General features: G+C 65.7%; 108 protein-coding genes and 3 pseudogenes (1 of these 111 running past the window's edge). 57 read left to right on the top strand and 54 right to left on the bottom strand.

Features of this window, described 5'->3' with window-relative positions:
• Both sbnB and AC6EUH_RS13855 read left to right on the top strand, forming a co-directional pair.
• Nucleotides 1–351: the 3' end of a 2,3-diaminopropionate biosynthesis protein SbnB gene (gene sbnB, locus AC6EUH_RS13860; protein ID WP_499738983.1), read on the top strand. It extends 717 nt beyond the left edge of the window; only the last 351 of its 1,068 coding nucleotides appear in the window; its start codon lies off the left edge, out of view; its stop codon occupies nt 349–351.
• Nucleotides 352–403: 52 nt separating this feature from the next.
• The gene (locus tag AC6EUH_RS13855) at nt 404–1,546 is read left to right on the top strand and encodes a LuxE/PaaK family acyltransferase (protein ID WP_499738982.1); all 1,143 of its coding nucleotides are present in this window, start codon (nt 404–406) and stop codon (nt 1,544–1,546) included.
• 921 nt (nt 1,547–2,467) lie between these two features.
• Here the strand turns inward: AC6EUH_RS13855 and AC6EUH_RS13850 are convergent.
• From AC6EUH_RS13850 to AC6EUH_RS13835, 4 genes and pseudogenes are all read right to left on the bottom strand, one after another.
• Entirely contained in the window at nt 2,468–2,911 is a 444-nt protein-coding gene (locus AC6EUH_RS13850; protein WP_499738981.1) for a hypothetical protein, read from the bottom strand.
• 168 nt (nt 2,912–3,079) lie between these two features.
• Nucleotides 3,080–3,226, bottom strand: a pseudogene (locus AC6EUH_RS13845) (ATP-binding protein); the annotation flags it as partial.
• 755 nt (nt 3,227–3,981) lie between these two features.
• Complete coding sequence (locus tag AC6EUH_RS13840; RefSeq protein WP_235500263.1) at nt 3,982–4,401, bottom strand: VOC family protein; 420 nt, start codon at nt 4,399–4,401, stop codon at nt 3,982–3,984.
• 94 nt (nt 4,402–4,495) lie between these two features.
• Complete coding sequence (locus AC6EUH_RS13835; RefSeq protein ID WP_056431932.1) at nt 4,496–5,311, bottom strand: hypothetical protein; 816 nt, start codon at nt 5,309–5,311, stop codon at nt 4,496–4,498.
• A gap of 63 nt (nt 5,312–5,374) precedes the next feature.
• Here AC6EUH_RS13835 and AC6EUH_RS13830 point away from each other — a divergent pair, with 63 nt between their 5' ends.
• Nucleotides 5,375–6,406 carry an NADPH:quinone reductase gene (locus AC6EUH_RS13830; protein WP_499738980.1) on the top strand — a complete coding sequence of 344 codons (1,032 nt, stop codon included), beginning with the start codon at nt 5,375–5,377 and terminating at the stop codon, nt 6,404–6,406.
• A 318-nt stretch (nt 6,407–6,724) separates the two neighbouring features.
• On the opposite strand, the gene AC6EUH_RS13825 is transcribed toward AC6EUH_RS13830, so the two are convergent.
• The 3 genes from AC6EUH_RS13825 to AC6EUH_RS13815 are packed head-to-tail and all read right to left on the bottom strand — an operon-like array spanning nt 6,725 to nt 8,763.
• Nucleotides 6,725–7,492, bottom strand: coding sequence for an SCO1664 family protein (locus tag AC6EUH_RS13825; RefSeq protein ID WP_056431938.1), 768 nt, complete (start codon nt 7,490–7,492; stop codon nt 6,725–6,727).
• On the bottom strand, nt 7,492–8,046 hold the full coding sequence (locus tag AC6EUH_RS13820; protein WP_056431941.1) for a DUF3090 domain-containing protein: 555 nt from the start codon (nt 8,044–8,046) through the stop codon (nt 7,492–7,494). Before AC6EUH_RS13820 ends, AC6EUH_RS13825 begins: the two co-directional genes overlap by 1 nt.
• A gap of 24 nt (nt 8,047–8,070) precedes the next feature.
• Entirely contained in the window at nt 8,071–8,763 is a 693-nt protein-coding gene (locus AC6EUH_RS13815) for a histidine phosphatase family protein (protein WP_056431944.1), read from the bottom strand.
• A gap of 515 nt (nt 8,764–9,278) precedes the next feature.
• On the opposite strand from AC6EUH_RS13815, the gene AC6EUH_RS13810 reads away from it, so the two are divergent.
• Entirely contained in the window at nt 9,279–9,860 is a 582-nt protein-coding gene (locus AC6EUH_RS13810; protein ID WP_499738979.1) for a lytic transglycosylase domain-containing protein, read from the top strand.
• A gap of 137 nt (nt 9,861–9,997) precedes the next feature.
• The gene (locus AC6EUH_RS13805) at nt 9,998–10,657 is read left to right on the top strand and encodes a dihydrofolate reductase family protein (RefSeq protein ID WP_499738978.1); all 660 of its coding nucleotides are present in this window, start codon (nt 9,998–10,000) and stop codon (nt 10,655–10,657) included.
• Nucleotides 10,658–10,696: 39 nt separating this feature from the next.
• On the opposite strand, the gene AC6EUH_RS13800 is transcribed toward AC6EUH_RS13805, so the two are convergent.
• From AC6EUH_RS13800 to AC6EUH_RS13775, 6 genes are all read right to left on the bottom strand, one after another.
• Nucleotides 10,697–11,152: a nucleoside deaminase gene (locus AC6EUH_RS13800; protein ID WP_056431954.1), complete on the bottom strand. Its 456-nt coding sequence runs from the start codon at nt 11,150–11,152 to the stop codon at nt 10,697–10,699.
• A gap of 159 nt (nt 11,153–11,311) precedes the next feature.
• Nucleotides 11,312–12,823: a CYTH and CHAD domain-containing protein gene (locus AC6EUH_RS13795; protein WP_499738977.1), complete on the bottom strand. Its 1,512-nt coding sequence runs from the start codon at nt 12,821–12,823 to the stop codon at nt 11,312–11,314.
• Nucleotides 12,824–12,832: 9 nt separating this feature from the next.
• Nucleotides 12,833–12,982, bottom strand: a complete 150-nt coding sequence (locus tag AC6EUH_RS13790; protein ID WP_499738976.1) for a hypothetical protein — start codon at nt 12,980–12,982, stop codon at nt 12,833–12,835.
• A gap of 88 nt (nt 12,983–13,070) precedes the next feature.
• The gene (locus AC6EUH_RS13785) at nt 13,071–13,343 is read right to left on the bottom strand and encodes a hypothetical protein (protein WP_499738975.1); all 273 of its coding nucleotides are present in this window, start codon (nt 13,341–13,343) and stop codon (nt 13,071–13,073) included.
• A gap of 308 nt (nt 13,344–13,651) precedes the next feature.
• Nucleotides 13,652–15,358: an acyltransferase family protein gene (locus AC6EUH_RS13780; protein WP_499738996.1), complete on the bottom strand. Its 1,707-nt coding sequence runs from the start codon at nt 15,356–15,358 to the stop codon at nt 13,652–13,654.
• Between the two features lie 554 nt (nt 15,359–15,912).
• Nucleotides 15,913–16,596, bottom strand: coding sequence for a DedA family protein (locus tag AC6EUH_RS13775; RefSeq protein WP_056431960.1), 684 nt, complete (start codon nt 16,594–16,596; stop codon nt 15,913–15,915).
• 420 nt (nt 16,597–17,016) lie between these two features.
• Between AC6EUH_RS13775 and AC6EUH_RS13770 the strand changes: the two genes are divergently transcribed.
• Nucleotides 17,017–20,364, top strand: a complete 3,348-nt coding sequence (locus AC6EUH_RS13770; protein ID WP_499738974.1) for an Ig-like domain-containing protein — start codon at nt 17,017–17,019, stop codon at nt 20,362–20,364.
• 36 nt (nt 20,365–20,400) lie between these two features.
• On the opposite strand, the gene AC6EUH_RS13765 is transcribed toward AC6EUH_RS13770, so the two are convergent.
• Nucleotides 20,401–21,399 (bottom strand): NAD(P)/FAD-dependent oxidoreductase, encoded by a 999-nt coding sequence (locus AC6EUH_RS13765; protein WP_499738973.1) that lies wholly within the window; start codon nt 21,397–21,399, stop codon nt 20,401–20,403.
• A 121-nt stretch (nt 21,400–21,520) separates the two neighbouring features.
• Here AC6EUH_RS13765 and AC6EUH_RS13760 point away from each other — a divergent pair, with 121 nt between their 5' ends.
• The 4 genes from AC6EUH_RS13760 to AC6EUH_RS13745 all read left to right on the top strand — a co-directional run bounded on the left by AC6EUH_RS13760 (nt 21,521) and on the right by AC6EUH_RS13745 (nt 26,712).
• The gene (locus tag AC6EUH_RS13760; RefSeq protein WP_056431968.1) at nt 21,521–22,105 is read left to right on the top strand and encodes a helix-turn-helix domain-containing protein; all 585 of its coding nucleotides are present in this window, start codon (nt 21,521–21,523) and stop codon (nt 22,103–22,105) included.
• A 300-nt stretch (nt 22,106–22,405) separates the two neighbouring features.
• Nucleotides 22,406–24,439, top strand: a complete 2,034-nt coding sequence (locus AC6EUH_RS13755) for a chloride channel protein (RefSeq protein WP_499738972.1) — start codon at nt 22,406–22,408, stop codon at nt 24,437–24,439.
• A 31-nt stretch (nt 24,440–24,470) separates the two neighbouring features.
• A complete protein-coding gene (gad, locus tag AC6EUH_RS13750; RefSeq protein WP_056431971.1) occupies nt 24,471–25,850 on the top strand; it encodes a glutamate decarboxylase in 1,380 nt (459 codons plus the stop codon).
• Nucleotides 25,851–25,986: 136 nt separating this feature from the next.
• A complete protein-coding gene (locus AC6EUH_RS13745) occupies nt 25,987–26,712 on the top strand; it encodes a chitosanase (protein ID WP_499738971.1) in 726 nt (241 codons plus the stop codon).
• Nucleotides 26,713–26,783: 71 nt separating this feature from the next.
• On the opposite strand, the gene AC6EUH_RS13740 is transcribed toward AC6EUH_RS13745, so the two are convergent.
• Together AC6EUH_RS13740 and AC6EUH_RS13735 are read right to left on the bottom strand one after the other, a co-directional pair.
• The gene (locus AC6EUH_RS13740; protein ID WP_499738970.1) at nt 26,784–27,950 is read right to left on the bottom strand and encodes a cytochrome P450; all 1,167 of its coding nucleotides are present in this window, start codon (nt 27,948–27,950) and stop codon (nt 26,784–26,786) included.
• Between the two features lie 151 nt (nt 27,951–28,101).
• On the bottom strand, nt 28,102–28,788 hold the full coding sequence (locus tag AC6EUH_RS13735; RefSeq protein WP_499738969.1) for a DNA alkylation repair protein: 687 nt from the start codon (nt 28,786–28,788) through the stop codon (nt 28,102–28,104).
• A gap of 275 nt (nt 28,789–29,063) precedes the next feature.
• Between AC6EUH_RS13735 and AC6EUH_RS13730 the strand changes: the two genes are divergently transcribed.
• Nucleotides 29,064–30,560: an APC family permease gene (locus AC6EUH_RS13730; RefSeq protein ID WP_499738968.1), complete on the top strand. Its 1,497-nt coding sequence runs from the start codon at nt 29,064–29,066 to the stop codon at nt 30,558–30,560.
• A 39-nt stretch (nt 30,561–30,599) separates the two neighbouring features.
• Here AC6EUH_RS13730 and AC6EUH_RS13725 read toward each other — a convergent pair whose 3' ends face one another.
• Both AC6EUH_RS13725 and AC6EUH_RS13720 read right to left on the bottom strand, forming a co-directional pair.
• A complete protein-coding gene (locus tag AC6EUH_RS13725) occupies nt 30,600–32,036 on the bottom strand; it encodes a DUF2252 domain-containing protein (protein WP_499738967.1) in 1,437 nt (478 codons plus the stop codon).
• Between the two features lie 238 nt (nt 32,037–32,274).
• On the bottom strand, nt 32,275–33,045 hold the full coding sequence (locus AC6EUH_RS13720; RefSeq protein WP_499738966.1) for a potassium channel family protein: 771 nt from the start codon (nt 33,043–33,045) through the stop codon (nt 32,275–32,277).
• Between the two features lie 146 nt (nt 33,046–33,191).
• On the opposite strand from AC6EUH_RS13720, the gene AC6EUH_RS13715 reads away from it, so the two are divergent.
• Together AC6EUH_RS13715 and AC6EUH_RS13710 are read left to right on the top strand one after the other, a co-directional pair.
• The gene (locus AC6EUH_RS13715; RefSeq protein ID WP_499738965.1) at nt 33,192–34,118 is read left to right on the top strand and encodes an MIP/aquaporin family protein; all 927 of its coding nucleotides are present in this window, start codon (nt 33,192–33,194) and stop codon (nt 34,116–34,118) included.
• 98 nt (nt 34,119–34,216) lie between these two features.
• Nucleotides 34,217–35,155 carry a 5'-3' exonuclease gene (locus AC6EUH_RS13710; RefSeq protein WP_499738964.1) on the top strand — a complete coding sequence of 313 codons (939 nt, stop codon included), beginning with the start codon at nt 34,217–34,219 and terminating at the stop codon, nt 35,153–35,155.
• A gap of 60 nt (nt 35,156–35,215) precedes the next feature.
• Here AC6EUH_RS13710 and AC6EUH_RS13705 read toward each other — a convergent pair whose 3' ends face one another.
• Both AC6EUH_RS13705 and AC6EUH_RS13700 read right to left on the bottom strand, forming a co-directional pair.
• Nucleotides 35,216–36,346, bottom strand: coding sequence for a serine hydrolase domain-containing protein (locus AC6EUH_RS13705; protein WP_499738963.1), 1,131 nt, complete (start codon nt 36,344–36,346; stop codon nt 35,216–35,218).
• An 87-nt stretch (nt 36,347–36,433) separates the two neighbouring features.
• Nucleotides 36,434–37,537 (bottom strand): baeRF11 domain-containing protein, encoded by a 1,104-nt coding sequence (locus AC6EUH_RS13700; RefSeq protein ID WP_056431994.1) that lies wholly within the window; start codon nt 37,535–37,537, stop codon nt 36,434–36,436.
• Between the two features lie 331 nt (nt 37,538–37,868).
• On the opposite strand from AC6EUH_RS13700, the gene AC6EUH_RS13695 reads away from it, so the two are divergent.
• From AC6EUH_RS13695 to AC6EUH_RS13680, 4 genes are all read left to right on the top strand, one after another.
• Nucleotides 37,869–38,459 (top strand): ferritin, encoded by a 591-nt coding sequence (locus tag AC6EUH_RS13695; RefSeq protein WP_499738962.1) that lies wholly within the window; start codon nt 37,869–37,871, stop codon nt 38,457–38,459.
• A gap of 51 nt (nt 38,460–38,510) precedes the next feature.
• Nucleotides 38,511–38,672 (top strand): DUF1905 domain-containing protein, encoded by a 162-nt coding sequence (locus AC6EUH_RS13690; RefSeq protein WP_499738961.1) that lies wholly within the window; start codon nt 38,511–38,513, stop codon nt 38,670–38,672.
• 117 nt (nt 38,673–38,789) lie between these two features.
• Nucleotides 38,790–40,055: an MFS transporter gene (locus AC6EUH_RS13685; RefSeq protein WP_499738995.1), complete on the top strand. Its 1,266-nt coding sequence runs from the start codon at nt 38,790–38,792 to the stop codon at nt 40,053–40,055.
• A 150-nt stretch (nt 40,056–40,205) separates the two neighbouring features.
• Complete coding sequence (locus AC6EUH_RS13680) at nt 40,206–40,586, top strand: VOC family protein (protein WP_056432002.1); 381 nt, start codon at nt 40,206–40,208, stop codon at nt 40,584–40,586.
• Nucleotides 40,587–40,592: 6 nt separating this feature from the next.
• On the opposite strand, the gene AC6EUH_RS13675 is transcribed toward AC6EUH_RS13680, so the two are convergent.
• Both AC6EUH_RS13675 and AC6EUH_RS13670 read right to left on the bottom strand, forming a co-directional pair.
• Nucleotides 40,593–41,165, bottom strand: coding sequence for an antibiotic biosynthesis monooxygenase (locus tag AC6EUH_RS13675; RefSeq protein ID WP_499738960.1), 573 nt, complete (start codon nt 41,163–41,165; stop codon nt 40,593–40,595).
• A gap of 62 nt (nt 41,166–41,227) precedes the next feature.
• Nucleotides 41,228–41,569 (bottom strand): carboxymuconolactone decarboxylase family protein, encoded by a 342-nt coding sequence (locus tag AC6EUH_RS13670; protein ID WP_056432235.1) that lies wholly within the window; start codon nt 41,567–41,569, stop codon nt 41,228–41,230.
• Nucleotides 41,570–41,866: 297 nt separating this feature from the next.
• Here AC6EUH_RS13670 and AC6EUH_RS13665 point away from each other — a divergent pair, with 297 nt between their 5' ends.
• Nucleotides 41,867–42,169: a hypothetical protein gene (locus AC6EUH_RS13665; protein WP_144669986.1), complete on the top strand. Its 303-nt coding sequence runs from the start codon at nt 41,867–41,869 to the stop codon at nt 42,167–42,169.
• Between the two features lie 60 nt (nt 42,170–42,229).
• On the opposite strand, the gene AC6EUH_RS13660 is transcribed toward AC6EUH_RS13665, so the two are convergent.
• On the bottom strand, nt 42,230–43,168 hold the full coding sequence (locus AC6EUH_RS13660) for a DMT family transporter (RefSeq protein WP_499738959.1): 939 nt from the start codon (nt 43,166–43,168) through the stop codon (nt 42,230–42,232).
• Here AC6EUH_RS13660 and AC6EUH_RS13655 point away from each other — a divergent pair.
• From AC6EUH_RS13655 to AC6EUH_RS13645, 3 genes are all read left to right on the top strand, one after another.
• The gene (locus tag AC6EUH_RS13655) at nt 43,167–44,573 is read left to right on the top strand and encodes an aminotransferase-like domain-containing protein (protein ID WP_056432011.1); all 1,407 of its coding nucleotides are present in this window, start codon (nt 43,167–43,169) and stop codon (nt 44,571–44,573) included. The genes AC6EUH_RS13660 and AC6EUH_RS13655 overlap by 2 nt on opposite strands.
• A 33-nt stretch (nt 44,574–44,606) precedes the next feature.
• Entirely contained in the window at nt 44,607–46,070 is a 1,464-nt protein-coding gene (locus AC6EUH_RS13650) for a protein adenylyltransferase SelO (protein ID WP_499738958.1), read from the top strand.
• Between the two features lie 128 nt (nt 46,071–46,198).
• Nucleotides 46,199–46,936 (top strand): VOC family protein, encoded by a 738-nt coding sequence (locus AC6EUH_RS13645; RefSeq protein WP_499738994.1) that lies wholly within the window; start codon nt 46,199–46,201, stop codon nt 46,934–46,936.
• A gap of 69 nt (nt 46,937–47,005) precedes the next feature.
• Here the strand turns inward: AC6EUH_RS13645 and AC6EUH_RS13640 are convergent, their stop codons facing one another.
• A complete protein-coding gene (locus AC6EUH_RS13640) occupies nt 47,006–47,263 on the bottom strand; it encodes a metal-sensitive transcriptional regulator (protein ID WP_056432014.1) in 258 nt (85 codons plus the stop codon).
• A gap of 130 nt (nt 47,264–47,393) precedes the next feature.
• On the opposite strand from AC6EUH_RS13640, the gene AC6EUH_RS13635 reads away from it, so the two are divergent.
• From AC6EUH_RS13635 to AC6EUH_RS13600, 8 genes are all read left to right on the top strand, one after another.
• Nucleotides 47,394–48,041 carry a rhodanese-like domain-containing protein gene (locus AC6EUH_RS13635; RefSeq protein WP_499738957.1) on the top strand — a complete coding sequence of 216 codons (648 nt, stop codon included), beginning with the start codon at nt 47,394–47,396 and terminating at the stop codon, nt 48,039–48,041.
• Nucleotides 48,038–48,949 carry a sulfite exporter TauE/SafE family protein gene (locus AC6EUH_RS13630; RefSeq protein WP_499738956.1) on the top strand — a complete coding sequence of 304 codons (912 nt, stop codon included), beginning with the start codon at nt 48,038–48,040 and terminating at the stop codon, nt 48,947–48,949. Before AC6EUH_RS13635 ends, AC6EUH_RS13630 begins: the two co-directional genes overlap by 4 nt.
• A gap of 41 nt (nt 48,950–48,990) precedes the next feature.
• Nucleotides 48,991–49,287 (top strand): rhodanese-like domain-containing protein, encoded by a 297-nt coding sequence (locus AC6EUH_RS13625; RefSeq protein ID WP_499738955.1) that lies wholly within the window; start codon nt 48,991–48,993, stop codon nt 49,285–49,287.
• 59 nt (nt 49,288–49,346) lie between these two features.
• The gene (trxA, locus tag AC6EUH_RS13620) at nt 49,347–49,709 is read left to right on the top strand and encodes a thioredoxin (protein ID WP_499738954.1); all 363 of its coding nucleotides are present in this window, start codon (nt 49,347–49,349) and stop codon (nt 49,707–49,709) included.
• Nucleotides 49,710–49,842: 133 nt separating this feature from the next.
• The gene (locus AC6EUH_RS13615) at nt 49,843–51,252 is read left to right on the top strand and encodes an MBL fold metallo-hydrolase (RefSeq protein ID WP_499738953.1); all 1,410 of its coding nucleotides are present in this window, start codon (nt 49,843–49,845) and stop codon (nt 51,250–51,252) included.
• 94 nt (nt 51,253–51,346) lie between these two features.
• Nucleotides 51,347–52,630 carry an MFS transporter gene (locus AC6EUH_RS13610; RefSeq protein WP_499738952.1) on the top strand — a complete coding sequence of 428 codons (1,284 nt, stop codon included), beginning with the start codon at nt 51,347–51,349 and terminating at the stop codon, nt 52,628–52,630.
• A gap of 383 nt (nt 52,631–53,013) precedes the next feature.
• Nucleotides 53,014–53,451 carry a hypothetical protein gene (locus tag AC6EUH_RS13605; RefSeq protein ID WP_499738951.1) on the top strand — a complete coding sequence of 146 codons (438 nt, stop codon included), beginning with the start codon at nt 53,014–53,016 and terminating at the stop codon, nt 53,449–53,451.
• A gap of 124 nt (nt 53,452–53,575) precedes the next feature.
• Nucleotides 53,576–54,022: a hypothetical protein gene (locus AC6EUH_RS13600; RefSeq protein WP_056432032.1), complete on the top strand. Its 447-nt coding sequence runs from the start codon at nt 53,576–53,578 to the stop codon at nt 54,020–54,022.
• A 53-nt stretch (nt 54,023–54,075) separates the two neighbouring features.
• On the opposite strand, the gene AC6EUH_RS13595 is transcribed toward AC6EUH_RS13600, so the two are convergent.
• The gene (locus AC6EUH_RS13595; protein ID WP_056432035.1) at nt 54,076–55,086 is read right to left on the bottom strand and encodes a LacI family DNA-binding transcriptional regulator; all 1,011 of its coding nucleotides are present in this window, start codon (nt 55,084–55,086) and stop codon (nt 54,076–54,078) included.
• Between the two features lie 243 nt (nt 55,087–55,329).
• Here AC6EUH_RS13595 and AC6EUH_RS13590 point away from each other — a divergent pair, with 243 nt between their 5' ends.
• From AC6EUH_RS13590 to AC6EUH_RS13550, 9 genes are all read left to right on the top strand, one after another.
• Nucleotides 55,330–56,874: a sugar ABC transporter ATP-binding protein gene (locus AC6EUH_RS13590; RefSeq protein ID WP_499738950.1), complete on the top strand. Its 1,545-nt coding sequence runs from the start codon at nt 55,330–55,332 to the stop codon at nt 56,872–56,874.
• Nucleotides 56,871–57,917, top strand: a complete 1,047-nt coding sequence (locus AC6EUH_RS13585; RefSeq protein ID WP_499738949.1) for an ABC transporter permease — start codon at nt 56,871–56,873, stop codon at nt 57,915–57,917. The genes AC6EUH_RS13590 and AC6EUH_RS13585 overlap by 4 nt, the downstream gene beginning before the upstream one ends.
• On the top strand, nt 57,910–58,992 hold the full coding sequence (locus tag AC6EUH_RS13580) for an ABC transporter permease (RefSeq protein WP_499738948.1): 1,083 nt from the start codon (nt 57,910–57,912) through the stop codon (nt 58,990–58,992). Before AC6EUH_RS13585 ends, AC6EUH_RS13580 begins: the two co-directional genes overlap by 8 nt.
• Nucleotides 58,993–59,069: 77 nt before the next feature.
• Nucleotides 59,070–60,131 (top strand): rhamnose ABC transporter substrate-binding protein, encoded by a 1,062-nt coding sequence (gene rhaS, locus AC6EUH_RS13575; protein ID WP_499738947.1) that lies wholly within the window; start codon nt 59,070–59,072, stop codon nt 60,129–60,131.
• A 130-nt stretch (nt 60,132–60,261) separates the two neighbouring features.
• Nucleotides 60,262–61,710 carry an arabinose isomerase gene (locus AC6EUH_RS13570; RefSeq protein WP_499738946.1) on the top strand — a complete coding sequence of 483 codons (1,449 nt, stop codon included), beginning with the start codon at nt 60,262–60,264 and terminating at the stop codon, nt 61,708–61,710.
• Nucleotides 61,707–62,084: an L-rhamnose mutarotase gene (locus tag AC6EUH_RS13565; protein ID WP_499738945.1), complete on the top strand. Its 378-nt coding sequence runs from the start codon at nt 61,707–61,709 to the stop codon at nt 62,082–62,084. Before AC6EUH_RS13570 ends, AC6EUH_RS13565 begins: the two co-directional genes overlap by 4 nt.
• Before the next feature lies 1 nt (nt 62,085).
• Nucleotides 62,086–63,252, top strand: a complete 1,167-nt coding sequence (gene rhaI / locus AC6EUH_RS13560) for an L-rhamnose isomerase (protein ID WP_499738944.1) — start codon at nt 62,086–62,088, stop codon at nt 63,250–63,252.
• A 4-nt stretch (nt 63,253–63,256) separates the two neighbouring features.
• Nucleotides 63,257–65,293: a bifunctional aldolase/short-chain dehydrogenase gene (locus AC6EUH_RS13555; protein WP_499738943.1), complete on the top strand. Its 2,037-nt coding sequence runs from the start codon at nt 63,257–63,259 to the stop codon at nt 65,291–65,293.
• Nucleotides 65,290–66,768, top strand: coding sequence for a rhamnulokinase (locus tag AC6EUH_RS13550; protein WP_499738942.1), 1,479 nt, complete (start codon nt 65,290–65,292; stop codon nt 66,766–66,768). The genes AC6EUH_RS13555 and AC6EUH_RS13550 overlap by 4 nt, the downstream gene beginning before the upstream one ends.
• A 56-nt stretch (nt 66,769–66,824) precedes the next feature.
• Here AC6EUH_RS13550 and AC6EUH_RS13545 read toward each other — a convergent pair whose 3' ends face one another.
• From AC6EUH_RS13545 to AC6EUH_RS13535, 3 genes are all read right to left on the bottom strand, one after another.
• Complete coding sequence (locus AC6EUH_RS13545; RefSeq protein ID WP_499738941.1) at nt 66,825–68,102, bottom strand: LssY C-terminal domain-containing protein; 1,278 nt, start codon at nt 68,100–68,102, stop codon at nt 66,825–66,827.
• On the bottom strand, nt 68,099–69,784 hold the full coding sequence (locus AC6EUH_RS13540; protein WP_056432063.1) for an alkaline phosphatase D family protein: 1,686 nt from the start codon (nt 69,782–69,784) through the stop codon (nt 68,099–68,101). The genes AC6EUH_RS13545 and AC6EUH_RS13540 overlap by 4 nt, the downstream gene beginning before the upstream one ends.
• 122 nt (nt 69,785–69,906) lie before the next feature.
• Nucleotides 69,907–71,019, bottom strand: coding sequence for a M20/M25/M40 family metallo-hydrolase (locus tag AC6EUH_RS13535; protein ID WP_056432064.1), 1,113 nt, complete (start codon nt 71,017–71,019; stop codon nt 69,907–69,909).
• A gap of 356 nt (nt 71,020–71,375) precedes the next feature.
• On the opposite strand from AC6EUH_RS13535, the gene AC6EUH_RS13530 reads away from it, so the two are divergent.
• Nucleotides 71,376–72,563: a TerC family protein gene (locus AC6EUH_RS13530; protein WP_056432065.1), complete on the top strand. Its 1,188-nt coding sequence runs from the start codon at nt 71,376–71,378 to the stop codon at nt 72,561–72,563.
• 25 nt (nt 72,564–72,588) lie between these two features.
• On the opposite strand, the gene AC6EUH_RS13525 is transcribed toward AC6EUH_RS13530, so the two are convergent.
• The 5 genes from AC6EUH_RS13525 to AC6EUH_RS13505 all read right to left on the bottom strand — a co-directional run bounded on the left by AC6EUH_RS13525 (nt 72,589) and on the right by AC6EUH_RS13505 (nt 75,373).
• Nucleotides 72,589–73,197, bottom strand: a complete 609-nt coding sequence (locus AC6EUH_RS13525; RefSeq protein ID WP_499738940.1) for a dTMP kinase — start codon at nt 73,195–73,197, stop codon at nt 72,589–72,591.
• 67 nt (nt 73,198–73,264) lie between these two features.
• Nucleotides 73,265–73,789 (bottom strand): hypothetical protein, encoded by a 525-nt coding sequence (locus AC6EUH_RS13520; RefSeq protein ID WP_056432067.1) that lies wholly within the window; start codon nt 73,787–73,789, stop codon nt 73,265–73,267.
• Between the two features lie 36 nt (nt 73,790–73,825).
• Nucleotides 73,826–74,152 (bottom strand): GYD domain-containing protein, encoded by a 327-nt coding sequence (locus tag AC6EUH_RS13515; RefSeq protein ID WP_056432070.1) that lies wholly within the window; start codon nt 74,150–74,152, stop codon nt 73,826–73,828.
• 112 nt (nt 74,153–74,264) lie between these two features.
• Entirely contained in the window at nt 74,265–74,738 is a 474-nt protein-coding gene (locus tag AC6EUH_RS13510; RefSeq protein WP_499738939.1) for an NUDIX hydrolase, read from the bottom strand.
• Complete coding sequence (locus AC6EUH_RS13505; protein WP_499738938.1) at nt 74,735–75,373, bottom strand: hypothetical protein; 639 nt, start codon at nt 75,371–75,373, stop codon at nt 74,735–74,737. The genes AC6EUH_RS13510 and AC6EUH_RS13505 overlap by 4 nt, the downstream gene beginning before the upstream one ends.
• 190 nt (nt 75,374–75,563) lie before the next feature.
• On the opposite strand from AC6EUH_RS13505, the gene AC6EUH_RS13500 reads away from it, so the two are divergent.
• Entirely contained in the window at nt 75,564–76,772 is a 1,209-nt protein-coding gene (locus AC6EUH_RS13500; RefSeq protein WP_499738937.1) for an alanine racemase, read from the top strand.
• A gap of 47 nt (nt 76,773–76,819) precedes the next feature.
• Here the strand turns inward: AC6EUH_RS13500 and AC6EUH_RS13495 are convergent, their stop codons facing one another.
• A complete protein-coding gene (locus AC6EUH_RS13495) occupies nt 76,820–77,716 on the bottom strand; it encodes an MBL fold metallo-hydrolase (protein ID WP_499738936.1) in 897 nt (298 codons plus the stop codon).
• Entirely contained in the window at nt 77,713–78,123 is a 411-nt protein-coding gene (locus AC6EUH_RS13490; RefSeq protein ID WP_056432080.1) for a winged helix-turn-helix transcriptional regulator, read from the bottom strand. Before AC6EUH_RS13490 ends, AC6EUH_RS13495 begins: the two co-directional genes overlap by 4 nt.
• Nucleotides 78,124–78,223: 100 nt before the next feature.
• Between AC6EUH_RS13490 and AC6EUH_RS13485 the strand changes: the two genes are divergently transcribed.
• The 5 genes from AC6EUH_RS13485 to AC6EUH_RS13465 all read left to right on the top strand — a co-directional run bounded on the left by AC6EUH_RS13485 (nt 78,224) and on the right by AC6EUH_RS13465 (nt 84,643).
• A complete protein-coding gene (locus tag AC6EUH_RS13485; protein WP_499738935.1) occupies nt 78,224–79,090 on the top strand; it encodes an SDR family oxidoreductase in 867 nt (288 codons plus the stop codon).
• A gap of 387 nt (nt 79,091–79,477) precedes the next feature.
• On the top strand, nt 79,478–80,611 hold the full coding sequence (locus tag AC6EUH_RS13480; RefSeq protein ID WP_499738934.1) for a hypothetical protein: 1,134 nt from the start codon (nt 79,478–79,480) through the stop codon (nt 80,609–80,611).
• A gap of 14 nt (nt 80,612–80,625) precedes the next feature.
• The gene (locus AC6EUH_RS13475) at nt 80,626–82,359 is read left to right on the top strand and encodes a SulP family inorganic anion transporter (RefSeq protein ID WP_499738933.1); all 1,734 of its coding nucleotides are present in this window, start codon (nt 80,626–80,628) and stop codon (nt 82,357–82,359) included.
• Nucleotides 82,360–82,466: 107 nt separating this feature from the next.
• Complete coding sequence (locus AC6EUH_RS13470) at nt 82,467–84,062, top strand: MFS transporter (protein WP_056432085.1); 1,596 nt, start codon at nt 82,467–82,469, stop codon at nt 84,060–84,062.
• Nucleotides 84,063–84,256: 194 nt separating this feature from the next.
• Nucleotides 84,257–84,643, top strand: coding sequence for an SHOCT domain-containing protein (locus tag AC6EUH_RS13465; RefSeq protein ID WP_056432086.1), 387 nt, complete (start codon nt 84,257–84,259; stop codon nt 84,641–84,643).
• An 88-nt stretch (nt 84,644–84,731) separates the two neighbouring features.
• Here AC6EUH_RS13465 and AC6EUH_RS13460 read toward each other — a convergent pair whose 3' ends face one another.
• The 10 genes and pseudogenes from AC6EUH_RS13460 to AC6EUH_RS13415 all read right to left on the bottom strand — a co-directional run.
• On the bottom strand, nt 84,732–85,397 hold the full coding sequence (locus tag AC6EUH_RS13460; RefSeq protein ID WP_499738932.1) for a GAP family protein: 666 nt from the start codon (nt 85,395–85,397) through the stop codon (nt 84,732–84,734).
• Nucleotides 85,398–85,436: 39 nt separating this feature from the next.
• The gene (locus tag AC6EUH_RS13455) at nt 85,437–86,591 is read right to left on the bottom strand and encodes an AI-2E family transporter (protein ID WP_056432088.1); all 1,155 of its coding nucleotides are present in this window, start codon (nt 86,589–86,591) and stop codon (nt 85,437–85,439) included.
• Nucleotides 86,592–86,749: 158 nt separating this feature from the next.
• Nucleotides 86,750–87,136 carry an SHOCT domain-containing protein gene (locus AC6EUH_RS13450; protein ID WP_056432089.1) on the bottom strand — a complete coding sequence of 129 codons (387 nt, stop codon included), beginning with the start codon at nt 87,134–87,136 and terminating at the stop codon, nt 86,750–86,752.
• A gap of 96 nt (nt 87,137–87,232) precedes the next feature.
• Nucleotides 87,233–87,643: a hypothetical protein gene (locus tag AC6EUH_RS13445; protein WP_235500274.1), complete on the bottom strand. Its 411-nt coding sequence runs from the start codon at nt 87,641–87,643 to the stop codon at nt 87,233–87,235.
• A 193-nt stretch (nt 87,644–87,836) separates the two neighbouring features.
• Nucleotides 87,837–89,534, bottom strand: coding sequence for a Rid family detoxifying hydrolase (locus tag AC6EUH_RS13440; protein WP_499738931.1), 1,698 nt, complete (start codon nt 89,532–89,534; stop codon nt 87,837–87,839).
• Nucleotides 89,512–90,408 (bottom strand): dihydrodipicolinate synthase family protein, encoded by an 897-nt coding sequence (locus AC6EUH_RS13435; protein WP_499738930.1) that lies wholly within the window; start codon nt 90,406–90,408, stop codon nt 89,512–89,514. Before AC6EUH_RS13435 ends, AC6EUH_RS13440 begins: the two co-directional genes overlap by 23 nt.
• A 137-nt stretch (nt 90,409–90,545) precedes the next feature.
• On the bottom strand, nt 90,546–91,421 hold the full coding sequence (locus tag AC6EUH_RS13430) for an EamA family transporter (protein WP_499738993.1): 876 nt from the start codon (nt 91,419–91,421) through the stop codon (nt 90,546–90,548).
• A 120-nt stretch (nt 91,422–91,541) separates the two neighbouring features.
• A complete protein-coding gene (locus AC6EUH_RS13425; RefSeq protein WP_499738929.1) occupies nt 91,542–92,282 on the bottom strand; it encodes a B3/B4 domain-containing protein in 741 nt (246 codons plus the stop codon).
• Nucleotides 92,275–92,577, bottom strand: coding sequence for a cupin domain-containing protein (locus AC6EUH_RS13420; protein ID WP_499738992.1), 303 nt, complete (start codon nt 92,575–92,577; stop codon nt 92,275–92,277). Before AC6EUH_RS13420 ends, AC6EUH_RS13425 begins: the two co-directional genes overlap by 8 nt.
• A gap of 105 nt (nt 92,578–92,682) precedes the next feature.
• Nucleotides 92,683–92,880 (bottom strand): annotated as a pseudogene (locus AC6EUH_RS13415) (helix-turn-helix domain-containing protein); the annotation flags it as partial.
• A 313-nt stretch (nt 92,881–93,193) separates the two neighbouring features.
• Here AC6EUH_RS13415 and AC6EUH_RS13410 point away from each other — a divergent pair.
• The gene (locus tag AC6EUH_RS13410; protein ID WP_056432095.1) at nt 93,194–93,574 is read left to right on the top strand and encodes a PLDc N-terminal domain-containing protein; all 381 of its coding nucleotides are present in this window, start codon (nt 93,194–93,196) and stop codon (nt 93,572–93,574) included.
• Between the two features lie 107 nt (nt 93,575–93,681).
• Nucleotides 93,682–94,512 (top strand): class II glutamine amidotransferase, encoded by an 831-nt coding sequence (locus tag AC6EUH_RS13405; protein ID WP_056432098.1) that lies wholly within the window; start codon nt 93,682–93,684, stop codon nt 94,510–94,512.
• A gap of 66 nt (nt 94,513–94,578) precedes the next feature.
• On the opposite strand, the gene AC6EUH_RS13400 is transcribed toward AC6EUH_RS13405, so the two are convergent.
• The 4 genes from AC6EUH_RS13400 to AC6EUH_RS13385 all read right to left on the bottom strand — a co-directional run bounded on the left by AC6EUH_RS13400 (nt 94,579) and on the right by AC6EUH_RS13385 (nt 97,630).
• Nucleotides 94,579–95,982 carry a hypothetical protein gene (locus AC6EUH_RS13400; RefSeq protein ID WP_499738928.1) on the bottom strand — a complete coding sequence of 468 codons (1,404 nt, stop codon included), beginning with the start codon at nt 95,980–95,982 and terminating at the stop codon, nt 94,579–94,581.
• Between the two features lie 174 nt (nt 95,983–96,156).
• The gene (locus AC6EUH_RS13395) at nt 96,157–96,375 is read right to left on the bottom strand and encodes an SHOCT domain-containing protein (RefSeq protein WP_056432102.1); all 219 of its coding nucleotides are present in this window, start codon (nt 96,373–96,375) and stop codon (nt 96,157–96,159) included.
• A gap of 29 nt (nt 96,376–96,404) precedes the next feature.
• Nucleotides 96,405–96,833 (bottom strand): DUF6325 family protein, encoded by a 429-nt coding sequence (locus tag AC6EUH_RS13390; protein ID WP_056432105.1) that lies wholly within the window; start codon nt 96,831–96,833, stop codon nt 96,405–96,407.
• A 323-nt stretch (nt 96,834–97,156) separates the two neighbouring features.
• A complete protein-coding gene (locus AC6EUH_RS13385; protein WP_235500277.1) occupies nt 97,157–97,630 on the bottom strand; it encodes a potassium channel family protein in 474 nt (157 codons plus the stop codon).
• A gap of 229 nt (nt 97,631–97,859) precedes the next feature.
• Between AC6EUH_RS13385 and AC6EUH_RS13380 the strand changes: the two genes are divergently transcribed.
• The 4 genes from AC6EUH_RS13380 (at nt 97,860) to cls (ending at nt 103,080) form a co-directional block, all read left to right on the top strand.
• On the top strand, nt 97,860–100,493 hold the full coding sequence (locus AC6EUH_RS13380) for a helix-turn-helix transcriptional regulator (protein WP_499738927.1): 2,634 nt from the start codon (nt 97,860–97,862) through the stop codon (nt 100,491–100,493).
• Between the two features lie 141 nt (nt 100,494–100,634).
• Nucleotides 100,635–101,060, top strand: coding sequence for a hypothetical protein (locus AC6EUH_RS13375; RefSeq protein WP_056432114.1), 426 nt, complete (start codon nt 100,635–100,637; stop codon nt 101,058–101,060).
• Nucleotides 101,061–101,153: 93 nt separating this feature from the next.
• Complete coding sequence (locus tag AC6EUH_RS13370) at nt 101,154–101,540, top strand: SHOCT domain-containing protein (RefSeq protein ID WP_056432118.1); 387 nt, start codon at nt 101,154–101,156, stop codon at nt 101,538–101,540.
• Between the two features lie 67 nt (nt 101,541–101,607).
• Nucleotides 101,608–103,080: a cardiolipin synthase gene (gene cls / locus AC6EUH_RS13365; RefSeq protein ID WP_499738926.1), complete on the top strand. Its 1,473-nt coding sequence runs from the start codon at nt 101,608–101,610 to the stop codon at nt 103,078–103,080.
• 33 nt (nt 103,081–103,113) lie between these two features.
• Here the strand turns inward: cls and AC6EUH_RS13360 are convergent, their stop codons facing one another.
• Both AC6EUH_RS13360 and AC6EUH_RS13355 read right to left on the bottom strand, forming a co-directional pair.
• Nucleotides 103,114–103,803 carry a DsbA family protein gene (locus tag AC6EUH_RS13360; protein ID WP_056432124.1) on the bottom strand — a complete coding sequence of 230 codons (690 nt, stop codon included), beginning with the start codon at nt 103,801–103,803 and terminating at the stop codon, nt 103,114–103,116.
• A 96-nt stretch (nt 103,804–103,899) separates the two neighbouring features.
• Nucleotides 103,900–104,238 (bottom strand): YnfA family protein, encoded by a 339-nt coding sequence (locus AC6EUH_RS13355; protein ID WP_499738925.1) that lies wholly within the window; start codon nt 104,236–104,238, stop codon nt 103,900–103,902.
• Between the two features lie 427 nt (nt 104,239–104,665).
• On the opposite strand from AC6EUH_RS13355, the gene AC6EUH_RS13350 reads away from it, so the two are divergent.
• Nucleotides 104,666–104,968, top strand: coding sequence for a DUF4193 domain-containing protein (locus tag AC6EUH_RS13350; RefSeq protein ID WP_056432134.1), 303 nt, complete (start codon nt 104,666–104,668; stop codon nt 104,966–104,968).
• Between the two features lie 98 nt (nt 104,969–105,066).
• Complete coding sequence (locus tag AC6EUH_RS13345; RefSeq protein WP_056432138.1) at nt 105,067–106,086, top strand: hypothetical protein; 1,020 nt, start codon at nt 105,067–105,069, stop codon at nt 106,084–106,086.
• Between the two features lie 47 nt (nt 106,087–106,133).
• Here AC6EUH_RS13345 and AC6EUH_RS13340 read toward each other — a convergent pair whose 3' ends face one another.
• The 3 genes from AC6EUH_RS13340 to AC6EUH_RS13330 all read right to left on the bottom strand — a co-directional run bounded on the left by AC6EUH_RS13340 (nt 106,134) and on the right by AC6EUH_RS13330 (nt 108,510).
• A complete protein-coding gene (locus tag AC6EUH_RS13340; protein ID WP_499738924.1) occupies nt 106,134–106,547 on the bottom strand; it encodes a YegP family protein in 414 nt (137 codons plus the stop codon).
• A 140-nt stretch (nt 106,548–106,687) separates the two neighbouring features.
• Nucleotides 106,688–107,659, bottom strand: coding sequence for a dienelactone hydrolase family protein (locus AC6EUH_RS13335; protein ID WP_499738923.1), 972 nt, complete (start codon nt 107,657–107,659; stop codon nt 106,688–106,690).
• 119 nt (nt 107,660–107,778) lie between these two features.
• Nucleotides 107,779–108,510 (bottom strand): TetR/AcrR family transcriptional regulator, encoded by a 732-nt coding sequence (locus AC6EUH_RS13330; protein ID WP_499738922.1) that lies wholly within the window; start codon nt 108,508–108,510, stop codon nt 107,779–107,781.
• Between the two features lie 108 nt (nt 108,511–108,618).
• On the opposite strand from AC6EUH_RS13330, the gene AC6EUH_RS13325 reads away from it, so the two are divergent.
• The 4 genes and pseudogenes from AC6EUH_RS13325 to AC6EUH_RS13310 form a co-directional block, all read left to right on the top strand.
• Nucleotides 108,619–109,329, top strand: coding sequence for a DUF2306 domain-containing protein (locus AC6EUH_RS13325; protein ID WP_499738921.1), 711 nt, complete (start codon nt 108,619–108,621; stop codon nt 109,327–109,329).
• A gap of 123 nt (nt 109,330–109,452) precedes the next feature.
• A complete protein-coding gene (locus tag AC6EUH_RS13320) occupies nt 109,453–110,466 on the top strand; it encodes an isopenicillin N synthase family dioxygenase (RefSeq protein ID WP_056432250.1) in 1,014 nt (337 codons plus the stop codon).
• Between the two features lie 132 nt (nt 110,467–110,598).
• On the top strand, nt 110,599–110,853 hold the full coding sequence (locus AC6EUH_RS13315) for a hypothetical protein (protein WP_499738920.1): 255 nt from the start codon (nt 110,599–110,601) through the stop codon (nt 110,851–110,853).
• A 129-nt stretch (nt 110,854–110,982) separates the two neighbouring features.
• Nucleotides 110,983–111,587: pseudogene (locus tag AC6EUH_RS13310) on the top strand (HNH endonuclease); the annotation flags it as partial.

Here is a 111,587-nt window from a genome sequence, read left to right as displayed (position 1 = left end):
TGGTTCGCGCACAATCCGCTGGTGCTGCACGTGTCCCTGCGCGATCTGGCCCCTGAGATCCTGCTGGCGTCCACCAACATCCTCGACGACGTCGACCACTGCCTGAAAGCCGGGACGTCGGCCCACCTCGCGGAGCAGAAGGTCGGCAACAGGGACTTCGTGGACGGCACCTTGGCCGACGTCATGGAAGGCGGGGTCTCGCTGACGGACGACCGCCCTATTGTGTTCTCGCCGTTCGGACTGGGCGTGCTCGACCTGGCAGTCGGCAAGTACGTCTACGACGAACTTGCCGGCAGTGGCCAGCTCCGGGTGGTCGAGGATTTCTTTTCCGAATTGCGTCGGTACGGCTGACCCTGCGGCGCAAACCGCATTCATCGATTCGCACTCACCGAGGGGTGACGCAATGCTCTCCCTACCGCAGATGCTGGGGAATGTGTCCAAGGCCTACGTCCAGTCCCCTGAGGACTGGGCCCGGTCGGTCACCGACGTCCTGCGGGACGCCGCGATCTACCATCAGGCCGCAAACGGCTTCTACCGCGCCCAGTGTGACGCTCTGGGAGTCGACCCCGCCACGATCAAGGACATCAACGACCTGCAATCCCTGCCACTGTTGCCGGTCGGCATGTTCAAGCGTCCCGACGCCAAGGTGCTGCTTACTTGCTCCCTGGCCGACGTCGAGACCGAAACCCGCTCCAGCGGAACCCGCGGTGTCCCTTCCGTCGTCCCCCGCAACAGCGAGACAATGACCCTGGCGCTGGTCGCCCTGCTCGGCACCTACCGGGCGTTCTTCAGCCTGTCCGGGGGCGCGGGACTTTTCTTGAACCCGTCGGACCCGGAAGCCTCGGAGATGGGACTGCTCAAGGACTTAAACATCCTAAACAGCGTCTTCGACCACCACGCATATCTCGTTGCCGACCAGGCTTTCGACGCCGGGGAGGCCCTGGAGCACCTGCGCCGATGGGAGGGACATATGACACGCCACATCGTCAGTCCGCCGTTCCTCATCGGTCGGCTCCTCCAGTTCCTTGAGCGGGAGAATATCAGTGTGCGCTTGGACCCGTTCAGCATGATCATCACTCTCGGGGGCTGGAAGCGGCACACAGCCGAGGCCATCCCTAATGAGAGTTTTCGGGAACGGTGCCACGACTTGCTCGGCGTGCGTACGGTGAACGTGCGCGACATGTACGGGATGATCGAGTCGAACATGCTCGCTGTCGAATGCCACCTGCATCGCAAGCACGTTCCGCCGTGGTGCTACATCTCCATCCGGGACCCTGGCCAAAGCGCCAAGGAGATCGCCCCGGGGGAGACCGGCACCATCGCCGTACTGGACGCCCTCAGCACCAGCTACCCGGGTTTCCTCCTCACCGACGACATGGGCGACGTCGAGACCGGCACCTGCGGGTGCGGCAGAACCGGCCAGGTCATCAACTTCCGCCGCCGGGGGCAGGGCGGCGGGCTTGGCCACTGCCCAGTCAGCACCGAGCGCTACCTCGGTTCGGGCACTACCGCGAACGATGAGACGCCGGCGCTTGTGGAGGCCTAACTTATGAACCGCAATCGGGGCGGTTCCGCCTATTCGCGATGGCGAAACCAAAGCAGAAGACAACGTGGGCATGTCAACCTATTTCAGGACCACTGAGACGGCCTGCTTCAGGACCAGTAAAGACAGCCACGGGAAACTCACCCCGAAATAATGACGTCCCCAACATCCGTCGCTGGGCGTAGCATGAGGGTCTCGCGAAGGAGGCCTTTTTGGGGCAAGAGTGGTTCGTTCCCGAATGGGGTTTACCACTCCTAGGACTCCTTGGGGTGTGCCGATTAGTACTCATTGTGCTGAGCCCGATAGCTGTAGTCCGCAACCAGCGCTCTCGGACAGCCGCTGCAGCCAAGGGAATCCGTATTGAAGGCGTGAAGGCGACCAAGTCCCTAAAAGTGGGCATTGGATCGGAGGCCCTGCGCCAAGAGATTCATGCAATCGTGCATAGCCAGAAGAGATATTCTCGAGCTGAGGAAGTCCCCGGAGGAGTAGATGTCTACGTCCGAGGCAATATTTGGACTTGGGGTGAGGTCATCGAAGTTAGATTCTCCGAGACAAGCGAAGGCACTGACGTCTACACCGCTTGCCGCCCCCGGCTTGCAACGACCCTCGCCGACTATGGGCAGAGCGGCAGTGACTTGAGCCTGTTTATCGAGCTCCTGCAGCAAAGGACGGACTCCGGCCAGCGGGGCCACGGCAACTAGGTAGGTCCGTCGTCAGCCGAGCCTTCCCAAGGCTCAACACTGGCACGGCGGCCACCACACCCGCGAGAAAGCTGAGGGCATACAGCGTTCTCGCGTGTTGACCAGGGCCGCCGTCTAGCCCACGGTTTGGTGGGCGATGGTGCGGGCGAGGCCGCAGGAGTCTGTGCCGGTTTCAATGGCGGCGCCGTTGGAGGTCAGCCTGTCCACGGCCACGGCGCTAACCCTATTTCGAGTTGAGGGTGTAACCGAAGTCTTTAAGAGTGTAAATTTTCCCATCGAGGTCAACGCGGGTGTAGCTCGGATGTGGAGCTTTCAGTCCGTTATACGCCCATCCAAAAACCAGAAGGGCCTCTGCTGCGACATTCATCCAGTGCCGCTTTTCGGTTTCATTATCGAAGGTGCGGTTGACCAGGTCTTGAGTATTTCTGTGCGCCTTGGGCGCACTACCAAAGGTTAAGAACCTAAATACGAAGTAGGGCAGCCCTGATTCAGGGTCCACGCCTTCCGCACGCACCGTGGTAAAGGGAATACTTCCTTCGGAGTGCACGAGTTTGAAAACTTCCGTGAAGTAGGGGCCGCCCGCGACTAGCCACTTCAGGTAGACGTCGGTGGCCCTATCGATGACACGGTGTTCGTGGCCGTCTTTGGTCGCTTCGACTTCAAACATGTGTGAATCTCCCCCAGCTAGCGAAGTGCCAGCTATTTGAACCCCCGGCCAGAGAGTCGGCGCCAGGCTCATCATTACAGGTCGATCTGATTCCTGTCATTATTCAAGCTGCTCGAATCTCGGCACACCACCGCTAAGGACTTGACGGAGGTGAAGGTTCCTCGCCCGTCACGTGAGGTGTTGCTTGGTGTGGGCGAGGCGGTAGGAGTCTGTGCCGGTTTCGATGATCGCGCCGTTGAACGTTAGTCGGTCCACGATCGCTGCGCACAGGCGCGGGTCGGTAAAGGATTTCGTCCAGCCCGAGAACGACTCGTTGGGGGTCGGCGTCTGAAGGGACGCTGCCCGGTCATGCAGCGGTCCGACAAACACATCATGAATGGTTTGAAGGGAGGTGACGTGGTGATGGAGGGACTAGAGGCTGAGCATGCGGTGCTGCGTGCCCGAGACTCGGTAACGGGCGCGGGCAGGACCCGGTTGCAGCCGCGGTTGTACTTCTCCAGCAAGATCAAGTATTTCAGGGCAAAAGAAGCGCCGCACCCTGTCGATGCGGCGTTCGGCAGTTTGGGGGAGGCCTCTGGTGGGGAGAATTGGGGGTGTGGACAGTGTCCACACTTTGGGTGTCGGACTGGGCTGTGCTTTTGCCGGATTGGGTCAGATTGGCGATGTTTGCGGGGGAGTGACGGAAATTCAAGGGCTGGAACCCGGTTCGAGTCCCACCTCGGGCACGCGTTTTCCCTGTTCAGGGGCCTTATGGGGCCCTATGGCCCTGTGCACATTGTCCACACCCGGTGTGGGGGACGTCCGAACCGCTCCGCCGGAGCCCCGTTCAGTTATGCCTGGCCGTTCGTGTGTCCGGTGCTTCCTTTCTCGTGGGCTGGGCGATGTTCAGACCAACCCGCGCGGAAGAGTCTCGCTACACACAGGCATCAGGCGCATAGCCTTCCCAAATGACGACAGATGGGGCTCTACGGGCCGTTCCAATCAGGCAGACCTGGTGGCAACTACGGCGCTCCGATCCAATCACATAGGGCGAGTTGCCACGGCGGCTGTCAGCGTACCCAGCCAGGACTTCACGCAGCACCCGAACCGTATGGACGCGTGATCGCTTCGAGGAAATGCCCGTCAGGATCCACGAAGTAGACGCCACGTCCGCCGTCGTTGTGGTTGATCTGCTGCGGGCGAGACCGTCCCGGGTCTGCCCAGTAGGGGATGCCCTGGGACTGAATCCTTGCGAAGATTCCGTCAAAGTCCTCCTCGCTGACCAGGAAGGCGTAGTGCTGCGGGGAGATGGGCCCGACTGCCGTGGCGAAATCGAGGGCCACTCCGTGGTCGAGGGGCACGGTCATGAAAGACCACATGGCTTGGGGTTTCGGCAGTCCGAGCACGTTGGCCAGGAACTCCGCCGAATGGCGCTTGTCCGTTGAGTAGACGATGGTGTGGTTGAACGTGACCGTCATGGTGACCTCCTCGGGTGTTTGGTCTGCGACCATTTGTGGCCAGCGCCCTTCAGATTTCAAGAGCAGCCGCTAGGTCCTTGGAACCTTCATGGGTCGGCATCAGGGAATTAGGGCTATCAGGGGCTGATCAGGCCTTGGCGATCGGCAACACCAGCATGTAGCCAGCCGGAATGTCGCTGCTCCAGCGTCGCGGCTCGCGTACGACGAACTGCGTCGCCAACTGTTCGGGGGTGAGCAGGGCGTCGGGCGCGGGGGACGGCCCCCACTGGTCATCGCCGTACGGGTAGAGCGGATCCTGGACGCGGATGCCAGTGACCGGGAACTCCGGGAACTCGTCGGGATCGCCGCGTGACTCGAAGCCGCTCATCACCCATACGTGGCGGCCGCGCCACATGACCAGCCCGACCGGCCGATCCGTGTCGGCAATGGCGCGCGCCGCCGTCTGCAGCGCCTCCTCATAATCGGCGACGCTCACGACGGCGTACGGCCCCATCCCGACCTCGTTCAGCACCTCCGCCCAACCCAAGGGGTTGGCACCGTTGAACGAGTTGAACGACCGTGCACGCGCCATCTCCCACAGCTCCCCCTGCTGGACGCGATCTGTCCACGTGCCGGCCCCGGTGTCGTCGATGAGGTTGTGCATCATCTGGATGCTCGCCGCTACACACCACTCAAAGGTGTACTGCGGCACGAAGTCCCCCTCCTGGTAGAGGTTGAGGGCGAACGCCTGGGGCGCCGGGGGCGGCGTGGGAACCGGCGTCGGGGTGGGGGACGTGGGCCGGAGAGGAGCGGGGACGTCATCGCGTGCGGCCGGCGGGGCCGAGGAGGTCCGGATCGGTTGATCGACGGTGGCCTCATCGAGTCTGTTCGTTGGCGCGCAGGCCGAGAGGAAGGTCGCTAGGATGACGAACCAGGCCAAAATACGGAGCAGGGCACCGATCATGATCGGTCCAGTTTATCTCGACACGGCGGGAATTTTCGGTCCAGGACGGCGTTAGGTCTGAGTATGAAAGCAATCGTGTACCGTGCCACGGGTGATCCGTCTGTTCTCGAACTCGTCGACCGCGAGACCCGCGACCCTGGGCGTGGGGAGGTGCGCGTGCGGATCGTGGTCTCTGCGGTGAACCCCACCGACTGGAAGTCGCGCCGCGGCGCCAGACCGGGCGAGCCCTTGCCCTTCGCGGAGGTCGTGCCGAACCAAGACGGCGCCGGAGTGGTGGACGCCGTCGGGCCGGGCGTCGAGCATCTCCACGTCGGTGACAGGGTCTGGGTGGCCTTGGCCGCCTACCAGCGCTCCGACGGCGGGACAGCCCAGGAGTTCGCCGTCCTGCCGGCCGAGCGGGTCTTTCCGCTGCCGGAGAATGCCGGGTTCGATCTCGGCGCAAGCCTGGGCGTTCCCGCGATCACCGCCCACAGGGCCCTGACCATCGCCGAGGACGGCCCGCGGCGGCTGCGCCCGGGAGCCTTGGACGGCAAGGTAGTTCTCGTTGCTGGAGGGGCCGGCGCCGTGGGCCATGCGGCGATCCAGCTCGCCAAGTGGGCCGGCGCTGTTGTGATCACGACCGTGAGTGGACCGGCGAAGGCTGCGCTGGTCACGGCCGCCGGCGCTGATCACGTCATCAATTACCGGGAAAGCCACGCGGCCGCGGAGATCCGTCGGATCGCTCCCGAGGGCGTCGACCAGATCGTGGAGGTGGCGCCCGCGCAGAACGCGGAACTCGACCTGGCTGTAATCCGCAACCGCGGCTCCATCGCGGTCTACGCCAACAACGGCGGCGATCAGGTGACCCTGGACGTGCGCAGGCACTTCAGCCTCAACGTCCGCTACCAGTTTGTGTTGCTCTACACCGTTGGCATGGCGGCGGTGCACGACGCCGCCAAGGACATCAATGCGGCCATCGCCGACGGTGCCATTCCGGTCGGAGAAGCTGCAGGCCTGCCGCTGCATCGCTTTGAACTGGCTAACACGGCTGCGGCCCACGCGGCGGTGGAAGAGAGCATCATCGGTAAGGTGCTGATCGATGTGTCAGCGAGCTAGCCGATAACGCCTCGGAGCCTCGCGGGGGCAATCACGCCGGACAGCCGCGGCGCTGAGCCGGCCGAGCAGTCCGGTCTGCGGACCGGTAGGTGTGACGCGGACGGTCGACCTGACCGACGGTCGGGTGTGGTCCTGGGGAGCACCACTGGGAGGGAAATTCATCGTGACTGAGGGCGATTAGCAGGAACTGGTGGGCTTTGCTGCCATGGCCTTCCCGCCAACTAACCCGCTGCCGCAGCCATCACTGTGCGATCGCGGCGGTCGTTCGTGGATACGAGGGCGTAGCACATGAGGAGTCCGGTCCTAGCCGTAATTCCCTTAAAACAGCGGCCAGGGCACCGCCGGCATCTCACCGCTCGGAGCCGGAAACCGCCCTGCCAAGCGCAACCGGGCGCAGCGCGCGGCGAGCGATGCGATTTCTTCGGCGCTGAGCAAGTCCGCCAGGTTTCGGCCCAGCCCACCGTGCAGTCCTTCGCTGACACGATCGATGCCGTCGCGTTCCTCGGCGGTCAGAGCGTCTCCCAGCCATCCCCACAGCACCGTGCGAAGCTTGTGGTCCCGGTGAAAGGTGAGCCCATGGTCCACGCCGTGCCGGTGTCCGTCCGTCATGGCAAGAATGTGGTCGCCTTTGCGGTCGGCGTTGTTGACGATGATGTCGAACACCGCCATGCGTCTGAGCGCTGGCGAGTCTTCGTGAACGAGGGCCACCATCCGTCCGTTCTCATCTCGTCCCTCGAGAACCTGTTTCCAGCCCGTCTCCGGCACCTGGTTCGTCGCGACCAGGTTCACGGCGCTTTGGGCGGGGTCTTGCTCCTGCCAGAGCTGCACCATTCCTTCGCCCATCGGACCATCGCGCAGCCAGGTCTGCGGCACGACGTCCCAGCCGAAGACCTGCGAGACCAGGTAGGCGGCCACCTCCCGGTGAGCCAGGGTGCCGTGGGGAAAATCCCACAGCGGACTTTCGCCTGCTATCGGCTTATAGACGACCACCATGTCGCCGATGCTACCCAGAAATGTAGCGTTTGAAGCCGTCGTGATGCGGCCGGTGAGCGTCAGCTCTGCGGTCACTAGGTCCGGCGCTGGCATCAGACCTCGGGAAGGGTGCAAATGTGCCCGTCGGCGTCTATGGGGTAACCGCAGAGCGGGCACGTCGGACGCCCGGCGCCCACGACCTCACGGGTGCGCTTGGCGAATGCGCGGGCGGTGCCGACCGGCATTCGCACCAGCAGCACTTCGGGCTCGTTGGCGCCGTCCTCATCGAGTGATTCGTCGTTGTCATCAGCATCGACATCGGTGATGGGGTAGGCCTCTATTACTACTTGGGCCGTGGTTGGGTCCCAACCCAAGCTCATGGCGCCGGTGCGAAACTGCTCCTGAACGGCGTCGAGCTGGTCATTGTCGACAAGTTCAATGGGAGTACTCGTGGGAACGCTGAAGGGGTTGCCCTCGACGGTGATGAGCTGGTCGAGAATTTCGTCGATCTTCTCCGCGAGCTGAGCCGACTGCTGCTTCTCCATGGCAATACTCACGATCTGCGTACCTGCGCGCACCTGCAGATAGAACGTGCGCGCCCCCGGAAGGCCAATGGTGCCAACGACGACCCGATCAGGCCAGGCAAACTCATGAACACGTGTAGGCATGTCAGTATTCTAGGCACATGAGGTTCATGGCGCCGTTTGCCCTGCACCGCCGCCCACCGGCGCATCGCCAGAGTGGATGCCGTTCGACAGCCACGACAGATCACCCGCGTCGGTGTTGGTCGCGTAGACGCTCGGCCGACTAGCGCCGTAGCGCACGATCGATACGGAGGCGGGGCCCACGTTAATGCGCTGGAACAGGTCAAGGTGCATGCCGAGCGCGTCGGCGAGGATTGACTTGATGATGTCACCGTGACTCACCGCCACCCATACGGCCCCTGGCCCGTACTCGGCTTCGAAGGCTGCATCGTGGCGTCGAATCGCTGCCACCGACCGAGCCTGCATCGCGGCCATGGATTCTCCGCCGGGAAAGACGACGGCGGACGGTTGCGACTGCACAACCGGCCACAAATCCTCGGTCGCGAGATCACTGAGCGTGCGGCCCTGCCACTGGCCGTAATCGCACTCGGTGAGATCGAGATCGACCGGCGCGTACGGCGTGCCAGCCTGGCGATCGAGGATGAGTTGGGCGGTCTGTTGACACCGCTCAAGAGGGCTCGACACCACCCCGACTACGGGCACGGCCGCGAGCCGGTCTCCGGTCAGAGCCGCCTGGTCGCGCCCGATCTGGTCCAGGCTGACGCCGACGGCCCGACCGGCCAGAAGTCCAGTGGCATTGGCTGTGGTGCGGCCGTGCCGCACGAGAATAACTGTCGCCATCCACCCAGCCTAACCACCCGCTCGATGGCGGTGTGAACCGTACCGGGTCGCGCGTCGAGCAGGCAGGTAAGGCACTGGCGTAATCCTTCAAGCACGCCGACGCGCTCAACGCCGCCCAGACGGACTCGGCACGCATCGACCAGCTCATGGCCGACGCAGCAAAACCGGAAGAACCGGCACAGCCAGTGTGACCGTTACATGCGCGCGTTCATTTGAATGTTCCCGAGGACGTGGGATAGGGAGTTTCGGGCGTCCACGTCGCAGAGGGGGGCACCAGTGCTGCGAGAAGGGTCCACAAAGGGGTGTGTGCATTGTCCGTGGCGCTTGGATGGTTTGATTAGTCCGTGCTCCGTCTTAAACGCCGTATGGTTTTCAGCCTGTTCGCGGTTTCGCTCATCGCCGTATTCTCGTTCTGGGCAGTGCGGCTGCCCGGCGCAGACGCCCGCGAGGCCCTTTCTGCACCCCCGCGAGCGGGGGTGCAACTTGAAATGTTATCGACCGGGATCACCACCGCCGTGAACGTAACCCCGAGCCCGGATGCCCAGTGGCTCATCCGGGCTGCCGCGCAGACCGGGATCCCTGCCCGCGCGCTCCGGGCCTACGTTGCAGCGGCAGCCACGGCCAACGATTCCGCTCCGATGTGCGGGATCGGCTGGAACACCGTGGCAGCCGTTGGCTCCGTCGAATCAGCGCACGGAACCTACGGCGGCGGCAGTCTCAACGCCGCAGGTCAGGCGAGCGGACCCATTGTGGGGCCGAGTCTCGATGGCAACGGATTCGCCGCCATCGCCGACACGGACGCGGGTGTCCTGGACGGCGACGCCAGCTGGGACCACGCCGTCGGACCCATGCAGTTCATTCCCTCCACCTGGCAGCTCGTAGGGCAGGACGGGAACGAGGACGGAACAGCGGACCCGTTCAATATCGACGACGCCGCCCTCAGTGCGGCGACCTACCTGTGCGCAAACGGCCGTGACCTCTCAACCGCCCAAGGATGGACCGACGCCATCTACTCCTACAACCAGTCCGATCCCTACATTCGCCAGGTGCGGACCCAAGCCACCACATACGCCGCGACGACGGGCACCGCCGAATGAGTCCACGGGCTCAAGGCCCCATGGCGGTGAATGCAAGGGGACACGCATCGCGGCTTGATTCTCCCATCGTCGGTCTTGAGCTGTCGGGTTCGATCACCATAAAGTGACTGCAAACGACAAGCACTTCAGGAGATGACATGTCCCTCGTCCGCGTGCATAACTTCTCGGTCTCCCTCGACGGCTTCGGCACCGGCGAGGGCCAGCAACTCGACGCGCCGTTCGGTCACGCCGGCTCACGGCTAATGGAGTGGGCATTCGAGACGCGCACCTTCCGCGAGATGGGCTTCCACGGGGAGTCGGAGGGATCCTTCGGCGTCGACGAGGCGTTCGCCAGCCAATGGGGGCCCGGGATCGGTGCGGAGATCATGGGACGCAACAAGTTCGGCCCTCAACGCGGTCCGTGGGAGAACGACGAATGGAAGGGATGGTGGGGCGATAACCCTGTCTTCCACACACCTGTCGTTGTTCTGACACACCATCCCCGGCCCGTACTCGCGATGGAAGGCGGAACAACTTTCCATTTCGTTGACGCCGACCCCGTCTCCGCGCTCAAGCAGGCCCGCGCCCTGGCCGGAGACCTCGACGTCCGGATCGGTGGCGGCGTCAGCACGGTTCGTCAGTTCCTCGAGGCCGATCTGATCGACCACATGCACGTCGTCCTCGTGCCGATCGTCCTGGGCCGGGGCGAACGGCTCTGGGATGGACTCGAAGGACTCGAACAACGCTTTGACATCGAAGCGACCCCTTCTCCATCCGGAGTTCTCCATCTGGTCTTCACTCGTCGCACGGCCCGGTAGGCCGACTTGAGGGCGGGTCCTCGCCCCGGTCAACTGAGGCTACTCGGCGATGTCCTCCGCCCACAGCTCAGGGTGTTCCTCCTGGAAGGTGCGCATCATCTCGACGCATCGGGCATCATTCAACACCACCACTTCGACGCCGCGTGAGCGGAGAAGTTCGAATTCGCCGGGGAATGTCTCGGCCTCGCCCACCACTACGCGCGGAATCTTGAATTGGATGATGGTCCCGGTACACATCGCACACGGCGCCAGGGTGGTGTACAGGGTTGTGTCCCGGTAGCTCTTCTGGCGTCCGGCGGCCCGCAGCGCAGACATCTCGCCGTGGGCGATTGGATCGCCATGCTGGACGCGCTGGTTGTGGCCGCTGGCAATGACGACCCCGCCGCGGGCCAACGCAGCACCGATGGGGATGCCGCCCTCTCGAAGGCTCTTTTGTGCGGCTTCGAAGGCAGCTTCGAAGACCTGGTCTGTGATGGTTCGTTCAGTTTGGGACATGGGTGCAGTCTAAATCGAGTGCCACTCGATGGCCTGGGCCACGCCGTCAGCGATCCGGTGGAGGGATGCAGCGCTGCTTGAGGGGAGACCGCGCAAGGTGCTCACACGGCCCACGGCCGTGAATGCCAGGGGTCCGGTGGATCCCGGTCCCGCTCGGCGCTATGCCTTCAGCGAGATGGCGGGGAATTTCTTCCATTCGCGGTGGAAGCGGGCTTCTGCCTCGAGGGCGGCGGATTGTTCCAGCGCGTGCAGTCGTCCGTAGCTGAACCCGTTCTCGCCCAGGACGAAGGCCTCGGCTCCGAGTCTGCGCAGAAGTTCGCGGGTAACGACGCTGTCCTGATGGTCTCCCAGGACTTTCTGGACACTGTGGGCTGCGTTGGCCAGTCGTGCGGCCTTCTTGGGGTTGACGGGGGCAGCGGCTTCTGCTGCGTACCGCAGGCGTTTCCCGTCCTTGCGGGCCTCGTGGAGGGCCGGGTGGTCACTGGTACCGGCAGGATGCCGCCTGGCTTCCCGGGCCGCAGTGCGCAGCCGTTTGATGTCCCGCTGGATCAGCAGGGGGATGACTTTGACCGCCGGTTTCGAGGCCAGCGGCGCGAACGGCGGGTCAGCGATCATGGCCTCCAGGAGGTCGAGCAGCCGGAAGTAGCGTCGTCCGTCCAATGCCTCCAGTGCCGTGGCGTGAGCTTCCTGGTAGGCGCCGCCGAGTTCAAGATCGACCCGGCGGGTGACCGGACCCATAACCAGCTCGCCGGGTTCTTCGGCGACCATGTCCTTCAGGCGCGCATGCATGACCTCCGCGTCGCGGGCCTGACCGAGCACACCGGCGAGCCATTTCAGTTCATTCCGCAGGAAACCCACCGACTCGGCGTCGTCTAGCAGTTTCCGATACGTCGCCAGCGCGGAACGCATGCGTCTGGTGGCCACCCTCATCTTGTGCACCGCGTCGTGGGCGTCCTGCCGCACGCGGGGGTCCTGATCCTTGAGGTCCTGCACCTGTTGCCGGAGGTAAGCGAGGATGACATCTCCAGCCGGTCCCTTGGGCTTCGGCGCCGGCTCCGTGGAGGCAGGATCCAGGTTCAGGGCCCGTGCCAGCTTGGACTGGTAGGCGGAGGGCCGGACGCTGGCTACGGCAAGCCGGTCCTGCACGGACTCGAGCAGTGCCAGGGGACCGGCGACGAGTTCAATCTCCCACTCCCGCCAGTGCCGGGTACCCCGTTTCCGGATCAGTACCTCAGCCTGCACCCGGTCATCACTGAACTCCGCGAGAACAGCGTCCGTCGTGTCCCTGAGCCGGTACACGACGCGCCTCGTTTTCAGCCGGGCCACCGGTACCAGCGCCCGGTCTCTGGTGTGCACACGGACCAGCCCGCGGAGGGTTTCCGGGATGCTGTCGGCCTGTTCTCCGAGCGGTTCGCGGAATTCCGTCCGTTCGTCCGGTCCGGCGGGCAACTTCAGGTGCCACCCGGCGTCCTCTCCGCCGGTTCTGCGGCGCAGGGTGATCCGCGCGGACGCCAGGCGCAAGTCCTCGGTGTCGAAGTATTCGGCCTCCAGCCGGTGTTCCACGGGCCGATCAACCCGGGCAACGCCGGGCAGGTCCCGGGGCGAAGGGAGAATGGCCTCCTCCTCGACATCAAACTTCCGTTCGATTTCAACTGCGCGTGTTGCGGACATAGCGAAATTCTACGACCCGCGCTCCCGCACGGGCATGACGGAACGAAAGAGAACGACGGCGGGAGAGTTCCCGCCGTCGTCATCTTGGCTCATGAGGTCGGCTATTGCCGCGATGCCCCGGGCCATGTTGCCGTTACCGATGATGGTGAGGTTGGTCATTAGGTGGTGACGACGAGTTTGCCGCGGGCGCGGCTTTCCTCCGTGTCGGTGTGTGCCACGACGATGTCTCGCCGTGGCCGTTGCAGCATCAGCCGGGTTGTTTGTAGGGTGCCCATTCGTCCAGCACCTCGACCAGCGTCGCCGCAGACTGGTCGATCCGGTCAACAGCGCTGGCGCAGAGGTCGCTGCCGGCATCCTGACAGAGGCTTGCTGCGTTCGACTCGCTTAGCGGTGTGAGGGCATTGAGTGTCTCAGTGACCAGGACCGCGAGTTCTGGGGGCGGGGATCCAAGAGCGAGGAGCGCGGTGATGTCATCCTGGGCTGAAGCCGCAGCCTTTTGGGCATTCTTGATGCACTCCATGGATTGTATGTAGTTGTCCGGCGTACGTCCTTCGGCGGCCTTGTTGCAAGCGTCAATGTTTGCCTCATAAGCTCGCCAGGTTTGCTCGTCTTGGCCAATGATGCTGGCGAACTGATCGGCGGAGCCCGCCGGAGCCGAGCGTTGGGGTGGCGGTGTTGGTTTGCGTGTCTGCCTTGCATGGTCCACCGGCCCATGAGTTGGTGTTGTCTGCGGAGACGCGGGTGTGCAGCCGGCCAGCAGAAGGGCTCCGCTAGCGACGAGGGGAATAAATATCTTCACTGATAACACCTGCCACTCGGATTCCTAGCTCAGTTGAGGATGTGGCCGTCTGCCCGGCGGGCCGCGCCACGCATGGGCGTCGACAGGCTGTCCTCCGATTCGGGCTGAGAGGCCGGGACGCCGTGATCTGCAAAGATATCCAGGTACTCAACCGGCTCGGTCCCGGCGCTTCCAATCCAGTGGGCCGTGCCTGCGCCGATTTCTGCTGACTGGCCCGGGGCAAGGACCATGTCCTGGTCCCCGACTCCCAGCAGGAGGCGTCCCTTCAGGACATAGATCCAGCCGTTTCCATCACGAGTGTGTGGTTCAGGCCGGGTACTGTCCGGACCTGCGGGCACTGTGCATTTGTATGCGGTGAACTGGCCTGGCTGCCGCGCCAATGGTATGCCGGTCAGCCCGCCGCTGCTGGCTTGTGGTTCCTCAGGCTGCGGATGACTGGTGCGGAGTCCGCTTCCGGCCGTGGGCTGTTGAGCATCCGCGGTCCGGCTGTGCAGATCCCGGCCGGACCGGTTGCGGTCGGCGGCTCCGGGAAGGGCCGATGGTTTCTTGGGTGAACCGGTGGGCCACAGCCGCGGAGGGCGTTCGGCGGCGACGTCTTCGATCCAGCCGATGGTGAGGAACAGGACTGCGAGGAGCGGCCACACACCGATGAACTGGGTCCACTCGCTACTTAGAACCCAAGGTATGGCTGCTGCGACGTCGTCGATCCTGTAGAGCCGGTCGATCACCATCACGTTGATCACCAGCAGGAGGTTGTGCCAGAGGTAGATGGTGAGGGCCCGGTTGTTGATGAGGTTGACGGGCTTGTCCAGATACCGAATCGGCCTGGGCAGCGCCTTCCATGATGGCGAGATTCGGAGCAACATGGCGCAGAAGCCCAGCGACCACAGTGCTTGGGCCAAGGGAATGCTATTCAAGTCCCAATTCGTGTCCTCGAGGTGGCTGGACGCCCACATGAGGCCCAGTGCCATGAGGGCCAGACCAGCGGCGAAGACCGCCTGCCGAGGCATCTTGAACAGCAGGCCGTTGTTGTGGGCGAAGCCGAGGATCCAGCAGGATCCATAGGTGGCGAAGTCGGTGATGGCGCTGTTTCCCCAGTCCGGAAGAGGGACAACGCCCATGCTGAGAACTGCCATGAGGCCCAACGGCGCCAGCAGCGTGGTCCATGGCAGCCGTTGAAAGGCCTTGAGTAGAAGTGGAGACAACAACATGAACCAGAAATACGTCCGGATGTACCACAAGCCCTCTTCAGCCTGGAGAGCCCAGGAGGATTCCACTAGACCCGCGTCAGAGCCGATATTTTGCGGGAACGGTGGGTCCCCGAGGGGGATGAACCACAGGAGGATTTGGAGCCAGGACCCGCCGGCTCGAACCGTTGGAGTCCAGCCCTGCCAGAGCAGGAGAACCAAAACGGTTCCGCTATAAGCCCACAGCGGCAGAAGCAGGCGCCGGGTACGGCTTCTGAGAACTCCAAGTGCGGGGCGTTCAAGGGACCGTGCCATGAGGGATCCTGCGAGGGCGAACATCACGCCCATCGAGGGGAATGCCATGCTCAGCCAGACTGCGCCGGCGAAGGAATGATAGGCGACAACACGGACAAGGGCGATGGCACGCAACAGATCCAGGTACCGGTCCCGTCCGGAAACACGTGACGGAGCGGCCGGTGCCCCGCTGACGAGCGGGGTTTCTCCCACGATGCCGACGCTCGGCGACGAATCCGCGGTCTGGGGCTCCATCACGGAGCGCACCCCTTTCGGCCCCGAAGGAGAACCCCCGGAAGTCGCTGTGCCACGGCTTCCTTGCTCTGGCGCTGCTCTTCGCCCCGCACGAAAGTAGTCAACGCTTCATGCATCACACGTTCCTTTGACGTTTCTTTGACATTCGCGGACGTGACCGCCCACGATGTCGCGCATTCTTTCCAAAATCGCGATTCTGCCCAAAGTTTTAGCCCGGTCACGCCGTGCGCGAGCTGTGCTCGGCTGCCGAAAGCTGATCTTCTGGATCGTTCGGGCGGTCGGCGGCGTCCTTATGCATCGCGTACGGTGATGCGCGATATCGGCGACACAAAACCTACGGTACGGGGGATTGCACCTCGACACATGGGTATTCATTACCCTAATTTCGGTAACGAGGGCTACCTGCACCCCCGCTGAGCTGTCGGGTAATTCCTCGGGCTCGTATGGCACGGCCGCTGTGGCGACAGGAACAGCCGCGAGACCGCGAATACAGAAGCTGGACGTCTAAGTGTCGGGGCCGACGTACTCCCGGGCGGGACACTTAGACGCAGGTCTCATTCGGCGTCTGGCACGCCGTCTCCTGGCCCTTCCACTGACTTGAGTTTGCGGCGGCGGCGCCGGCGCCAGACGAACACCAGGCCAACCGCGACAATGGGGACCAGCACCCAGCCGCCGATGTCGAGGGCGTCACCGATGGCATGGGCCAGCGCACCAGCCAGATAGGCAAGAACACTGAGGCTCGCGACCCAGGCAATGGACCCTGTGATGGTCCACAGCGCGAACTTGGGCCACGGCATCTTGGCAGCCCCCGCGGCAATGGCGCCCCAGAGCCGGACGACAATGACCCAGCGGCCGAAGAACAAGGCTGTGCCGCCGTGCCGATCGAAGAACGACTCCAGTTGGACGATGCGATTCTCATCGGCGTGGAAGCGCTGGGCAAGTCGCAGCATCAACGGGCGGCCTCCCACCCGTCCCAGTACGTAGCCAATGGTGCTCCCGATCATGGCGCCCAGGCTGCCGACGGCGATAACGGCAGCAAGGTTGAGCTCTCCGTGGCGCGCCGACGCGTAGGCGCCAAGCAGTACGGCCACGGCGGGAAGTGGTACGCCGGCGCACTGTGCCAGCACGATCACGAAGACCCCGAAGTAGTAGCCCCAGTCGGCCGCAATCTCAGCTTCCGCGGCAAAGAATCCCGCCGAGCCGAGGGCCACGAAGCGGAGGGCGGCTATTCCGGTCATCGCTCACACCTCACTTCGCTGCTCCGCCATGGTGCATAACGACGGTCCCCGCGCTGCCGCGTTTGTGCTGTGGCAGTGACCCCTGCGACGACACCGGGATGGCCCTTGTATACCCTTGTGGCCCGGGCCGCGTCAAGAGCACGCTGCGGCCGCAACCCCGCCCGGAAGCCCGACACCGGTCTGGCATTTCCCGGCGCTTTGGCCCAGCCACATGCCCGGCGCAGCCATCCCCTGCCGGCGCGGCTTCGACCACCCAAGTAGTCACGCGGATCCGGGCGCGCCGAGCAAGTATTGACGGCTTGGGAATAGAGGGTCCTGCGCTTCAAAGTCGGGTAGGGACCACTCCTGTGCGGCACTATTTTCGCGCTTACGATCCACGCAGTGAGTCAGTCAACAAGGCTCCGGAAAAAGGTCTCTCATATGCGTGGTCAACCCAAACTTCCGCCTGGCCGTGCCCGGGCGGCGCTGCTGTCAACACTGCTCGTACTTACCGGGCTGTCCGCAGGCGGCACCGCCGCTGCGGACGTGGGAACCGTCGCCCACGATGTGCTGCGGACGGGGTGGGACAACAACGAAAGCGCGCTCACGCCGTCGTCGGTCGCGTCCTCGACCTTCGGCAGGCTGTTCTCCACAGCCGTGGACGGGCAGGCGTACGCCCAGCCGCTCGTTGTCGGCGGCACCGTCGTTGCAGCGACCGAGAACAATTTCGCTTACGGATTGGACAGCGCTACGGGCGCGGCGAAGTGGGTACGCACCCTAGGGCCGGCCTGGCCGGCGTCAACAGTGAGCTGCGGCGACCTCACGCCCAACATCGGCATCACGTCCACCCCGGTCTACGACCCGGCGACAAAGTCCGTCTTCATGCTGGCCAAAACGAACGACGGAGCGAGCCCGCAGCTGCCGCACTGGTACATGCACTCCCTCGATCTGGTGACAGGGGCTGAGCGGGCCGGGTTCCCGGTCCTCATCAGCGGCGCACCGACGAACGACCCGTCCCGCCCGTTCAACGCCATGACCGCAATGCAGCGGCCCGGGCTGCTCCTCATGAACGGGGTGGTGTACGCGGGGTTCGCCAGCCACTGCGACTATGCCCCCTTCGTCGGCTACGTTGTCGGCGTGTCTACCGCCGGGCGGCAGACCACGATGTGGGCCACCGAGTCCGGCAACAGCAACGCGGAGGGCGGGATCTGGCAGTCCGGCGGAGGCCTGGTCTCGGACGGGGCCGGGCAAATCCTGTTTGCCACCGGCAACGGCATCTCGCCGAAGCCCGGTCCGGGTAAAACGCCCCCTGCAACCCTCGCCGAGTCTGTGGTCCGGCTCAATGTCGGCACCGATGGAAACCTCAAGCCGACTGACTTCTTCAGCCCGGCCAACAACGCCAAACTGGACCAGGACGACGCCGACCTCGGCTCCGGCGCCCCGATCGCCATCCCGGACGGCTACGGGACGCTGGCTCACCCGCACCTGCTGGTCCAGGCCGGCAAGGACGGTCGTGTCTACCTGCTGGACCGGGACAACCTGGGCGGCATGGGGCAGGGGCCGGCCGGCGGCGACGCCGTCCTTGACGAAGCCGGCCCGTACAGCGGAGTCTGGGGGCGGCCCGCGTTCCTCGGGACTGCCAGTGGCGGATACATCTACACCGTCGAAAACAAGGGCTACCTCCGCGCGCACAAGCTCCTGCCAACCAGCACCGGAGGCATGCAGCTCGCCTCTGTGGGGACCTCCGTCGGCACTTTCGGGTACACCTCCGGTGCGCCTTCGGTGACCTCCAACGGCACGGACGCCTCCTCGGCCCTGGTCTGGGCCGTGTATTCCACCGGACCCACCGGCGTCGGCGCGGAACTTCGTGCCTACCGGGCCCTCCCGGACAGCAGCGGCAAGCTCCAGCAGGTCTTCACGGCCCCGCTGGGCACGGCCGCCAAGTTCTCCTCGGTGGCCACCGACAACGGCCGGGTCTTCGTGGGAACGAGGGACGGGCACATTCTGGGCTTCGGAGCGCCGACGACCTCCGCGGTAGGGGCGGCGAACACCGACCTGGGCACGGCTGCGGTGGGTGCCACCGGGGGAGGCAGCGTGACGATAACGGCCACGCGCGCGGTGACAGTCAGCGCCGTCACAGCTGCTGCCCCGTTCGGGATCGGAACTCTCACCCTGCCCCGGACCCTGGCCAAGGGCGGAAGCATGACCGTGCCCGTGACCTTTTCCCCGACTGCACCGGGGCAGGCGGACGGTGCGCTGACCGTCAAAACGTCTGACGGCGAGACGGATCTCCTGGGCGTCCACGGCGTGGGTACGAAGGACGGCCTGGGGGCGACGCCGGCCACGATCGGCTTCATGGACGTTCCCACGCAGACCAGCAGCCGCCAGACAGTCAACGTCGTCAACACCGGCACGACCGTCGCCACGGTCACTGGCGTCACGTTGCCGGCCAGCGCCGCGCTTAAGGTCGATCCAACGACAGTGCCGGCCGTGGGGCAGACGATCCAGCCGCTCACTTCGGTCCCGGTGTCCATCACGTTCAGCCCGACGACGGCGACTCCGGTGACCGACGCGCTTCTCGTCTCGAGTGATCGCGGCGCCTTGACGGTTCCGGTGACGGCGACGGCAGTGTCAGGGGCGGCCCACCTGCAGCTGCCGCCGACGCTGGACTTTGGTGACGTCGCCGTAGGCGCAGCTGCCACCTGGGACTTCACGATAGTCAACTCCGGAAATATCCCCATGACCATCACGAAGGCCAAGGCGCCACAGGGAGTCTTCTCAACCACTCTGCCGATTTCCGAGGGCCTGGTGATCCCTCCGGGTGAATCCGCCTATCAGAGTGTCACGTTCAAGCCGACAGTGGCCGGACAGGCCGGGACCCAAGACACCTACTACCTGTTCACCGCGAACGACGGCCAGGGCGAGCAGAAGGTGATGCTCACCGGGAAGGGCGTCGATGACCCCATTGCGCTCAAGGCCTACCAGATCGGTGCCGGGGACCCGAGGTCAGTCCTCGGCAGGTCACTCACTCTTGAATATCCGGTCCCGGGGGGCAAGTGCCAGGACTACAACAAAGGGGTGATTTGCTGGTCGCCGGCGACCGGGGCACACGAAGTCCACGGCGCGATCTACACCTCCTACCAGGCTGCGGGCGGCGCAGCCGGCAGCCTCGGCTTCCCGACGACCGACGGGTTGCGAACGCCTGACGGCGTGGGCCAGTACAACCACTTCTCCGGTTCGGGGGGCTCTTCGATTTACTGGTCCACGGCGACGGGGGCGCATGCGGTCCGGGGGGCCATCCGGGCGAAGTGGGCCTCACTGGGCTGGGAACGGGGCCGGCTGGGCTATCCGACGACGGATGAACTGGGAACGCCCGATGGGGTGGGCCGGTACAACCATTTCTCCGGGACGGGGGGCTCGTCGATTTACTGGTCGCCGGCGACGGGGGCGCACGCGGTCCAAGGAGGCATCCGGGCGAAGTGGGCCTCACTGGGCTGGGAACGCGGTCCGCTGGGCTATCCGTTGACCGATGAACTGGGAACGGCAGATGGCGTGGGCCGGTACAACCATTTCTCCGGTTCGAGGGGCTCGTCGATTTACTGGTCGCCGGCGACGGGGGCGCACGCGGTCCAGGGGGCCATCCGGACAAAGTGGGCCTCACTGGGCTGGGAACGGGGCCGGCTCGGCTATCCGTTGACCGACGAGTACGCCGTACCCGTCGGCCGGGAATCGGCGTTCCGCGGCGGGCGGCTGACATGGAACTCGCGGACAGGCGTGGTCAGCGGCTAGCTGCACTACCGGCGGAGGTTTGTGACAGGTGCTGGCTCAGGGCTGCCAGATCGCAGGCTGAGAGACCGCTGCTTCAGAAGCGGCCGAGAAGGGGCCGAAGCGCCCCTCAACGGCCCACCGGGTTTCCTCTTCGATGAGGTCTGCGTTGATCCTTGCGCCCGTCATGACACCCTCGGCCGCCGCGGTGATCACCTGAGCCATCAAGTTGGAGACATTGCCCCCCGCATACACGCCGCGGACAGCCGTCGCACCCATGGCGTCGGTCTCGATATACCGTCCGGCCCCCGACGGATGCACCTGGGAACCTAACCCGAGTGATTCCAGAAACGCCGATCTGGCTTCCATCTGTGTTCCGACAGCCAGGGCCTCCACATCGAAGGAGGTGCCCTGGCGGAGCGTGAGCCCCGTGAGGACGCCGTCGACAGCGTGAACGGAAGCCACGGCACCGTCAACCACCGTTATGGACCGGGCGGCGAGCTGGTCCCATTCCTCGTCGGTGGGTTCGACGGTGTCGTTGAGGAAAAAGGTGATATCCGGGGACCACTGCCTGAACAACAGTGCCTGATGGACGGACAGCGGGTCTGTGCCCAGCACTCCAATCCGTTGCCCGCGGATTTCCCAGCCATGGCAGTAGGGGCAGTGCACAACGCCCTTTCCCCATTGCTCCCGCAGCCCGTCGATGGGAGGGAGTTCGTCCGTCAAGCCCGTGGTGACCAGGAGGCGCCTGCCGGAAAACCGGCGGGCGTCTCCGAGAACCACGTCGAACCCGTCGGGGGTTCGCCGCGCCGAAACGGCTTCGCCGTCAATGACCGTTCCGCCGTAGGAGAGCACCTCGCTGCGTCCGATGGACAGAAGCTCCCGGGGGTTCATGCCGTCCCTTGAAAGATACCCGTGAACACCCGCCGCCGGGGCGTTGCGTGGAGTTCCGGAATCGATGACCAGCACCGAGCGCAGCGCCCGGCCCAGCGTCGTGGCCGCGCTGAGTCCCGCCGCGCCGCCGCCAACAATGACAACGTCGTACCGTGTGGTGTCCATATAGATTTGTCCTTCGTCTGGCCCTGAAAGTTCGCCGCCGGAGTTCCCGGGCGGTTAAACCAGCTTCCACCGCACGAAGCATTTTTGACAAAGTCTGTTGCCGTTATGGCAAAGTGGGGGTATGGCAAATGAGCTTGACGATGTGCTCGGGGCCGTCGGCCCCCGGCTTCGGGCACTCCGTACGGAACGGAACCTCACCCTCGGAGATGTGTCCTCCGCATCCGGAGTGTCGGTGAGCACCCTGTCCCGCCTGGAATCCGGCCAACGCAGGCCGAACCTCGAAATCCTGCTGCCCCTCGCAAGGATGTACGGTGTTCCCCTCGATGATCTGGTTGGCGCCCCGCCCACCGGCGATCCCAGGATCCACCTCCAGCCCATCACCCACGGTGACATGACGGCCGTTCCTCTCACACGCCGCCCAGGCGGGCTGCAGGCCTTCAAGATGGTGCTCGCGGGCCATGCCCGCGGGGCAGAGCCCGACCCGCGCGTTCATGAAGGCTACGAATGGCTCTACATCCTCAACGGACGGCTGCGCCTGGTGCTGGGCGGCAAAGACTTTGAACTTCGCCCTGGCGAAGCCGCGGAATTCGATACCCGTACGCCGCACTGGTTCGCCAGTGCTGACGGCAGACCCGTCGAGTTCATCAGTCTGTTCGGACAGCAGGGCGAGCGGATGCACGTACGCGCGCGGCCCAAGTCCTCATAGCCGAAGAAGTCCGATGGTTCCGGGCATCGGTGGTCGCAGGTTCCCTTTCACCCGCATTGGGTGATGACTGTCCCGACTCGAAGCGTTACTTTGGCGAACATGTGACTGACCAGCCTCTGTCGCTAGTGAGACCTCACTAAAGGCTCCCGCCGTGCAGCGGGCGGCCCGCGGAAGGATAAGGGATGCTCAACTGTTTCCACCGGCCCACGGAAGGGCAGTCGGGGTGACGCGAATCGTCACGGGCCCGCCGGGTTGTCCGGAATGAGCGAGCCTGCCGCGTCCCCGCCAAGGATCGATCCGATGGTCGTGATTCGTTCCAGGCCGTACATCGCTGCGCTCGTGCTGGCAGCGGTCCTGGGCGTTCCCGTTTCGATCATTGCGTACGGGTTTCTCGCTTTCGTCGCGGCGCTTCAGCGGTTCGTCTTCAACGAGTTACCGAATCAGGTCCTCGGGGGTCCTGCTCCTGCGTGGTGGCCGGTTCCATGGTTGGCGCTGTGTGGGCTATTGACGGCGTTGACCATCCGGTATCTGCCGGGAAACGGCGGCCACTCACCCGCTTTCGGATTCAAGACGGGCGGCGGTCCGCCCACCGGCCAGGAGCTCGTGGGCATCGTACTCGCAGCGCTGACCACGCTCAGCCTGGGTGCGGTGCTCGGGCCTGAAGGGCCGCTGATCGCGATCGGTGGCGGCCTCGGGGCGCTGGCGGTGCGGCTGGTGAAAAAGGACGCTCCGCCGATGTCCCTGACGATCATGGCGTCCGCCGGCAGCTTCGCGGCGATCAGTACGTTGCTCGGGTCTCCCGTTCTCGGTGCATTCCTGATCATGGAGGCCGCCGGGATCGGGGGAATGACGCTGAGCCTGGTCGCCCTGCCCGGCCTGATCGCTTCTGGCGTCGGGGCGCTGGTGTTCGTCGGACTGGACGGCTGGACCGGGCTGGGCAGCTTCTCGCTGGCGCTGCCCGTGGTGCCGCCTGCAGTGTCGCCGACGTTGGCGACGATGGGCTGGGCGGTGATCATGGGCGCGGTCGGCGCGCTGTTGGGATGGCTGATCCGCTGGGTCGCGCTGTCGCTGCGTCCGGTCGTGCATCTGAACCGGGTGCTGGTGACGTCTGCGCTCGGCTTGCTGATCGGTCTTACCGCGATGGCCTACCAGTTGATCTCCGGGCACAGTTTTACGCAGGTGTTGTTCTCGGGGCAGGACGCACTGCCGGAGCTGGTGGAACATGCCGCGGACTACCCGCTTGCTGTGCTGGTCCTGCTGATCGCTTGTAAGACCTTGGTCTACGGCCTCTCGCTGAGCGCATTTCGGGGCGGGCCGGTGTTCCCGTCGATGTTTATCGGTGCGGCGCTAGGTATTGCTGCGAGCGGGTTGCCCGGCATGAATCTCGCGGCAGGGATCGGCATGGGCATGGGAGCCATGTGCGCAGCTATGCTGCGGCTGCCGTTGACGTCGACGCTGCTGGCCACGCTGCTGCTGGGTGTGGACGGTGTGGCGGTAACACCCCAGGTGGTGGTGGCTGTGGCGGTGGCCTTCGTGATCACCAATGCGCTCCCGGTCCCGGGCCCGACGGCGTCCGTGGCGCCTGACGATCCCGGCGGCGTCCAACATCAAGCCCCCTTGAGGGCCAACCATGCAACTGAGATCTCGAGCGCGGGCCCGTTGACCGCACGGGACCGCAGGATCGCCTGGCTGTTCATCATTGGCTCGAGTCTGTTCGCCCTGGGGGCTGTGCCGTTCTACGCCGAGGCCGTGGGATTGCACTGGTGTGGACTCACGTTCTTCGTCGGTTCGCTGTTCTTCACCTGTGCTGCGTTCCTGCAGTACCGCGAAGCCGTTGACGCGCTCCCGGCCATGGGTTCCTCGCGGCGCCAGTCGCTGTGGGCATGGGCGCCGCGGAATCTCGTCTGGCTCGCTGGCGCGCTTCAACTTGCCGGCACGCTGTGGTTCAACTGGAGTACGGCGAACGCGCTGCTGGTCAACCTCAGTGCGGCGCTCGCCGAGCAGCGGGTGTGGCGGCCCGACGCTCTCGGCTCAGTCGCTTTCCTCGCGTCGAGCGCTGTGGCGTTACATTACGCCGGTCGCGGAACCATTGAAGGTAGGCCCAGGCCGCGGGCGTGGAAGATCGGCGTGATCAACGTCGCCGGCTCTGTTGCGTTCGGCATCTCTGCCGCCGCGGCCTTTGTCATACCGTCGAGCGGCGATCTCTGGAACGCCGAGCTCTCCAATCTCGGCACCCTCGTGGGAGCCCTGTGCTTCCTCGCCGGCGCGGTTCTGATGCTCAGTCCGGAATCCACCGACGCCACGGTTCCTGCGGACCCGGGAACTCATCCGTAACCCCTTTGCAACAGTTTCTGAAGGAGAAGTGATGTCAGTAAATTCCCAGCAAGCGGCTGCCGACGCGGCCCTGTTTGGCAACCGATTCGTGACCCAGGAGGTTCCCAGCCGGGAGTTCCCGGAGACCGGCATTCCTGCTGAGGACGCCCTGCGGCTGGTGTCTGAGGACCTGGCGCTGGAGGGTGATCCGGCCCGGAACCTGGCCACCTTCGTGACGACATGGATGGAGCCGCAGGCCCAGCAGATCATCGCCGCGAACCTGCACCGCAATTTCATCGACCACGCCGAATATCCCCGCACGGCCGAGATCGAGCAGCGCTGCATTCGGATGCTCGCCGACCTCTTCCACGCGCCCGGCGAGACGACGGGAGCCCGAACCCAGGGATCCTCCGAGGCAATCATGCTCGGCGGGCTGTCCCTGAAGTGGAACTGGCGCAAGCGCCGCGAGGCCGCCGGTGCGTCGACGTCGAGCCCCAATCTGGTGTTCGGCGGCGACGTGCACGTGGTGTGGGAGAAGTTCTGCCGCTACTTCGACGTCGAACCACGGATCGTGCCACTGCAGCCGGGGAAATACACGATCGGCCCGGACGACGTGCAGGCCCATGTCGATGAGAACACCATCGGTGTCGCAGCCGTGCTGGGTACGACGTTCACCGGGCACAAGGACGACATCGTCGGCATCAACGACCTGCTGCTTCGGATCAAGCGCGAGCGGGGCCTTGACGTGCCGTTGCACGTGGACGGGGCAAGTGGGGGATTCGTCTGGCCCTTCCTCTACCCGGACTCCGCGTGGGACTTCCGGCTCGAGCAGGTCCACTCGATCAACGTCTCCGGGCACAAGTTCGGACTGGTTTATCCCGGCATCGGCTGGCTGATCTTCCGGGAGAAGGCCGATCTGGCCAAGGACCTCGTCTTCGAGGAGAACTACCTCGGCAAGACCGACTCGACGTTCACCCTGAACTTCTCCACGGGCTCGGCGATGGTCCTCGCCCAGTACTACAACTTCGTGCGCTATGGCCGTGCCGGTTACACCTACATCATGCGGAACATGCAGACCAACGCCCGCGTCCTCGCCGAGAAATTGGAGGCCATGGGCCGGTTCGAGATCATCGGCCCCGACGAGGAGCAGCTTCCCCTGGTCGCGTTCCGGCTCTCCGCCGACCCCGGGTACAACGAGTTCGACATCGCCTGGCAGCTTGCGGCCGAGCGCGGCTGGATGGTGCCGGCCTACACTCTGCCACCGAACGCCCAGGACGTGACCATCATGAGGGCCCTGGTCAAGGAAACGATGAGCCGGGAGCACGTCGATACGCTCGCCCGGGACATCGAAGAGGCGTGCTCCACTTTGGCGAAGAAGGGCGGTGCGCACGAATCCGAACGCAAGAAGATCGTCACCGGACCCGGCCACTGACTATTACGGTGGCTGGCGGGTTGCTAGGCTCGGCGTCACGACTACTTCGGGAGGTCTGATGCCGGGTCGATTTTGGGGACGAAGGGGCCAGCAGGTCAGTGAGCAGGCCCGAGCCCGGGCCGATATCGCGAATCCTGTGTTCAAGGAGATAGCGCTCCAGCTCACGTCCACCGCCGAGAACTCCACTCCGGACTGGACCACCTCCTTCGGCTACATCGAGGACATCGGTGACGGCCGGGGCTACACCGCCGGACTGGTGGGCTGGTGCAGCGGCACCGGCGACATGCTCGAGCTTTTGCAGTCATACACAAAGGCCGCCCCGGGAAATCCGCTGGGGCAGTACACGCGCCTGCTGGAGCAGATCATGGACGCGGGCTCCAGAGATCGGCCTGCGCTGAGCCACCGGCTATTGGACCCGTCCTTCGTGGCGGACTGGAGCTCGGCGGCAGGTGACCCTGCCTTCCAGCGGGTCCAGCAGGAGGAACGGGACCGGGTCTACTGGGGGCCAGCGCTGGAGGAAGCAACCCGGGACGGGGTTGGGCCACTGGGGCTTGCGATCTACTACGACGTATCTGTCAACCACGGACCTGGGGACGAGGAGGAGTCGTTTGGCGGCATTCTGGCCGCGGCCCGGCAAGCGCGCCGCCCCCCGGCCCAGGGCGGGGACGAGTCCAAGTACCTCTCCGCCGTGGTGGATGCCCGGGTGAGGATCCTCAAGGCCTGGGGTGACTACCAGCGGAGCGGGCGCCAGGGCATCCACTACGGACTCCTGAAGGCTGGCAACCTGGAGCTCATCCCGCCGTTCAGCTGGTCCGTCTACGGCGACACATTCGAGCTCGGATCGTATCCGGAACCACGGTAGGCGGCCACTGTTCCAAGGTTGCGCAGGCCCCAACCAACGTGTGGACAGGGGGCCTGCCGGGTTCGTCCGGTTCAGGCTGCGTGCCAGTTGACCGGGAGCGTCTTCAAGCCATAGACGATGGTGCTGTCCATCCGCTCAAGGGGGGCTCCCGGGACGAGGGCCAGCCCGGGGAGTCGGGACAGGACGGCTTCCAGTGCGATCTTTGCCTCGAGCCTGGCCAGCGGTGCACCGAGGCAGAAGTGAATGCCGTGGCCGAACGCCAGATGCCGGATCTGGCCCCTGTCGACGTCGAACCGGTCAGGGTGCTGGAACTGGCGCTCGTCGCGGTTCGCGGAGCCGATCCAGGCCACCAGCGGGGCACCGGCCGGAATTTGAACGTCGCCCAGGGTGGTGTCAGCAACGGTCACGCGATACATGGACTGCACGGGCGAGCGGAAGCGGAGCACTTCCTCTATGGCCTGAGGTATCAGTGACGGTTCCGCCAGTAGGCGTTCGATGGTGCCGGGCACTTCGGTGAAGCTGAGAACGGCGTTGCCGATCAGGTTGGTCGTTGTTTCATTGCCGGCGACGAGCAGCAGACTGCAGAAGCCCAGCAGTTCGGACACACTCAGTTTCTGCCCGTCAATCTCGGCGGAGAGCAGGTTGCTGATCAAATCGTTGCCGGGCCGGCTCCGGCGCTCTTCGATCAGGTTCAGGAAGTATCCGGTCATTTCCATGTTGGTGGCGTGGTGGTCCTCGTTCGTCCCACCGGCCCGCGTCTGGCTGACGATGACATCGGACCACTGTTTGAAGCGGTCACGGTCCTCGGCGGGAATGCCCATAAGTTCCGAGATCACAATGACCGGCAGCGGGTAGGCCAATGCCTGGATCAGATCCGCTGTTCCGCGGGACAAGATCCCCTCCAGCAGCTCGTCCGTGAGCGTTGAGATGCGGGGAGCAAGCGCATCCACGGCTTTCGGCGTGAACGCCTGGGCTACCAGCGAGCGCAATTGCCGGTGCCGCGGCGGGTCGGTGGTGATCAGGCTGGCCGCGAACAGCTGACCTGTCTCGGAGGGATCGTCGCCGCCCATCCGGGAGGAAAACCTGGCATGTTCGGAGAGCGCCCGCTGCACGTCGTCGTACCGGAAGACATGCCACGTCCCCGACTGCTCGTCGTGGAAGACGGGTGCAGCTTCCCTCATCCGCCCGTAGTGGGGAAAGGGATCCAGCGGATTCTCAAGTTCCGGCGCGAAGTCCATGGCTGGCCTCTCTGCTCAGCCCTGCGGTTCGTCCGTCTAGGCGAACCGCCGGGTTGATGGACCGTGGGACCCTGAGTGTATCGAATGCCCGCTCCGCGCGTCAGTAGGAAACTGAAGCCGTCTCCGAGGCGCCGGCGTGGCGGGAGGCGTCCTACTTGTCCTGCTGCCGGCGCACCATCTCGGTGATCCAGGCCGGCGCGAACGGCGATGTGCAGCCCGGGGGAGTCGGGTAGTCCTTGAGCACCTCCAGGCGCTCACCGATGGCAAGTGCCCGGGCTCGGTGCTCCGCGTGCTCGATCCCGATCTGAGCCAGGCAGTGGTTCATGGCCCACTGCAGGCGGTCCGGGGCGTCCTTCATTTCCGCCTCGATGAGGTCTAGCAGTCCCGGGAGGTCCAGACCCACCGGGTTCTTCGCCACGCGTTCGGTGGTCAGCGCCCAGCCGGCACCCGCCACCACCGGATCCGGGTCGGCGGACCACGCCAGGCGCAGTTCCTCGGAGTGCGGGTTCTTCTTCACCACGTAATTGACGAGCCAGTCCTGCACCTTCGGAGCGCGGGCTTCGCGCATCATGACGTCCAGCTCGTTCCGCTCGAACGCCTTCGGACGGCAGATCAGGATTGCGAGCAGACGTGCCGCCGTGTCACCCGTCTGCCAGAGCTGGCGCGCAAGTTCGTGCTGGGTCTTCAGCCGCTTCGCGATCGCGCGCAGTTTGCTGAGGTTCGCACCGTGATCGTCACCGTGCCTCTCGTTCACTGCGCGGACCCTCGGGTCCTCGAGCGCGGCAAGTTCGGCCAACACCTCGGCCACCGTTACCTCGGCCAACGTCGTCCCGGCCATCACAGCCTCCTGTCCCTAGGTCTGGGATCCAGCGTAGTAGGAAACGCGGTCCAGTAGGTGTCAGGCAAACGCACCGGCAAGAACCAGCAGCGGGCCTGGCCGCGACGCTCTTCGAAGAAGCCGGCCTGGCCGGGCAAAAGTCGGGCGTTGGGCTCGGCGGTTCTGGTCACTGGTCGTTGCCAAAGCAACGTGAGGGGTACAAGGTGAGGTAATTCACATTGTTGAGGGTCCGGTGCGGCTCATGAGGGACCCGCGCAACTGCTTGGAGGTCACCCATGAGCACAACTGAAGACAAGGTGTTCGACGCAACTCCCGAGGGTGATGAACCGGAACTCAAGCGGGTCCTGGGGCCCAAGCTCCTGCTCCTGTTCATCGTCGGAGACATCCTCGGTGCCGGTGTGTACGCCGTTACGGGGACCATGGCCGGCACGGTCGGCGGCCTCGTCTGGCTGCCGTTCCTGCTTGCGTTCATCGTCGCGACGCTGACCGCCTTCTCCTACCTTGAGCTTGTCACGCAGTACCCGCAGGCAGCCGGTGCAGCGCTCTACGCCCACAAGGCGTTCGGGATCCACTTCGTGACCTTCCTGGTTGCCTTCGCCGTCGTCTGCTCCGGCATCACAAGCGCCTCGACTTCCGCAAACGTGCTCGCCCAAAACCTCTTCGGGGGCCTCGTGGTCAACGGCTGGATGGGCATGCCAGGACAGGGAGCGATCACCGCCGTCGCGATGGGCTTTATGCTGCTCCTGGCGGCGATCAACCTGCGCGGCGTGGGCGAGAGCGTGAAGTTCAACGTGGTGCTCACCCTCATCGAGATGACCGCTCTCTGCATTGTGATCGGCGTCGGCTTTTTCGTGATGGCCCAGGGAACGGGGAACTTCGCGGAGATCACAGTCTTCACCGACTCCCAGGACAAGGGCCTGTTCCTGGCAGTCACCGCCGCCACCTCCATCGCGTTCTTTGCCATGGTCGGCTTCGAGGACTCGGTGAACATGGTCGAGGAGACCCGGAATCCCGAGCGGATCTTCCCCCGGACCATGCTGACCGGTCTCGGCATCGCGGTGATCCTCTACATGCTGGTGGCCGTGTCCGTGGTTACCGTGCTTACGCCCGCCGAACTCGAAGGGATCAGGGAAGCCGAAGGCGCCGCGCTCCTCGAAGTGGTACATAAGGGCTCGCCGGACTTCCCGATCGACAAGGTCTTTCCGTTCCTCGCGGTCTTCGCCGTCGCCAACACCGCATTGATCAACATGTTGATGGCCAGCCGCCTGATCTACGGCATGGCCCGTCAGAATGTCCTGCCGCGGCAGCTCGGAAGGGTTCTCCCGGGGCGCCGCACGCCGTGGGCCGGAATCGCGTTCTCGACCATCCTCGCGCTGGGACTCATCTGGTACGTCACGAGCGACCCGGACAGCAACGTCGTGGCGAACCTCTCGGGTACGACGGCGTTCCTGCTGCTGTGCGTCTTCACCGTGGTGAATGTGGCCTGCCTCGTGCTGCGCCGCAAGCGGGACCCCAGCCGTCAGGTGTTCTTCACCTCGCCGGGGCAGCTTCCGGTCGTGGCGGCCTTGCTGTGTGCCTTCCTCGCCGGTCCGTGGGTGGGCCGGCCTGTCATCCAGTACCAGATCGCCGGGGGCCTGATGGCGATCGGCGTTGTGCTGTGGTTCATCACCTGGTTGATCACCAGGAAGTCCAGTGCCCGGCCGGGCGAACCGGTCGGCATTCAGAACGTCGGCAAAGATGACCAAGTCCCGCCGCTGCCACCGGGCTACTGACCTTGTGCCGAACCCGGTAGCCGCACCGGCGCCGGCGGCCTAGATGGCGTCGGTTGCCTCCAGCCGGCCTGTACGAACCGCGTCGGCAAAGGCCTGGTAGTCCTGTTCGTTCTGGTCGGCGTAGCGTTCGGAGAAGTCGGTGATCGACCGGTCGAACTTATCGCTCTTGCCCAGGTAAGCGGCGATCGCGATCGGATCGCCGGACCGGGCGTGGGCACGGGCGAGGGTCCATCCGCAGACGTGGGCATAGAGCGTCATGCCGAGCGGTTTCATCGTCTCCACCACGGCTGAGCCCTTCATGTCACGCAGCTGGCGCCAGTACAGGTACCGGTTGTCCTGTTCCCCCTTGGTCCACCCGAGGAAGATGTCGCTCGCGGCCTGCATCATCCGCTGCCCCTGCACCACACGCTCGCCCGGCTGCTTGTAGCGGCTCTTCGGCAAATGGTCCTCGAGTACAGACCTCGTAGCCTCCTTGACCTGCAGGAACAGCGGATCCTGCTCGTCGCGCCCCTGGAGCAAGGCGATGAACGCCCGGGTGCCGACGCTGCCGACGCCCACTACCTTGCGGGCGACGTCGATGACTTCGAAACGCTCAAGCAGGATACGCCGGTCGTCGGGCAGCGTGGCCCGGTAGGAACGAAGCTGCGAGCGAATAGCGCGCTGAACTTCATTGCCGGACATGCCGTAGGACTTGCCCAGTTCCCGGGCGGGGACGACCATGGGCGGCTGACTGACGATGCGGTATTTCCCGTCCACGCGCTCGGCGAGCTTGGAGAGCGCCTGCAGGCTGTCACGGGTGTGGGCCTTTGCGACGTTCTGCCGCGCCGACTTTTCCATGCCCGCGGCGGCCTTCTTGAGGGCCTTGCCCTTCTGGCTTGACACGGCCAACGACAGAGTTTCCAGGAGTTGCTCTTCGGACAGGCGGGCGTACCAGATGTCCAGGGTGCCCATCTGCGCGAACTCCGCCAGCGCTTCGCGGTACGCCCGCACGGCGGCGACGGTGACATCCCGTGTTTCTTCTGCGGTGAACGCGTTATTCCGCGCCGCGATGGTGAAGCTCGCCGCCATGCGCTTGACGTCGTATTCGAACGGGCCCGGGAGTGTCTCGTCGAAGTCGTTCAGGTCGAACAGCAGGGTCCGCTCCGGCGAAGCGAAGACGCCGAAGTTGGACAGGTGGGCGTCCCCGCACAGCTGGGACACCAGGCCAGCCCGGGGGGTGTCTTTCAGGTCGGCGGCCATGATCTTGGCCGCACCGCGGTAAAACGTGAACGGCGAGACCAGCATCCGGCCGTGACGCACCGGCACCAGGTCCTGTTCCCGGGTGAGGTTCTGTTCTTCGAGCAGCGCGACCGGATCGGGGCGGTCGTCAGCCGGAGTCCATCCTGTGTGGCTTGACACGGGCGTCTGCGCCCGGCACCCTTTGCCCTTCGCGCGACGTTCCTCGACGCTCGGGTGCTTGACTTTGGTTTCGGCCATGATCGGCGACCTCCCACTTACGTCAGGAACTGCCACCGGCACTAGGTGCCCGGCGCCAGTCCCGGCTGAGCGCGCAAAGGCGCCTTGGCTCCGTGCTCATCAAAAATGGCTGCGTAGTCACGTATCTCGACCGCCGTCACAATGCGATTCTGGCCTCGAAGCGCCCAATCGTCAACGCACTGCCGGCGCACCACTCGTTGCTGAAGCGTGGCCCGCGTGGCCGGCAGCATTGCAACCCCTAACCGGGTTCCCTGCGTGGCTTGACATCGGTGTGGCCGGCGCCGGTTTCCTCCGGGCCCGGGGCCAGCCGGTGATGGAGCCTCTCGATCTGCGCCGTGAGCCGGGCGAGCTCCTCGCTCCTCGCGGATTCGCCGGCTTTCGTCCGCGCGGCGGTTGCGGCCGCCACGCTTTCAACCAGCCAGGAAGACACAGTGGCGGTGACCATACTCAAGACGACGAAGCCGCCGATCATCAGCGCGGCCGCAGCCCAACGACCAAGGACGGTGACCGGATAGAAGTCGCCATAACCAATGGTGGTGATGGTGACCATCGCCCACCACAGGGAATCACCCATCGTAGTGATATTCGCGTTCTCGGCGCCCTTTTCGAAGCTGAGGACGCTCAGGGCCACGGTGTAGACAAGAATGACGGCGGATGCAATGACGTAGGCCATGACGCGCGCCCTGATGGCCGTTCCCGGTGCACGGTCCATCACTTGACGCAACGTGAAGGGCCGCAGGAGCCGCAATGGCCGCATCACCGGGAGCACCACCATCAGCAACTCCAAAGGGTGGCGGATGAACCATCGACCCGGCCGGGGCGCCAGGAGCAGTTTCACGACGTAGTCGATGCCGAAGGCAGCCCATGTTGTCCAGATGACAATCACCAGAGCGTCCGCGTAGGGGGCGGGCGGTTCCGCAATGATCAGAACGGAATACGCCGCCAGGAAAAGGAAGGCCGCGCCGACGAGGGGCCACTCGGAATACTTCTTCCACGTCTCTTGCTTCATGGCTGAATCGTAGGACGTTGTTCCCCGGATGTCCTCAGAAAATGCCCGGCCGGATGCTTTTGCGGACGGCAGCGCTATCTTCCCCCGAACAGAAACGAGAACTGCGATGACAGCCGGCCCTGGCGGCGGTACATTGGGCTTCTGCGGTGCCGGCCCGCGCCGGGCACGTCAGATCACTAAGCCAGCACCCGGCGGAGGCGAAGGCCATGGCGGAAAATCAGGGCAAGGACGGAAACGGACGCAAGGGTGCGCGTGAAGCCCCCGTGCATGAGCGAAACCTCGCCAGCGAGCTGGGAACCGTCGAACAGAACCTCCTGCTACGAATCCAGGATTTCGGTGATCCACGCCAGGAATGGCGGCGCCTGTTCTCGGAGCTGTATGGCACATTTCTGCTCGTCATCGTGGCTGCCGGGGGTGGAATGATGAGCCAGGCCTTCCCCGGTGTCATCAGCCGCACGGCGGCCGTGGTGGCTCCAGGCTTGATGGTGATGGGGATCATCCTGTTCATGGGCAAGGTTTCGGGTGCCCATTTGAACCCTGCAGTCAGCCTCGCTTTCGCGCTCCGCGGCGACTTCCCATGGCGCCGGGTGCCGGGCTACATTGTCGTTCAGCTCCTCGGCGCGACGCTGGCCTGTCTGCTGCTGCAGGCCGTGATCGGCGTCTCCGCCACCTTCGGTTCGAACTACCCGGCTGCGGATTACTCTGCGGGCGCCGCGTTCTGGATGGAGGCGCTGCTGACGCTGGCGTTGGTCAGCGTCATCCTCGGAACGGCCTCCGGGGCCCAGAACATCGGGCTGCTCGGGGCATTCGCGGTAGGCGGCTACATCGCCGTGGCCGGTCTGTGGGGCAGTCCCATCTCGGGCACATCGATGAATCCGGCACGAACGTTCGGGCCCGATCTTGTGGGCGGAAATTTCAGCCACTACTGGGTGTATGTCGCCGGGCCACTGGCCGGTGCGGCGACCGCCGTCGGTATCGCTTTCATTTTGCGCGGCGCCGGCGGCGGAAAATCGGGTTCCGAAGCTGCGCAGGGGGCTCTCTTCACTGAGGCCGCCACAGAAAAGGGAGCATAGCGGTCGGTTGGACGGCGCGTCCGTAACGCCGTGACCGCCGATGACAACACGGAAGGGACGGTCCAGCGCGCCAAGGCGCGGCCGTGTCAGGATCAGTTATGTCCCAACGCCTGATGCTGCTCGACACCGCGTCGCTGTACTTCCGCGCCTTCTACGGCGTGCCCGACACGATCCGCCGCGCCGACGGCACGCCGGTGAACGCCGTGCGTGGCCTGCTGGACATGATCGCCCGGCTTACCGCCGACTACGAGGCGACGCACCTCGTGGCGTGCTGGGACGACGACTGGCGTCCGCAGTGGCGGGTGGACCTTATCCCGACGTACAAGTCACACCGGGTCGCCGAGGTGGTGGAGGGTGCCCCCGATGTGGAGATCGTGCCGGACGGACTCACGGCGCAAATACCCATGATCCGCCGGGTGCTCGATCTGGCGGGCATCGCCGTCGTGGGGGCCGCCAGTCATGAGGCCGACGACGTCGTCGGCACCTATGCCAGTCACGCGGAGTTTCCCGTCGACGTCGTGACGGGGGACCGCGACCTCTTCCAGGTGGTCGACGACGCCCGTCAGGTGCGGGTGGTCTACACCGCGCGCGGCATGAGGAACCTCGAAGTCCTCACCGACGCGGTGGTTGTCGAAAAGTACCGCGTGCTGCCCGTCCAGTACGCCGATTACGCGACCCTCCGCGGCGACACCTCCGACGGTCTGCCGGGTGTCGCCGGCATCGGCGAGAAGACCGCCGCGTCCCTGCTCGGAGACTACGGCACCCTTGACGGGCTGCTCGCGGCGGCGGCGGATGCTGGAAGCGGACTGTCCGCGTCCGTGCGGTCGAAGCTCGCGGCGGCCGCGGATTACCTTGCGGTCGCTCCCGCCGTCGTGGGTGTGGTGCGCGACCTCGAGCTGCCCACGCTTGAGGAGGCCGGCGCGGAACTGCGGCCCGTCGCCGGTGAGTCCCGCGTCGAGCTGGAGCGTCTCGCGGCTGACTGGAACCTCGGCGGTTCGGTCAGGCGGCTGCTTGAGGCGCTGGACCGGCGCCGATGAGGGCAAGGAGCACTTTGTCGAAGGCAGTGACGGGCGGGCACGGCGCCTGACCGACCGCGACTAGGGCCACGAGGCTGATGCCAGGAGCGCGAAGAGCGGTTCGAAGTCGTACATGCGGGTGCTGTTGCTCATCACGACGACGCCGAGACCGCGGTCGGGGTAAAGGCGCATGACGTTCCAGAAGCCCGCGCCGGCGCCGAAATGCTCCACCCAGTCCCCGTTGGCCTTTGTGGGCCGGCGAAACCACCCGGTTCCGTGGTCGAAGGGCTTGCCCGCCTGGTCAATGGAGCGCATGCGGCGGGCGGCCTGGGCGGACAGGACCCGGACGCCGTCGATCTCGCCGTCGCGAAGGTGCAGGCGAAGGAACCTGCCGGCGTCCAAAACGTCGCCCACCAGGCCACCGTAGGCGGGTCCGTCCACGTAGAACGGATTCAGTGACAGGTACTGCCCGTGGCGGTCGCCGGCGATCCCGCCGGGCAACAGGCCGCGGAGCAAAGGATCCACGATCCGGGGCGCCTTGACATACCCGGTCGCAATGTCCGCGCCCTCTTCATAGCGGAACCCGGTGTGTTCCATGCCGGCGGGTCGCAGGACGGACTGCCGGACATACGCCTCGAAGGGCACCCCGGCCGCGGCGGCGATGACCTCCCCGGCGGCAAGGTAGCCGACGTTGGAATACCTGGCGCTCTGCCCGGCCGGGTAGCGGTAGGCGCGGCGCCTGCTCATGAGGCGCCGGAGCATGGCCCCGGGGTCCGGCGGATCCGCGTCGGCCGGGTGAACCCAGCGGACGGGCATCGGGTTGCCGAAACCGGCGGTGTGGTTGAGTAGCTGGCCCACACGCGGCGTCGAGGTCCCCGGCGCCTGAAGGTACCCAACGTACTCGCCGATCGGGGCCCTCAGATCGAGGCGGCCCTCGTCCACCAGCCGGAGCGCAGCCGTCGCCGTCACGATCTTGGACATGGAGAACCACAGATACGACGTCGAGGCGGTTGCGGGCCTGTTCGCTGCACGGTTGGCGAGACCGTAACCGGCGGCGAGGAGCACCCTCTCCCGATTCACCACCGCCATCGAAAGACCCGGGACGCTGCCCCGACGCATCATCGTGGTGACCGCCGCCGAAGCGCCGCTGGGTGGCCTGCCCGCCGCGATGATTTCGCCCGGCCCGTCCGCGTTGGTGCCGTCAGGCGCCATGGTTTCCTCTCATCACGTCGGTCTGGTTTCGCCGGCACGATGCATTCCGAGTCCGACGGTGCTTTACGCTCCAGTAGCGCTCAGGGGTCAGACGGCGTAGCGAAGAATTCCTGCGGCCTGCGCTTTCTCCGGCATGTCGGATTGGCGCACGGCAAGAACCCGCGCACCCGTTCCGAGTGCCCGCCGGGCGATTTCCTCGATCACATTGTTGCCCGCGTCCGCGTCCAGGGTGAGCACGCCGTCGTCCCCGACGGAACCGTTGACCGCCGCGTCCATGTCCACCACAAGCGTCTCCACCGCGCCGAAGGCAGCGGCCCGTGCCAGATCGCTCAGATCCGTCGCCGCGCGAGAGTTGGTGCGGCGTTCTTCAAACGTCGTTTGCAGGGCCACAAGATCGGCCGCGTAAATCCGGTCCAGCACACCGCGCGCGGCGTCCGCCAATTGGGTCGCGGTCAGCTCGTCCGGGTTACCTTCGATGACCTCGGCAGCGACGTGCGCGTATCCCGTGAGATTGCGGTAAATGCTCCTGAGTGGCTCCGCCGCAGCGATCACCAGCGGCAGGGATTGTCCGTTCAACATCGGACGAAGCACGTGATCCACGGACCGGGCGTATTGGGTTAGCCGCACTTTTCGTCCCTCGTCGCCCTGCAGCCGCCCGGAGGGGGAACGACCGCCGATCGAATCGAGCCCCACGGCACTTGCGGCGTCAGCCGGCATTCCAGGGACGGTGACTTCTTCGGCCGGCCGGTCGGCCGAGACCTCAATGAGCCGGGCCCCGTTCTGCGAGATCGCGAGCACAAGCGCCGCGTTGGGGAACGTTATGGCGCGAAGGAGCGGTGTGATGGCGAACCGATCAGTCACGCTCACCTGGTCTTCGAGATCGTTCGGCAAACGGAACTCAAGAACCGACGTCGGCGTCGCGAAGATGGCTAAACTGCGGCCCATATCGAACCAGAACTCCGGGGCCTCCAACAGTTCGTTGAGAAACGCTTCTATGGCAGCGACGGATTCTTTGCCGCTTCCCTCCTGGAGCTGTTTGATGGCAGAACCGAACAAAGAACGCGCTTTGGTCTGATTCTTCTCCGAATCGGCCGGGACGCTGCTTGTCGAAAGATAGATGGTGACGCTGTGCGGATCGCGTACAGCCGCCAGGCGTTCCAAGTCGTACCGGGTCGGCATGTCAATATGCATGGGGTGCTCCTTGTTGTTATCCCTGCGTTCAAAAGGACGGCGACGGGCATGCTCCACCTGCTTGCTGCTGACTGCCCCGCCGAGGCCCGGCAATACCGGGTCAGCCCAGCATCAGACCCTCAACTGCTCGTGTCAACAGACGGCGGGAACGGCACGAAGGCCGGTTCGTTCAATCAACGGATGCGAAAGGAATGTGCCTTGACGCAGGGATCCAAAGCGGAGGACGCTCGTAACAGGCCCTCCGGCAGTCCCGGACTCCGCACAACCTTGACCCGGCAGAACCTTGGCGCCCCAGGTCCACACCGTTGAACACCGCCTCGAGGAGAGCACCATGAGCCCACAATTCAACGAGCTTCTGACCCGCCAGGTCGGCAATGAGTTCGCAGCGTCGCAGCAGTACATCGCCATCGCCGCCTGGTTCGACGGGCAGGACCTTCCCCAGCTTGCCAAGCACTTCTACCGCCAATCCCTGGAGGAGCGGAACCACGCCATGATGATGGTCCGGTACATCCTGGACCGTGGCATCAAGATCACCATCCCGGGGATCGACCCGGTACGGAACGACTTCACCTCGGCAGAGGAACCCCTGGTCCTTGCCCTCGCCCAGGAGGTTGAGGTCACTGACCGCATCAAGGAACTTTTTGCCGCGGCCCGGGCGGAAAACGATCCCCTGGGTGAACAGTTCATGCTCTGGTTCCTCAAGGAGCAGGTCGAGGAGGTCGCCTCGATGTCCACGCTGCTGAACGTCGCCCGCCGGGCGGACAACCTGTTCGACGTCGAGACCTTCCTGGCCCGCGAACGGGTGGGGGACGCCGGCCAGCACGGGGGAGGAGGCCACGGTGGTCATCACGGCCACAGAGGCGGCCACGGCGGACCCCCCGAGGACACCGGCACACCGGAGGCTGCGGGCGGCTCACTCTAGCGAAGAAGAGGGCCTCCCCAGCGGCGAACGCCATCCTGCAATAATCAGACAATGGTGCTGCAGTACACCTTCACGGCCCGCTTGTGGCTCTATCCGGGCGAAGCCGGGTGGCACTTCCTCACGGTTCCGGAGGAGGTGGCGGCGGTAGTCCGGGAGGACACCGAAGCGGGAGACCGGGTCAGCGTCCACCTCGAGGTGCCCGCCGCTGGCTGAGCCGCCGCCGCTGGTCCGGATGCTCCTGCGCATCTAGCCGCTGCTCTGGCGCGCACCGGGCAAGGGGACGAGAATGGGCACGTGCTCCCCACTAGCCCCGGCGGGGACGGCGAGGTGATGAACGCCGCCGCTCGAAAGATCCAGCGCATCTTCCTCACGCTGACGCTGGGCAATACCCTTGCGGCCTCGTTCATCTGGGGGATCAACACCCTCTTCCTGTTGGACGCCGGACTCAGCAATCTGGAGGCTTTTGCGGCAAACGCCTTTTTCACGGCCGGGATGGTTCTGTTCGAGGTGCCCACCGGAGTGATTGCCGACGGGTGGGGCCGGCGCGTGTCGTTCCTGCTCGGCACGGCGACACTGGCCATCTCCACTTACCTCTACTACCTGCTCTGGCAGTTTTCCGCCCCCTTCTGGTGGTGGGCGGTGGTGTCCGTTCTACTCGGGTTGGGCTTCACTTTCTTCTCCGGAGCCGTGGAGGCCTGGCTCGTCGACGCGTTGCGGTTCTCGGGGTACGAGGGCGGGCTGGAGACGGTGCTCGGGAGGGGACTGATGGTGTCGGGTGTGGCGATGCTCGCCGGCTCGGTCGCCGGCGGAGTGATCGCGCAGGCCACCGACCTCGGCGTGCCGTTCCTGCTGCGTGTGGGAGTGCTGCTGGTCATGTTCGCCGTGGCCTTCTGGCTCATGCGCGACGTCGGGTTCACCCCGGAGCGCTCCGCGCATCCGCTCCACGCGACCCGGGCCGTACTTGACGCCTCGATCGAGAACGGATTGAAAAACCCGCCTGTGCGTTACGTGATGCTGGCCGCGCCGTTCAGCGCCGGCGTCGGAATCTATGTTTTCTACGCCCTTCAGCCGTACCTTCTTGAGCTTTTTGGCGATCCCGGCGCGTACTCGGTGGCGGGCCTGGCGGCGGCCATCGTGGCTGGCGCGCAAGTGCTTGGCGGCTGGCTGGCGCCCCGTATCCGGCGCCTGGTCGGCCGTCGCACGACGGTGCTGATCCTGAGCAGCGTCGTGAGCTCCTTGTTGCTGGTTGTGCTCGGGTTCACGCGGATTTTCTGGGTGGCTTTGGCGCTGCTGGCGCTCTGGGCGCTGGTGTCCTCGGCGGGCACCCCGGTGCGCCAGGCCTATCTGAACGACATGATCACCTCGAAACAGCGCGCAACAGTGCTCAGCTTCGACTCGCTGATGGGATCAAGCGGCGGCGTGGTGGTCCAGCCGTTGCTCGGCCGGGCGGCCGATGTGTACGGCTATCCCGCCTCCCTGGCGATTGCCGGCGTCATCGAGCTGATCGCGGCGCCCTTCTTGCTGGCGAGCCGGCGCCAGCACCCCGCGGCCGACCGTGCCAATACCTCGACGGCGGCGGATTCCGCCCAGTCTTGACTCTCCCGGGCCCAAGCCTAGGATAGTGCGCATCAGCACCTTTCGAGCGTTGACAGGGGTGGCCGGCGCCGGTGCTGGGCAGGATGATGGCCAAGGGCTGGGTGGCTTCCAGGAAGATGATCAACGCTGATCACGAGGGAGAAATTAGTCATGCTGAAGGATCTTGAAATCACCGCCGTCCTCCCCGCCAAGGACATCGCCCGGGCGAGGACCTATTACCGTGACGTGCTGGGGCTGGAACCCTCCGACGCCGCGGACGAGGAGAACCTCATCTACCGGTGCGGGAATGGAACAGCATTTCTCCTGTACCGGACCGACTTTGCGGGCACCGCAAAAAACACCCAGATTGGCTGGGGAACGGACAACTTCGACGCCGAAGTTGAGGACCTCCGCGGACGCGGCGTTGTGTTCGAAGAGTACGACTTTCCGGGCTTGAAGACTGAGAACGGGATCGCGGACACCCCGATGGGCAAAGCCGCCTGGTTCCTGGACAGCGAGGGAAACATTCTGAATATCTTCCAGCGCCCGTAGCCCTCTTCAGCGCTTGCTGCGAAGCCAGGGGCCCAGGAGCCTGGTGGTCACCGGAAGGAAGACGTAGGTCATCAGCGGGGTGAGGAGGCAGACGGCCAGCAGCACTTGCAGGGGCAGCGGCCAGTCACCGGTCAGCGGGTGCAGCAGGAAATTGGCCAGCAGGCTGAGCGGAAAAAAGGGAAGAAAAATGCTGACCATCTGCTTCCAGCGGGGTGGCACCACGGTCTCGGGCACGGTGACAAGGGCATCGCCGGGCTGGGCGAACCAGCCCTCGATGCCCGTGCGCCGTTCAATCTGGGTGACCTCCACGAGGTCCGCCGCGCTGTCAATCCACCAGCGCCGCTCGTCCGACTGCTCCCAGTCGTTCAGCAGAGCCGCATCGGCGAAGCGGTACAGCATGTGCCATTCGTTCGAATCCGCCGCCGAGCGTACCCAGCCGGACCCAAGATAACCCGGCCACTCCCGGGCCAGTTCCTGGCCGGCATGGGCCCAGGCGCTGGCCTGCCGGGTCCGGCCAGGCTGGACTGTCCGCACAACGGAGACGGTGACGGGCTGGGGGCGCAAATCAGGAAGGGTCACTGCACAAATCTTACCGGCGTCGCGAACCCCTCTCACCGGCCCGGGACGTCGCCGGGCCGGTGTCAGCCCTCGGACTCGGCGTTGAGCTCGGCTTCAAGCTCTGCCTCGATCACGGCAACGGCGAAGCCCAGCGCGCTGGCGAGGTTGCCGGACGCCGCCACAACCCGGGGAGTGCCGACCACCGGCGCGACGGCGATGAGGATGCCCTGGACGTCCTCCAAGGTGATGCCGACGCCGCTCGCGGTACCGGCGTTGAGCAGGTAAGAGGCGGGCGGGGCGTCGACTGCCACGAGCGCAGCGATCCGGGCCAGCATGATCTCACGGTCATCGAGGTTGCAGCGGTCGATCGATACGGCGGTGATCTCGGCGAGTGCGTCGAGGACGGGGGTTTCTTCTTCGGCCATGGTCATGTCTCCATCTGGTCGCGGCGGTTGTGTGCTGAGACGGTTGGCTGCTGAATCGGTTATGTGCTGGGTGACGCGACGACAGCCGGTCTCCGCCACCCGCCATGCAACGTATCCCGCCGCCGCGGAGGTCAGCATCACCCGCGGGGGATGAGCCGATCAGCGGCCACCCGAAGCGGGCAACCCGGAACGCATCCTTAACACATCCATCCGGAAACCACTCCGGTCCGGCTCCTTACTTTGGAGGGCCTTTCAGGCCTACAGTTGGGCTTCTAGAACTGTCGACAGGAGTGCTCCATGATTACCCTGCAGATCGAACACCGGGTCCGGGATTTCGGCATGTGGAGGAGGGCCTTCGACAGCGACCCGCTGAACCGTGCCGCCTCCGGGGTGCGGTCCTACCGGATCTCGCGTCCGCTGGACCAGGAGGACTACGTGATGCTCGAGATGGATTTCGATACGCAGGCTGCGGCCGTGGATTTTCTCGGCCGGCTGCAGAACGACACATGGAAAACAGGGGTGACGGCGCCGGCCCTGATCGGTGAGCCATCGACCAGGATCATCGAGACGGTCGCGATTGAGATGGTGGCAGCAGTCTGAACCGAACCCCTGACGGCGGCTGTGTACGGCCCCGGCGTCGGGGGCCCTGACCGGGGGCCCTCACCGGGGGCCCGGCGGCGGTGTGCTGTTCCTCGTGCGCACGGCAAGGCCGGCGCAGAAAATGACAGCCAGCCCGCCGACAATCGTGGACCAGGCCACGCTCTCGCCCAGCAGGAGCGCGGCCCAGCCAATGCTCAAGACGGGCTGGATGAGCTGGACCTGACCCACCTGGGCCATGGGGCCGATGGCCAGCCCCTGATACCAGGCGAAGAAGCCAAGGAACATGCTGACCACGCCGAGGTAGGCAAACGCAGCCCACTGCACAGGTGTGCCCGACGGCGTCTGCTGGGACATCGAGACGCTCATCAGGAACACCATCAGTGGTGCCGAGAGGACGAGCGCCCACGAGACTGTCTGCCAGGCGCCAAGTTCACGTGCGAGCAGGCCGCCTTCGGCGTATCCGATGGCTGCGGCCGCGACGGCACCGAAGAGCAGCAGGTCTGACCAGTGCAGCTGGCCAAAGCCGCCCGTCTGCGCGGAGGCAAAAGCAATGGTTGCGGCCGTCCCGACGGCGGTGATGAGCCAGAAGGCAGGACGCGGGCGTTCGCGGCCCCGGACGACTGCCATCGCTGCGGTCGCCGCCGGAAGCACAGCGATGACGACGGCGCCGTGGCTGGCGGGGACGGCGGCGAGCGCAAACGAGGTCAGTAGCGGAAAGCCGACGACAATCCCGCCCGCAACAAGCGCCAGACGCGCCCATTGGACGCCGCGCGGGGGGTGCTGCCGGGTGAGGGCGAGGGCGCATGCGGCGAGGACCGCCGCCACCACCGCGCGGCCGGACCCGATGAACAAGGGGTCCATTCCGCCGACGGCCACCCGGGTGAACGGAACCGTAAAGGAAAAGGCCGCCACTCCGAGCAGTCCCCACCACAACCCGTTCCCGGGCGCGGTGGATAGCGGTGGCCGGATTGCTTCGATAGCGCTACTATTGGCTTTCATGTCCTACGATAGCAGTTCGCGAATTGTGGACCGGCTCCGGAAATGGATCGCGGCCGCCCCGCCCGGGGCCAGGCTGCCCTCCACCCGCTCATTGGTCGCCGAATATCAGGCAAGTCCCGTGACCGTCCAAAAGGCGCTCCGCACCCTCGCGGGCATGGGGCTGACCGAAAGCCGTCCCGGCGTCGGGACCTTCGTCCGGGCGGTCCGCACGGCGCGGCCCGCGGACTACGGCTGGCAGACGGCAGCGCTGCGTTCGCCCCAGGCGCCGCTGCGGCCTCCTTCCACTGCGATGCGGACCACGGCGAACGATCTCATTGCCTTCCACTCGGGGTATCCGGACCGGGAGCTCCTGCCGGAGCGCCTGGTGCGGGGTGCGCTCACACGTGCCGCCCGTGGAGACGCGGCCGTGTCGCGTCCGCCGGCGGCGGGGCTGCCGGAGCTGCAGGCATGGTTTGCCCAGGAACTGAGGGCCTCCACCCCGGCCGGTGTCGCCCCGCCAACGCCGAGCGATGTCACGGTGCTGCCCGGGAGCCAGAGCGGACTCAGCTCCGTGTTCCGCGCCCTGGCCGGCAGCGGGCAGCCCCTGCTGATGGAATCCCCAACCTACTGGGGCGCCATCCTCGCCGCGGCCCAGGCCGGCGTCCATGTCATCCCTGTGCCGAGCGGGCCGGAAGGTCCGGACGCGGAAGAGCTGGACAGGGCCTTCGGGGAGACCGGCGCGCGCCTGTTTTACGCGCAACCGAACTATGCCAATCCCACCGGAGCGCAGTGGTCCGCGCGGGTGGCCGAACAAGTGCTGGACGTGGTCCGGGCGCACGGCGCGTTCCTCGTCGAGGACGACTGGGCGCACGATTTCGGCATCACAACGTCGACCGCGCCCGTGGCGGCCCGCGACGATTCCGGGCATGTCGTCTACCTGCGGTCGCTGACCAAGAGCGTTTCCCCGGGCATACGCGTCGCCGCAGTCATCGCCCGCGGCCCGGCGCGCGACCGGATTTTGGCCGACAGGGGAGCCGAATCGATGTATGTCAGCGGCGTGCTCCAGTCGGCAGCCCTCGACGTCGTGACGCAGCCTGCGTGGCAGACGCACCTCCGCGGTCTCCGCCACCAGCTCCATGCCCGGAGGGACCTTCTGGTCAGCAGCCTGGCTGAGTATGCCCCGCAGGCCCACATCGAACACATTCCGAGGGGAGGGTTGAATTTGTGGGCGCGCCTGCCTGACGGGACAAACCTCGAACAGCTCACCCGGGACTGCGAGGTGGCGGGGGTCATCGTCGCGCCGGGCACCGAGTGGTTCCCGGCCGAACCGGCAGGACCGTTCATCCGGCTCAACTACGCCGGACCCAACCCCGGCGCCTTCCGCGACGGCGCGCGCATCATCGGGGAGTCACTGAAACGCCAGTAACGCCGGCCAGGGTGCCGGGGATAACCTTGTTGTATGACTGCCGCAGCCCCTCCAGCCGTCGCCTTTGACGGCCGCTTTGCCCGGGAGCTTTCGGAGCTGGCCATTCCTTGGCAGGCCGAGGAGGCACCGGAACCGCACCTCCTCGTCCTTAACGAGCCTTTGGCCGCCGAGCTTGGCATGGATCCTGACTATCTGCGCGAAGGCGACGGCGTGCGTTTCCTGATCGGAAACCTGGTGCCCGGCGGCGCCACCCCGGTGGCGCAGGCCTATGCCGGGCACCAGTTCGGCTGGCTGGCCCCCCGCCTCGGTGACGGGCGCGCCCTCCTGCTCGGGGAGATCACCGACGCGGACGGGCATCTTCGCGATGTCCACCTCAAGGGCTCGGGGCGCACGCCGTTCGCCCGCGGCGGCGACGGCCTCGCCGTCGTCGGCCCGATGCTGCGGGAGTACATCGTCAGTGAAGCGATGCATGCCATGGGCATCCCGACGACGCGGTCCCTCGCCGTTGTGGCGACGGGGCGCCCCGTGCTCCGCGACACCATGCTGCCGGGCGCGGTGCTCACCCGGGTCGCCAGCAGCCACCTGCGCGTCGGCACCTTCCAGTACGCCCGCGCCACCGGCGACCTCGGTCTTCTGCGCCGCCTTGCCGATCACGCGATCACCCGGCACTTCCCCGGCGCGGCTGAGGCCGAACAGCCCTATCTCGCGCTGTTCCAGTCGGTGATAGCGGCCCAGGCGGCGCTGGTGGCCCAGTGGATGCTGGTGGGATTCGTCCACGGGGTCATGAATACCGACAACATGACAATCTCCGGCGAGACGATTGACTACGGTCCTTGCGCCTTCCTCGACGCGTTCGACCCGGCCGCCGTCTACAGCTCGATCGACGAGACCGGACGCTACGCCTACGGCAACCAGCCCCTGGTGGCGGAATGGAATCTTACGCGGCTCGCGGAGGCCCTCCTGCCCCTCTTCCACAACGAACAGGAGCAGGCGGTCGCCCTGGCACAGGAGTCCCTCGCCGCATTCCGGCGGCAGTACAGCGCAGCCTGGTCGGCCGGTATGCAGGCCAAGCTCGGTCTGCCGGACGGCCTCGACGACGACGTGGCCTCGCCTCTCGTGGACGAGTTGCTCAGCCTGCTGCAGGCGGCCGGCGCCGACCACACGTCGTTCTTCCGACGCCTTGGCGCCGCCGCCCGCGGCCAGACGGCACCTGCGCGGAGCCTGTTCACCGACCGGGCAGCTTTCGATGCGTGGGCGGCGCACTGGAGCGCCCTGGGCCCCGACGCCGACGCGATGGACCGGGTCAACCCGGCCTACATCCCACGCAACCATCTGGTCGAAGAGGCCCTCGACGCCGCCACGGGGGGAGATCTGGACCCGCTCCGCCGCCTGCTCGAGGCCGTGACCAGCCCCTACGACGAGCGGCCTGGTCTGGAGCGCTACGCCGCCGCCGCGCCGAAAGACTTCGGCCCCTACCGGACGTTCTGCGGAACCTAGCGGCAGGCAACAGTCGGCACCGCCGCAGTAGGGGGCCGGCCCGCAGGCGTTGCTCCGACCCTCGGCCTGTGAGCAGCCAGGGCGTGGCTGCCATGCCGGGCATCAATCGGGTATTAGGGTCGGGCGGTATGGCGCTGCGGCTTGTTCAGGTGAATTTCAAGGCTCGGGATGACTCGGAGCTCGGCCGATTCTGGGCGGCGGCGCTCGGCTGGGGCACTTCCAGCGAGGGACCCGGGGTGACCAATGTCGAACCCGTGGGCTTCGTCTGGCCGGACCCCGTGGCCGTCTGCGTCGACGTCGTCACCGTCCCGGACCCCGAGACGGTCAGGTACGGCGCTCACCTCGATCTCGCCACCACCTCCGCGGCCCATCAGGCGCAGCTGGTCGCCCGCCTGTTGGAGCTCGGTGCGACGCAAGCCGACGCCGGCCAGGGTGATGTCCCGTGGACGGTGCTGGCCGACCCGGAAGGCAACCTGTTCCGCGTGCTGGAGCCTCGCGCGATCTACCGGGACACCGGGCCGATTGCCGCGGTGGTGGTCCGCTGTGCGGATCCGCGGGCCATGGCCCGGTTCTGGAGCGAAGCGACGGACTGGACCCTGCACGAGGTGACCGCCGATCATGCGAGGTTGCGTTCGGCCACGGGCGTCGGGCCGTACCTGGAGTTCCTTCGTACGCCCGCCGAGGAGGCCGTGTGGGGCCGCGCCCACCTCGACCTCAAGCCGTACCCCGGTGATAACCAAACGTCAGAGGCGGCCCGGCTGAACGCCCTGGGCGCCACCGACGCGGACGTCGGCCAGGGCGATGTGCCCTGGCTGTGCCTCGCCGACCCGGAGGGCAACGAATTCTGCGTGCTCACCCCGGGCTGACGCAGAGCCGGCGGCTCCTGGGCGCACATCCAAGCCATGGAGGCGCAGAGGCGCCTGCATGCGGGGGAGTCACGCCAGTGACAGGAAAAGCTTCTCCAGATCCTTGGTGTCCATGCTGGAGTCGTTCCGGGCCGCGCACTGCTCCAGTCCGCTGGCAATGATGGCGAAGCCCGCCCGATCCAGCGCTTTCGAGACGGCGGCCAGCTGCGTGACGGTGTCCTTGCAGTCACGCCCCTCCTCAAGCATCCGGATGACAGCCCCCAGCTGCCCCTGAGCACGCTTGAGCCGGTTGATGGTGGGTTTTAGTTCTGCTGAATCAAGGTCCATGGGGGCTCCAAATCTAGGGATGGCTATACCCCAGGATATACCCCCACGGGTATTTTTGACTACCCCCAGGGGTATCTGTAATACTCGGTGGGGTATTCAGTTTCTGTTAGACCGTCTCGAAAGGACACCCATGACGCCCTCTCCCGCTTCCTCCGCCAACGCTTCCCCGGCCGCGCCGGCCGTCACCTCACTGGCTCCGGAAACGCTGCGCAGCTGGTTCCAGGAGCACCAGGACCTCATTGTGATCGATGTCCGCTCGGCCGCCGAGTTTGAAAACATGCACATCCGAGGCTCCTACAACGTCCCGCTGCCGCTGCTTTCCGAGCACACTGAAGAGCTCGCGGCCCGCCTGGGCAGCCGCGTTGTGCTGGTCTGCCAGTCAGGGGCGCGCGCCGAGCAGGCACGGCAGCGCTTGGGCGGCGCGGGCATCGGTAACGCCTATGTCCTGGCCGGCGGAGCCCCCGGGTTTGCCGAGGCAGGCGGAGACGTGGTCCGCGGCAAGTCACGCTGGGACCTGGAGCGCCAGGTCCGGCTCGCCGCCGGTTCCCTCGTGGTGCTGGGCCTCGCCGGAGGCAAGTTCGTCTCACCCAAAATCCGCCTTCTCGCCGGAGCCATCGGCGCCGGCCTGACCTTCTCGGCCGCCACCAACACCTGTGCCATGGGCCAGGCAATTTCCGCCATGCCGTGGAACAAGGCCGCCGAGGAGCCGACCCGCGAGTCCGCCATCCTGCAGTTTCCCGTCGCCGCTGCCGTGACTCCGGAGTCCAAGGCCTCATGACCGCCACGCTGATTCTCGTTCTGGCCCTGTCCGTGCTCATCGGGCTGTCGCTCGGTGTGCTCGGCGGCGGCGGATCCATCCTCACCGTGCCGATCCTGGTCTACGTGGCCGGATTCGAAGCCAAGGAAGCCATCGCCGCGTCCCTGTTCGTGGTCGGGGTGACCTCGGCCGTCAGTGTCTTCAGCCACGCCCGCGCCGGACGAGTAATGTGGCGCACCGGCCTCCTGTTCGGCGCCGCCGGCATGGCCGGCGCCTTCGTGGGCGGACTCCTGGGCGGGCACATCCCCGGACAAATCCTCCTGATCGCGTTTGCCCTGATGATGGTCGCCACGTCCGTCGCCATGATCCGCGGACGCAAGAAGAAGGATGAGGCGGCCACCGAGGCGCCCAAGCACACCGAACTGCCGCTGTTCCGGGTCCTGCTCGACGGGCTCGTCGTCGGCCTGGTCACCGGCCTGGTGGGCGCCGGCGGCGGATTCCTGGTGGTCCCGGCGCTGGCGCTGCTCGGCGGCCTGCCGATGGCAATCGCCGTCGGCACCTCCCTCGTTGTAATCGCGATGAAGTCCTTCGCCGGCCTGGCCGGGTACCTCACCACAGTGGAGCTGGACTGGGGGATAACGCTGGCCGTTACGGCGGCCGCCATCGTGGGCACTCTGATCGGGTCCAAGCTCGCCGGCCGCATTCCGGAAGCGGCCCTGCGCAAGGGCTTCGGCTGGTTCGTGCTGGTCATGGGGGCCTTCGTCCTCATCCAGCAGGCCCCCGTGGACCTGCGCGGACCCATCGCGCTGGCCGTCGTGGGCGCCGCCGTAGTCGCGGCGGCCGTCTGCTGGCTGTTCGTCCGGTCCTGCCCGCTGCGCAAGTCCAACCGCGTCACCCAAAGCCAGGACATCCAGCCCACTCCGGTCTGATTGGACCCTTCCCGCCCACTCCTGACACGAAAGGCATCACCATGGCAGAAATCAGCATCACCGAAGCAGACCAGCGCCGGAACCAGGCGCAGCTCCTGGACGTCCGTGAGGACTTCGAAGTTGCGGAAGGCATGATCCCCGGCGCACTCCACATCCCCATGGGCGAGCTGCAGGCCCGGCTGGCCGAACTGGACCCGAAAATTCCGGTCATCGCCATCTGCCGCAGCGGCAACCGCAGTGCCCGCGTGGCCGACGCCCTCAACGGTGCCGGCTTTACAGCAGACACCATGGACGGCGGCATGATCGCGTGGACCCGCGCAGGCCTGCCCACCACCTGACCCGCCCCCGAGCGGCAGTCCGCCAGAACACCAACAACCCGGAGGAATGGAAGTTACACATGGCAACCATCGACATCACCGAAAAGACCATCGCCGAAACGCTGGAAACCAACGACATCGTCCTGGTCGACTTCTGGGCGGGCTGGTGCGGCCCCTGTCGCATGTTCGCCCCCACCTATGAAGCGGCCTCGGCGAAGCACCCCGACGTCACCTTCGCCAAGGTGGACACCGAGGCAGAACAGGCCCTGGCGGCCGCCGCGGGAATCACCTCGATCCCCACGCTGATGGCCTTCCGCGACAAGACCCTGGTCTTCTCGCAGCCCGGAGCGCTCAACGCCGCCGGCCTGGAGCAGGTCATCGAGGGTGTCAAGAACCTGGACATGGCCAGTGTGCGGGCCCAGGCGGCGCAGCCGCAGGGCTGACCGCCGCGCCGGCTGAACCCCGGGAAGGGGCAACGGAACTCCGGGCGCAACCCATCTTGCTGTATACCCCCCGGGGTATTATTATTGTTAGTAGTCGACGGGGTTGACCCCCACTCTTTACGAAGGAGAGCACATGCTTCTGGAACGCATTTATGACGAGGACCTCGCCCAGGCCAGCTACCTGATCGGCTGCCAGGCCAAGGGTGAAGCGGTGGTGGTGGACGGCCGCCGCGACATCGCTGTGTACCAGGCCCTGGCCGCGAAGAACGGCATGAAGATCGTGGCGGTCACCGAGACCCACATCCACGCCGATTACCTCTCCGGCACGCGTGAGCTTGCCGCGGCCACCGGGGCGAAGATCTACGTTTCCGGTGAAGGCGGACCGGACTGGCAGTACGGATTCGACGGGGAGCGGTTGTTCGACGGCGACACGATCACCCTGGGTAACATCCTTATCAAGGCACTGCACACCCCGGGACACACCCCGGAGCACCTGTCCTTCCTGGTGACCGACGGCGCGTTCAGCGACCAGGCAGGGTACCTGCTCTCGGGTGACTTCGTCTTCTCCGGCGACCTGGGCCGCCCGGACCTGCTGGATGAAGCCGCCGGTGGCGTGGACACCCGCTTCGTGGGGGCGAAGCAGCTCTTCGCCAGCCTGCGGGACAAATTCCTCACCCTGCCCGACTATGTCCAGGTCCACCCGGCCCACGGCGCCGGCAGCGCCTGCGGCAAGGCCCTGGGCGCGATCCCGTCCTCCACTGTCGGCTACGAGCGCCTCTACGCCTGGTGGGGCCCGTACCTGGCGGCCAACGACGAGCAGGGTTTCATCGATGAACTCCTCGACGGCCAGCCCGACGCGCACGCATACTTCGGCCGGATGAAGCGGGAAAACCGTGAGGGGCCGGCGGTCATGGGCAAACGCGCGCCGCTGCAGGAACTGGACCTCAACACGGTTGCGCAGGACCTCGCTGCGGACAAGGTGACGTTCATCGACACCCGCCCCAACGACCAGGTCCACCAGGGCACCGTGACCGGTTCCCTGAACGTCCCGGCAGGGAAGTCCGTGGCGAGCTTCGGCGCCTGGGTGGTGAACCCGGAAACCGATCCGAACCCGCTGGTGCTGCTGGCTCCTGACCAGGACGCCGCGCAGGACATGTGGGACCACCTGGTCCGGGTCGGCATCGACAAGGTAGCCGGGTACGTCACCGGCTTCGAGGGCCTGCCCACGAGCACCCCGAAGCTCATCCAGCCCGAGGAGCTCGAGGGCTTCGACGCCGCCATGATCCTGGACGTGCGGAACCGCACCGAACACTCCGCCGGTCACGTTCCGGGCTCCCACCAGCTCAGCGGCGGCCGCGTGATGTGGCACCTGGATGAGCTCCCGGCCGAAGGCACCATCGTGAGCTACTGCCAGAGCGGCGTGCGGAACTCGGTCGCGGCCAGCGCCCTGCGCCGCGCCGGCTACGACGTCGTCGAACTTGACGGCAGCTACGCCGCGTGGACCGCACGGCAGCAGGAACTGGATTCCGTTTCCGCCCGCTAACCCGCACCACCGGCACTAACTGACCGACACCGCTGGCGGCGGCCCTGAACCCCAGGGCCGCCGCCACCGTTCGTCCCCAACCATGTGGAGCAGCATGACCTCCGGCAACACCAATTCACTGCAGCAGGGCCGCCGCGCCGGCATCACGCTGGGCCTGCGGCAGAATCTGGCCCAATTCATGCTCCTCGTCGCCGTGAACGCCCTGGTCGGTGGCACCCTGGGCCAGGAACGCACCGTCCTTCCGCTGCTGGCCGGGCAGGTCTTTCACCTTGACCTGTACACCTCGGCACTGACGTACGTCCTCGCCTTCGGCCTCGCCAAGGCCGCCACCAACTACTTCGCCGGCACCCTGTCCGACCGCTTCGGCCGCAAACCCGTCCTCATAGCGGGCTGGCTCATAGCCCTGCCCGTGCCGCTGATGCTCATCTTCGGTCCCTCCTGGGGCTGGATCGTCGCCGCCAACGTGATCCTGGGCATCAGTCAGGGCCTCACCTGGTCCACCACCGTCGTGATGAAGATGGACCTGGTGGGCCCGTCCCGGCGGGGCCTGGCCATGGGCCTGAACGAGGCGGCCGGGTACCTGGGCGTGGCCGGAACCGCCCTCGCCACCGGCTACATTGCCGCCACCTACGGCCTGCGGCCCGGACCGTTCATGCTCGGCGCGGCCTACATCGCGCTGGGCCTCGGACTGTCGGTCTTCGCCGTGAAGGAAACCCAGGGCCACGCCCGGCTGGAAGCGGCCAACCACACGAACGCCCACGCCGACGCCCACGGACACTTGAGCAACCGGGAAATTTTCACCCTCACCAGCTTCCGGGACAAGTCACTGTCTTCGGTCAGCCAGGCCGGGATGGTCAACAACCTCAACGACGGACTGGCCTGGGGCCTCTTCCCGGTCCTCTTCGCCGCCGCCGGACTGACGATCGAAAAGATCGGCATCCTCGCCGCCGTCTACCCGGCCGTCTGGGGCGCCGCGCAGCTCGTCACAGGGGCGTTGTCGGACAAATACGGCCGGAAATGGCTGATCGTCGGCGGCATGCTGGTCCAGGCCGCCGCCCTGGCGATGATCGCCGTCGGCGAGGACTTCGGGATCTGGCTCACGGCCGCTGCGCTCCTCGGTCTGGGCACGGCCATGGTGTACCCCACCCTGCTGGCGGCGATCGGCGACGTCGCGCATCCGGAATGGCGCGCCCGCTCGGTCGGCATTTACCGGCTCTGGCGCGACGGCGGCTTCGCTGTCGGCGCGCTGCTCTCCGGGATCATCGCCGATGCGTACGGCATTCCGGCCGCCGTCGGAGTCGTCGCCGGACTGACGGCGTTGTCCGGACTCCTTGTGGCCGTCCGCATGCGCGGCAAGGACCACCACCGCCTGGCCTGACCTGGCGGAGGACCCCCTCCGGAGCAGGCCATTGCAATCTCTAGTGGCAAGGTCCAATATCAAGTCAGCCCCGCGCCGTCCCCCTGAGGCAGGAGATCATGATGTCGGATTTTGCCAGCCTCGCAGCGGCATTGACGGTGGTCTGATGGGCGGCACCAAGGACTCGGCCGGACTCGTTCCCGGCGCCGTGGATCTGAGTGGTCTGACGGAGATACGGGTGCACGGCGTGGGCGGCACGCCGCCAGAGGCACTCCTCGGCGACATGAAGCCGACCAGGGTCGCCGGGGACCGGATCGCAGGGTTCTACCGGACGGCGGACGGCGGACGGCGGACGCCCGGGGCCGGCACCGGGAGGCGCGGCAGGCACTATCGCGCCAGTTGCCATGGCGGTGCTCTTCTATGTCCTGGCGTCCCGTTCACGGACCAGCTACGAAGGCGTTGAAACACCGACCCAGGGGGCGGACCGGCCCGTGCCGTTCGGCCGCTGTGCCGCCGCGCAGGCGGGGGGATTGCGCAGCGCCGAGTTCTGGTCGGGGCGCCGCTGGCACCAGCACCTGTCGGACCTGCACCTGGCGGCAGGCATCGCGGTGGCAGCGGGGACCTTGGGCTGGTGTGTCTCCCAACTCGGCGGGGTCATGGAACTTGCCGATACATGGGCCCAGATCAGTGCCCGGACAGCCGCCGCCGTCTCCGCCGCCACACTGGTTGTTGTGATCGTGATGCTCGCTTTGGAGGAGGCTCACGCGGTCCCCTTTCGCGCCGCCGTCGTACACCGAGCGGGCGGTGCCGGAGCTGACGCGCCGGATCTGGAGGTTGCATGACAACCAGGGCCGGGTGGTGCTCACCGCGCACTCGCAAGGCAGCGTGGTGGCCGCGGCCGTGCTGGCCCGTGAGTCGGCCCGCCACGGGGAATAGGGCATTGGCCCTGTCACGCTCGGCTCCCCGTTGGCGAAGCTGTACCGGTGGGCCTTTCCCGCCCTGGTCAGCGATGCTCTCCTGCAGGGTTTCGCCCGCGGCACCGGGGGCCTGGGTGCTGTCCGATGGCGCAATGTCTACGCCGACACGGACTACATCGGCGGTCCGGTCGCCACGGCTCACTGGCCTGCGCCCAGCACCACGGATGTCCGCCTTGTCGACCCGTCAACGCACAAATATGTGTTCGCCCAGCCGTTGCCGCATGTCCTGAGCCATACGGGCTACTGGGTCGACGCACGGTTCTGGCAGGAAGTCGACGCTGTCTGCGACGACATCGCAGCGGACAGCGTGCCTGTCGAACGGCCCGAACCGCCCGCCGCTGAAGGGGCCGCACCCGGCGGCGTCCCGGACGACGGCAGGAAAGCGGCGGTGGACACCATCGCACCGGACCCCACGGCGCCGGTCCAGTATCGGTAAGTGTCCGCCGGGCCGTGACGTCGCGGCGGCCCGGGGACGCCAGCCCGACGACGTCAGGCCCGGGTTGACGCGCGGACCACCAGTTCCGGCGGGAAAACCACCTGGCGCGGAACGAACCCGGCCTCGGAGCTTGCCTCCCGCAGCAGCAACTCCAGGGCAGTCGAACCAATCAGGGCGCTGGGCTGCCGGATGGATGACAGGGGAACCACCGCAGCGGCAGCGAATTCAATATCGTCATAGCCAATCAGCGCTATTTCGTCCGGCACCGGCACACCGCCCATCAGCATCAGGCCCTGCAGGACACCCACCGCGAGCAAATCGTTGGCCGCGAAGATCGCATCGGGCCGTTCAGCCGCGGGCCGGAGCCGGATGGCTTCTCCGGCGGCCCGGCCGGAGAGCACTGTCAGCGACTCTGTTGAGATGACTTCCAAGGTGGCATCGGGCGCGGTCTCCATGGCCTTCCGCGCTCCGGCGAGCCGGTCGGCCACCTGGCGAATACCTTCCGGTCCACCCACGAAGGCGATCCGTCGGCGTCCCGTGGACAGCAGGTGCGCGACAGCCATCTCGCCGCCGGCCAGATCATCCACGGCGACGGAGGAGAAGCTCGGGTTGTCTGCCTGCCGGTCGACGAGGACAGTCGGGATGCCACGCCGGCGCATCTGTTCGAGCCGGGGGATCACATTGCCCACGGGGGACAGAAGCACCCCGCGGACGCGCTGCTGTTCAAAGAGATCCAGGTAGGCCGCCTCCCGGCCCGCGTCCTCATTGCTGTTGCCCACCAGGACAGTGAAATGTTCGGCCGCCGCCCGGTCTTCGGCTCCTCTGGCCAACTCCGTGAAAAAGGGGTTTGCGGCATCCAGCACCACCAGCCCGACACTGTGGCTCATGCCGGCGCGGAGCTGGCGGGCGGCATCGTTGCGCACAAAACCCAGCTTGTCGATTGCCGCCTGCACCCGGGCCGTGACTTCCCCGGAGACCTTTTCCGGCCGGTTCAGCACATTGGATACGGTCCCGACGGAGACGCCGGCCAGGGCGGCGACGTCCTTGACGCTGGCTGAAACCATTCCTGAGCTCCTGAATACTGGCGTCGCCGCGGGCGGGTCACATGCGGCTTATCTGATGGTGCCCTCAGGATACCCGTCCACGGCCCGTTTTGAACCCTTTCATTGAAACGAATCAAAACCGTGAATCCACGGTGGTGACATCTCTTGACGCCCGGGCCGGAGTACTCCTATGATTCAAATCACAGCAACTCTGAAACGATTCATTATCGACGTTCACTCAGCCCCAAAGGTGCGGTTACTTACATGCAGCAGACAGACAGTTCCCGGTCCGGCCCCTCAGGGGAGCGATCAGGGCCGGCCCTCTCCCTTTCCCACGCGGCCAAGACGTTCGGTCCGGTGGTCGCCCTGGCCGACGGCACCGTTGACATCCGGGCGGGCGAAATCCACGCACTGGTCGGGGAGAACGGCGCCGGCAAGTCCACGCTGGTCAAGATCCTCGCAGGCCTGCACCACCCGGACTCGGGCGATTTCAGGGTGGGCGGGGAGAGCGTCCAGTTCCGCAATGTCGGCGACAGCAAGGCCGCCGGAATCTCCGTGATCTACCAGGAGCCCACGCTCTTCCCGGACCTCAGCGTCGCGGAGAACATCTTCGTCGGCCGCCAGCCCAAGGGCCGGTTCGGCCTGATCAGCAAGGCAACCATGGTCCGGGAGGCGGGCCTGCTTTTCGAGCGGCTTGGCGTTCCCATCGACCCCACACGGACTGCCGAGGGCCTGTCCATTGCGGACCAGCAGATCATCGAAATCGCCAAGGCCATCTCGCTCGACGCCAAGGTGCTGGTGATGGACGAGCCCACGGCAGCCCTGAGCGGTGTTGAAGTGGAGCGCCTGTTCGCCGTCGCCCGCAGCCTCAGGGACAAGGGAACCGGCATCCTCTTCATTTCGCACCGCTTCGATGAGGTCTTCGATCTGTGTGACCGGATCACCGTCATGCGGGACGGCCGTTACATTGCCACGCACCGGACCGCCGACGTCACCGTCGCGGAGATCGTCCGCGAGATGGTGGGCCGCGACATCGAGGCGCTGTTTCCCAAGACCGTGGCCGAGATCGGGGATACCGTCCTGAAAGTCGACGGACTCAGCCGGGCCGGGGTCTTCCGCGACATCAGCTTCGACGTCCGCGCCGGGGAGATCGTGGCGCTGGCAGGCCTGGTGGGCGCCGGACGCACGGAGGTGGCGCGCGCCGTCTTCGGCATCGACCCCTACGACGCCGGAAAAATCAGCTTCAGGGGAAGCACGCTCAAACCCCGCGATCCGCAGGCGGCCATCACAGCGGGCATGGGATTTGTCCCCGAAGACCGCCGCAAGCAGGGGCTGGTCATGAACCTCTCCGTGGCCCGCAACATCACACTCACCCTGCGGAACAAGCTGGCGACGGCGGGGATGATCAACGGCGCCGCCGAGCGCCGCGCAGCCCAGGAATGGAGCAAACGGCTCCAGGTCAAGGCCGGGTCCCAGGAGCACGCGGTCTCCACCCTCTCCGGCGGAAACCAGCAGAAGGTGGTGCTGGCCAAGTGGCTGGCCATGGACCCGCATCTGCTGATCATCGACGAACCCACCCGCGGAATCGACGTCGGCACCAAAAGCGAAGTCCACCGTCTCATCTCCGACCTCGCGGGGCGGGGGATCGCCATCCTGATGATCTCCTCGGAACTGCCCGAAGTCCTCGGGATGGCGGACCGGGTCCTTGTCATGCGCGAAGGGCGGATCACCGCAGAACTGGACCGCGCCGGAGCCAACCCCGAATCCGTCATGCACGCCGCAACGTCTTCCTCAGGAGGAACCCCGTGAGCTCAGCTCTGGACCACAAGAAGCCAGCGACGACGGCGGCCCCCGGCGGTGCCCGGGGCGCCGCAGCGTCCTTGCTGCGGTTGCGGGAACTGCCCGTGATCATCGCCCTTGCGCTGCTGGTGCTCGTCACCTACCTGGTCAACCCCCTCTTCCTCACCCCGCAGGGCGTGAAGGACCTCCTGCTGAACGCCACCATCGTGATGATCCTGGCCGCCGGGCAAACCCTGCTGATCATCACCCGGAACATCGACTTGTCCGTCGGATCGATGCTGGGACTCGTTGCCTTCGGCACCGGCTCCATCTTCTCCGCGATGCCCGACCTTCCGATCTTCGCGGTGTTCGTGATCGGCATGGCCTTCGGCGCGCTGCTCGGGGCAGTCAACGGCCTTCTGGTGACCGCAGCCAAAGTCCCCGCCCTCGTCATCACCCTCGGAACCCTGTACGTGTTCCGGGGCCTGAACAACGCCTGGGCCGGCGGAAAGCAGTACTTCGCCGGTGACCGGCCGGACGCCTTTGGCGCACTCTCCGTGGACACCGTGCTGGGGTTTCCCATCATCACGCTGGTGGCCATCCTGGTGGTCGCCGCCGTGGCGGTATACATGGCCGGCACCCGTCCCGGACGGGACCTGTACGCCATCGGATCCGATCCTGATGCGGCCACTGCCTTCGGCATCAAGGTGTCCAAACGCGTGTTCCTGGCCTTCCTGGCCAACGGCGCCCTCGCCGGCCTGGCCGGCGTGCTCTATGCCAGCCGCTTCAACTCCGTCGGAGCCACCACGGGCACCGGCATGGAACTGACCGTCGTGGCTGCCGCCGTCGTCGGGGGAGTGGCGATCTTCGGCGGCAGCGGAACGGTCACCGGAGCGGCCCTCGGCGCCCTGCTCCTGACCACGATCACCAGCTCCCTGACCGCCCTGCGGGTCGACAAATTCTGGCAGCAGGCAATCGTCGGCGTACTGATTCTCACGGCCATCATCATCGACCGCGTGGCAAGCCTGCGCACAGCCAAGAAACTGCGGATAAGCGAGGCGCGCAATGTCTGAAACCACATCGACAACCGGCACGGCACCGGCGCCGGTGGCTGACAACACCAAGCCGCTGGCCTCCGAGCCCAAGGGCAAGACCGGAGCCGCACGGATCCTGGCCGGCCGGGACGCCATCACTATCTATGCCCTGATTGCGTTCCTGATCTTCGCCGCCATCACCATCCCGCGCTTCGCCTCACCGGTGACCACCGGATTCCTCCTCCTGGACGTCATCCCGGTCCTGCTGATCGCCATGCCGATGACCCTGATCATCATCACCGGCGAAATCGATCTGTCCGTTGCCAGCATTGCCGGGCTGACCAGCGCGCTGATGGGTGTGCTGTGGGCCGGGGGTATGGACATCGGGCTGGTGCTTGCGATCAGCCTGCTGGCCGGCGTCGCGGCCGGTATGTTCAACGGCTTCCTCATCGCGGTCCTCGGACTGCCCTCCCTGGCAGTCACGATCGGCACCCTGGCTCTCTTCCGTGGCCTTGCCCTCGTGACCATCGGCGACAACGCCGTGGCCAACTTCCCGAAAGCGCTGACGGCCTTCTTCACCTCCAAGCTCGGCGGCACGGGCATCCCGACCGTCATGATCGGCGTCGTTGCCGTCATTGTCTTCTTCGGGGTTCTCCTGCACTTCACGCCGTTCGGCCGCGGACTGTTCGCCATCGGGTACAGCAAGGAGGCCGCCAGCTTCGTGGGCATCAACGTGGCCCGCAGTAAATTCTGGCTCTACGTGGCCTCCGGTGCCGTCTCCGCCCTGGCCGGGATCTACTGGACGCTGCGCTACACGAGCGCCCGCAGCGACAACGCGTCCGGACTGGAACTGGCCGTCATCGCAGCGGTCCTGCTCGGCGGCGTCTCGATCTTCGGCGGCAAGGGCTCCATACCCGGCGTCATCGCCGGTGTCCTGCTGATCGGCAGCCTCAACTACGCCCTCCGCCTGGCCCGCGTGTCCGACGTCGTCCTCATCACCGTGACCGGACTGCTGCTGATCGTGTCCGTCGTGGCGCCAAGCGTCGGCTCCGCGATCAGACAATGGCGCCACACCCGACGCGTCCGCCGGAGTTTCACCCGCACCACCAACTGAAAACCTGCCCAGGCACTACCGCTGCCGCGTCCAGACCGGACCGGCCGCACCGACCGCACGAGGAAAAAGGAAGAACAATGATGGTGAACCGCAAGAGCACAGGCCAGACCGGCCGTTTGGCGGGCATGGTGGCGATCGCTGCCGCCGCCGCACTAGCCCTGACAGCCTGTAATGGGGGCTCGGGATCCGACGGCGGCAGCAGCCCCGCCGCGGAGGGGGACCAGAAGATCACCTTCATCCCCAAGCAGCTCAACAACCCTTACACCGACGTCGTCCTGGGCGGCGGGAAGAAAGGCGCCACGGAAGCCGGCTTCGCTTCCTCCCAGGTGGTCGGGCCGCTCGAGGCCTCCGCCTCCAGCCAGGTGTCCTTCATTAATGCCGAGACACAAGCCGGAACGAACGTCATTGTGATCGCCGCCAACGATCCCGACGCCGTCTGCACGGCCCTCGGCGAAGCCCGGTCAGCCGGGGCCAAGATCGTGGCGTTCGACTCGGACGCCAACCCGGATTGCCGCGACGTCTTTATCAGCCAGGTGGTGGCCAAGGAGGTGGCGCTGATCCAGACCAAGCTGATTTCCGAGCAGATCGGCGGCAGCGGCGAAATCGCCATCCTGTCGGCCACCGCAAACGCGACGAACCAGAACGAGTGGATCAAGTTCATGGAGGAGGAGCTGGCCTCCAACCCCGACTACAAGGACATCAAGCTCGTGGCCAAGGTCTACGGGGACGACAACGACACGAAATCCTTCCAGGAGGCCCAGGGACTCATGCAGGCCCACCCGAACCTGAAGGGCATCATCTCGCCCACCACGGTCGGCATTGCGGCCACCGCACGGTACCTCTCGACGTCCGAGTACAAGGGCAAAGTCGCCCTCACGGGACTGGGCCTGCCGAACGAAATGCGCCCCTTTGTCAAGGACGGCACCGTGAAGGAATTTGCCCTCTGGGATCCCGCCCAGCTGGGATACGTTGCGGCTTTCGCCGGCAAGGCGCTCACGGACGGCACGATGACCGGCGCTGAGGGCGATACCTTCACCGCGGGCGAGCTGGGCGAACGCAAGGTCGAAAAGGGAGGCCTCGTCATCGTTGGGCCGCCCACGGTCTTCAACGCCGAGAACATCGACAAGTACGACTTCTGAGCCGCCGCTTCTGAGCGGTCCGCACTGAGCCGCCGCTTCCGAGCCGCCGGGCAGGCTGGTGACAGCCTGCCCGGCACCACCCCCGCACAGCGCCCCACGAGTTCCTTTTCCATGCCGGAAGGCACCCCACATGAACCAGAACCACCCGGCCGCCCGGCTGCTGAAACCGCACCGCCGCCGGCCCACCCGCATCGGACTTGTCTCCGGCGGCCTCGGCGCCTACTGGCCCCAGTTTCCCGAGCTGCTGCCCCAGCTGCAGGAATCCGTCCGCTACGTCACCAGCCGCTTCGAGGAACTCGACGCCGACGTCGTCGACACCGGCTTCATCTCCGACGCGCAGGAAGCCGCCGCGGCCGGCGAAAAGCTGCGGGTCGCCGACTGCGACCTCATCGTCATCTTCCTGACCACCTACCTGACCTCCTCCATGGTGCTGCCAATAGCCCAGCGGGCCAAGACTCCGGTCCTGGTGATTGACCTGCAGCCCACCGAGGCCATGGACCACGCCAACTTCGACACCGGCAGATGGCTCGCCTACTGCGGCCAATGCCCGGTCCCCGAGGTCGCCAACGTCTTCCGCCGCGCCGGCATCGAGTTCCGCTCTGTCTCCGGACACCTCAAGCAGGAGTCGGCATGGGAACGCATCACCCAGTGGGTGCACGCTGCCGGCGTCCGCGCCCGGCTGCGCAACGCCCGGCATGGGCTTATGGGCCACCTGTACCCGGGAATGCTGGACGTCGCCACCGACCTCACCACCGTGTCCACCACCTTCGGCTCGCACGTCGAGGTGCTGGAGTTCGATGACCTCCGTGAACGGGTAAACGGGGTCACCGACGCGGAGGTCGCTGACCGCCTCGACCTTGCCCGGCAGTTGTTTGTCCTCGACGAATCCGTGAACGACGACGACTTCGCCTGGGGTGCCAAAGTATCCGTCGGCCTGGACCGGCTCGTGGAGGACTTCGACCTGGACTCCGTGGCCTACTATCACCGCGGCCTCGCCGGTGAACAGCACGAACGGCTCGGCGCCGGGATGATTCTGGGGTCCTCCATCCTCACGGCCCGGGGAATCCCGATGGCCGGTGAATTCGAACTGCGGACCTCCATCGCCATGCTTGCCGCGCAGGCGATCGGCGCGGGCGGATCATTCACTGAAATCCAGGCCCTGAACTTCTTCGACAACGTGGTGGAGATGGGCCACGACGGCCCCGCCCACCTGGCGGTGTCCGCGCAGGATCCGCTGCTGCGCGGCCTCGGCGTCTTCCACGGCAAACGCGGCTGGGGCGTATCGGTCGAATTCGACGTGCGGCACGGCCCGGTCACCACGTTCGGCCTCGGCCAGGACCCGGAAGGCAGCTACGTGTTCATAACCTCGGAAGGTGAAGTGGTGCCCGGCCCGCTCCTGGCGATCGGCAATACGACCTCCCGGGTGGACTTCGGCGGGGACCCGGGACTCTGGGTGGACCACTGGAGCCAGACCGGTATCGGCCACCACTGGGCACTCTGCGTCGGACACCGCGCGGCAGACATCAAGGCAGCCGCGTCCCTGCTGGGCATCGAACACCGGCAGGTGGTGGTGCCATGAGCACCCGACGCGTCTGCTTCCAGCTCCAGCTCAAACCCGGGCTCATCGCGGAATACACGGCCCGGCACGCCGCCGTCTGGCCGGAAATGCTCCAGGCCCTCAAATCGTCCGGCTGGAACAATTATTCCCTTTTCCTCCGCCCCGACGGGCTGCTGATCGGCTACTTCGAAACCGACAGCCTCGAAGAAGCCCAGGCCCGGATGGCAGCCACGGACGCCAACGCCCGCTGGCAGGCCGAAATGTCCGGCTTCTTCGAAGACCTGCACGGAACCCCGGATGCGGGATTCCTCCAACTGACCGAAGTATTCAACCTCGAGGACCAGCTGGCCGCCGCCACGTCCGCCCTCACCCAGTCCAAGTCCCTAGGAGACTGACGTGTCTATCCCCACCGCCGTTCTAACCACCCTCGAACAACAGAGCATCGAACTGCCCTCCTGGGCCTTCGGCAATTCCGGCACCCGGTTCAAGGTCTTCGCCACCCCAGGCACCCCCCGCACCATCGAGGAAAAACTCGCCGACGCCGCCCAGGTCAACGCCCTGACGGGGCTGGCCCCGTCGGTGGCCCTGCACATTCCCTGGGACAAAGTGGACGATTACGCGGCACTCGCGAAATACGCGGACGGCCTCGGCGTCAAGCTCGGAACGATCAACAGCAACACGTTCCAGGACGACGACTACAAGTTCGGGAGCCTCACGCACAGCGATCCGGCCGTGCGCCAAAAGGCCGTGGACCACATGTACGAGTGCCTGGAAATCATGAACATGACCGGCTCGCGGGACCTGAAGATCTGGCTGGCGGACGGCACCAACTACCCGGGCCAGGGCAATATGCGCTCCCGCCAGGACTGGCTGGCCGAATCCCTCCGCAAGGTTTATGACCGTCTCGGCGAGGACCAGCGGATGGTCCTGGAGTACAAATTCTTCGAGCCGGCTTTCTATCACACCGACGTCCCGGACTGGGGCACCTCCTACGTGCACTGCGCCGCCCTGGGCGAGAAGGCCAAGGTCTGCCTGGACACCGGCCACCACGCACCCGGGACCAACATCGAGTTCATCGTCGCGCAGCTCCTGCGGCTGGGGAAACTCGGGTCCTTCGACTTCAACTCCCGCTTCTACGCCGATGATGACCTGATCGTGGGCGCCGCGGATCCGTTCCAGCTGTTCCGGATCATGACGGAAGTGGTGCGCGGCGGCGGGCTGGAGCCGGCCGCCGGGGTGGCGTTCATGCTGGACCAGTGCCACAACATCGAGGGGAAGATCCCGGGCCAGATCCGTTCCGTGCTCAACGTCCAGGAAATGACCGCAAGGGCCCTACTTGTCGACACCACAGCCCTTGACGCCGCCCAGAACGCGGGAGATGTCCTCGCTGCCAACGCGGTGCTGATGGACGCGTTCTACACTGACGTCCGCCCCGGGCTGGCTGAATGGCGCGAATCACGGGGCCTGCCCGCAGACCCGATGGCCGCCTTCGCCGCCAGCGGTTACCAGGAGCACATCAATGCCGAACGCCAAGGCGGCCACCAGGCCGGATGGGGAGCCTAAGACCATGACCAATCCAACCGTTGAACAGCTGGTTGCCCGCTCCAACCGCCTTGGGGCGGACAAGCGGAACACGAATTTCGCCGGCGGCAACACCTCCGCCAAGGGCACCGACAAGGACCCCGTGACCGGGGAAGACGTCCAGCTCCTGTGGGTCAAAGGCTCCGGCGGCGACCTCGGCACGCTGACTGGATCCGGGCTCGCGGTCCTCCGGCTGGACCGGCTTAACGCGCTCAAGAACGTCTACCCCGGCGTCGAGCGTGAAGACGAGATGGTGGCCGCGTTCGATTACTGCCTGCACGGCAAAGGCGGCGCCGCCCCCTCGATCGACACTGCCATGCACGGGCTGGTGGACGCCGCCCACGTGGACCACCTCCACCCGGACGCCGGCATCGCGATCGCCACGGCAGCCGACGGCGAGGCCCTCACCAAGGAGATTTTCGGCGAGAAGGTGGCCTGGGTGCCGTGGCGGCGCCCCGGTTTCCAGCTGGGCCTGGACATCGCCGCGATCAAGGACGCGAACCCGCGTGCCGTCGGCACCATCCTGGGCGGCCACGGCACCACCGCCTGGGGCGACACCAGCGAGGAAGCCGAAACGAATTCCCTGTGGATCATCGAGCAGGCCGAGAAATACATCGCCGAGCACGGCCGGCCCGAACCCTTCGGAGCCAAGCTGCCGGGCTACGCCGCCCTCCCGGAGGCCGAACGGCGCGCGAAGGCCGCCGCCCTGGCGCCCGTGATCCGCGGACTGGCCTCGAGCGACAAGCCCGTCGTCGGGCATTTCACCGACGACGCCGCGATCCTGGACTTCCTTGAAGGCGCCGAACATCCGCGGCTGGGTGCGCTGGGCACGTCCTGCCCGGACCACTTCCTGCGGACCAAGGTCAAGCCGCTGGTCCTGGACCTGCCGGCGGACGCGTCGGTCGAGGAGTCCATCGCCCGACTGAAGGAACTCCACGCCGCGTACCGGGTGGACTACCAGGCCTACTATGACCGGCACGCCGACGCGGACTCACCGGCCCTGCGCGGCGCGGACCCCGCCATCGTCCTGGTCCCGGGCGTCGGCATGTTCTCCTACGGCAAGGACAAGCAGACCGCCCGCGTCGCCGGGGAGTATTACCGCAATGCGATCAACGTGATGCGCGGCGCCGAGGCCGTCTCCCGCTACGCCCCGATCGAGGAATCGGAGAAATTCCGGATCGAATACTGGGCGCTGGAGGAAGCCAAACTGGCCCGGATGCCCAAGCCCAAGAGCCACGCGGGCCGCATCGCGCTGGTGACCGGGGCGGCGTCGGGCATCGGCAAGGCCATCGCCACCCGGCTCGCCGCCGAGGGCGCCTGTGTGGTCATCGCGGACCTGAACCTGGACAGCGCCCGCGCTGTCGCCGCGGAGCTCGGCGGCTCCGACGTCGCCGTCGGGATCCAGGCCGATGTCACCGACGAAGCGCAGGTCGTCGCCGCGGTGAACGCCGCCGTGCTGGCCTTCGGCGGACTGGACCTCGTGGTCAACAACGCCGGGCTCTCCATCTCCAAACCCCTGCTGGAGACCACGGAGAAGGACTGGGACATCCAGCACAACGTGATGGCGAAGGGCTCGTTCCTGGTCTCCAAGGCCGCGGCGAAGGTCCTGATCGACCAGGGCATGGGCGGGGACATCGTCTACATCTCCTCCAAGAACTCCGTCTTCGCCGGGCCGAACAACATCGCCTACTCCGCCACCAAAGCCGACCAGGCCCATCAGGTCCGGCTCCTCGCGGCCGAACTGGGTGAGTACGGGATCAGGGTCAACGGCATCAACCCTGACGGTGTGGTCCGCGGCTCCGGGATCTTCGCCGGCGGCTGGGGCGCCAAACGCGCTGCCGTCTACGGCGTCGACGAGCAGGACCTGGGCAAGTACTACGCGCAGCGCACCCTGCTCAAGCGAGAAGTCCTGCCGGAAAACGTGGCGAACGCCGTCTCAGTGCTCACCAGCGACGAGCTCTCGCACACCACCGGCCTCCACATCCCCGTGGACGCCGGCGTCGCCACCGCCTTCCTCCGATGACAACAGAACCATCCCCGGCCGGGGCGGTTGTTGCGGGCGGAGTGTTCGCCGCCGTCGATATCGGTGCCTCCTCGGGCCGGGTCATACTGGGCAGGATCACCCGTGACGGCGGGACCCCGGAGGTGAACCTGGACACGGTCCACCGTTTCCCCAACGCAGTGGTGGAGACCGGCGGCGGCCTGCGCTGGAATTTCACCGCGCTGTTCGCGGAAGTGCTCACCGGGCTGGCGGCCGCCGCGGCCAGCGCAGCAGCACACGGGGAACGGATCACCAGCATCGGGATCGACACGTGGGCTGTGGACTACGGACGGGTGGACGCCGCCGGCCGGCTGGTGGCGCAGCCCTTCAGCTACCGGGATGACCGGAGCCGGGGCGCCGTGGCCGACGTTCACGGGCGCCTCGATCCGGAACGGCTCTACGCGACCACCGGGCTGCAGTTCCTGGAATTCAATACGATCTACCAGCTCGCGAGCGAGGAAGAACTGGACGGCGTGCAGGTCCTGCTGATTCCGGACCTGATCGCGTTCCTGCTCACCGGCCAGCGCCGCACCGAGGCCACGAACGCCTCCACCACGGGGCTCTTCGATGCCGTCGCGGGGGAGTGGGCCACGGAGTTCCTGGCCGCCCTGGAGTTGCCCCCGGAGCTCTTTCCGCCGCTGATCCAGCCCGGCGCCGCCGTCGGCACCCTGCTGCCGGCTGTTGCCGCGCGGACCGGGCTGCCAGCGGAGACCCCGGTGATAGCCGTCGGTTCGCACGACACCGCCTCGGCCGTTGTCGCCGTACCCGCGGAGACCGGGCACTTCGCCTACATTTCCTCCGGCACATGGTCATTGGTGGGCATCGAGCTCAAGCATCCCGTGCTCACGGAGGCGAGCCGGCTGGCGAACTTCACCAACGAACGCGGCGTCGACGGCACCGTCCGCTACCTGCGCAACGTCGGCGGACTCTGGCTCCTGAGCGAATGCCAGCGCACCTGGGCCGCGCAGGGCGCGGCGGTTCCCCTGGCCGACCTGCTGGACGGCGCCGCGAAGCTGCCGGCCGGCGGGCCCTGGATCAATGCCGATGACCCGGGCTTCATCCCGCCGGACGACATGCCCGCGAGGATCCGGGCTGCGGCGCAGAGGGACGGCGCGGTCCTGCCGGACGAGCCCGCAGTGATCGTCCGCTGCATCCTCGACAGCCTGGCAGCCGGTTACGCCCGGACCATCAACGACGCCGAGCGGCTCGCCGGCCGGGCCATCGACGTTGTGCACGTTGTGGGGGGCGGATCCCAGAACAGGCTCCTGTGCCAACTCACCGCCGACGCGACGGGCAAATCCGTCGTCGCGGGCCCTGTCGAGGCGACCGCCCTCGGCAACGTGCTGGTCCAGGCCCGGGCCGCGGGCGAACTCTCCGGAGGGCTCGCCGAACTGAGGAAGATCGTGGCCGGGGGCACAGCGCTTCAGCGGTACCAGCCGGCGGCGGCGAAAAGCTGACCACTGCGGTCGCCACCCCAGGTGCCAAGGAATTGACCCCTGATTTAACGCCATGCTCACACAGCGGCGACCCGACTGCGCCGGACTTTACGCTGTCTGTAATTCTTGGCGTAGGTGCGGGAATGCTCGCTGGTGAGGGCGATGATGAGGAGGATGTCCAAGGAGAGACCCAGAAGGTTGGTCCGGAAGTCGACACTTGGGCCGCCGTTGAGGACATTGACGGCCTGGGTGATGATGGCGGCCGCGCTGAGAAGCATGGCCACGACCCTGGCGAGGTTTCCGCCCCGAAGAACACCCCAGGCCAGAAGGATCTCTCCGACGCCGAACACCGCGAGGACAGTCGCAGCGGCCGGCGACAGCCCGGCCGGTTCTGCTGCCGCGGCGGGAGTGCCCCCGATCAGCAGTGAGGCGGCCAGGACGAGGGCAGCGATACCGCGAAAAAACACGAGGACGCCCCCGAAGAGCGTCGGGGCGGGCCGTCTCCGGTTGACCCCCGGCAGCCGGGGCGGATCTGCCGTAGCCGCGATGACGGGCGCAAGGTCGACGACCGGCAAGTCCCCGTCGGTGGAAATCGTGTCGCCGCCGCCATTGCGCGCATGGTACCCGGTCGAAAAATCCCGGATGACCGAGACTTCCGCCTCGGGTACGGCCTTCTTCAGGGTGGCCAGGATGTGGTCCCTTTCGTCGTCGGTGTTCTCCTCGATCTTGTGCGTGATCTGGAGGGTGAACAGCGACAATCCTACGGATCGGTCGTACGTGCCGGCGGCGAGCCAATCGACCCGAACGCCGCCGGGCAGCACCCACCCGGGCGGGCAGCGCCAGAAACGGACGTGATGCCGTTTGCCCGGGCTCCCGTCGACCTCCTGCTGATACGCAAAGTCCTGCTGGCGGCTAAAGATGAAGAGCGGGCTGACCGGCGCCTCCGCATAGCTCCGCCGAGTCAGGGTTGACAGGACGATCCGGCGGCTGCTCTTCAGATCGACGTCGTCGGCCTGCGTCCAGCCCGCCCGGTGCATGGCGGCATGGACCTGATCCTCGCTTCCGAGCAAGGCCAAGTTGACCGGGTCACCCAGCAGGCCGTCGCTTGTCCGTGCCCGGCCGATGAAGTAATCGGGAAGATAGATCTTCGTCAGGATCCGATGGACTCTGGGCAGAACCAGGTACGCCAGGGCAGCCCAGAATACTATGGAGAACCAGGCCATGTACCGCTGCAGGCTCTCCTCGAAAAGCAATGTGGCCAGCCAGATGGCGGCAACGCCACTGAACACAAACAGCGCCCGGTCCAGCACGGTATCCGCATTGCCGGGAAGCCCACCCTGGCGCCGCTCTTTCACGGACGGTCGCTGGCGGGCTCCTCCGCCCGCCGCGGGGCCACCGTGACGGAGGAAACGAGTTTCAGCCCGGGATGCAGCTGGTCCCCGCCGTCCACGACGCCGGTCTGCCACCACAGTTTCAGCCCCTCCGGTGCCACCTCCAGGCAGGCCAGGTTGTTGTCGAACCACGGCCCCTTGACGCCGGACCAGCGGAACGGCGGGTCCGGGACCTTGGCCGAGCGCGCAACCAGGGCGCCCACCGGTGTGGCCAAACCGTAGGACATAACGGCCGCGAAGGACCTCATCAGCCGGGGCAGCGGGTTTCGGATGGGGGAGCAGACGGCCTGCATGATCCTGCTGCCCGAGGTGCGCTCCACCTCCGAGACGTAGGAGTAGTGGACGTCTCCGGAGAGAAAAGTCACGGTCTCCGGGGCCGGGCCGCGTTTGCCGTCGGCCACCTCGCTCACCATGACGGCCACCTCCCGGAAGCTGTTCTGGAAGGCTCCCCAGTGTTCAAGGTCCACCGCCTGGCGCAGCCTTTCGCCGATGCGGGCGGCACGTTTCCCCCACGCACCCTGGGAAACGGCCTCATTCCAGGACTCGACGTAGTGCAAACCCATCGGCAGCAGGAAGGGCAGTGACGTCGCCACCAGCAGATGGCGGAAACCGCCGCGCATCCGGCCGTCGAGCCAGGCCATTTCTGACTTGTCCACCAGTGCCCGGTGGTCCGGCTCCAAGTTCCGGGCGGCGCGGGAGTCCACTACGATCAGCCGGGTGTCGCCAAAATCCCGGCAATAGCTCCACCGGTAGGATTCCGGGTCCCGATCGGCCCGATCAGCGAAAACGTCCAGCTGCGCGCTGACGTCGATCTCGTCCTCGCCCGAGTGGTCCGCGATCTGCTGCCAGATCGCGTCCTCGGCCCGCTCCTGCGGCGACAGGTTCCCGAGGTGCTGATAGACCCAGTACGAGGCCAGACCCGCGACGATCCGGCCATGCCACCAGGAAGTGGCCTCCATCTTCTTCTTCCAGCTGAGTGAGGTGTTCCAGTCGTCGCGGATGTCGTGGTCATCAAAGATCATGGCGCTGGGAAGCGTGGAAAGCAGCCACCGGTTCGCGGGGTCGGACCAGGCCAGGAAGTAGAGGTGGGCGTATTCCTCGTAGTCCTTGAGCTCCTCCCCGGGCGGTGCGTTGATGTCGCGCCGGGCGCGGATGAACTCCTGCATCTGCTCACTGGTCAAGTCGGCGTACACCTGGTCCCCGAGGAACGTCACCAAGTCAGGCCACGGCGTGTCGTCGCCGGAGGCCATCTTGAGGGCGTAGGCACGCAGTGAGTCGATGCCGTGTGTCCGGTTGCCTGCCCGATCGTGCGGGACGCTGGTGCGGCAGGAGCCGTAGGCCATCCGCAGCGGCTTGCCGGGCTGGAGCGTCGCGATCATGGACGGCGGGAACTCCGACCCGGGATCGGGCCAGGCCTGGCTTCCGTTGATGTCGAGGACGTAGGGCGTCACCGTGCCTGGCTCCAGTGCATCCAGCTCCACCAGCGCGTAGTGGTGACCGTGAACCGCGAACGTGGCGGCCTGCCATTGCCTGCCTCCGGCGTGGACAGTGACCCGGGCAGCGGACCGGGTCTCCACCCAGACACTCGCCGAGGTCTCATCCACGTAGCGCATCATCGGGCCGAGCACCAAGGAAGAGGTTGTCATGACTCAGTTGTACCTGTTCGCCCCCGCGCCCGGCCATGGCTTGGCGAAATATGGACCAACGGAGCGGCTGCTTTTCATCGGGTGCAAGGCTAACCGGTTGCCCTCAGACCAAGACCGGGGATCTAGTTCCGCGGGGCCAGTGCGTAGGCGGCGGTGACGTACGCCAGGGCGCCGGACATCTCCTGGAGCAGCGCGCTGTCGATATTGCTGAGCGTGTCGCAGGCCTCGTGGTAGCACGGGTCGAGGTCCCTGCCGGGTGTGCCGCCGTAGGCCTGCGCCTGGGCGTCCGTCTTTGATTCCGAGTCGCCGCTGAACAGGCCGCCGGCAGGAATCCCTGCCTGCAGGAACGCGTCGTAGTCGGAGTCGCCCCCCTCAAAGGCCGTGGTCTCCGCCGGCAGGGCGTTCTCTGTGAAGTAGCGCTCGAAGACGTTCTCAATCCCGTCGGAGCCCGAGGGCCCGGCATCCCCGAAATCGGACCCGTCGCCGTCGTGGAAGGACCGTATACCGTTCGGAGAGGCCGCCATGTCCACGTTCAGGTACGCCGAGGTCTGGTCCTTCTCCGTCTTGCTCAGCTCGTCGACGTAATGCCGGGAACCGTCGAGGTCATTTTCCTCGGCGCCCCAGAACGCGAAGACCACACGGTTCACCGGAGTGATCCCGTTCTTCTTCATCCACTTCGCCGTCTCAAGGATGGCAGCGACGCCGCTGCCGTTGTCGTTGATCCCCGGGCCATCTTCGACGGAGTCCAGATGGCCGCCCACCACCACGGTGTTGGCGGCGCTGCCCCCGGTCTCGGCGAGAATATTGAAGCTCTCCGCCTGGTTCCGGTTCCTGCGATCCTGCTCGAAGGTAAAAGTCTGCCGGACCGGGTTGTAACCGGCGGCGCGCAGCTGCTCCTCAACATACCGGGCGGATTCCTCATACCCGGAGGTTCCCGACGCGCGGTTCCCGCCGTTGTCATCGGCGATCCGCTGCAGCGCCTCAAGGTGGCCTACCATGCCCCGGCCTTTGAAGGCCGTCAGCACCGCGCGCGCGTCCACGGCGCCCGGGGGCCCCGGGCGGGGGACGGCAACGCTGGGTTCGGGGGATTCCGTGCCGCCGCCCGGGTCGGTAGTCACGACGTCGGGCTGGAAGCCCGGCGGGGAGCCGGCCGCGGACCCGGAATTACAGGCCGTCGCCGAGAGCAGCAGAACAGCCAGGACTGCGGGGAGGACGTGTCTACTCAGAGTCAACATGCTCGGAAACCCTTCACTAGTCAGTTCCAGTCCTGCCGGTCAAGTCACCCGTCACCGACATCCGGCCGACCGCGGTCACCAATGAATCCGCGATACCCCTATCAGTTTCGTCAATTCTTGCGGATGCGGCTGTATCGTCAATAGCCCGCGCCTGTGAAACAGCTGTGCGAATCGCGTATGCGGACGTTCCTTAGGATCATGTTGACCGCAGTGCGCCCGGCATTTCCTTCGAAGACATCATCGAGGAAATGGCCGGCGGCGTGCACGCTGACACCATCGCTGAGATTCCTAATACCATCTAAAGGACCGGACAGCACTGGACCCAGGGGCCCGCCCCTTCACGGAAGTTGAGCAACATGACAGTTTCTCCCCTCATCTGGGCAATCACCATTGCGGTCATCCTGGCCCTGCTGGCTTTCGACTATTTCTTCCACATCCGCAAGGCCCATGTGCCCACGCTCAAGGAGGCGGCCGCGTGGTCCACCCTGTACGTGGGCCTGGCCGTTGTCTTCGGTGTCGTGGTGTGGGTCTTCGGCGGCACCGAAATGGGGTCTGAGTACTTCGCGGGCTACATCACGGAGAAGGCACTCTCCGTGGACAACCTCTTCGTCTTCCTGATCATCATCGCGAGCTTTCGCGTTCCCCGCGAAGACCAGCAGAAGGTGCTGCTCTTTGGCATCGTCTTCTCGCTGATCGCCCGCACCGGATTCATCCTCTTGGGCGCCGCGCTGATCAATTCGTTCGCGTGGGTCTTCTACATCTTCGGCCTGATTCTGCTGATCACCGCAGGCAACCTGCTCCGGCCGGACGCCCATGGTGACGACCAGGCCGACAACTTCATGATCCGGATCGCCAGGAAGCTCTTCCACACCACGGAACACTACGACGGCGACAAGCTCTTCACCGTTGTCAACGGGAAACGGGCCCTGACTCCGATGCTGCTGGTCATGGTCGCGATCGGCGGGACCGACATCCTCTTCGCCCTCGACTCCATCCCCGCGATTTTCGGGCTGACGCAGAATGTGTACATTGTTTTCACCGCCACGGCCTTCTCCCTGATGGGCCTGCGCCAGCTGTACTTTCTGATCGACGGGCTCCTGGACCGCCTCATCTACCTTGCCTACGGCCTGGCGGTCATTCTGGCCTTCATCGGAGTCAAGCTGGTGCTGCACGCCCTGCACGAGAACAACCTGCCGTTCATCAACGGCGGCCAGCCAGTCCCCGTCGTCGAGATCAGCACCGCGACGTCCCTGAGCGTCATCGTCGGGGTCCTCGTCCTTACTGTCGTCGCGTCGCTGATGAGCAAAGCCGGCAAAGCCCAGACGTCCATCAACAATGCGCGCCGGCACGCCGCCAACTACCTCGACCTCGAATACACGGCCGACCCTGCCGAACGCGAGCGGATCTACCGGATGCTGACCGAGGAGGAGTCCCAAATCCTGGGCATGGATCTGAAGTATCGAAACAAGGCCAAGGACATCGACAAGATTCGGGCCTTGGTGGCGGAAGCGCACCGCCAGCACGAAGAATACCTGTCCCGTTAGGCACCGGGCGCCGTACCTTTGCGGGTCAGTGCGGGCTGGCGTGGGAGCACTCGTCCGGCCGCGGTCCGCCCGCCTTCTCGATCGCGGCGTGCATCCGGGAGAGCACGTCGCCGGGGGGACCGCCGGCCGTGAGGCGGGTGAACCGGGGGAACTCGGGCAGCGATTGATACGCGTCCCGCAGCGATTCCAGGTCCTCGAGGCGCTCCGAGTCGGTGCCGCGGGCGAGGATCCTGGCGTGGGCCTCGCGGGGGTCGACGTCGAGGTAGATGACCAGATCGGGCCGGGGGAGTATTCGGATGAGCCACGGGAGGAAGCGCCCCCTGGGAAGTCCATGCATTCCGCGGAGCGCGAGCTGGCAATGAAGGTGCCGGTCCATCACAACCAGGCCGTGAAAGTTCCGGGCCCGGCGGTGTGCATTCAGGACGTTGAACGTGCGGACCGCCGTTTCAAGGAAGTCCGCCAGCCGGGGAGGCGCCTGTATGCCGAGCCTCGCGCTGAGCAGGGACATCCTTCGGCGGCCGGCGTAGTTACGGAGGAGCAGGGCGCTTATTCCCGCCTGGCGGGCGGCCGCGACGGTGGCCTCGGCCGCCGTCGTTTTTCCGGAGCCGTCAATTCCGGTGAGCACGATCAGCACGCAGTGTCCTTCGTGGTTTGGTGGTGGGGTTACCTGAGCCAACGAATGAGAGGCGCCGCTTGATCCCTCAGAGATTGTGGGCCAGCAGTTCGAGCGCGATGACCAGAAGACTCAACACTACTTCAGCGAACACGATGAGGGCCTTGTGGCGGAACGGAAGGTCAAGCCGCCGGATCGCGAGGTACCCGATGACAAAAAGTGTGACAACGAGCACGACAATCGCCCATTGAAGCGCCACGGCCGTCGACCAGAGACCCAAGCCGGCCGCCGTGAGGAGCAGGAGCGGCGTCACCAGGACGCTGAGGGATTCGGTGCTGACGGCGACCATGTGTCGCAGCTGCGGGCGGCTGGGGAGCTCCTCATGTACCGTCAGGTGGCTCAGTAGGTCGGCGACGAAGATGCCCAACAGGGAGCCGACCACCACGATACTGAGAGTGGCAGCCGCGGCGGCGGGCGACGTTTCGTCAGCGTGGCTCCTCAGGGCCAGGACGACAGCCAGGCACGTGAAGCTGATATAGACGCGCTCCTTGAGGCTCGCCGCGCGTTGGCTCGCAGTAGGCTCAGTCCGCCCGGCCGGTTCGATCGCATTCATCGAGGAAGTCCCCTCTCAGTGGTTGGAACAGAACCGTCAGGCGCCGGGGGCCCGGTAGCCGACCTCCGCTGCCATCCGCAGGGCTGACATCGTCTCGTCCACGCTCAACAGGACGGTCGTTTCAAACGAACTCAGCGCGCCGCCCCCGGCGATTGCCACCGCCACCGCGGCCATGGAGACGTTGTCGGGGGCCTCCCACAGGTTGTAGCCGTCATGGCTGCCGAACGCATACCAGAAGCCGTGGAGCGTGCCGCCCACCGACTCGATATACGCCTGCGCCGCTTTTCCGCGGTCTTCCGGGTTGCGGATCATCCTGGCCCAGGTCTCAGGGGTGTAGCTGAACTTCGACAGGTAGAGCGGCATCGTCTTTCCCTTCGGTCACTTCCGGGAGTGCGGATTACCCAAGGATGGCAGTCCTCCGCCGGGCCAGCAATGCCCCGCAGCTCTGAAAAGAGGCGTTTAGGACCGGCGGTCGTCAGTCGGCACGCCCCAGATGCTGCATGAGCGCGTCGAGGATCGGCAGTTGCCCGCTGACCAGCCGGCTGCGGGCAACTGCCTCACGATTCCACTCCGCGCCGTCGACCTCGGGGAAGTCCTGCACGGTTCCGGATCCCTTCGGCCACTCCAGAGCGAAGGTGTTGCTCTCGATCTTTTCGGGAGCAAAGTCGGTCTCGGCCGCGAAGACGGTGATGACCTTTCCCGACGGTTGCCGGAAGGCCCCCAGCGGGATGTAGTCGGCGGACGGCGCAGGAGTGCCCATTTCTTCGGCGAACTCCCGCTGGGCTGCAGCCAGGGGGTCCTCGTCGTCGAGGTATTCGCCCTTGGGAATCGACCAGGCCCGGGCATCCTTGCGCGCCCAGAACGGGCCGCCCATGTGCGCTATCCACACCTCCACGTCCCGTCCACCGCGCCGGCGGTAGAGCAGAATGCCCGCACTCCGGACGGTCATTGCCCGCCACCTGCCCCGGGGAGCCCGAAGTCCTGGTCCCCGCATCCTCCACCGGCGTCCAGAGCCGGGAGGAACTGGCGGTTCCGGATCCGCGACGGGCCAAATTCCACCGCCACCGGCTCGATGTCCCAGGGTCCGCGGTCCCTCGACTTGGGGCGGCCCACGGCGATGTGGGGTGTCCAGCGGGGGTACCGGAAACCCAAGGCCTGGGAGCTGAGGATGAAGTCATCGACATTGTCCACCAGCAGGGCGTCCAACAGTTCGTGCAGCGCCTTCACGAGGGAGACCTGGTAGTCCCGCACATGCTGCGGCACCTCCACTTCCAGGCCGCTCACGCGCCCGCCGCCCAGCAAGACCAGCCGTTCGGCTCGGGCGGCGAATCCTGCCAGTACCGGCAGCCCCTCCAGCCAGGCAACCGTGGTGCCGGCGGCGTTCCCGGCCGTCGTGCTGCCTTTGGTCCAGTCCGCGATGTCCCGGGCGAAGTCAGCCAGGACGCCGATGTGCAGCAGGGTGAGGTGAAGCCCTTGGGGCCGGCGCAGCGCATCGACGTAGTTGCCCAGTGCCTCGTAGTCCCCGGCCCCGGAGCCAACGCGGAGCACAGGCACCTCCACTGTGATGCGCGGAGCAGAATGCATCCGGACTCCTCCCGTCCGTGCGTACCGTTGGCTACCCGTGACATTATCCTCCCGGGACGGGCAGACGTGCGGTATTCCCGGCCAGCCGCGAAAGCGCGACATGACACAATCAACGCATCATTCACCGCGGATTGCCGCCGACGGATCCTTCAGGGCGGGCGGACCTGTCCCGTGACCACGAAGGAGCCTTGTGAGCAGCCCGATCCAACACCAGAGCGGACTCGCCGAGGACGCTGCGGCCATCCTGGCCACCGCGCCGGCGTATCCGCAATTACGGCTCAACAGTGAGGCCCTCGACAAGAACATCGAGGTGATGGCGGCCTGGTGCCGGCACCATGGCGTGGATCTTGCCCCGCATGTCAAGACAACCATGTCCGCACCGATCATCGCCCGCCAGGTGGCTTCCGGCGCCGTCGGAGTCACCGTCGCCACCGTGGACCAGGTTGCTACGGTATTGGACTGGGGGCACCGGCACGTCCTGGTTGCCAACCAGGTGGTCGATCGGTACGGCCTGATGCGCCTCCGCTCATGGCTGGAGGAAGATCCTGGCCGGGAGATCCGCTGCTTCGTGGATTCGGCGGCAGGCGTCGAGGCCGCGGCCCGGGTTTTTGCTCGGGCGGCCGTCAGCCTTGACGTGCTGATCGACGTCGGAACACCCGGGGGACGGACAGGAACCCGGAGCCTCCACGATGCCCTTCGCATCGCCGAACAGGTCCATGGCACGCCCGGCCTCCGGCTCGCCGGGGTTGCCGGCTACGAAGGCGTGGTGCCCAACAGCAGGGCGGAGGCCACCATCGAAGCCGTCGACCGGCACTGCCGGCTGGTGCGGGACGTGTATCTCGCAGCCGCGGAATATTTTGAGACCGCCGCGCCCATCTACTCCATGGGCGGGTCCGCGTTCCCGGACCGGGTTGTGGAGCACCTTCCCGACGACACCCTGGTGCCCGGTACCCGGAAGATCCTCCGGTCAGGCTGCTATGTCACGCATGATCACGGCACCTACGCCGCCGTCAGCCCGGTCCCGGGCCTCACTCCGGCAGTTTCGGTCCGGGCCGTGGTCTTGTCCGCCCCGGAAGAGGGCATGATCGTGGTCGGCGCCGGCAAACGGGACCTCGCCTACGACGCCGGACTGCCGGTCTTCCTGTCAGCCCGCACCGCGGACGGCGACGCCAGGGAAGGGGCAACCGCCGTGGTGCGCAACCTCTTCGACCATCACGTTGTCCTCACCGGGGCGAGCGGGCTGGAGGTCACGGATGTGGTCGACTTCGGGATATCCCACCCCTGCTCGGCCTTCGATCGCTGGCCTGAATACGTGGTCACCGACGGCAATGGACAGGCCATCGATGTGTGGCGCACGGACTTCCACCGTTCGTCCTTGGCCACGGTCCGGCCCGGCTGACTTGGCGCCGGTGAACTGGCGTCGCTGTCCGGGAATTCCGGACGGCGCTAACGGCCGAAGACCCTGAACAGGAGGAGACGGGCTGACTGGGCCGCGGCCTCCCGCCGGCAGGGCCCGTTCCAGATGATGAAGTTGGCGAACCGGTGGGCCCCGGGGCGGTCTGCGACCCGGGCGGCAGCGTCCCGGACGGTGTGGAGGTCCCGGACCGTCAGCGGGAGGGGGGCCTCGTCAGGGTGCCAGGTCGAGCCGAGCGGAAAATCCCGGAACGGCCGGGTGGACATCTCGATGTGGGCGCCAAGGACCACGGCGACAGGATGCGCGGCGCTGAAATCGCAGAGGGTGCGGAGCGACTCCTGAAAGGCCGGAAAGTCCTGTACATAGAGCCGGCCCGGGTAGACGGTGTCACCGGTGAGCAGTATGCCCGCACCTTCGTCGTAGATGGCGACGGCGGAAGGATGGTGCCCCGGCGTCGGGATGACCTCAAGCACCCGCCCGCCAAGGTCAAAGCGTGCCGCCCCCCGGGGCCAGCTGCCGATCCCGAAGAACGCGGCGACGTCCCCGGCCGAGTGTCCCACCACCCGGGTGTGGGCCCGGTCCGTGAACTGCCCGTCGCCGGCGACATGATCCCCGTGGGCGTGCGAGTGGGCAACGATGAGTTCGTAACCGTCCCGGGGATGCCCCTGCAGCCATTCCTCAATGAGTGTGTCGACGGTGGCCCGAAGCGGAAACCGGGTGGCGTCCGCCGTCGCACCCGTATCCAAGAGGAGGGCGCGCTCCTCACCGAACAGCAGGTAGAGGAACGGCGCTTCGAAGTTGTCCGCGATGCTCTGCCGGAGCAGGACCGTGTTTGGCGCGGCCCGGTGCACCTGGATCGGCGGCGCTGCGCTGCGCCGGCGGGAGCGCATCCCCGGGTACCAGCGCACGTCAAAATCAAGATCCGTCACGGCTCTACTATCGCAGTCACGGCTCCGGCGGATGGCCCGGCGTCGACGATTTCGCTGGCGTGCTCGGCTATCCAGGCCACCAGCGGGAGCAGCACGGACACAAGCTCGCGGCCCCGGTCGGTGAGGCTGTAGTCCACCCTGGGCGGGATCACCGGCTGGGCATCGCGACGGAGGAAACCGTCCCCTTCGAGAGTTTTGAGTGTTTGGGCGAGCATCTTCTCGCTGATGCCTTCCGCCCGGCGTCGAAGCTCGCTCCAACGCTGCGGGCCGTTCCACAGCGCCACCAGGATCAGTACGCCCCACTTGCTGGAGACGTGATCGAGGACCGTACGGCTGGGGCAGTTGGCGGGGAAGATGCCGTCCGCGCCCTGGAGAGCGGACTGGTCAGGTTCGGTACTTACCTTCATGCCAGTACCTTACTTCAAAGTGCGTACTCTCTTTTGGGAAGTAATGCCCTTTCGGTGCCGTTGGCATGGATGTCAGCATCCCCTTGGTGAAAGGACCATCATGACCATCGTTGTCACCGGCGCCACCGGACAGCTCGGACGCCTCGTCGTTGAAGCCCTACTCGATCAGAACGTGCCCGCGGGCCGGATCGTGGCCGCCGGCCGGGACCTGGGCAAGGTCGCGGACCTTGCCGACCGGGGCGTCCAGGTCCGGCAGATCGACTTCCAGGATCCGGACTCCCTGCGCCGGGCGTTCGCCGGTGCCAGCAAGGTGCTGCTGATCTCCGGCAGTGAGCACGGGAAACGCGTTGAGCAGCATCAGAACGCCATTACGGCAGCCAAAGATGCCGGCGTCGGGCTGATCACCTACACCAGCATTGCCAACGCCGACCACACGGACATGCAGTTGGCCGCCGAACACCAGGCTACGGAAGAGGCGCTGGTGGCGTCCGGGCTCCCGTTCGCACTGCTCCGCAACGGCTGGTACCTGGAGAATTACACCGACCAGCTGGGCACCTACCTTGAGCATGGCGCCGTACTGGGCAGCGCCGGTGACGGCCGGGTCAGCGCCGCCACCCGCGCCGACTACGCCCGCGCCGCCGCAGCCGTGCTGCTCCGCGACGACCAAGTCGGGAAGGTCTATGAACTCGGGGGCGACACGCCGTTCACCCTCAGCGAGCTCGCGGCGGAAGTCGGCGCCGCCGCAGGCCGGACGGTGACATACCAGGACCTGCCCGTCGGACAGTACACGGAGGTCCTAGTGGGTGCCGGGCTGCCGGCGGGCTACGCGGCCATCCTCGCGGACAGCGACCTGGGCATTGCCCGCGGCGAACTACTCGTCACTAGCGGGGACCTCAGCGCCCTTATCGGCCGGCGCGCAACATCCATGCGCGAGGCCGTGGTGGCCGCCGCTGCAAGCCGGCGCTAGGGGACAGTCCAAGGGGCCGACGACGGCTGGGGGAGAGAACCCCGGTCTCAGAGGGCTCTCAAGCGTCGCCGGCCCCGTCTCACACCGGACCCCCACGCTCCGGCAAGCAAAGTAGCCGGTCCAACACCCTGCTGAGTTCGGCAGCGGTGCGGACCTATTACTATTCAACACCCTGCGTGCCATATCTGGGAGAGAGACCTGATGTCCACCGCGTGGTTTGGGCGCGAAGGTTTCATCCTTGGCGGGTGACGGCACCCCGCCGAGGTGGTCATAGCGTAGGGGTACTCCGGAATGGAGCAGCCGACGTGGCACTTCGCCCTAGCAGGATGAAGGGCCGGTGACGGCGGCACTCGATGATCCTCAACCCCCGGGGAAGCGAAGTGAGCCATGTTTGCCCTGAAGAGAAACGCTGCAGTCACCTCAGAATCCCGGGCGCTCGTCATCGGCGGCGCAGGCTTTCTCATCCTCGGCATGATTGCGTTCCTGCTGGTGGGGCGTGAACCTGTTGCGTTGTCCGGACGGGGGTCGGTGGGCGACATCGCTGCGCTCGGGACGGCCGTCCTCGGCGCAGCAGCCGCGGTGATCGGGTCCCGGCAGCGGCAGGCGCATGACGCTCCGCCCGCCCCCGGCCGAGGCCGGACGCGCAACATCATTGACATCTCCGCGCTCGCGCTGGCCCATGCCTGCATCTTCCTGCTCGGCTGGCTGGCGCTGTTCTCAATCTTCCAGCGGGCGTTCGTGGGAGCAGTGCTGTATCCCCTGGCAGCGGCAATCCTCGTCGGGGTCACCGGAGCCATCAGTTCCTACATCGCGTACCTGTCGACAGTAACCATGAACGCCTACCGTCTCGCCGCGCTTCTCGCCGTATTCCTCGTCACGGGTGTCCTGACGAGCATGCTCACCGCAGAAGACCCGCAGTGGTGGCAGGAAAACCTCAGTGCCCTCGGCATGAGCTCCGGCGTCTCCGGGGTGGCGTTCAATCTCACGCTGATCGTCGCCGGCGTTGTGGTCACAACCCTGGCCGGATACTCCACGAGGACGCTCGAAGCGACGGCGAAGACAGCGCCCGCGCGGCGCCGGGTGCGGCACCTGGAAGGCGGCATCGTCCTCATCGGCATCCTCCTCGCCTGTGTGGGGCTGTTTCCGGTCGACGAACAGTTCTGGCTCCACACCGCGGCGGCGTCCGGCATGGTGGTGGTGTTCGGAACCCTGATCGTCCGCATGCGTTCGCTGGTTCCCTCGATCCCGGCGACGTTCAATCTGCTGGGGCTGGTGTTCCTGGCGGTCATCGCCTTCGCCGTGCTGATGTACTTCCCGGTCGGCTACTACAACCTCACCGCCGTGGAGCTCATCGCGGCCTCGCTGGTCTTCGCCTGGCTGATCGTCCTGATCCGCAACCTGGCCGCCGTCGACGCCGACCAGCTCGCCGCCAGCGCGCCGGCCCGCCCCGTGTTCCAACGCACTGATACCGCCGCCCAAACTGCGGCGCCCGGAACGGATAAGACCGCCGCGGACTCCTGATCGGAAGGCGTTAGGTGGAACAAGGCAAGAAGAAGCCGCAGCGAGGGCGCCTGACGGGGTTGCCCATCCTTGGCCAGCTCCGCACCTACAACCGCACGTGGCTGAGGGGCGACATAATCGCCGGGGTGACTGTCGCGGCGCTGATCGTTCCCAAGAATCTGGGGTACGCCGGGATCGCGGGCATCCCGCTGCAAAACGGCCTGTACGCTGCGGCCGCCGGCGCGATCGTGTACGGGGTCCTGGGTTCCTGCCGGCAGATCTCGATGGGCCCCAGCTCAGGACTGGCGGCCGTCGCCGCGAGCGCCGTGCTCGCTGCCGGCATCACCAACGAGCAGGATGTCGCCTCATTTGTCGCGGGCATCACCCTCGCTTCCGGGATCCTGTTCCTACTCCTTGCCGTCCTCAGGATGGGATGGATCGCCCAGTTCCTCTCGCGGGCCGTGGTCACCGGGTTCCTCTTCGGCGCGGCGATCGACGTCGTTATCGGGGAGCTCCCGAAACTGACCGGGACCGACGTCACCGGATCCAATCCGATCCAGGAACTGCGGTCATGGCTTGGGACCCTGGGCGAGGCGCACCTGACCACCGTGCTGGTGGGTGTCATCGCGCTGGCCGTGGTTTTCGGACTGAAGGCGATTGCGCCCACGGTCCCCGGAGCCCTGGTCCTTGTGGTGGGCGGGTTGCTGGCGGCGGCCGTGTTCGATCTTGGCGCCAAGGGGGTGGCCCTGGTAGGTGACGTGCCCAGCGGGCTGCCGTCGCCCGAGATCCCCGACGGTCAGCTGATGTGGGACAACGTGGAAACCGTCGCGCTAGCGGCGGTGGCGCTGGTCCTGATCGGGTTTTCGCAGACGGCGGGGGACGCGCGGGCGTTCGCCGCCAAGCACCGCTACCAGATAGACATCAACCAGGAGTCCATTGCCCAGGCATTTGCCAACATGGCTGCGGGCCTTTTCAAGGGGATGCCCGTCTCGACGAGCCTGTCAGCGAGTTCGCTCAACGACCACTCCGGAGCGAAGACCGGACTGGCCTCCCTCACCTCCGGAGTCACCGTCCTGCTCACACTGCTGTTCCTGGCGCCGCTGTTCTCGATCCTCCCCAAGCCGGTGCTTGCGGCGCTCATCATCGAGGCCGTTGTGATGGGCATGATGAACGTGCCGGAGATGCGGCGGCTGGCCCGGGTGCAAAAGTTTGATTTCTGGATTGCCATCGCAGCCATTGCCGGCACCCTGATCTTCGGAGTGCTGGCGGGAGTCATCATCGGAATCGGGCTTTCGCTCATCTGGCTGGTCGGGGTGGCCACGCACCCGCAGATGCCCGTCCTCGGTCGGGAACGGGGCACCCAGGTCTTCCGCGAAGTGGATGACCACCCCGGTGACGAGGTGATTCCCGGCGTGGCGGTCATCCGGTTCGACGGCGGTCTCTTCTTCGCCACCGCCGACGCCCTGGAGGACCGTCTGCGCGACATCATCCAGTCAACGCACGGGATCACCGGCATCGTGTTGGACTGCGCAGGGATCAACTTCGTCGACTCCCAAGGCACAGCAAAAATGGCGGAAATTGTGAAACTTACGCGCGAGGCCGGCGTCAACCTGCGCCTTGCCCGGCTGAAACCCGCGGTCCGGGCAACCCTGGCCCGGGACGGCGTGATAGAACGCATGGGCGAGGGCATGATCCACGGCAACATCTTCCGGGCCGTGGAGGCCGAACAGTCCGCCGTCGAACGGCGCCGTGAAGACAAGCCTGAATAGGCGGGGGCCGCCCGGCGGCAACCTCATGCCCCGGGAATGATTTGCCCACCACGTGCCATGGCTAGTTTTGGGGGTAGCACGCCCTTCGAGCAGGGAGACGATGGCAGATGAACCCACCCCAAGGCGGCGACACCCAGGCGGAACCGTTCAATAGCAGACTCGCCCTGCTGTTGGCCATGGCGATGTTTGTGCTGGTCGTCGACACCTCGATCATGAATGTCTCGATCTCTGCGGTGGTGCAGGACATCGACTCGACTGTCAGCGGCCTCCAGTCGGCGATCGCGCTCGAGGCGCTGGTCTCCGCCGCCTTCATCTTGATCGGCGGAAAAGTCGGCGACCTGATCGGGCGCAAGCGCGCCTATGTGATCGGGCTCGTCTGCTACGCCGTCGGTGCCATATCCATGACGTTGGCGCAGAGCCTGCTCCCGATCATCATCTTCTGGGCCGTGATCGGCGGGCTTGGTGCCTCGCTCCTGCTGCCGGCCATGCAGTCCCTCATCCACGGAAATTTCGAGGGCGCGGCTCAGAAGCGGGTCTATGCCCTGGTGGGCGCCTCGGCTGCGATTGCCGCCGCAGTGGGGCCCCTGCTCGGCGGGTTTATTACCACGTTCTTGTCCTGGCGCGTCGCCTTTATGCTGGAGGCCGTCATCATTGCGGTGGTGCTGTCCGGCATCAAACTGGTTCATGATGTCCCGTATGTGGGGCCCCGGTCGTTGGATCTCTTCGGGTCACTGCTGTCCATTGTCGGCATGGGCGGGATCGTGCTTGGCATTCTGGTCTGGCAGGAGGGGGGCGAAGCGGTGGGTGCCCTCCTGGCCGTCGGTGCGGTCGGGCTGGGCGGCCTGATCTACTGGCTCGTCAGGCGCAAACGCCAAGGCAAGGCGGCACTGCTGGATCCGGATTTGTTCCAGTCGAAAGCCTTCCGCTTTGGTGCCACGGGGCAAATGCTTCAGCAGGTCGCGCTCGGCGGCACCATGATCGTGCTGCCCATCTACCTTCAGATGGTGCTCGGATACAACGCCATGCAGGCAGGGTTGTCCATCGCCCCCCTGTCGCTGACCATGTTCGCGGTCGCAATGCTTGCCGGCAAGAGGGCCGGGACGCGCCGTCCTGCCAGTCTTATACGGTGGGGTTTCCTGCTCTTGATCGTGGGCCTGGTAGTGCTTATTCCGATCGTGCCACGCGCGGACTCGGGCTGGTGGCTCCTGGTGCCGCTGATCATTTCGGGATGCGGCCTGGGGCTGCTGGTGTCCCAGCTCAACAACTACACTCTGTCCCCGATTTCCGACGAGCGGGTCAGCGAGGCTGCAAGCGTCAACTCGGCCTCAGGGTCGTTCGGTTTGTCCCTTGGGCTCGCGTTCGCCGGCGGCATCATGTTGGCCTCGCTCTCGACGATCTTTATCGGCATGGCTACGTCCAGCACGGTTCTTGCGCCAGACCAGCAACAGCAGGTCTCGCAGACCCTGGAACAGGACGCGCAGGTGATGAGCGATGCGCAGCTTGAGGAACTCCTCGCCGGCCAAACGGAGGAAGTGAGTGACGAGATCATCCGGATCAACACGGAAGCGCGGCCCCTGGCCCTCCAGATCGCCCTGGTAGTTCCGATCCTGGCCGGCCTGGCCGGGCTGTTCACGTCCTTCCGCATGATGAGACTTCCGGATCCCAAAGCGTCCGGTGCCGGGGAGGGCGCAATTCTGGGGTGACATTTGCAGACCGCAAAGTCCCCTGGATTTCACCCCCGGCGGATGAGGAAGTCACTGGCGCCCGGGACAGAGAATGCTTGTACCTGCCAGTGGTCAGGCTGCCAGTCCACGACCCAGACCTGCAGTTAGTTCCATTCCCACCAAAGGCCGCGTACCCGTACAAAAGCCGCATCAACTGAAAGTAGGGAAGCCACATGAGTTTCTGGGAGAACTTTTGGGATATTTTCTGGTGGTTCATTTATGTCTACGCATTTTTCGCCTTCCTGTTCGCGCTGTTCGTCATCATCAGTGACATATTCCGGGACAAACAGCTAAACGGCTGGTTGAAAGCCGTCTGGCTCGTATTTCTCGCGTTCCTGCCGTTCCTGAGTGTGCTGGTGTACCTCATTGCCCGCGGCAAGGGCTTGACCGAAAGGGCTGCTGAACGGGCACGCCAGAACCGGGAAGCCACCAACGCCTACATACGCGAGGCCGCCGCGGCGAGCCCAACCGAGGAGATTGCCAAAGCCAAGGCACTCCTGGACGCCGGAACCATCAGCCCTGCCGAGTTTGAAAGGATCAAGAGCAGCGTGCTGGTCTGACATCGCAGCAATAACGAAGCAGGAGCGCCCCGGCGATCTTTATCGCCGGGGCGCTCCTGCTTCAGTCACAGCTGGAAGCAGAATTCGTTCACAGCTGGAAGATCGAGTAGCCGATAATGAATATCCCGATTGTCAGTGTTGCGATCGCGGCAATCGTCTGCCCGTTCCGCTGCATCCACGTGTAGAGCGCCGTCAGCGGCACTTCGGCCCGCTCCGGGGACTTCAGCCATACGGCGATCGGCACGACAACGGCTGACTGGGTCACAACGGCGTAGGCGAGGACCAGCAGGATTCCTTGGAACAATGGCGGTTCCCGTACGCTGATCACCGCACCCGCCGCGACGGCGAGCAGGAGGGCCTTGGGGCGCAGGTTCAGGCCCAGGCCCAGGACGACGAACTCCCACGGGCGCGCGGACTGGAACCTCGTCTTGAGTTTGCCGACAACCGCACTGTCCGTCTGACTTCTGTGCCAGAAGAGGTAGATGGCGTAGCCAATGAGCAGAACGCCGACCACCAGGCCAATCTGTGCCAGCAATTCGTCCTGTCTCAGCCTCGGCCGGCCAGGCAGGAGCTGCAGCCCGACGGCCGAAAGGCCGACAACCACGATCGATCCGGCGACACTGCCGATCAGGAAGGGCAGTGCACCGCGGCGTGGATCGGGGGAGAGCAGGATCATGATGGTGATGCTCACGGGCACAGTGCTGATGGCCCCTGCGAGGGCGAACAGCATCAGGCTCGTGACGATGCTCAGCACCTGGCGGTCACCCGGCCTGCACAATCACCCGACGGCATGTCATGCCTTCGGTGTGCTGCCGGTGTCCGGGTTGCCGGAGCCCCGCCGTGCCCGGCGCGCGCGAATCGCATCGTCTTCCTGCTTGAGGATGACCTCGAGGTCCTTCTTGTCACCGGTCAAGGGCCGCCACCACGCGATGGTCGGGTCGGAGTCGAGGAGGATGGTGCGGGAAAGGAGTGTGAGGGGCACTGCGAGGACGGCGCCGACAGGTCCCAGGATGACGGCCCAGAACAGCACCGAGGCGAAGGTTATGGTCTCACTGAGGGCCACCGCATTGCCGACGTACTTAGGCTGGACGATGGACTGAATGACCGTGTTGATCCCGCCGTAGAAGACAATCACGGCGACAACAGTGGGCCACCCGCCGGTGAGGAACCCGAAAAACAGTGGCGGGACGATCGCAATGAAGTAGCCAATGTTCGGAATGAAGCTGCAAATGAAGGAGAGCAAACCCCACAGCAGGGCGCCGGGAACCTGCAGGATGGTCAGGAGGAGCCAGTTAAAGAGTCCCTGGGCTACCCCCAGGACGGTGGTGGCCACCATGTACCGGCGGACTCCGCGCCCAAAGTCGTTGAACGCGGTGACCATGTCCGGCCGGTGGTAATTCAGATGTGTCAGCACGGCCGGCATCCGCGAGCCATCCACCCCCATGAGGATCAGCATCGTCAGGATGACCACCAGGCTGCCCACTATGCTCGTGATGTTTCCCAGGACTCCGCCAAGGAAGCTGATCAGTCGGCCGGGAGTGAACCCCTGCAGGACGGCCTGTGTCTGCTCCGGGCCGAACCCGACTGATTCCAGCAGCGCGGTAACGGAGGCGCCCAGCTGGGCGAGCTCCGGAGCATACTGCGGCAAGAGTGCGGAGAACTGGGCGAGCGAGGCAAAGAGTATAACGGCGAAGCCCGTCAGCAACGCAAAAACTGCTGCGATGGTGGTCCCGGTAGCGATTCCCCGGGGCACTCCGCGCCCCTGCATCCAGCGCCGCAGGGGATGGACGCAGAGAGTGAGGACAAACGCAAAGAAGACGGGGATGACAATTCCCCGCATGGCGGCCAGTCCGAAAGCCACTACAGCCGCGCAGGCCAAGGTGAGCAGGATGATGGCGGAGCGGGGGAGGACAGGACGTGGATACGACTCCGCTGGTTCCGGCCCCATGGAGCCCTCCTTCGTTCGCGTTGGAAATAGTCTAGGGTCGCGGCGGCCCTCCTTAGTAGGGACCGCGCGGCGCCCTCCGCTTCCGGCCGGACCGACCGCTTGTGTCCGCTGCGTTGACGAGGTAATCGTTCAAGGTGATGGCGGCGTCGATGGTGTCTTTAGGTTGTGACCCTGCTCTTGATCCTTTGAAACTCGTCAGGGCTGATGGTTCCGGCGTCCAGGAGGGCCTTGGCCTTGGAGATTTCCTCGGTCGGGCTCGCGGTAGCGACCTCGCGGATATATGAGTCTGCGGCTTCTTGGTCTCGCCGGGCGCGTTTCATGGACCGCTCGGCCATGCCCTTGCCGCGGGCGATCATGTACACCAGCAGCGTCAGGAAGGGTACGAACGCCAGGAAAACGATCCAGACGGCCTTCCACCAGCCGTTCAGCTCGTGGTCACGAAAGATGTCGGCAATGACGATGAACAACGCATAAAGAAAAGCGAAGAGCGCATAGACGACGAAAAACCACCAGAATATGTCCCAAAAGTTTTCCCAGAAACTCATTTTGGCTTCCCTGCTTTCGATTGATGCGGCATTGTCCGTAAACGCAGCCTGGGTTTAATTCAGTTCACCGGCCGGTTTTCCGGGGAGCTCCGGAACTTAGCACTGGACCTCCGTCGCGAGATCGCTCAGGGCGGCCTGGACGTTTGCTGCTTCGTCCCGCAGGGAGGCGGCTGCTTCGGTCAGCGTGGCATCGTCGGGAACGTCGTTGACGGCGGCAGTGAACCGCGCTTCCGCTGATGTAACGGCGTCCACACGTTCTTTGGCCGCACTGCCTGTTGCCGCGACCAGCTCGTCATAGGTCTTCACCACCTGGTCCCGGGCGGCCCGGATCTGGTCCACCGTGGCCCCTGGTTTGAGAGTGTCTTTGAAACTTGTCAGCGCGTCGGCAAAAGCATCGGCAGCGGCGCACGCCGGCGAAACGGACGGTGCCGGGCTGGACGTGCCGGCCGGCGGGCTCGGGGTGCTGCAACCGGCGAGCAGCAAGAGTGCTGCTCCGAGTGCGGACAACCGTACGAGCATTGGGCGTGTTCCCGACATTCAGGGCCCCCTCTCGGAAGGTCATTCTCGTGGCAGCCCAATCACCGCCAGATAACACCATCGTTGGCCTCGAACCTTGGGCGCACCTCACCCGCCGGGGGTGATAAAGGGGCGAGCGGTCGTGGCCGGGGAGTGAGCGTATCGAGGTGAACGTGCGCTTCGATCACCCCACGCGGCGCATCGCCTGCAGTTCGATCTCGACGCGCGCCCTGAGCGGGAGCCCTGCGACGGCGACCGTAGTGCGCGCGGGATACTGGCCGTCGAAATACCTCGCGTACACGGCGTTCATCGCTGCGAAGTCGTCCATGTCGACGAGGAAGACATTGACCTTGACTACATCGCGCCAGCTGCTGCCGGCCGCCTCGAGGACGAGGCCGAGGTTGTCGAAGACGCGTGCCGTCTGCTCCTCGATGCCACCGCTGACCAGCTGACCGGTCTCCGGGTCGATGGGCGTCTGACCCGAGAGGAACAGCAGGCCATTCGGTAGACCGCATGCATGGGAGTAGGGGCCCACGGGCGCCGGGGCGCTCTCGGCCATCACATAGGTCGGTTCCATCGCTGAGGTCCTCTCCATCGGCGGACACGCGCTGGCGGAGCGTACCGGCCGGGGACCCGATGCCACGGCCGTCCGCTCGATGATTTTCAGTCTACTGCCGGCGCGGATGCCGCGAGATCCCAGCCGTCCAGCACCTGCTCGGATCGCAGCACTCACTATGTGGCGTGGTTTTGCCAGCGTTTTTTGGCGTGCGTCTGGTGCGCTCGCCCCGGCGGATCCCGCCGCGATCTTGAGTGCGCCTACCCAGATGAAGATTTGGCCGCGGGCCTCGATGGGTGCGTATTCGCTGCGCGCGGCGAGGGTTGCCGCGAAGAACATTGCGTTTGCGATCCCTGCCAGGCAAAAGGCAATGAGGGAAGTGGGGAATGTCGGAGTCAGCATTACGAGTATCAGCGTTGCAGCGACTAGTGCGGCAAGGGAGCTCATGAGAGGGTCTGCGTCGCTGCGAAGGGGCCGGACCATGAGCGTTGCTGATCCGAGGAGATTTCCTATCCCGTAGGCCGCCACCAGTGTTCCTGCGGCTGCGGCCCCGCCGAGCGCGGGGGCTGTTGCGACGGCGTAGATCGGTAATACCGCGACCGAGAATGCGACGGTCACGGTGAGCCCGAGTGTGCGGCGCAGCGGGCCGCGTTTCCATATGAGTCTCAGTGTTCGTCCGGGCGATGGCACGTCGACTGCCTTGTCGAGTGGCTCTTGCTTGGGGAGTGCGAGGACGGCTCCCGCACCTACGATGGCGGCTCGGGCCAGGACCAGTGTCGCGGTGAGTGCGTCGGCGGCTGCCGCGATCCACGCCACTGCTGCGGGGCCGAGGGTGCCGCTAAGCCCGTAGCTTGCGACGTCCCAGCTTTGTGCTCTGCGTTGGCTGCGCTGCTCGGGCCCGGCGATGGAGGGCAGGCGGCTGCTGATTCCGCCGGTGAGCATCGGCCCGAAGATTCCGGAGGCGAAGAGCAGCATGGCTGGCCAGACCGGCCAGGCGATTGGCAGGAGCAGTGCTGCAGCACCGAGCAGCACGCCGTGGAGGACAGCGGAGGATGCGATCACTTTGCGCCCGTCGCGGGCTGTATCGAGGCGTCGTGCGATGAACGGCCCGAACAGGTGGGGCGCTGTGATTGATGCTCCCAGGAGTCCGGCCAGCCAGCCCGGCATCCCGCAGGCGTGGGCGAGCAGCACGATGGCGACTACTGCACCGCCGTCGGCGCTGCGAACCAAGGTTGCGGCGAAGACGTAGCGGACCAGCGCCCCGGCCCGGCGGTCCTTCCTGGGTGGAACGCCGAGGCCGGCGCTACGGGGTGAGGCCGAGCTCATCGACAATCCTGGACACACGGGCACGCTGCTTCCCGGTTAGTCCTTGGAGGGGAAGCGGCAGGCACGATGGTGATGCCAGTCCGAGCTGTTCCGCTAGTGCCGCAACGACACGGATGCTCCCGCCAAGTTCGGCAAATAACTGCCACAACGGTGCAAGCCGTTCGGACTCGGCGGAGGCTTCGGAGACCCGCCCTTCCAGGGCAGCCCTGGTGATCCGCATCGCCAGGGCGGGCATAGTGCCGCCGATGACCGAGTACCAGGCATCGCAGCCGGCGGCCAGTCCCGCGGCGGCCTTGGCGTCACCGGAAACTCCGATGGTCACGTGCGCAGGGACGGCTGCCCGGATTTCCTGAACCCGCGCCTTTGCCTGCTCCGGATCGGCCGGGACGCCCGGGATTTTGATGGAAGCGATACCGGGCAGTTCCGCGATGCGTCCGTAAAGCTCGTTCGTGAACGTGAAATGGGTGGTGCCGGGGTTGTCATAGACGATGACGGGCAGCGACGAGCCCGCGGTGACGGTCCGGAACAGTTCGAACACGTCGTCTTCGGTCAGGGGCTGATAGGTCATCGGAGCAAGCAGCAGCCCGGAAGCTCCCGCCTGTTCCGCCTTTTCAGCGTTCGCGAGGACGTGTGAGGTCCGCAAGGCACCGACACCAATGAACACCGGTGTTTCGCCGGCGTGTTCGACGGCGAGACGGGCCACACGGCTTCGTTCCTCGCTGCTCAGGTAGGCATACGAGCCGGTGGAACCGAGTGCGGTGATGGAGTCGACTTTCGCCTCCGTGAGCCGTTCGACCAGGCGCACGAAGGCATGCTCGTCAACAGCATCATCGGCCAGAGGGGTCAGGGGGAAGGCGCTCAAGCCGGTGAACATGGGTATAACTCCTTTGTTTGAATCACGGTGAAGCAAAGCCTGCGGCGCATGCTGCTGGGCGGGCGGGTCAGCTGCGGGCACCTGAGGGCACCTGTGGGCAGGGAATCCTCCCGCAGCGACAGTTGTGGCGGACGCGCCTATTTGGAGGACTGTTGCCTACTTTGGTCCTTGGCCGACGAGGTCGGGGTCGGTGCGGGCGCCGGCGTGTTCGCGGAGTGCGGCTGCCGTCGGCCACCGCGCTGCGCGGCGGCGCCGGCAAGGACGACGAGCGTGATGCCGCCGAATTGGGTGAGCGAGGGCTGCTGGTGCAGCACGAGAAGCCCGAGTAGCACGCCGATGGCGGGTTCGAGGGCCATCAGGGTGCCGAACGCGGTTGGCGTCATCCGGCGCAGGGCGAGCATCTCGAGCGCCATTGGCAGCACCGGCATCAGGACGGCCAGCCCGCAGGCGGCGGCGAGGATACCAAGGTTGAGGTGTCCGGTGGACTGCGGGATGCCCGCGATAGCTGCGGTGGCAGCGGCGACGGGGATGGTGAGTGAGAGTGCGCCGATGCCCGTAAAGCGGTCGCCGATCCGCTGGGTGAGCACAATGTAGACGGCCCACCCGACGGCCGCGAGGCCCGCGAAGCCGATACCGGCGAGGTTGATCTCTCCGGCCCAGGGTTCGGTCAGCAGGACGACCCCGAGCAGCGCCAGGGCCGGCCAGATAAGCGCCTGCCCGCTGTGGCTGCGCACGGCCGCGACGGTCAGCGGACCGAGGAACTCGATCGCGACGGCGGTGCCGAGCGGGATACGTTCGATGGAGGCGAGGAAAGCGATGGTCATCAGTCCGGTGGCGACGCCCAGCCCCAGAAGCACGGGCACGTCGGGGCGGCGCAGCGCGCGCAATGGAGGCCGGGCAACGGCCAGAAAGACGAGCGCCCCCACGCTGAGCCTGAGCCAGGCGGTTCCGGCCGGCCCCACCGCCGCAATCAAATCCACTGACAGGGCCGAACTCAGCTGGACCGAGAGCATGGCGGCCACGGCCAGCCCCCACGGCGGCAGGGGAACATCTATGGGGGTGCGCTGGCTCACGGCTGACCCTTTCGGGCCTGCCGGTCAGCGATCGCGCGTAGCCGGGAGTGGATGAGCATGTCAGTGTCCTTCATCTCTGATTGTGCCGGCGGATATCAGGCGGCGGGCGGCCCTGACGTCGGGACCGAGCCGGGTCAGCCGGTCGGTCAGGTCCTCGGCTGCTGCGTGGAGTGCCGCGTCGGTCAGGGGTTCGAGTGCGTCGAGGATGAACAGCGCGGAGGTGGTGTGCTCGCCGAGCTGGGTGCGGCGTGCCTGGCGCCAGTTCCAGCGCCGGCAGGTCACGCCGGCGTCATCGCACCACACCACCTCGCCGGGTTCCGGGTGTTCGATCACCGCGGCGCCGGCGGTGGCGGTATCGAAGGGCTCCTCGCCGGTGGCGCAGACCAGCCGCGGCGCACCGCTGTAGCGGGTCAGATCCTCCCCGCCCAGCGGGATCTGGTGGAGCACCGAGACTGCGTTATAGAGATCGGTGAGACGGTTCACCCGGGGTAAGCCGGACGCCGCACGGCGCACCAGTGCCTCCAGGCTGTTGCGAGTGCGGTTCGGTTTGGCGCCGAAGCCCTGGTACGCCTCACGCCACGCAGCCACGTGCGGGAGCTGCTCGACCGGCCGGTCACTGACCAGCGCCCGGGCCGCGGATTCCGCCGCCCGCAGCAGTTCCTCACCGGCCGGGTCGCTCGGGCCCGGGACGAGTCCGTCAACGGCCAGCAGCAGCGCACGGTAGTCGGGCCGCAGCGCGAACACGGCGGCGTCAACCCGGCCGCCGTCTAGAAATTCCTGCAGCAGGCCCGGCTTACGCACCGGAGACCTCCGGCCGGCGTCCTGTCCCCACGCCCGGTTCGAAGACGGCCAGGGAGAACCTGGCCGATTCCGTTCCCGGATTCGTGTAGGAGTGTGCCACGTCGCCTGGGAACGTCACTGCGTCGCCTGCATCGAGGGTGACCGGTTGGCCTGCGACCTCGACGGTGACCGTGCCCTGCTGGACCTGCAAGAGCTCTTTGGTGCCCGATGTGTGGGCCTCGCTCACATGGTGGTCCCCAGGGCCCAGGATCCAGTCCCAGAGTTCCACCACGTCCGGCGGCTCGGTGCCAGCCACCAACACCCCGCGGCCCCCGGACTCACCGCTCCACAAGGTGGCGCCCTCACCACTGCGCGTGACTTTCACAGGCCTCGACCGAGGTGGCTCGACCAACGCCGGCAGCCCCACACCCAGGGCGTCACTGATCCTCAGCAAGGTTCCCACGCTAGGATTCGCGGCACCCTGCTCCACATTGACTACCATCCTGCGGCTTACCCCCGCAGACTCCGCCAGCTGATCCAGCGTCCAGCCTCGCGTTAGCCGCTCCTGCTTAACCCGGGAGCCGATGGCCAGCGCCAGGCTCGTTGTACCTTCATCCATAAGTGCAGCATACTGCACTTTTAGTGCATCGTACTAACGGCTCCTTAGGGTTTCGACCTGGTAGTCCGAGGAGAAGCCGTGGTGCTCACAGGACACCCTCCTCATCGGCCACTAAGCATGGCTAATTCACTGCCAGATAGCTCTGCGATTCACAGCCGGGGACGTCAGGCGGGGCGCTCTGATCACGCCGTCAAAGGGCCATTCCGGAGCACCGGCATTTGTGGGATGATGCGGGCATACGCGCCCAAGACCCGACGAAACGCTGGCTTTCCGGACCTGGGACCCGGGACACGCGGGCTGAAAGGGAATCGACATGACTTTCTGGGACTTCTTTTGGCTGATGATTTCGTTTCTACTTTATGTTTCATATCTGGTGGTTCTGTTTCTCATCGTCAAGGACATTTTCGCTGATTCGACCCGCACCGGATGGAGCAAGGCTGTCTGGGTGCTCGTCCTGATTTTCCTGCCGGTCTTTGGCGGTCTGGCATATTTGATTGCTTTCGGACAGTCCATGTCCTTGCGGCAGGCTGCCCGCCGCGACGTGGCGAAGGAAGATTTCGACGACTACGTCCGCCGGACGGCCGGAACCAACCAGGCGGAACAAATCGCCCAAGCAAAAACCTTGATGGACGACGGCGCCCTGACCGCCGACGAATTCGCCGCGGTAAAGGAACGAGTCCTTCGCCAGCAATGAGAACGGGCACGGTGGCCCCGACGGGTCACCCGCGGGAGATGATGCGCAGGCACCGTGCTGGTGGTGGAATCGTAATGGAAATCCGTCCTGAGTAGAAGGAGAGTGGCATGTGCCGTTGGCTTGCGTATTCGGGTTCTCCCGTGCGATTGGATGACCTTCTCTACAAACCCGCCAATTCGCTCGTTATGCAGAGCAAACATGCACGTATGGGAGTTGAAACCACCAATGGGGACGGCTTCGGCGTCGGCTGGTACGGGACCGCTCCTCTACCTGGTGTGTTCCACAGCACGGAGCCCGCCTGGCATGACCGCAACCTGCGCGAACTCGCAGGACAGGCCTCGGCTGGCCGCGTCTTCGCCCACATCCGTGCCACTACCGGCACGGCGGTCCAACAGACGAACTGCCACCCCTTCCGCCACGGCCGGTGGCTGTGGATGCACAACGGGGTTCTCGCGGATTTTTCGAAAGTGAAGCGTGACCTGGCCATGGCCGTCGAGCCGAGCCTCTATCCCGAGATCGAAGGGTCCACCGACTCGGAAATGTTCTTCTACCTCGCGCTCACCTTTGGCCTGGAGCGGGACCCCCGCGCAGCGGTCGCTGAGGCGGTTGGACTCATCGAAGACGTCGGACGGCGCCACGGCGTCGAGCATCCAATCCAGATGACCGTCGCGACCACCGACGGCGATACCACGTGGGCATTCCGCTACTCAAGCGAGGGCAACTCCCGGTCACTCTTCCACAGCACTGACATCGCTACTCTCCGTGACCAGTACCCGGACAACCCCTTGCTCCACGGCCTCTCGGACGACACCAGGCTGGTGGTATCCGAACCGCTGGGGGATCTCCGCGGGGCGTGGCAGGAGGTGCCGGATGCCACGTGCGTCGTTGTGCACGGGGGCGAGCAAGACCTGTACCCGTTTGCGCCGTCCTCGGCGTAGCTGTGTTCCCACGGACCTTGTGAACAGCGGGGACGCCACCGCGCAACCGGCAGTGGCGTCCCCGGCTCATGGCAGGGGGAGCGTTGGATTCGTTTGCTCCGGAGGTCCTGTCGTCACGGGTTCGGCGGCATGGGCGGCGACAACGGCCGGACGGCACAGGAGTTCGATAAGAAGAATCGCCAGGCCGGCCAGGACTGCCGTCCAGATGGCCACGGCCGCCGTCGGGTACTGCCAGAGGATGAGCACCAGCACGGCGACGCCGAGGATTGCAGCTTCCAGGATCCGCCGGTAGCGGGCCAGCCAGTACTGCCACTGCCTCGCGTGCCCGGCACCCACCTTTCCGGTCACGTAGTCTCCGGCGCTTGCAAGACCTCGCCGCACACGCTCGGCAGGGCGCGAATGGCCGCTCAGGAAAGCCGCTACGGCAATCAGCAAGCCCACGATAAAGACAAACCGCACGGCGGTTCTGAGAGGCACCACGAGGGTTTCAACGAGGCTTTCGGCCGCCGCCGGGGAGACCGTTGCCGACGGGATGGTGCTGAGGAAGATGTTCAGCCCGATGGCAAGTCCTAGGGCCAGTACCGCCATGGCCACTGCTATCCCCAACCCGAGGCGGCTCGTCGTCCGCCTCCTCCAGCCACGCGGCGCCACAGCAATGGCTCCAATAGCGCTCAGCACCGTCATCCAGGCCAGGATGGGGGCGGTCCGGTCCAGCGTTCGGATGGCGTCCGTGGCCCTGACGAGTTCGGGGGACTGCAAAAGCGTGATCTGTGCGTCGACTTCCGGAATCCGGGTCGCGATGTCCACTCCCTGCTCTACAAGCAGGGTCTTGACCCGGGCGATGATTTCCTTGGTGGAGATGGTGACTGTGCCGCTCTCGTCGATACTGACCGTGCCGCCGGTGTTGCCGGTAGCCAGGTTGACGATTCCCTGGTGGGCCACCCTGTTGACCTGGGTCCAAAGATCCTGGAACTGCGGGCTGGCAACGAATCTGGAAACGGCGGTGTGGATCAGCGTTCTGGTCTGCTCCGCGATTGCGGGCGCCAGCCCCGAGATCACGGCGGCCACACGCGGTGCGACTTTTCCGAGTTCGGTCATCGCGTCACGCGTGATGCCTTCGATGTCGACGGCTTCGGTGATCTGCGCGGTGACCTTGTTGGCGATCTCCGCCTGAATGGCAGGGTCCGAGGCCAACGGCGCGACGGTGGCCACGTAGCGGTCGGTATCGAGGACCTCACTGCGCAGGTACAAGGCCGGCACGGTGGCGCAGGCCAGAACGGCAGTCAGCACCACCAGGAAAACGGCAACAATCCGGCGGGCCAGGCCCGAGCCTTGTCCTGGTGGTTTCGGGATGGTGGTCTTTCCGGCCTTGTCCTTTTCGAGTTGAAGGCGGGCGACTTCGGCGCGTAACCGCCGTATTTCTTCCTGCTCGGGGCTGCCGGCGCTTTGGGCATCATTCGGGAGTGTCATGAGGGCGCGCCGCCGAGGTAGCTTCGCGCCGCACCAATGTGCCTACCCGGGCCGCGAGGGACAGGATGGGTCGGCACCGCCCGTAGCCCATGGACAGAGGCGACGCTGGTTGATCGCTTCACGGGAACCACCTCCAAAGTCTTGGTTCGGGTAAGGGAGCCTGGCTTCCCAGGCTCACATCAGGAGCCGGGCTTTCGCTGCGGCAAATTCGGCATCGGTGAGCAGACCGGAGCTGCGCAGCTCGGCGAGCCGGGAGAGCTGGTCGGCCAGTTCGTTTCCGCCTCGTGGCGGGGAAACGGGCGCGGGAGCGCCCCGGGACGGAGTGCCCGATAGGGCAGCGGTCCGGGCTACGGTGCCGAGCAGCCCTGGCCGGCCGGCTCTGGCAAATGGCATGAGGGGTCCTTCTTGTCGATGGATGTCTTTCAGCTTGTTGCGACGCCATCTGCTTCGATGGCCACGACGGCTTCTTCCTGCGGGATTCTGGCCTGCAGGGCCGTCACGCCTCCTGAGCGCCGTACTTCCTCTGAGAGCCGCTGCGCCCAGCGGTGTTCCAGGACCGCGACCAGCGCTGTTTCGTTGCTTTTAATGGCTCCGGCCGCCAATTCGACGTCGGCGTCGTTGAGCAGGGTCATGGGCCGGGAATCGAGGAGCATTCCAGTCCACGCCGCGGGCAGGTCATCGTGCAGGTCGCGGACATGCACGGCTCCCTCGCGATCCCTGCTCACAAGGACCAAATCTGCAAGGGCGACGGCCCCCGATTTGACCGTTTCGCTGAGTGCCTTGATCACGTTTGCGTCGATGGTCGGTTTCGGAAAGGCACAGATAATCACTTCCAGCGGACCGATCTTCATGTGAAGCTCCTGTTCCCGAGTCGGGCAGTCGTGACAATCCTTATTGTCCGTGCGGACCGCCGGCCCGGCCCCACCCGCGCAGGGTGATCTGTCGTTCCTGCGGTCGGAAACCCGCCGGCTGCGGACGAAGGTTCCGGACGGCGCCGCGGGGGCGCAGGATGCCGGTTTCTGGACAGTCTCAGGGCGGCGGGCGCAGGTTTCCGGTGGCCGTCGCCGCGTGATCATCCCTTTCGGGTGAGCGCCGACGGAATGATATAGCGTGGCACGGCAGGGCGTGGACAGCGGATGGACCGGGGAGGTGGCCGCGTCTGCGGGGCTCCAGGTCAGGGGGTGCCCAGCCGCCGTCCGGCCGCGAAGAACGCGACCTTGGCAACCAGCACGAGTGCACCCAAGCCGGCGATCATCTGGACTGTCACCACCGCCCTAGCGAGTTGGCTGACGGGCGTGATGTCGCCGAACCCGACAGTGGCGAACGTGACAGTCGTGAAGTACAGGGCGTCCATCCTGCTCAATGGTTCGGTAAACGCCCGCGGATCCGTTGTGGACATGGAGGTGTAGAGAAAACCGAAAAGAAACAGGAACATCAGCACGGTCTCGACGACGGCTTCGGCCGCGCGGACCTGGGGGACTTCCGCCGCGATAATCATGCGCAATTGAAGCACCAGGGCGCTGGCAAAAACGAGCAGGACTCCCGCGAGGCGGATCCAGGCCGCCGCAGGATTGTCTTCATTGAATCCGCCTATTGGAATAGCGAAGTACAGAAGAAGAATTACGGCCAGAAATGCTGCGAGCCGCATTGCCGCGACGATAAAAACGTGCCGCCTGGCGGCCCGGTCAAGTTGCCGGACAAAAACCGGGTTTTTCCGGCTACCCTGCTTTGTGGCCATGACTGATGTTACTCCCGAGCAAGTAGTGCGCGCCGGGCTGTGACCCGGGTCGGGGGAGCCCAGCATTTGCGCGAGGGGCGTACACACAAGGTCCTTATGACCCTATTGCACGAAATTACACCTCCCTACGATCAATTACGTGGGAGAACCGCTAATCACTTCCGAACGGGTGCCTGGTCCGCAGTTTAAGATCCGGCCTCCCCTGCGCGGTCTGGGGGCGCTGGAACGTCCGCGTCTCGAAGACGCGCTGGCTGCTGCCGCTGACGCCCACCGCCTGACTCTCGTTACCGCCCCCGCCGGCTACGGCAAATCAACGCTTTTGGGCGACTGGGTCCGGAAAAGCGATCTACCGTGTGCCTGGTTGTCGCTGGACCGCTTCGACACGCAACCGACACGGCTATTTCAGGGGGTCGTCGGGGCGATTCAGGCCGCTGCAGGGCCATTTCCTTTGCCTGGCACCGAAGCCGTGATGGCGTTGGACCAGAGCCTCGCCCATGACCGTGCAGCCTCCTACGATCTGCTGCTGGGAGCTCTGGAGCACCTGACGGAGCCGATCGTGCTGGTCATTGACGACGTCCAGTTGGCGGGACCGGAACTGGCCTCGGGAATTGTCGGTGTGCTCGCAGCCTCAGCCCCGCCGGCATTACGGCTGGTCCTTTCAGGGCGTGGACATCCCTCCATCCAGTTGGAGCGGCTCAGATACGGGGAAGGCCTGGGTGAGATCGGTGCTGCCGAACTGGCCTTTACCCGGGACGAAGTCTCCCGGTTTGCCGATTCGCTGGGGCAGGGAGCGGAATTCGACGCCGGATCACTCTGGACGCTGACTGGCGGATGGCCGGTCGCCGTCCACGCGAGCCTCAGCGCCCTGACGGAGGCCCGCAATGTGGCGGGCGGGATCACGAAAACCTTGCCCGCCCAACCCCCTCTAGGCGACTACATCGCGGAGGAGGTCCTGGGTCAATTTGATCCGTCACTGGTGGATTTTGTTTTACGCGCCACCTCCTGCGACTGGCTGGGCCGTCGGCTCGCCATAGAGCTGCATGGCCGGCCCGACGGCGGCATCCTGCTCGAAACGTGTCTCCGCCACGGACTCTTCATCGAAGAGCACGCATATCGCGGCGGTGAATCCATGTACCGTTGGCACTCGCTGTTCGCAGCGCAGTGCCGCAGGATATTGGAGCGGAGGGACCCGCTCCTCGCGGACCGGCTCCACCGCGTGGCGGCGCGCTATTACCAGGACACCGACGTGAGTGAATGCGTGGCCCGTGCCCTGCAGGCACATGCCCCCCGACTGGCTGTCCTGTCGCTCGGAGAGCACTGGCTGGAGTTCCTGCTCCGCAACGGCGCCCCCGCGCTTGAACAAGTGTGCCGGGATCTGCCACACCCGTGGAACGACGACCCCGAGATGCTGATGATCGGCTCAGTCTGCCGCGCCATTGACGGTGATGTCCCGGCCGCTTCGGAACTCACCCGGCGTGCGCTGGCGCGTACTTCAGTTTTGGATGATGCGCGCCGACGGAAGCTCGACCGGTGCCGTGCCCTCTTCGAACCTTTGCCTACCAGCCGGCGGATCGACTTGCGCAACCCTGACGCGGACGGCCGGTCGAAGGTGGACGCGGCAACGGAGGACTATCCTGCCACTTCCTCGGGCCTGTTCCAGCTGGCCCAGGCTGAGTTCAGGTTGCACCGCGTGGGGGACCAGGCGGCCGTCCTGCTCCAATCACCCGCCGGCGCGTCAAAACATCTGGGAAAGATGGAAGTTTGCGCCGAAGCAGAACTTGCTTTGGCGTTCGCGGCCGGTGGTGACCTTGCGGCCGCCGAGGATCATGCTACGCGGGCGTTGGAGCGCGCAGACGGGCTGGGCGGCGGTTCTCAGGATCAGATGGCGGCGGCCTGGCTGGCACGCGGAATAGTGTTCTACTGGCGGGATGAACTGAAGGGTGCCCGCGCCCATCTGGCTAAGGCGCAGCGGCTCGGCAGCACGTCCTCGCTTGGTCCGGTTAGCGCTGTGTACAGGGTGCTGGTTGACTGCGCGACGGGTGATCAAGCCCATCTCGCCGAGTCCAGCGCAGCACTGGAGTCCTTCCACGACCAGGGCCGCTACGGAGTGTCTTGGGAAGCCTTTTACACGATCGCCAGGGCGAAGATCGCGGAAGCCGAGGGCGACTTGGCCTGTGCGTTGACGATGGTTCGGTCTTTGGGGACCGGAGGGCATGCCCCTTTGGTGGACACGCTGCTGGCAGAACTCCTGCGTCGGGGAGGAGAGACCGGCGCCGCCGAACTCTGCACCAAAGCACTTATCGATCGAGATCGAAACCGATACCTCGATACCAGCATGAGCCTGACGGAGGCCCTGCTGGCCCACGGCAACGGGGACGACGCCCGAGTGCATGAGCGGATAGAACACGCGGTCCATCGGGCGGAGCCGCAGACTATCCTGCGCTCCTTTACCGAGCGGAGAGAAGAACTCGCGGAACTGCTGATTCAACACGCCGTCTGGGGGACCACCCATGAGTCGTTCGTCGCTGCCCGGATGGCACGCCATACGCAAGGTAACCCGCACCTCCGGACGCGTTCCTACTGGACCCTCACCGACCGCGAGCGCGAGGTCCTGGCCTACATGCGCTCGGTGATGACTGCGGCGGAGATCGCTGAGGCGCTGTTCATTTCCGTCAACACCGTCAAAACGCACGAGCGGTCAATCTACCGCAAGCTCGGTGCGGCAGGGCGGCGGGATGCCCTCAAGACGGCCGCCGAACGCGGAATCGTCTAATCAGGCCCGGCCCGGGAACGTCACCCGGCCGTAAGATTTCACCCGCCGCGGGTGAGGACGCCTCCCGTGCTGACACACAGAATTGTCATAAGTGCCATTTGGTCGGGCTGGGGACAATGCCTCCAGGAAAGGAACCTCCACATGCCAACGAAAGCACATCCGCTCCTCGCAGGATCCATCGCGCTCGGAGCAGCACTCGCGTTGCTGACCGGCTGCGGTAGCACGGATACTCCGCAGGAGAACGAGTCGCAGGTCTGCGCAGCTACCAAGGCCTACGCCTCTGCCTTGACGAGTTTCAAGGACGCGCTGACGCCAACGTCCACGGTGGACCAGGTCCGTACCGCGAGGGAAGAAGTTGTGAAGACCCATAACGAACTCCTCGATGCGAGCGAGGCCGTGGCCAAGGACCGGGTGGATGCCGTCAAGGAGGCTGAGCAGAGTCTTGACCGCGCCGTCAAGGACGTTCCCGACGACGCGACACTGGCGCAGGCCCGGGCTTCCTTGCGGGACGAAGCTGTGAAAGTCCAGGCGGCACTGAGCGACCTCGGAACCGCAGCCAGTTGCTAAAGCCCGTCCGTCAGGGGGAATTCACCTTCGATTTCTTCGCATGGCCGTATATCGATCGATGCCGCATTAGTTAGTTGAAAGCAGGGTGGACAAATGAGTTTCTGGGAGAATTTTTGGGATATCTTCTGGTGGTTCTTCACCGCGTGTGTCTTCTTTGCCTACCTGTTTGGGCTATTTGCGATCATCGGTGACATTTTTCGCGATCACGGGCTGAGCGGCTGGTGGAAAGCAGTCTGGATCTTCTTCTTGGCTTTCCTGCCTTTTGTGACCCTCTTGGTGTATCTGGCTGCCCGGGGCGATGGCATGGCTGAGCGTTCCGTGGAACGTGCCCGGCGGGACCAGGACGAGGCCGATTCCTATATCCGCAAGGTCGCCACCCCGAGCCCCACAACAGAGATTGCCCAAGCCAAGGCGCTGTTGGACGCAGGAACCATCAGTGCCGAAGAGTTTGAAAGAATCAAGAGCCGGGTGCTGGTCTGAAGCCGCTCGTGGCCCTCCCGACCCGTCGGACAGACTTCGGTCCCGGCAGAAGAGCCAGCAGGTAGCCGTGCGCGAATTCCTCCAGGATCCTGAAGCCGTCGCTGCACTTCTGCTGGCGGCCCATATCTTCGTCGTGGCGATTGCAGCTGTGCTGGTATCGGTGAATCGTCCCCCGTCGTCTGCCATTGCCTGGGTGCTCGCCATCATCTTCATACCGGTGCTCGGCGCTATTGTGTTCTTCTTTGTCGGGTACTCGAAACTGCCCAAGGTCCGCCGTGACAAGCAACAGGAGGTCAACGAGCTGGTTCTGGCCCGGACCGCAGGCAGCACACTCATCAGCGAAGGCCGTGACTGGCCGGAGTGGTTGCACTCGGCGGTGGCATTGAACAACAACCTGGGGGCCCTGCCCATGGTGGAAGGCAACCGTGCCGAGCTGATGGATGACTATGACGGCACCTTTGACGCAATGATCAAGGACATCGATTCGGCCGCCAAGTATGTGCACGTGGAGTTCTACATCATGTCACTCGATGCGACCACCGAACCCTTCTTCCAGGCGCTGGCCCGTGCCACGGAACGGGGTGTCGCCGTAAGGGTGTTGTCCGATCATCTGGCCGGCCTCATCTTCCCGGGCCGGAAGGAAACCCTGAAATACCTTCAGGACATGGGCGCGGAGTATCACCCGATGCTGCCGGTGCGGCCGTGGCGGGGTGAGTGGCAGAGGCCTGACCTCCGCAACCACCGCAAGATCGTCGTCGTCGATGGCCGCGTCGGCTTCACCGGATCCCAGAACCTTATTGACTCCAGTTACAACAAGAAGGGCAACCTGAAACGCGGACTCAGGTGGCACGAACTGATGATGCGCATTGAAGGCCCCGTCGTCCGCGAGCTGGACGCGGTATTTGCGACCGACTGGTACAGCGAAGCGGACGTTCTGCTGCCGCTGGCCGCCAGCTCCAGTTCCATCGCCGGCAGCCAGGGCTCGGCGCTTATTGACGCGCAGGTCCTGCCCAGTGGCCCGAGCTTCGCCAATGACAACAATCTGAAGCTCTACGCAACGCTCATCCACAAGGCCGAACGCCGGGTCAGCATCACCAGTCCCTACTTCGTGCCGGACGAATCCATCCTGATGGCCATTGTCACTGCCGCTGCGCGGGGTCTCGACGTCGAGCTCTTTGTGTCCGAAGTCGGCGACCAGATGTTGGTCTACCACGCGCAGCGTTCCTACTACGAGGCCCTGCTCCGCGCCGGCGTCAGGATCTACCTCTACCGGGCGCCCCAGGTCCTGCACTCGAAGCACTTCACCATTGATGAGGAGGTGGCGGTGATTGGGTCCAGCAACATGGATGTCCGCTCCTTCAGCCTCAACATGGAAGTATCCGTTTTGGTGCATGGACGCGGTTTTGTTGACTCGATTGGCGTGATCGAAGACCGGTACCGGGCGAACAGCCTCGAGCTGCGGCTCGAGGACTGGATGCGGCGGCCGGCGGCCCAGAAAGCTTTCGATAACCTGGCGCGCCTGACCGCATCCCTTCAATAGGCAAGGCCTGCCGGGCAGGGGAGGCCATGGTGCCTATTCGGCGGCGTCGCTGAGCAGCTGCCGGAACTCGGCTTCCGTATTCAGGACCAGCTTCTTGCCGTTGAGGAAAAATGTGGGTGTCCCGGTGACGCCCAGTGCCGTGCCGTCCGCGGCATCCTTGCGGATACGTTCCAGGGTTGCCTCGTCAGCCACGGCGGCGTCGTACTTGGCCAGGTCCAGTCCCAGTTCCTGCGCGAAGCTCCGGAACACGGGAGCCTGGGAATCCTGCTTTCCGCCCCACTGGTCCTGGGTTTCAAAGAGCTTCGCTGCCATTTGCTGGTACTTGCCCTGCTGAGCGGAAGCTTCCACAGCCAGGGCAGCGGTACCCGAGTTCCGGTGCCCGGTCAGCGGGAAGTAGCGGTTCACGAAAGTGATCCGGTCGCCGTATTCCTGCTTCAGTTCCTCGACGAGCGGATGGGCGGCGCGGCAGGACTCGCATTCGAAGTCCAGGAACTCGACCAACTGGGCCTTCTCGACAGCGGGGGAGGTGAGCCGGTGGCTGTCCTCGCGGACCAGCTGCGCGGTGGCCGCCGCCTGCGGAGCCGCCGGGGCGGGCCTGTTCATGGCGAAGACCGCATACCAGACGAGGCCGGCCGCAATAATGGCCCCCATCAGGATCCAGAGAACCAGGCGTACCTTTTTGTCCGTGTCTGCCGGGGCGGGTGTCGCCGTCGTCTTCGTCATCAAACTGCTTTCTGGTCGTGGTGGGGATCGGGGTTGGCCGGCAGTGCGGGAGCCGGCAGGCGAAACGCCGTCGGGTGCGCAGGAGGCTGAGGTGATTCAGCTGCCGCTGCGGGGCGCGAACATGATCATGGCCACACCGAGCAGGCAGATTACGGAGCCCATGATGTCCCATCGGTCGGGCCGGAACCCGTCGAAGATCATGCCCCACGCGAGCGAGCCGGCCACAAAGACCCCGCCATAGGCGGCAAGGATGCGCCCGAAGTGCGCATCCGGCTGGAGGGTCGCCACGAAGCCGTACGCGCCGAGGGCTAGGACGCCAAGTCCGGCCCACCACCAGTCCTTGCCCTCACGGACCGATTGCCAGACCAGCCAGGCCCCACCTATTTCGGCCACAGCGGCGAGGGCGAACAACACGACCGATTTTGCAATAGTCACGGACCCATCATGGCAGGCCCGGTGCAGACAGCACTGCTTTAGGAGTCCGGCCAGTTCCGGGAACCGTCGAGGCCGCACCCCTGGCGGCTGCATTGCCGGGCACTCACGCGCCAGTCGGGCTGATTGGACGTGACCGAGCGTTCGTCCTTCCAGATCGGAATGACCCTGGAGCCGCACTCCCGGCAAGGCGGCTCCACATGTGCGCGTCTTTGCGCCTTGTTCATAATTTCCCCCAAGAAATCTTCACCAACAGCCTTAACTCTAACGTTTGTACAAATAAAATCCAGCCACGTCCTGACCGAAAAGCGTCAGGCGGCGGCGCGTTGCCGGGTCCCGCCCCGAGCTGTGGGGCCCGGGAGGGAATACTGGAGCAGTCCTGTCTGTTGAATACCTATCCAGGCAATCCGAGGAAGAGGGAAACACCCCAGTGGCAACCGATTACGATGAAGTACGCTCCGACGTCAAGGAATCGCAGGACAGGTCTCTCGAGGCCCTGCAATCTGCGAATGCCCCCGACGCCCGCAGTGTGGTGCGTGAGTTGGATGAAGCGGATTCGCTGGATGGCGCCTTGGTCCCGGGTGGAGAAATCGTCGCTGAGGAGTTGACCGTCCAGGTCATTCCGCAGGCGGAGGATGAATTCACCTGTTACTCGTGCTTCCTGGTCCGGCATCGCTCCCAAATCGCGCGCGAAAAGAACGGCCACCTCTATTGCGTTGAATGCGAAGGCTAAACTCCGGCGCCCGGAACACCCGCATGGAACACCCCGCCCGGGACAACACTGACGGAACAACCCGTTGACGAGAAAACTCCGGGCACTACAATCGGCGCATGACCGTACTGGACTGGCTGCTGGATTCTGATCCCGCTATTCGCTGGCAGGCGCTGCGGGATCTGGCCGGAGCGCCTGCCGACGCCGTCGCTGCCGAGCGCGCACGCGTGGCCACCGAGGGGTGGGGCGCCCGGCTGCTGGCGCTGCGCGGCGGGGACGGCCAGTGGGCCGGGGGAGCGTACTTCCCGGCGCACGGCGGCGATCCCGACGTCGGGCTGTCCGGTGGTGCCGATGCTCCGTACAGCCAGACGGAACCCGCCGGGGACGATGCGTCCGACAACGGGAGCCAGCCATGGACCGCCACCACGTACAGCCTCCTGCAGCTGCGTGACTTTGGCATCGATCCCTTGGGTGACCAGATGCGCCGGACCGTGACGCTCGTGCGGGAGAACTGCCGCTGGGAGGAAGGCGGGCAGCCCTTTTTCAGCGGCGAAGTGGAGCCCTGCATCAACGGAATGGCCGTTGGGCTCGGGGCCTACTTCGGCCAGGATGTCGACGCCGTGGTGGCCCGGCTTGTCAGCGAGCAGCTCGACGACGGCGGGTGGAACTGCTGGGCGGAACACGGCGCGGTGGTTTCGTCGGCCGCGACAACAATCAACGTGCTCGAAGGGCTGCTGGCCCACGAACAGGCGACGGGCGGTTCGCCGGAATCCATCGAAGCGCGGCGGCGGGGCGGGGAGTACCTGCTCGAACGGCAGCTGTTCCGGCGCAAAAGCACCGGCGACGTCATTGATCCGGCCTGGCTCGAGTTCTCATATCCCACCCGATGGCACTACGACGTGCTCCGCGCACTGGAGTACTTCAGGACTGCCGGTGATCCGCCCGACCCGCGGATTGCTGAAGCCATCGCCCTGGTCCGGTCCAAGCAGCAGCCCGACGGCACCTGGCTCCTGGAAAACACGCATCCCGGCCGGATCCACTTCGAGCTGGAGGGCGGAGACGGCCGGCCCAGCCGGTGGAACACCCTGCGGGCGTTGCGGGTGCTGCGCTGGTACGAGGCCGGCCAGGGCGTCCGCTAGCCAGGCAGTCCGCGAGGAACACGCGGCGTGGGTTACTGAGGCACGGGCTATGCCGCGCCGATCCACTTGGGGGCGGCGGTCGCCCGTCGGGTTGACCCTGCCCGGGCGTGGATGTCGTCGCCCCGCTGAAGCCAGGTAGGACGGGGACGCGTGCCGCCGCAGGGGCGGGCCGCACTTTCCGCCGGCAGTATCCCGCTTCGCGTCCCGCCCTCGGGGCAAAGGTCGGTCACCAGCCCCATGCCGGCGCATTCCCGTACCGCGGCGATGCCGGCGACGGCAGCCGGCTTGTCGCTGAATGCAGCCGACTCGGCCACAACGGTTCCGTCCGGCGCCTTGAGTCGGAACCGGAAAAGCGCCTCCCCGTCAACAAACACTTCAAACGTCCCGGCCATGTCAATCCTTCCGGTCTGCGGGGACCGCTCCTCGGCATCTTCTATACCGTTGAGCTGGCCGGAACGCATAGCGGCGCCCTCGTCCCGCTGCTCTGGTCGAACGGTCCCTAGGGATCCGTTCATGTGGTGATAACCAGTCTGTTGGAGGCGCCCGGGGCCTCACAAGACAAGGCAGGTAAACCCTGGGTAAAAGCTGTGCAACGCCGTGCTCAGACGTAGCGGGTAAACCAGGCGAGTGTGTCGTTCCAGGCCGCGGTGGCCTGCGCCTCGTCGTAGCGCTGCCCGGTGTCATTGTGGAAGGCATGGTCGACGCCGGGATAGACGGTGAGCTGGTGGCGTACGTCCGTGGCGGCCAGGGCATCCCGCAGCGCCGGCAAGGCCCCGGTGATCCGCTGATCGAGTTCAGCGTAGACGCCGAAGACGGCCGGCTTGATCGCCGGAACCTTTTCGAGGTCGGGGGAGGGCCCGTAAAACGCCGAGGTCGCCTTCAGTCCCGGAAGCTCCGTCGCGGCCTGCCAGGTGATGCCCCCGCCGAAGCAGTATCCGGTCATAGCGATCCGGCCCTCGTCGACGAAGTCTTGTGACTGCAGGTAATCGAAAGCCGCGGCGAAATCAGAGACGTGGCGTTGGGAGCCGGCTGCTGTCAGCGCTCCGGGGACGGCGTCGCGGTCCATGGCCGCTGTGCCCCCTTCCCGGCTGAGCAGGTCCAGGGCCAGGGCAGCGTAGCCGGCCTTGGCGAAACGGCGTGCCACATCCTGGATGTGCGGGGTCAGCCCGCGGTTCTCGTGGCAGATCAGCACGGCCGGACCGGGGGTGCCCGATTCTGGCCGGGCGAGGTAGGCGCTGATGTCCGTTCCGTCGGCGGGGAACCGTACGGTTTCCGTCACGAGGCCCGGAGCGCCCTCAGGAACAGAGAGGGGGCTCTTGGCGCCCGGCACCGGACCCGCGGAAGCGGTAAGGGCTCCCGTGCCCGAAGGGCCGGGGGTGGGCATGGGATCGGTGCTGCGCGGGACTTCCTCCGGCGTGCAGCCCACCGTCAGCATGGCGGCCGACGCCGCCGCCATACTGCCGGTAATAAAGGCCACGCGGCGCGTGAACGTGCGCTGGCTCAGGGCGCCGGAGCGGTAATCGTCGAAGAATTCCTCGATCAGGTACTTCTCAAACTTGCCAAGCGTAGTCATGGAAGGCCTCCCGGAGTGTGCGCATATCCTCCTCCGAAGTCCCTGGCCAGGCAAGGGCGCGTCTTGTCCGGGCCGGCGTCTGGCCGGATAACCCACAGTGGTCCGCGGCCCCACAGAGTTTAGCGACGGTCCAGCTTTGCCTGCCGCGATGACCAGCCCTGTTCGTGCAACCGCTCAAAGCCGTCTAGGAGCAAATCCAGGGCGAACTCGAACTCAAATTGGTCGTCGCAACCGTGTCCGACGACGGAACTCCCGTCGTGGGCCGCCGCCGTGGCGATCGCCACGATGTTCGGATACCGCTCCGCCATCTGCTGCATCATGGCGGCCTGGGCTTCGGGAGGCACCTCCGCCGGGGATTCCGCCGTCGGCCCGGACTGGTCATCGAACAGTTCCTGGGTGAAGCCCCACATTCGGCCGCCGATGGCATGCATTACATGGTGCGTGAGGTCGGCGGAGAATCCGCCGGCCAGGAACATGCCAGCGAAGGACTCCATGTAATCCAGCACGGCGGCTGTCTTGGTGGTGCGGGATTCAATCACCTGGCGGGCCCAAGGGTGCCGCTGCAGCGCACGTCTCGCCGACAGCACCCGCAAGCGGACGGTACTCTTCCAGTCCGTATGGGTGACCGGGGGATCAATCTCGCCGATGAGGCTCGCGACCATCCCGTCGAGTAGCTCTTCTTTGTTTGCGACGTGCTTGTAGAGCGCCATCGGCACCACGCCGAGCTCTTCGGCGAGCCTGCGCATGCTGAGCGACTCGAATCCCACATCGTCAGCGAGTTCGACGGCGGCCCGCAGCACCCGCTCCCTGTTCAGGGGCGTGCGGCGGGTGGCCTCCAGCTGCTGAGTCATCCGCACAACCTTTCCCTAGCAGTTACCTCTTGACAAGTGTACCGCGTACACCTACCGTTGGGCGCGTCAGGTGTACGTCGTACACCGCAGAAATCTAGGACCAGGCTCATGACAACAAGACCCAGTACCTCCCGCCCGTCCATCAGGCGCCGCGGGCCCCAGTGGCCTGTACCGGCGGCGCTGATCCTCCTGAGCCTGATCCCGGTGATGGCCGGCGCGGCAAGGTTGACGGAACTGACCGGCGGCGCTGCCATCACAGCGCAGAACGCCCGGTTCTTTGCCTCGCCCGTCCCCGTCGTCATCCACATCGTGAGTGTCACCATTTACAGCCTGCTTGGGGCGTTCCAGTTCGTCCCCGCCCTGCGGGGAAGGCGCGGCTGGCACCGCGCCGCCGGCGCTATTCTCATTCCGGCCGGGCTGCTCGCCGGGCTCTCCGGCCTGTGGATGTCGGCGTTCTACCCGCTCCCGGACGGCACCACCGACGTCCCGATCCGGCTCTTCTTCGGTTCGGCCATGCTGGTCAGCCTCAGTCTGGGCATCGGCGCGATCCGGCGCCGGGATTTCGTGCGGCACGGCGCGTGGATGACGCGCGGTTATGCCATCGGAGTGGCCGCGGGAACGCAGGCCGTGGTGATCTCCGCCTGGCTGCTGCTCGTGGGCACCCCCGACGAGCGGACCAAGGCACTGCTGATGGCGGCGGCCTGGGTGATCAACCTCGCTGTCGCCGAGTACGTCATCCGGCGACGGGCCAGAACGTCCGGCCGGACGGTGCGTAGTGCCGACCGCCCGGTCCGGACCGGCGCGGGAGCCTCGCGATGAGGGCCAGCGGCGCCCTCCGAAAGTCTTAATTCGACATCTGAATGTCCTCCGGAGCGGCTAGATCCGTAACATTGGAGCTAATACGGTCCGCAACTTGCCATGTTCACCGAAAAGGACTATTGGATGCCACTCGAATCATTGCCCGTCCTGGACTTCTCCCGTTTGAGCGCGGGTCCCGAGGAGGCCGCGCGGTTCCGGAACGAGCTACGGGACGCCATGCACGAAGTGGGCTTCCTCTACCTGGCCGGACACGGGATCCCGCAGGAGCTGACGGATTCCATGCTTGACGTGTCCCGGCGCTTCTTCGAGCTGACCGACGAGCAGAAGCTCGCCGTCGAGAACGTCCACAGCCCGCAGTTCCGTGGCTACACGAGGGTCGGCGGCGAGCTCACGGACGGCGCGGTGGACTGGCGCGAGCAGATCGATATCGGCGTCGAGCGTGCTGCCGTGGAGCCGGGGCCCGGCGTCGCCGATTATTGGCGTCTTGAGGGACCCAATCTGTGGCCGGATGCCCTGCCCGAAATGCGGGGGATTGTTACCGAGTGGACTGAACGGCTGAGTGCCGTCTCGCTGACCCTCCTGCGGGAGCTGGCGGTGTCCCTCGGGGCACCTGCGGACACCTTCGACGAGGCCTTCGCCTCGCGTGCCTTCCCGGTGCTCAAGATCGTGCGGTACCCGGGGGAGTCCAATCCGGAGCCCAAGCAGGGTGTGGGTTCCCACCGCGACGGCGGGGTCCTGACCCTGCTGCTTGTGGAGCCCGGGAAGGGCGGACTGCAGGTGGAGTACCAAGGACAATGGATCGATGCCCCGCAGGTTCCGGGTACGTTCGTGGTCAATATCGGCGAGATGCTCGAACTGGCCACGAACGGCTACCTCAAGGCGACCCTGCACCGCGTGATCTCTCCTCTGCGGGGCACGGACCGGATATCGCTTCCCTTCTTCTTCAACCCCGCGCTGGACGCGACGATGCCGCAGCTCGCGGTGAGCCCGGAGTTCCAAGCCAAGGCGCGCGGCCTGTCCGTCGATCCGACGAACAGCCCAATCCTTGAAACCTATGGAGACAACGCCCTCCGCTACCGGCTCCGGGCCCATCCCAACGTCGTCGCCGAGCACCACTCGGATCTGCAGAGGGCCTGAGCCGGCGCCACGATGACGCTGCGCAGCCAGTCCAGCCGCCAGCCACTGCACCGGTGACGGTTCGACTGCGGGTGCCAGAGCAGGTCAACGACTCTTGGGGGACGCTTGTTCAACCGCAGCCAACTGCTCTTCATGCTGGGATTAGTCCTGACGGCCGTCGGTGTAGCGGTGGCCTTTGCCGTGCGTTTTCTGTCGTTCGCCCGGTGTATGCACGTCGAGGATCTGGGCCTGGACGTGGATCCGGCCGTGGGACCGGAACTGTTCACCCTGCTTGTCGCACCAACGGTGGCCGAGCGGACGTTCTTCTACTTGTCGGTGGGCATTGTCGCAGTTGGTGTGGTCCTGCTGATTGTGGGTCTGCGGCTTCGTTCGAGGCCTGCCCGCTAGTTGCCTTGGGCAGCGGGATTCACGGCACAAGGAGGGTCCTCCGCCGGGGTTCAGCAGGTTCTAAGCTGCGGGGATCTGACGCCGTGCCGTCGGCGAAAAAGTGTCGCAGGTGCCCGATAGCGTGTATTCATGGACGGCAAGCAGGGGCCCGACGCATTTCGACCGGCTGGGACGCGTCATCCGGCTGGCGCAGGTGAGCCGGCAGTGGGGTGCGGCTGCGCCTCTAATTGCGGGGAACAGCACGAAACGGGAGATGCCGGCATAGTGCTGGGCGGCGATGTGGCTGAGCTGAACGGTGCGCAATTGATTGCTGAAATCCGGGCCTTGGAAGACCAAAAGTCTGCCCTGGCTGCCCGTCAGGCACGTTTGTCCGTCGCGTTCGATCTGTTGCAGCGCGGTGAACAGGCCGACGCCGGGATGCCGGCGGCCGAGCTCGGGGCCGGGGTCGGCGCGCAGATTGCCCTGGCCCGGCGCGAATCCCCGGCAAAGGGCAGCAGGCTCCTCGGCCTGGCCAAAGCCCTCGTCACCGAAATGCCCCACGCCCTCGCTGCGTTGGAGGCCGGGCAACTCAACGAATGGCGCGCCACCCTCCTGGTCCGGGAGACCGCGTGCCTGTCCGCGGCGGACCGCACCGCCATCGACGAGGAGCTCGCCGCCGACACCGGGACGTTCGACGGCGCCGGGGACCGGCGCATCATCGCCGCGGCCCGGGCCGCGGCCTACCGCCGGGACCC

Source organism: Arthrobacter sp. 001422645 (genome assembly GCF_059816125.1).
Note: the sequence above shows the minus strand (reverse complement) of the source record. Positions and strands in the feature narration are given on the sequence as shown.

Coding starts and splice junctions, on each gene's coding strand:
- AC6EUH_RS13855 (WP_499738982.1), top strand. CDS start 404: ATGCTCTCCCTACCGCAGATGCTGGGGAATGTGTCCAAGGCCTACGTC.
- AC6EUH_RS13850 (WP_499738981.1), bottom strand. CDS start 2,911: ATGTTTGAAGTCGAAGCGACCAAAGACGGCCACGAACACCGTGTCATC.
- AC6EUH_RS13840 (WP_235500263.1), bottom strand. CDS start 4,401: ATGGTCGCAGACCAAACACCCGAGGAGGTCACCATGACGGTCACGTTC.
- AC6EUH_RS13835 (WP_056431932.1), bottom strand. CDS start 5,311: ATGATCGGTGCCCTGCTCCGTATTTTGGCCTGGTTCGTCATCCTAGCG.
- AC6EUH_RS13830 (WP_499738980.1), top strand. CDS start 5,375: ATGAAAGCAATCGTGTACCGTGCCACGGGTGATCCGTCTGTTCTCGAA.
- AC6EUH_RS13825 (WP_056431938.1), bottom strand. CDS start 7,492: ATGCCAGCGCCGGACCTAGTGACCGCAGAGCTGACGCTCACCGGCCGC.
- AC6EUH_RS13820 (WP_056431941.1), bottom strand. CDS start 8,046: ATGCCTACACGTGTTCATGAGTTTGCCTGGCCTGATCGGGTCGTCGTT.
- AC6EUH_RS13815 (WP_056431944.1), bottom strand. CDS start 8,763: ATGGCGACAGTTATTCTCGTGCGGCACGGCCGCACCACAGCCAATGCC.
- AC6EUH_RS13805 (WP_499738978.1), top strand. CDS start 9,998: ATGTCCCTCGTCCGCGTGCATAACTTCTCGGTCTCCCTCGACGGCTTC.
- AC6EUH_RS13800 (WP_056431954.1), bottom strand. CDS start 11,152: ATGTCCCAAACTGAACGAACCATCACAGACCAGGTCTTCGAAGCTGCC.
- AC6EUH_RS13795 (WP_499738977.1), bottom strand. CDS start 12,823: ATGTCCGCAACACGCGCAGTTGAAATCGAACGGAAGTTTGATGTCGAG.
- AC6EUH_RS13790 (WP_499738976.1), bottom strand. CDS start 12,982: ATGACCAACCTCACCATCATCGGTAACGGCAACATGGCCCGGGGCATC.
- AC6EUH_RS13785 (WP_499738975.1), bottom strand. CDS start 13,343: ATGGAGTGCATCAAGAATGCCCAAAAGGCTGCGGCTTCAGCCCAGGAT.
- AC6EUH_RS13780 (WP_499738996.1), bottom strand. CDS start 15,358: ATGGAGCCCCAGACCGCGGATTCGTCGCCGAGCGTCGGCATCGTGGGA.
- AC6EUH_RS13775 (WP_056431960.1), bottom strand. CDS start 16,596: ATGACCGGAATAGCCGCCCTCCGCTTCGTGGCCCTCGGCTCGGCGGGA.
- AC6EUH_RS13770 (WP_499738974.1), top strand. CDS start 17,017: ATGCGTGGTCAACCCAAACTTCCGCCTGGCCGTGCCCGGGCGGCGCTG.
- AC6EUH_RS13765 (WP_499738973.1), bottom strand. CDS start 21,399: ATGGACACCACACGGTACGACGTTGTCATTGTTGGCGGCGGCGCGGCG.
- AC6EUH_RS13760 (WP_056431968.1), top strand. CDS start 21,521: ATGGCAAATGAGCTTGACGATGTGCTCGGGGCCGTCGGCCCCCGGCTT.
- AC6EUH_RS13755 (WP_499738972.1), top strand. CDS start 22,406: ATGGTCGTGATTCGTTCCAGGCCGTACATCGCTGCGCTCGTGCTGGCA.
- gad (WP_056431971.1), top strand. CDS start 24,471: ATGTCAGTAAATTCCCAGCAAGCGGCTGCCGACGCGGCCCTGTTTGGC.
- AC6EUH_RS13740 (WP_499738970.1), bottom strand. CDS start 27,950: ATGGACTTCGCGCCGGAACTTGAGAATCCGCTGGATCCCTTTCCCCAC.
- AC6EUH_RS13735 (WP_499738969.1), bottom strand. CDS start 28,788: ATGGCCGGGACGACGTTGGCCGAGGTAACGGTGGCCGAGGTGTTGGCC.
- AC6EUH_RS13730 (WP_499738968.1), top strand. CDS start 29,064: ATGAGCACAACTGAAGACAAGGTGTTCGACGCAACTCCCGAGGGTGAT.
- AC6EUH_RS13725 (WP_499738967.1), bottom strand. CDS start 32,036: ATGGCCGAAACCAAAGTCAAGCACCCGAGCGTCGAGGAACGTCGCGCG.
- AC6EUH_RS13720 (WP_499738966.1), bottom strand. CDS start 33,045: ATGAAGCAAGAGACGTGGAAGAAGTATTCCGAGTGGCCCCTCGTCGGC.
- AC6EUH_RS13710 (WP_499738964.1), top strand. CDS start 34,217: ATGTCCCAACGCCTGATGCTGCTCGACACCGCGTCGCTGTACTTCCGC.
- AC6EUH_RS13705 (WP_499738963.1), bottom strand. CDS start 36,346: ATGGCGCCTGACGGCACCAACGCGGACGGGCCGGGCGAAATCATCGCG.
- AC6EUH_RS13700 (WP_056431994.1), bottom strand. CDS start 37,537: ATGCATATTGACATGCCGACCCGGTACGACTTGGAACGCCTGGCGGCT.
- AC6EUH_RS13695 (WP_499738962.1), top strand. CDS start 37,869: ATGAGCCCACAATTCAACGAGCTTCTGACCCGCCAGGTCGGCAATGAG.
- AC6EUH_RS13690 (WP_499738961.1), top strand. CDS start 38,511: ATGGTGCTGCAGTACACCTTCACGGCCCGCTTGTGGCTCTATCCGGGC.
- AC6EUH_RS13685 (WP_499738995.1), top strand. CDS start 38,790: ATGAACGCCGCCGCTCGAAAGATCCAGCGCATCTTCCTCACGCTGACG.
- AC6EUH_RS13680 (WP_056432002.1), top strand. CDS start 40,206: ATGCTGAAGGATCTTGAAATCACCGCCGTCCTCCCCGCCAAGGACATC.
- AC6EUH_RS13670 (WP_056432235.1), bottom strand. CDS start 41,569: ATGGCCGAAGAAGAAACCCCCGTCCTCGACGCACTCGCCGAGATCACC.
- AC6EUH_RS13665 (WP_144669986.1), top strand. CDS start 41,867: ATGATTACCCTGCAGATCGAACACCGGGTCCGGGATTTCGGCATGTGG.
- AC6EUH_RS13655 (WP_056432011.1), top strand. CDS start 43,167: ATGTCCTACGATAGCAGTTCGCGAATTGTGGACCGGCTCCGGAAATGG.
- AC6EUH_RS13660 (WP_499738959.1), bottom strand. CDS start 43,168: ATGAAAGCCAATAGTAGCGCTATCGAAGCAATCCGGCCACCGCTATCC.
- AC6EUH_RS13650 (WP_499738958.1), top strand. CDS start 44,607: ATGACTGCCGCAGCCCCTCCAGCCGTCGCCTTTGACGGCCGCTTTGCC.
- AC6EUH_RS13645 (WP_499738994.1), top strand. CDS start 46,199: ATGGCGCTGCGGCTTGTTCAGGTGAATTTCAAGGCTCGGGATGACTCG.
- AC6EUH_RS13640 (WP_056432014.1), bottom strand. CDS start 47,263: ATGGACCTTGATTCAGCAGAACTAAAACCCACCATCAACCGGCTCAAG.
- AC6EUH_RS13635 (WP_499738957.1), top strand. CDS start 47,394: ATGACGCCCTCTCCCGCTTCCTCCGCCAACGCTTCCCCGGCCGCGCCG.
- AC6EUH_RS13630 (WP_499738956.1), top strand. CDS start 48,038: ATGACCGCCACGCTGATTCTCGTTCTGGCCCTGTCCGTGCTCATCGGG.
- AC6EUH_RS13625 (WP_499738955.1), top strand. CDS start 48,991: ATGGCAGAAATCAGCATCACCGAAGCAGACCAGCGCCGGAACCAGGCG.
- trxA (WP_499738954.1), top strand. CDS start 49,347: ATGGCAACCATCGACATCACCGAAAAGACCATCGCCGAAACGCTGGAA.
- AC6EUH_RS13615 (WP_499738953.1), top strand. CDS start 49,843: ATGCTTCTGGAACGCATTTATGACGAGGACCTCGCCCAGGCCAGCTAC.
- AC6EUH_RS13610 (WP_499738952.1), top strand. CDS start 51,347: ATGACCTCCGGCAACACCAATTCACTGCAGCAGGGCCGCCGCGCCGGC.
- AC6EUH_RS13605 (WP_499738951.1), top strand. CDS start 53,014: ATGGCGGTGCTCTTCTATGTCCTGGCGTCCCGTTCACGGACCAGCTAC.
- AC6EUH_RS13595 (WP_056432035.1), bottom strand. CDS start 55,086: ATGGTTTCAGCCAGCGTCAAGGACGTCGCCGCCCTGGCCGGCGTCTCC.
- AC6EUH_RS13590 (WP_499738950.1), top strand. CDS start 55,330: ATGCAGCAGACAGACAGTTCCCGGTCCGGCCCCTCAGGGGAGCGATCA.
- AC6EUH_RS13580 (WP_499738948.1), top strand. CDS start 57,910: ATGTCTGAAACCACATCGACAACCGGCACGGCACCGGCGCCGGTGGCT.
- rhaS (WP_499738947.1), top strand. CDS start 59,070: ATGATGGTGAACCGCAAGAGCACAGGCCAGACCGGCCGTTTGGCGGGC.
- AC6EUH_RS13570 (WP_499738946.1), top strand. CDS start 60,262: ATGAACCAGAACCACCCGGCCGCCCGGCTGCTGAAACCGCACCGCCGC.
- AC6EUH_RS13565 (WP_499738945.1), top strand. CDS start 61,707: ATGAGCACCCGACGCGTCTGCTTCCAGCTCCAGCTCAAACCCGGGCTC.
- AC6EUH_RS13555 (WP_499738943.1), top strand. CDS start 63,257: ATGACCAATCCAACCGTTGAACAGCTGGTTGCCCGCTCCAACCGCCTT.
- AC6EUH_RS13550 (WP_499738942.1), top strand. CDS start 65,290: ATGACAACAGAACCATCCCCGGCCGGGGCGGTTGTTGCGGGCGGAGTG.
- AC6EUH_RS13540 (WP_056432063.1), bottom strand. CDS start 69,784: ATGACAACCTCTTCCTTGGTGCTCGGCCCGATGATGCGCTACGTGGAT.
- AC6EUH_RS13535 (WP_056432064.1), bottom strand. CDS start 71,019: ATGTTGACTCTGAGTAGACACGTCCTCCCCGCAGTCCTGGCTGTTCTG.
- AC6EUH_RS13530 (WP_056432065.1), top strand. CDS start 71,376: ATGACAGTTTCTCCCCTCATCTGGGCAATCACCATTGCGGTCATCCTG.
- AC6EUH_RS13520 (WP_056432067.1), bottom strand. CDS start 73,789: ATGAATGCGATCGAACCGGCCGGGCGGACTGAGCCTACTGCGAGCCAA.
- AC6EUH_RS13515 (WP_056432070.1), bottom strand. CDS start 74,152: ATGCCGCTCTACCTGTCGAAGTTCAGCTACACCCCTGAGACCTGGGCC.
- AC6EUH_RS13510 (WP_499738939.1), bottom strand. CDS start 74,738: ATGACCGTCCGGAGTGCGGGCATTCTGCTCTACCGCCGGCGCGGTGGA.
- AC6EUH_RS13505 (WP_499738938.1), bottom strand. CDS start 75,373: ATGCATTCTGCTCCGCGCATCACAGTGGAGGTGCCTGTGCTCCGCGTT.
- AC6EUH_RS13490 (WP_056432080.1), bottom strand. CDS start 78,123: ATGAAGGTAAGTACCGAACCTGACCAGTCCGCTCTCCAGGGCGCGGAC.
- AC6EUH_RS13485 (WP_499738935.1), top strand. CDS start 78,224: ATGACCATCGTTGTCACCGGCGCCACCGGACAGCTCGGACGCCTCGTC.
- AC6EUH_RS13480 (WP_499738934.1), top strand. CDS start 79,478: ATGTTTGCCCTGAAGAGAAACGCTGCAGTCACCTCAGAATCCCGGGCG.
- AC6EUH_RS13470 (WP_056432085.1), top strand. CDS start 82,467: ATGAACCCACCCCAAGGCGGCGACACCCAGGCGGAACCGTTCAATAGC.
- AC6EUH_RS13465 (WP_056432086.1), top strand. CDS start 84,257: ATGAGTTTCTGGGAGAACTTTTGGGATATTTTCTGGTGGTTCATTTAT.
- AC6EUH_RS13455 (WP_056432088.1), bottom strand. CDS start 86,591: ATGGGGCCGGAACCAGCGGAGTCGTATCCACGTCCTGTCCTCCCCCGC.
- AC6EUH_RS13450 (WP_056432089.1), bottom strand. CDS start 87,136: ATGAGTTTCTGGGAAAACTTTTGGGACATATTCTGGTGGTTTTTCGTC.
- AC6EUH_RS13440 (WP_499738931.1), bottom strand. CDS start 89,534: ATGAGCTCGGCCTCACCCCGTAGCGCCGGCCTCGGCGTTCCACCCAGG.
- AC6EUH_RS13435 (WP_499738930.1), bottom strand. CDS start 90,408: ATGTTCACCGGCTTGAGCGCCTTCCCCCTGACCCCTCTGGCCGATGAT.
- AC6EUH_RS13430 (WP_499738993.1), bottom strand. CDS start 91,421: ATGCTCTCGGTCCAGCTGAGTTCGGCCCTGTCAGTGGATTTGATTGCG.
- AC6EUH_RS13410 (WP_056432095.1), top strand. CDS start 93,194: ATGACTTTCTGGGACTTCTTTTGGCTGATGATTTCGTTTCTACTTTAT.
- AC6EUH_RS13405 (WP_056432098.1), top strand. CDS start 93,682: ATGTGCCGTTGGCTTGCGTATTCGGGTTCTCCCGTGCGATTGGATGAC.
- AC6EUH_RS13400 (WP_499738928.1), bottom strand. CDS start 95,982: ATGACACTCCCGAATGATGCCCAAAGCGCCGGCAGCCCCGAGCAGGAA.
- AC6EUH_RS13395 (WP_056432102.1), bottom strand. CDS start 96,375: ATGCCATTTGCCAGAGCCGGCCGGCCAGGGCTGCTCGGCACCGTAGCC.
- AC6EUH_RS13390 (WP_056432105.1), bottom strand. CDS start 96,833: ATGAAGATCGGTCCGCTGGAAGTGATTATCTGTGCCTTTCCGAAACCG.
- AC6EUH_RS13385 (WP_235500277.1), bottom strand. CDS start 97,630: ATGCGGCTCGCAGCATTTCTGGCCGTAATTCTTCTTCTGTACTTCGCT.
- AC6EUH_RS13375 (WP_056432114.1), top strand. CDS start 100,635: ATGCCAACGAAAGCACATCCGCTCCTCGCAGGATCCATCGCGCTCGGA.
- AC6EUH_RS13370 (WP_056432118.1), top strand. CDS start 101,154: ATGAGTTTCTGGGAGAATTTTTGGGATATCTTCTGGTGGTTCTTCACC.
- AC6EUH_RS13360 (WP_056432124.1), bottom strand. CDS start 103,803: ATGACGAAGACGACGGCGACACCCGCCCCGGCAGACACGGACAAAAAG.
- AC6EUH_RS13345 (WP_056432138.1), top strand. CDS start 105,067: ATGACCGTACTGGACTGGCTGCTGGATTCTGATCCCGCTATTCGCTGG.
- AC6EUH_RS13340 (WP_499738924.1), bottom strand. CDS start 106,547: ATGCGTTCCGGCCAGCTCAACGGTATAGAAGATGCCGAGGAGCGGTCC.
- AC6EUH_RS13335 (WP_499738923.1), bottom strand. CDS start 107,659: ATGACTACGCTTGGCAAGTTTGAGAAGTACCTGATCGAGGAATTCTTC.
- AC6EUH_RS13330 (WP_499738922.1), bottom strand. CDS start 108,510: ATGACTCAGCAGCTGGAGGCCACCCGCCGCACGCCCCTGAACAGGGAG.
- AC6EUH_RS13325 (WP_499738921.1), top strand. CDS start 108,619: ATGACAACAAGACCCAGTACCTCCCGCCCGTCCATCAGGCGCCGCGGG.
- AC6EUH_RS13320 (WP_056432250.1), top strand. CDS start 109,453: ATGCCACTCGAATCATTGCCCGTCCTGGACTTCTCCCGTTTGAGCGCG.
- AC6EUH_RS13315 (WP_499738920.1), top strand. CDS start 110,599: ATGCTGGGATTAGTCCTGACGGCCGTCGGTGTAGCGGTGGCCTTTGCC.